This is a genomic window from Cupriavidus sp. CP313 (assembly GCF_054072015.1).
On record NZ_JBSVZB010000031.1, the window covers coordinates 1 to 95,265 of the forward strand.

The 95,265-nt window shown below is 61.9% G+C and carries 72 protein-coding genes; 59 read left to right on the forward strand and 13 right to left on the reverse strand.

The features are described 5' to 3' along the window. Nucleotides 1-67 precede the first annotated feature (67 nt). From ACW4E8_RS31615 to ACW4E8_RS31645, 7 genes are all read left to right on the forward strand, one after another. Nucleotides 68-697, forward strand: coding sequence for a TetR/AcrR family transcriptional regulator (locus ACW4E8_RS31615; protein ID WP_456808110.1), 630 nt, complete (start codon nucleotides 68-70; stop codon nucleotides 695-697). Between the two features lie 529 nt (nucleotides 698-1,226). Next, the gene (gene flhB / locus ACW4E8_RS31620) at nucleotides 1,227-2,369 is read left to right on the forward strand and encodes a flagellar biosynthesis protein FlhB (RefSeq protein ID WP_456808111.1); all 1,143 of its coding nucleotides are present in this window, start codon (nucleotides 1,227-1,229) and stop codon (nucleotides 2,367-2,369) included. Beyond that, nucleotides 2,366-4,447, forward strand: coding sequence for a flagellar biosynthesis protein FlhA (gene flhA, locus ACW4E8_RS31625; RefSeq protein WP_456808112.1), 2,082 nt, complete (start codon nucleotides 2,366-2,368; stop codon nucleotides 4,445-4,447). The genes flhB and flhA overlap by 4 nt, the downstream gene beginning before the upstream one ends. A 10-nt stretch (nucleotides 4,448-4,457) precedes the next feature. After that, complete coding sequence (flhF, locus tag ACW4E8_RS31630; protein ID WP_456808113.1) at nucleotides 4,458-6,788, forward strand: flagellar biosynthesis protein FlhF; 2,331 nt, start codon at nucleotides 4,458-4,460, stop codon at nucleotides 6,786-6,788. A gap of 11 nt (nucleotides 6,789-6,799) precedes the next feature. Next, on the forward strand, nucleotides 6,800-7,594 hold the full coding sequence (locus ACW4E8_RS31635) for a MinD/ParA family ATP-binding protein (RefSeq protein ID WP_456808177.1): 795 nt from the start codon (nucleotides 6,800-6,802) through the stop codon (nucleotides 7,592-7,594). Nucleotides 7,595-7,691: 97 nt separating this feature from the next. After that, nucleotides 7,692-8,408 carry an RNA polymerase sigma factor FliA gene (locus ACW4E8_RS31640; protein ID WP_316155173.1) on the forward strand — a complete coding sequence of 239 codons (717 nt, stop codon included), beginning with the start codon at nucleotides 7,692-7,694 and terminating at the stop codon, nucleotides 8,406-8,408. A 38-nt stretch (nucleotides 8,409-8,446) separates the two neighbouring features. Further along, nucleotides 8,447-8,845 (forward strand): flagellar protein FlhE, encoded by a 399-nt coding sequence (locus ACW4E8_RS31645; RefSeq protein WP_456808114.1) that lies wholly within the window; start codon nucleotides 8,447-8,449, stop codon nucleotides 8,843-8,845. Nucleotides 8,846-8,913: 68 nt separating this feature from the next. On the opposite strand, the gene ACW4E8_RS31650 is transcribed toward ACW4E8_RS31645, so the two are convergent. From ACW4E8_RS31650 to flgA, 3 genes are all read right to left on the reverse strand, one after another. After that, complete coding sequence (locus ACW4E8_RS31650) at nucleotides 8,914-9,375, reverse strand: flagellar protein FlgN (protein ID WP_456808115.1); 462 nt, start codon at nucleotides 9,373-9,375, stop codon at nucleotides 8,914-8,916. A gap of 5 nt (nucleotides 9,376-9,380) precedes the next feature. After that, nucleotides 9,381-9,689 (reverse strand): flagellar biosynthesis anti-sigma factor FlgM, encoded by a 309-nt coding sequence (flgM, locus tag ACW4E8_RS31655; RefSeq protein ID WP_456808116.1) that lies wholly within the window; start codon nucleotides 9,687-9,689, stop codon nucleotides 9,381-9,383. Nucleotides 9,690-9,850: 161 nt separating this feature from the next. After that, nucleotides 9,851-10,654, reverse strand: a complete 804-nt coding sequence (flgA, locus tag ACW4E8_RS31660) for a flagellar basal body P-ring formation chaperone FlgA (RefSeq protein ID WP_456808117.1) — start codon at nucleotides 10,652-10,654, stop codon at nucleotides 9,851-9,853. Nucleotides 10,655-10,899: 245 nt separating this feature from the next. On the opposite strand from flgA, the gene flgB reads away from it, so the two are divergent. The 11 genes from flgB to flgL all read left to right on the forward strand — a co-directional run bounded on the left by flgB (nucleotide 10,900) and on the right by flgL (nucleotide 21,693). Next, nucleotides 10,900-11,307, forward strand: coding sequence for a flagellar basal body rod protein FlgB (gene flgB / locus ACW4E8_RS31665; protein ID WP_316155169.1), 408 nt, complete (start codon nucleotides 10,900-10,902; stop codon nucleotides 11,305-11,307). Between the two features lie 11 nt (nucleotides 11,308-11,318). Further along, nucleotides 11,319-11,726: a flagellar basal body rod protein FlgC gene (gene flgC, locus ACW4E8_RS31670; protein WP_010812667.1), complete on the forward strand. Its 408-nt coding sequence runs from the start codon at nucleotides 11,319-11,321 to the stop codon at nucleotides 11,724-11,726. Nucleotides 11,727-11,781: 55 nt separating this feature from the next. Further along, nucleotides 11,782-12,453 carry a flagellar hook assembly protein FlgD gene (gene flgD, locus ACW4E8_RS31675; protein WP_456808118.1) on the forward strand — a complete coding sequence of 224 codons (672 nt, stop codon included), beginning with the start codon at nucleotides 11,782-11,784 and terminating at the stop codon, nucleotides 12,451-12,453. A gap of 68 nt (nucleotides 12,454-12,521) precedes the next feature. Further along, nucleotides 12,522-13,766: a flagellar hook protein FlgE gene (flgE, locus tag ACW4E8_RS31680; protein WP_456808119.1), complete on the forward strand. Its 1,245-nt coding sequence runs from the start codon at nucleotides 12,522-12,524 to the stop codon at nucleotides 13,764-13,766. Between the two features lie 26 nt (nucleotides 13,767-13,792). Beyond that, nucleotides 13,793-14,536, forward strand: a complete 744-nt coding sequence (locus ACW4E8_RS31685; RefSeq protein ID WP_456808120.1) for a flagellar basal body rod protein FlgF — start codon at nucleotides 13,793-13,795, stop codon at nucleotides 14,534-14,536. Nucleotides 14,537-14,590: 54 nt separating this feature from the next. Continuing rightward, a complete protein-coding gene (gene flgG, locus ACW4E8_RS31690) occupies nucleotides 14,591-15,376 on the forward strand; it encodes a flagellar basal-body rod protein FlgG (RefSeq protein ID WP_010812663.1) in 786 nt (261 codons plus the stop codon). A gap of 11 nt (nucleotides 15,377-15,387) precedes the next feature. Then, nucleotides 15,388-16,086 (forward strand): flagellar basal body L-ring protein FlgH, encoded by a 699-nt coding sequence (flgH, locus tag ACW4E8_RS31695; RefSeq protein WP_456808121.1) that lies wholly within the window; start codon nucleotides 15,388-15,390, stop codon nucleotides 16,084-16,086. Further along, complete coding sequence (locus ACW4E8_RS31700; RefSeq protein WP_456808122.1) at nucleotides 16,070-17,239, forward strand: flagellar basal body P-ring protein FlgI; 1,170 nt, start codon at nucleotides 16,070-16,072, stop codon at nucleotides 17,237-17,239. The genes flgH and ACW4E8_RS31700 overlap by 17 nt, the downstream gene beginning before the upstream one ends. Before the next feature lie 2 nt (nucleotides 17,240-17,241). After that, the gene (flgJ, locus tag ACW4E8_RS31705) at nucleotides 17,242-18,285 is read left to right on the forward strand and encodes a flagellar assembly peptidoglycan hydrolase FlgJ (RefSeq protein WP_456808123.1); all 1,044 of its coding nucleotides are present in this window, start codon (nucleotides 17,242-17,244) and stop codon (nucleotides 18,283-18,285) included. Nucleotides 18,286-18,497: 212 nt separating this feature from the next. Continuing rightward, nucleotides 18,498-20,417, forward strand: coding sequence for a flagellar hook-associated protein FlgK (flgK, locus tag ACW4E8_RS31710; RefSeq protein ID WP_456808124.1), 1,920 nt, complete (start codon nucleotides 18,498-18,500; stop codon nucleotides 20,415-20,417). 46 nt (nucleotides 20,418-20,463) lie between these two features. Beyond that, nucleotides 20,464-21,693, forward strand: coding sequence for a flagellar hook-associated protein FlgL (flgL, locus tag ACW4E8_RS31715; protein ID WP_456808125.1), 1,230 nt, complete (start codon nucleotides 20,464-20,466; stop codon nucleotides 21,691-21,693). 689 nt (nucleotides 21,694-22,382) lie between these two features. Here the strand turns inward: flgL and ACW4E8_RS31720 are convergent. Genes ACW4E8_RS31720 through ACW4E8_RS31740 form a run of 5 tightly spaced genes read right to left on the reverse strand, consistent with a single transcriptional unit; the run spans nucleotide 22,383 to nucleotide 30,786 of the window. Continuing rightward, complete coding sequence (locus ACW4E8_RS31720; protein ID WP_456808126.1) at nucleotides 22,383-26,144, reverse strand: SNF2-related protein; 3,762 nt, start codon at nucleotides 26,142-26,144, stop codon at nucleotides 22,383-22,385. Nucleotides 26,145-26,153: 9 nt separating this feature from the next. Beyond that, nucleotides 26,154-27,758, reverse strand: coding sequence for an EH signature domain-containing protein (locus ACW4E8_RS31725; protein WP_456808127.1), 1,605 nt, complete (start codon nucleotides 27,756-27,758; stop codon nucleotides 26,154-26,156). A gap of 59 nt (nucleotides 27,759-27,817) precedes the next feature. Continuing rightward, nucleotides 27,818-28,528 carry an OmpA/MotB family protein gene (locus ACW4E8_RS31730; RefSeq protein ID WP_456808128.1) on the reverse strand — a complete coding sequence of 237 codons (711 nt, stop codon included), beginning with the start codon at nucleotides 28,526-28,528 and terminating at the stop codon, nucleotides 27,818-27,820. A gap of 3 nt (nucleotides 28,529-28,531) precedes the next feature. Continuing rightward, on the reverse strand, nucleotides 28,532-30,592 hold the full coding sequence (zorA, locus tag ACW4E8_RS31735; RefSeq protein WP_456808129.1) for an anti-phage ZorAB system protein ZorA: 2,061 nt from the start codon (nucleotides 30,590-30,592) through the stop codon (nucleotides 28,532-28,534). Next, entirely contained in the window at nucleotides 30,589-30,786 is a 198-nt protein-coding gene (locus ACW4E8_RS31740) for a hypothetical protein (RefSeq protein WP_456808130.1), read from the reverse strand. The genes zorA and ACW4E8_RS31740 overlap by 4 nt, the downstream gene beginning before the upstream one ends. Nucleotides 30,787-31,174: 388 nt before the next feature. Here ACW4E8_RS31740 and ACW4E8_RS31745 point away from each other — a divergent pair, with 388 nt between their 5' ends. Next, nucleotides 31,175-31,780 (forward strand): GIY-YIG nuclease family protein, encoded by a 606-nt coding sequence (locus ACW4E8_RS31745; protein WP_456808131.1) that lies wholly within the window; start codon nucleotides 31,175-31,177, stop codon nucleotides 31,778-31,780. A gap of 621 nt (nucleotides 31,781-32,401) precedes the next feature. Here the strand turns inward: ACW4E8_RS31745 and ACW4E8_RS31750 are convergent. After that, nucleotides 32,402-32,641 carry a helix-turn-helix domain-containing protein gene (locus tag ACW4E8_RS31750; RefSeq protein ID WP_456808132.1) on the reverse strand — a complete coding sequence of 80 codons (240 nt, stop codon included), beginning with the start codon at nucleotides 32,639-32,641 and terminating at the stop codon, nucleotides 32,402-32,404. Between the two features lie 160 nt (nucleotides 32,642-32,801). On the opposite strand from ACW4E8_RS31750, the gene ACW4E8_RS31755 reads away from it, so the two are divergent. From ACW4E8_RS31755 to ACW4E8_RS31765, 3 genes are all read left to right on the forward strand, one after another. Continuing rightward, nucleotides 32,802-33,332 carry an HAD domain-containing protein gene (locus tag ACW4E8_RS31755; RefSeq protein WP_456808133.1) on the forward strand — a complete coding sequence of 177 codons (531 nt, stop codon included), beginning with the start codon at nucleotides 32,802-32,804 and terminating at the stop codon, nucleotides 33,330-33,332. Between the two features lie 5 nt (nucleotides 33,333-33,337). Continuing rightward, nucleotides 33,338-33,661: a hypothetical protein gene (locus ACW4E8_RS31760; RefSeq protein WP_456808134.1), complete on the forward strand. Its 324-nt coding sequence runs from the start codon at nucleotides 33,338-33,340 to the stop codon at nucleotides 33,659-33,661. Nucleotides 33,662-34,287: 626 nt separating this feature from the next. After that, nucleotides 34,288-35,016, forward strand: a complete 729-nt coding sequence (locus tag ACW4E8_RS31765; protein ID WP_456808135.1) for a hypothetical protein — start codon at nucleotides 34,288-34,290, stop codon at nucleotides 35,014-35,016. 650 nt (nucleotides 35,017-35,666) lie between these two features. Here ACW4E8_RS31765 and ACW4E8_RS31770 read toward each other — a convergent pair. From ACW4E8_RS31770 to ACW4E8_RS31780, 3 genes are all read right to left on the reverse strand, one after another. Beyond that, nucleotides 35,667-36,839, reverse strand: a complete 1,173-nt coding sequence (locus tag ACW4E8_RS31770) for an adenylate/guanylate cyclase domain-containing protein (RefSeq protein WP_456808136.1) — start codon at nucleotides 36,837-36,839, stop codon at nucleotides 35,667-35,669. Between the two features lie 26 nt (nucleotides 36,840-36,865). Continuing rightward, entirely contained in the window at nucleotides 36,866-38,458 is a 1,593-nt protein-coding gene (locus tag ACW4E8_RS31775; protein ID WP_456808137.1) for a hybrid sensor histidine kinase/response regulator, read from the reverse strand. Nucleotides 38,459-38,871: 413 nt separating this feature from the next. Then, nucleotides 38,872-40,311, reverse strand: coding sequence for a TetR/AcrR family transcriptional regulator (locus tag ACW4E8_RS31780; protein WP_456808138.1), 1,440 nt, complete (start codon nucleotides 40,309-40,311; stop codon nucleotides 38,872-38,874). A 600-nt stretch (nucleotides 40,312-40,911) separates the two neighbouring features. Here ACW4E8_RS31780 and ACW4E8_RS31785 point away from each other — a divergent pair. The 37 genes from ACW4E8_RS31785 to ACW4E8_RS31965 all read left to right on the forward strand — a co-directional run bounded on the left by ACW4E8_RS31785 (nucleotide 40,912) and on the right by ACW4E8_RS31965 (nucleotide 94,215). Then, complete coding sequence (locus tag ACW4E8_RS31785) at nucleotides 40,912-41,787, forward strand: phytanoyl-CoA dioxygenase family protein (protein ID WP_456808139.1); 876 nt, start codon at nucleotides 40,912-40,914, stop codon at nucleotides 41,785-41,787. 54 nt (nucleotides 41,788-41,841) lie between these two features. Beyond that, nucleotides 41,842-42,255: a RidA family protein gene (locus ACW4E8_RS31790; RefSeq protein ID WP_456808140.1), complete on the forward strand. Its 414-nt coding sequence runs from the start codon at nucleotides 41,842-41,844 to the stop codon at nucleotides 42,253-42,255. 212 nt (nucleotides 42,256-42,467) lie between these two features. Beyond that, a complete protein-coding gene (locus ACW4E8_RS31795; RefSeq protein ID WP_456808141.1) occupies nucleotides 42,468-42,743 on the forward strand; it encodes a hypothetical protein in 276 nt (91 codons plus the stop codon). 125 nt (nucleotides 42,744-42,868) lie between these two features. Then, nucleotides 42,869-44,233, forward strand: a complete 1,365-nt coding sequence (locus ACW4E8_RS31800) for a DUF1329 domain-containing protein (protein WP_456808142.1) — start codon at nucleotides 42,869-42,871, stop codon at nucleotides 44,231-44,233. A 73-nt stretch (nucleotides 44,234-44,306) separates the two neighbouring features. Next, on the forward strand, nucleotides 44,307-46,139 hold the full coding sequence (locus ACW4E8_RS31805; protein ID WP_456808143.1) for a DUF1302 domain-containing protein: 1,833 nt from the start codon (nucleotides 44,307-44,309) through the stop codon (nucleotides 46,137-46,139). A 63-nt stretch (nucleotides 46,140-46,202) separates the two neighbouring features. After that, nucleotides 46,203-48,563: an efflux RND transporter permease subunit gene (locus ACW4E8_RS31810; RefSeq protein WP_456808144.1), complete on the forward strand. Its 2,361-nt coding sequence runs from the start codon at nucleotides 46,203-46,205 to the stop codon at nucleotides 48,561-48,563. 31 nt (nucleotides 48,564-48,594) lie between these two features. After that, on the forward strand, nucleotides 48,595-49,566 hold the full coding sequence (locus ACW4E8_RS31815) for a WD40/YVTN/BNR-like repeat-containing protein (RefSeq protein ID WP_456808145.1): 972 nt from the start codon (nucleotides 48,595-48,597) through the stop codon (nucleotides 49,564-49,566). Nucleotides 49,567-49,780: 214 nt separating this feature from the next. Beyond that, nucleotides 49,781-50,911, forward strand: a complete 1,131-nt coding sequence (locus ACW4E8_RS31820; protein WP_456808146.1) for a saccharopine dehydrogenase family protein — start codon at nucleotides 49,781-49,783, stop codon at nucleotides 50,909-50,911. Between the two features lie 371 nt (nucleotides 50,912-51,282). Then, complete coding sequence (locus ACW4E8_RS31825; RefSeq protein ID WP_456808147.1) at nucleotides 51,283-52,836, forward strand: class I adenylate-forming enzyme family protein; 1,554 nt, start codon at nucleotides 51,283-51,285, stop codon at nucleotides 52,834-52,836. 14 nt (nucleotides 52,837-52,850) lie between these two features. After that, the gene (locus ACW4E8_RS31830) at nucleotides 52,851-54,092 is read left to right on the forward strand and encodes a thiolase family protein (RefSeq protein WP_456808148.1); all 1,242 of its coding nucleotides are present in this window, start codon (nucleotides 52,851-52,853) and stop codon (nucleotides 54,090-54,092) included. 11 nt (nucleotides 54,093-54,103) lie between these two features. Further along, nucleotides 54,104-55,603: an FAD-binding oxidoreductase gene (locus tag ACW4E8_RS31835; RefSeq protein ID WP_456808149.1), complete on the forward strand. Its 1,500-nt coding sequence runs from the start codon at nucleotides 54,104-54,106 to the stop codon at nucleotides 55,601-55,603. Nucleotides 55,604-56,463: 860 nt separating this feature from the next. Then, nucleotides 56,464-57,753 (forward strand): acyl-CoA dehydrogenase family protein, encoded by a 1,290-nt coding sequence (locus tag ACW4E8_RS31840; RefSeq protein WP_456808150.1) that lies wholly within the window; start codon nucleotides 56,464-56,466, stop codon nucleotides 57,751-57,753. Nucleotides 57,754-58,010: 257 nt separating this feature from the next. Continuing rightward, on the forward strand, nucleotides 58,011-59,495 hold the full coding sequence (locus tag ACW4E8_RS31845; RefSeq protein ID WP_456808151.1) for a flavin monoamine oxidase family protein: 1,485 nt from the start codon (nucleotides 58,011-58,013) through the stop codon (nucleotides 59,493-59,495). Between the two features lie 10 nt (nucleotides 59,496-59,505). Next, a complete protein-coding gene (locus ACW4E8_RS31850; RefSeq protein ID WP_456808152.1) occupies nucleotides 59,506-60,165 on the forward strand; it encodes a c-type cytochrome in 660 nt (219 codons plus the stop codon). Between the two features lie 40 nt (nucleotides 60,166-60,205). Further along, nucleotides 60,206-60,901 carry a hypothetical protein gene (locus ACW4E8_RS31855; RefSeq protein WP_456808153.1) on the forward strand — a complete coding sequence of 232 codons (696 nt, stop codon included), beginning with the start codon at nucleotides 60,206-60,208 and terminating at the stop codon, nucleotides 60,899-60,901. A gap of 51 nt (nucleotides 60,902-60,952) precedes the next feature. Continuing rightward, the gene (locus tag ACW4E8_RS31860) at nucleotides 60,953-61,249 is read left to right on the forward strand and encodes an EthD family reductase (protein ID WP_456808154.1); all 297 of its coding nucleotides are present in this window, start codon (nucleotides 60,953-60,955) and stop codon (nucleotides 61,247-61,249) included. A gap of 155 nt (nucleotides 61,250-61,404) precedes the next feature. Further along, nucleotides 61,405-62,346, forward strand: a complete 942-nt coding sequence (locus ACW4E8_RS31865) for an SDR family NAD(P)-dependent oxidoreductase (protein ID WP_456808155.1) — start codon at nucleotides 61,405-61,407, stop codon at nucleotides 62,344-62,346. Continuing rightward, entirely contained in the window at nucleotides 62,330-62,842 is a 513-nt protein-coding gene (locus tag ACW4E8_RS31870) for a MaoC family dehydratase (protein ID WP_456808156.1), read from the forward strand. Before ACW4E8_RS31865 ends, ACW4E8_RS31870 begins: the two co-directional genes overlap by 17 nt. Nucleotides 62,843-62,915: 73 nt before the next feature. After that, on the forward strand, nucleotides 62,916-64,739 hold the full coding sequence (locus ACW4E8_RS31875; RefSeq protein ID WP_456808157.1) for an acyl-CoA dehydrogenase: 1,824 nt from the start codon (nucleotides 62,916-62,918) through the stop codon (nucleotides 64,737-64,739). A 65-nt stretch (nucleotides 64,740-64,804) separates the two neighbouring features. Next, nucleotides 64,805-65,989, forward strand: a complete 1,185-nt coding sequence (locus ACW4E8_RS31880; RefSeq protein WP_456808158.1) for an acetyl-CoA C-acyltransferase — start codon at nucleotides 64,805-64,807, stop codon at nucleotides 65,987-65,989. A 33-nt stretch (nucleotides 65,990-66,022) separates the two neighbouring features. Then, nucleotides 66,023-66,499, forward strand: coding sequence for a hypothetical protein (locus tag ACW4E8_RS31885; protein WP_456808159.1), 477 nt, complete (start codon nucleotides 66,023-66,025; stop codon nucleotides 66,497-66,499). 685 nt (nucleotides 66,500-67,184) lie between these two features. Beyond that, the gene (locus ACW4E8_RS31890) at nucleotides 67,185-68,216 is read left to right on the forward strand and encodes a phosphotransferase (protein WP_456808160.1); all 1,032 of its coding nucleotides are present in this window, start codon (nucleotides 67,185-67,187) and stop codon (nucleotides 68,214-68,216) included. A gap of 43 nt (nucleotides 68,217-68,259) precedes the next feature. Further along, complete coding sequence (locus tag ACW4E8_RS31895) at nucleotides 68,260-69,024, forward strand: SDR family oxidoreductase (protein WP_456808161.1); 765 nt, start codon at nucleotides 68,260-68,262, stop codon at nucleotides 69,022-69,024. A 279-nt stretch (nucleotides 69,025-69,303) separates the two neighbouring features. After that, on the forward strand, nucleotides 69,304-70,446 hold the full coding sequence (locus tag ACW4E8_RS31900; RefSeq protein WP_456808162.1) for a Re/Si-specific NAD(P)(+) transhydrogenase subunit alpha: 1,143 nt from the start codon (nucleotides 69,304-69,306) through the stop codon (nucleotides 70,444-70,446). Nucleotides 70,447-70,457: 11 nt separating this feature from the next. After that, the gene (locus ACW4E8_RS31905; RefSeq protein ID WP_456808163.1) at nucleotides 70,458-70,781 is read left to right on the forward strand and encodes an NAD(P) transhydrogenase subunit alpha; all 324 of its coding nucleotides are present in this window, start codon (nucleotides 70,458-70,460) and stop codon (nucleotides 70,779-70,781) included. Continuing rightward, nucleotides 70,781-72,256 carry an NAD(P)(+) transhydrogenase (Re/Si-specific) subunit beta gene (locus ACW4E8_RS31910; protein ID WP_456808164.1) on the forward strand — a complete coding sequence of 492 codons (1,476 nt, stop codon included), beginning with the start codon at nucleotides 70,781-70,783 and terminating at the stop codon, nucleotides 72,254-72,256. The genes ACW4E8_RS31905 and ACW4E8_RS31910 overlap by 1 nt, the downstream gene beginning before the upstream one ends. A 306-nt stretch (nucleotides 72,257-72,562) precedes the next feature. Beyond that, nucleotides 72,563-74,032: a cytosine permease gene (locus ACW4E8_RS31915; RefSeq protein ID WP_456808165.1), complete on the forward strand. Its 1,470-nt coding sequence runs from the start codon at nucleotides 72,563-72,565 to the stop codon at nucleotides 74,030-74,032. A gap of 64 nt (nucleotides 74,033-74,096) precedes the next feature. Continuing rightward, nucleotides 74,097-74,990 (forward strand): NAD(P)-dependent oxidoreductase, encoded by an 894-nt coding sequence (locus ACW4E8_RS31920; protein ID WP_456808166.1) that lies wholly within the window; start codon nucleotides 74,097-74,099, stop codon nucleotides 74,988-74,990. A gap of 228 nt (nucleotides 74,991-75,218) precedes the next feature. Further along, complete coding sequence (locus ACW4E8_RS31925) at nucleotides 75,219-76,691, forward strand: M23 family metallopeptidase (protein WP_456808167.1); 1,473 nt, start codon at nucleotides 75,219-75,221, stop codon at nucleotides 76,689-76,691. A gap of 1,181 nt (nucleotides 76,692-77,872) precedes the next feature. Next, on the forward strand, nucleotides 77,873-78,526 hold the full coding sequence (locus ACW4E8_RS31930; RefSeq protein WP_456808168.1) for a TetR/AcrR family transcriptional regulator: 654 nt from the start codon (nucleotides 77,873-77,875) through the stop codon (nucleotides 78,524-78,526). Between the two features lie 255 nt (nucleotides 78,527-78,781). After that, nucleotides 78,782-80,731 carry a phage integrase family protein gene (locus ACW4E8_RS31935; RefSeq protein ID WP_456808169.1) on the forward strand — a complete coding sequence of 650 codons (1,950 nt, stop codon included), beginning with the start codon at nucleotides 78,782-78,784 and terminating at the stop codon, nucleotides 80,729-80,731. Nucleotides 80,732-81,636: 905 nt separating this feature from the next. Continuing rightward, nucleotides 81,637-82,836: a hypothetical protein gene (locus ACW4E8_RS31940; RefSeq protein ID WP_456808170.1), complete on the forward strand. Its 1,200-nt coding sequence runs from the start codon at nucleotides 81,637-81,639 to the stop codon at nucleotides 82,834-82,836. Between the two features lie 71 nt (nucleotides 82,837-82,907). Further along, on the forward strand, nucleotides 82,908-84,392 hold the full coding sequence (locus tag ACW4E8_RS31945) for a TnsD family Tn7-like transposition protein (RefSeq protein ID WP_456808171.1): 1,485 nt from the start codon (nucleotides 82,908-82,910) through the stop codon (nucleotides 84,390-84,392). After that, on the forward strand, nucleotides 84,389-85,942 hold the full coding sequence (locus ACW4E8_RS31950) for a hypothetical protein (protein WP_456808172.1): 1,554 nt from the start codon (nucleotides 84,389-84,391) through the stop codon (nucleotides 85,940-85,942). Before ACW4E8_RS31945 ends, ACW4E8_RS31950 begins: the two co-directional genes overlap by 4 nt. Continuing rightward, entirely contained in the window at nucleotides 85,929-86,750 is an 822-nt protein-coding gene (locus ACW4E8_RS31955; RefSeq protein ID WP_456808173.1) for a hypothetical protein, read from the forward strand. Before ACW4E8_RS31950 ends, ACW4E8_RS31955 begins: the two co-directional genes overlap by 14 nt. Further along, on the forward strand, nucleotides 86,737-89,112 hold the full coding sequence (locus ACW4E8_RS31960; RefSeq protein ID WP_456808174.1) for a hypothetical protein: 2,376 nt from the start codon (nucleotides 86,737-86,739) through the stop codon (nucleotides 89,110-89,112). Before ACW4E8_RS31955 ends, ACW4E8_RS31960 begins: the two co-directional genes overlap by 14 nt. A 654-nt stretch (nucleotides 89,113-89,766) precedes the next feature. Beyond that, a complete protein-coding gene (locus tag ACW4E8_RS31965; RefSeq protein WP_456808175.1) occupies nucleotides 89,767-94,215 on the forward strand; it encodes an H-NS family nucleoid-associated regulatory protein in 4,449 nt (1,482 codons plus the stop codon). A 454-nt stretch (nucleotides 94,216-94,669) separates the two neighbouring features. Here ACW4E8_RS31965 and ACW4E8_RS31970 read toward each other — a convergent pair. Continuing rightward, nucleotides 94,670-95,265 (reverse strand): IS5 family transposase (locus tag ACW4E8_RS31970; RefSeq protein WP_456808176.1); only part of this gene is annotated, 596 nt, incomplete at its 5' end.

Genomic DNA, 95,265 nt, shown 5'->3' on the forward strand with positions numbered 1-95,265 from the left:
TCGATCACCATTGTCATTTGGCGGAGCGGCTATAATTGCGCTAACAAACGGCCAGGAGCATTGAGCGATGGGTGTCTCAAAACAGAAGGCGGTGGAGAACCGTCGAGCGATCATCGATGCGTCGGAAAAGCTTTTCCGCGCACATGGGATCGATGGCGTGGGGCTGAGTGCGCTAATGAAAGCAGCAGGTTTCACCCAAGGTGGCTTCTATAACCACTTCGCATCGAAAGGGGCGCTGGCGGCCGCGGTGGTGGAAGCTGCGATGGACAAGGTCAATCGCGATCTGAAGGAAGCAATCGCGGCGCCGATCAAGTCGGGCGGCAACCGTCTGCGGCGACAGGTCGACTTTTATCTGTCCGGCACGCATTGCAGTGATATCGAGCACGGTTGCGCGATAGCGGGCCTGACGGCGGACGTCCGCCGTCTTGACCACAAAGCCCAGGAACACTTCGCAATCGGCCTGCGGACGATGTTCGACACCCTGACGGCGCTTATGGAGGACCAGGGCGCGAGCGGTGCAGATGGCACCACCTCGCGACAGGAGGCCATCGCTTTCTATTGTGAAATGGTCGGTGCGCTCATCCTGTCGCGGGCCGTTGCGAGCGCCGATCCCGCGTTCGGGCAAGAGATACTGGAAGCTAGCCGCGAGACGCTGCTCAGGGAATTCGCGCTAGATACAACTGAAGCGAAGCGGTGAGGCAGTCTAACCGGTAGGGCCGGCTGTTGCCGCCAAAGTATCTGTCCCCGCGCATCGCGCGAGTATCGATGCGGGTTGCCCCTTATCGAGTTTTGTCGCCGACGCCCGTCGGCTGGGTGACGCGGCGCGCGGCGCTTACGCAGCGACTGTCAGCCGCGGGGAGGTGTTACGTGTAACGTAACGTATTCCGCGACCGACCCCGGCCGGAAGTTGGACGAGCTGTCGAAACCATCGTGCCGCGCAACCTTCGCCAAGGCAGGTTCGCTGACGATGCCTGATGGGCAAGCACAGCGCTGGCCCGAGGGGTGCGTCCACGACGGGCGGTGGCTTGCTTCAAGGCATTCGCCGGTCGACGGCTTCTCCAGATTCCCCCCTAAAGTCTCCCAACCCCCCCGCCGTTAACCCCCAAGCACCACCCATTTCCCAAACAACACCCAATTCCCCCGCCTTTTCCCATGAATGGGAAGGCTGTCCCGCTTCGATAATCCCTGCTGACGAATAGCGGCTTGCCGCTTCGCACGGAGCATGGATGTCCGAAGAAAGCGACCTCGAGAAAACCGAACCCGCCTCACCCCGGCGCCTGGAAAAGGCGCGCGAGGAGGGGCAGGTGGTGCGTTCGCGCGAGCTGGCCACGTTCATCATGCTGATCGCCGGCGTGACCGGCCTGTGGACGCTGGGCGGCCATCTGGGCCGCAGCCTGAACCAGGTGATGCAGGGGGCGCTGCGCTTCGAGCCGGCAACGGCGTTCGATACCTCGCGCATGCTGTCGCGCTTCGCCATGATGGTGTGGGACAGCCTGCTGGCATTCCTGCCGCTGCTGTTCCTGTTCGGCGTTGCTGCGCTGGCGGCGCCGTTGCTGCTGGGGGGCTGGGTGTTCTCGGGCAAGTCCTTCGCGCCGCAGTTCTCGCGCCTGTCGCCGCTGGCGGGGCTGGGCCGGATGTTCTCCGCACATTCGCTGGTGGAGCTGCTCAAGGCCGTGGCCAAGTCGCTGCTGGTGGGCAGCGTGGGTGCCTGGGTGCTGTGGCGGCGCCTGCCCGAGGCCATCGCGCTGATGAATGCGCCAGTGCAGGAAGCGCTGCTGCACATGGTCGACCTGGTCATGTATTGCTGCCTGGTGGTGTCGCTGTCGCTGCTGGTGGTGGCGGCCATCGACGTGCCGTGGCAGTACTGGGAGTTCTTCAAGAAGCTGCGCATGACCAAGGAAGAGGTCAAGCAGGAATTCAAGGAAAGCGAGGGCGACCCGCATATCAAGGGCCGCATCCGCCAGCAGCAACGCGCCATGGCGCGCCGCCGCATGATGACCGAGGTGCCCAAGGCCGACGTGGTGGTGACCAACCCCACCCACTTTGCTGTGGCGCTGCGCTATGAGGAAGGGCGCATGGGCGCGCCGCGCGTGGTGGCCAAGGGCACCGGCGATATTGCCGCCCGCATCCGCGAGCTGGCCGCCGAGCACCGCGTGCCGCTGATGTCGGCCCCGCCGCTGGCGCGTGCGCTGCACCGCCACGTGGAGCTGGGCCAGGAAATCCCCGCCGGACTGTATACCGCCGTGGCCGAAGTGCTGGCCTGGGTCTATCAACTGAAGCACTGGCACTACTCGCAGGGCCCGCAGCCACAGGCGCCCGCGGACCTGCCGGTGCCCGATGAACTCGCCGTACCGGAAATGCGCGCATGAACGCTCTGAGCAACCTGTTCAACCTGCCCGGCCTGCGCGCCGCCGGCCAGCTCAAGGCCATGACCGGGCCGCTGCTGATCATCATGATCCTGGGGATGATGATCCTGCCGCTGCCGGCCTTCGTGCTGGACCTGCTGTTCACCTTCAATATCGCGCTGGCGATCATGGTGCTGCTGGTCAGCATGTACACGCAGAAGCCGCTGGACTTTGCCGCCTTTCCGGCGGTGCTGCTGTTTACCACGCTGCTGCGCCTGTCGCTGAACGTGGCGTCCACGCGCGTGGTGCTGCTCGAAGGCCATACCGGCCCGGACGCGGCCGGCAAGGTGGTGGAGGCCTTCGGCCACTTCCTGGTGGGCGGCAACTTCGCGGTCGGCATCGTGGTGTTTGCGATCCTGGTGGTGATCAACTTCATGGTGATCACCAAGGGTGCGGGACGTATCGCCGAAGTCGGCGCGCGCTTCATGCTGGATTCGATGCCCGGCAAGCAGATGTCGATCGATGCCGACCTGAACGCCGGCCTGATCGACGAAGCCGCTGCCAAGAAGCGCCGCGCCGAAGTGGCGCAGGAGTCCGATTTCTATGGCGCCATGGACGGCGCCAGCAAGTTCGTGCGTGGCGATGCCGTGGCGGGCCTGCTGATCATGTTCATCAACGTTGCCGCCGGCATGGTGGTGGGCATGGTGCAGCATGACCTGGACTTCGGCACTGCCGTGCACAACTACACGCTGCTGACCATCGGCGACGGCCTGGTGGCGCAGATCCCGGCGCTGGTGATCTCCACCGCTGCCGGTGTGATCGTCTCGCGCGTGTCAAACGAGCAGGACGTGGGCGAGCAGCTCACGGGCCAGCTCTTTGCCAACCCGCGCGTGCTGTACCTGACCGCGGGCATCATCGGCCTGATGGGCATCATCCCGGGCATGCCGCATTTTGCCTTCCTGCTGCTGGCGGGCGTGCTGGTGTGGATGGGCCGTTATATGTCGCGCCGCGCTGCCACGCAGGAGCAAGTCAAGCAGCGCGAGGAGCGTACCCCGGCGGTGGCGCAGGAATCCACTGAAGCCAGCTGGGACGACGTCACGCTGGTCGACCCGCTCGGCATGGAAGTGGGCTACCGCCTGATCACGCTGGTGGACCGCGCGCAGGACGGCGAGCTGCTGGGCCGCATCAAGAGCATCCGCAAGAAGGTGGCGCAGGAGATCGGTTTCCTGGTGCCGGTGGTGCATATCCGCGACAACCTGGAACTCAAGCCCAACGCCTACCGCATCACGCTCAAGGGCGTGGAGATCGGTCGCGGCGAAGCCATGCCGGGGCAGTGGATGGCGATCAACCCCGGCCAGGTCAGCGGCACGCTGCCGGGCGCGGCCACGCGCGATCCCGCCTTCGGCCTGCCGGCGGTGTGGATCGACGCGGGCATCAAGGAGCAGGCGCAGTCCTACGGCTATACCGTGGTCGATGCCAGCACGGTGGTGGCCACGCACCTGAACCACCTGATCCACATGCACGCCGCCGAGCTGCTGGGCCGCCAGGAAGTGCAGGCGCTGCTGGACCGCATCGCCAAGGACTCGCCCAAGCTGACCGAGGACCTGGTGCCGAAGGCCATTTCGCTGACCGCGCTGCAGAAGATCCTGCAGAACCTGCTGGACGAAGGCGTGCCCATCCGCGACATGCGCACCATCCTGGATGTGGTGGCCGAGCATGCGCCCAAGATCAGCGACCCGAACGAGCTGACCGCGATGGTGCGCGTGGCGCTGGGCCGCGCCATCACGCAGCAGCTGTTCCCGAACAACGCCGACCTGCAGGTGATCGGCCTGGATGCCGGCCTGGAGCGCGTGCTGTCGCAGGCGCTGACCAATGGCGGCGGGATCGAGCCGGGCCTGGCCGATGCGTTGCTGCAGCAGACCCAGGGCGCGGTCACGCGCCAGGAACAGATGGGCATGGACCCGGTGCTGCTGGTGCCGTCGCAGCTGCGCCCGCTGATGGCGCGCTTCCTGCGGCGCACCATGCCGCAGCTGAGGGTGCTGTCGCATGCCGAGGTGCCGGACAACCGCAATATCCGCATCACCGCCATGATCGGCGCGTGAGGAGTCAAAGATGAGCGTAGCCAAGTTTGTCGCGGCCAACGGCCGCGAAGCCATGCGCCAGGTGCGCGAAGCGATGGGCCCGGACGCCGTGGTGCTGTCCAACCGCACCGTCGAGGGCGGCGTGGAGATTGTCGCCATGCGCGATACGGATCTGGGCAGCGTGCAGGCCACGGCGCAGGTCTACGTGCCACCCGCGCCAGTGGTCGAGCCCGCCGCCATCGGCGACCTGCGCGGCGAGCTGCAATCAATGCGCGCGATGCTGGAGCGCCAGCTGGCCGGGATCAACCCTGTCCCTAGCGCGGTTGCAAGCGCGGCAGCGCACGGCGTGGCCGCCAGCGACCCGCTGCGCGAATCCCTGTTTGAATGGATGGTCGGCGCCGGCTTCTCCGGGCAACTGGCGCGCACGCTGCTGGCGCGGCTGCCACTGGGCTACGACCGCCCCGCGGCCATGGGCTGGATTCGCACCGAACTGGCCAGCAAGCTGCCGGTGCTGGGCGACGAGGACAGCCTGTTCGCGCAGGGCGGCGTGCTGGCGCTGGTGGGCCCCACCGGCGTAGGCAAGACCACCACCACGGCCAAGCTGGCGGCGCGCTTCGTGCTGCGCCACGGCGCCGACAAGCTGGCGCTGCTGACCACCGACAGCTTCCGTATCGGCGCGCATGAACAGCTGCGCATCTACGGCGACATCCTGGGCGTGCCGGTGCATGCGGTGAAGGACGCCGCCGACCTGCGCTTTGCGCTGGCGGCGATGAAGGACAAGCACCTGGTGATTATCGACACCGTCGGCATGAGCCAGCGCGACCGCAGCCTGTCGGAACAGATCGCCATGCTGGCCGGCGTGCCCGCGCCGGTGCAGCGCGTGCTGCTGCTCAACGGCGCCAGCCACGGCGATACCCTCAATGAAGTGGTGCACGCCTACCGCCATGACGCCGCGCCGGATGGCGGCGGCATCGACGGCTGCATCATCAGCAAGCTGGATGAAGCCACCCACCTGGGCTCGGTGCTGGATGTGGTGATCCGCCACCGCCTGCCGGTGTTCTACGCCTCCACCGGCCAGCGGGTGCCCGAGCACCTTGAGTTGGCCAACAGCACTGCGCTGGTGGAGCGCGCCTTCCTGACGCCGCGCCGCGGTTCGGTATTTGCCGATGCGGACGCCGTACGCAGGCGCAGCGCCGGCACCGATGACGAGGCGCCCGCGCGTGGCGGTGCCGACGAGGTGCTGCGCTCGCTGACCGACAGCGCCGACGCGCTGAGCCAGTGCGTGGCAGAACTCAATGGCGCGGGCCTGGGCCTCGACCTGGCCCGCTCGCTGTGGCAACAGCGCAGCGCCGGCGCCCCGGCCCTGCGCGCCATGTCGCAGCAGGTGCGCGAAGCGGCCTGCCGCGACGTGACCCGCCAGTGCGAGCAGTACGTGCTGGCCAGCGCCGCCACGCTGCAAGTGGCCGTGCCCGGCCGCCGCACGCCGCAGCCGATGCAGCACACGCTGTGGCTCGCCGACCGCGACGGCATGCCGCTGGCTGCCACCGTGACCCCGACCGGCCGGGCCGGCCAGCCACTGGGCGAAGCCGAGTCCGATGCCGCCAGCCTGCGCGCCGCCATGAGCGCCGCGCGCAAGGTGGTCAACCTGATTGATGCCGTGCCGTCCGCCGGCACGCTGGCACGCTGGCAGCAGGCCGGCGAGCGCTGGGTGGCCGGTGCGCGCAAGACCGCGCGCGTGGTCAGCGCCGGTGCCGCCTGGAAGCTCGATGCGCTGGCCGACACGCTGACCTTCCACGCCGTCGGCGAGGACACCTTGCGCGAGCGTGACGCCGTGCGCTGGCTGGCCAGCGCCGAAGTGCGCGTGCCGGACAGCCCGGTGCGCGGCAAGGGCACCCCCGAAGGCGGTATCGATGCCTGCCTGGTGGTGGCCCGCCTGGCCGACCGCGCCACCGGCGAGTTGCTCGATACCCGCTACCTGTTGTGCGATCCGGCGCTGGCGCAGGATGCCGCGCAGGTGGCGCGCTGGGCCTTGTGGACCGACGCAGCCGATGCGCGCCTGCGCACGCTGCGCCACGCTATCGACCACTTCGCGCAGGACGCAGAAGCCGGCCACGCTGCCGGCGCCGCGCTGGCCGCACTGCAGCTGGGCCTGTCGGTGCTGCGCCTGGAACACGCGCCGACCGCGGCCGCGCCCGCCTTCCTCGCGCGCCTGGCTGGCCGCACGCTGCGCCAGGGCGTGCCGGTGCCGGGCACGGTGCTCAATGAAGGCATGGGCCGCATGCTGGCATTGCTCGACGTGCTGGAAAACTATCCGGGCCGCGGCACCGCCGTGTCCGCTGAAGCGATGGAGGTCCTGCAGTGAGCGCCCTCGCCATGGACCAGGCCGAGAGCCTGCGCCGGATGCTGGCGCCGCGTACGACGCGCCGTATTGCCGTAGTCGCAAGCGAACGCGGTGCCGGCGCCACCACAGTGGCCCTGGGCTTGTCGCATGCGCTGGCCATGCAGGGAGAACGGGTGCTGCTGGTCGACGAAGACGCCGCCGCGGCGCGCGCCACGCGGTTGTCCGGCGCCAGGCCCGCCGGCACCCTGGCCGATGTCAATGCAGGCCGCCTGTCGCTGGAAGCTGCTGCAGGCACCGGTCCCGGTGGCGTGCTGTCGGTGCTGCCGGCTGGCCGGCATGTGCCGGGCAGCGCCTTGCCGGCTGCTGCCGCGAGCGGTTTTCGCAGCGTGCTGGTGGATGCCGGCGTCGATGCCGAAGGCGCGCTGTCGCCGCTCGCGGGCGGCGCGCACAACGTGCTGATCGTGATGCGGCCCGAGCTGGCGTCGATTACCGCCGCCTACGCCTGCATCAAGCGCCTGCACCACCTGTATGCGTGGCGCCAGTTCCACCTGATCGTCAACATGGCGGCGAGCGAGGCCACGGTGCAGGCGATCCTGCGCAACCTCGCGCGCACGGCCAGCCAGTACCTGGGCGTCGAGGCGTTGTGCGCGGGCTGGTTGCCGTCCGACCCGCTGGTGGCGCGCGGCGTGCAACTGGGGCGCTGCGTGGTCGAGGCGTTTCCGGCGGCGCCGGCCACCACCGCGCTGCGCCGTACCGCCGGCAGCATCGGCGCCTGGCCGCTGCGCGCGGACACGTCCGCTCCCGCGCCCGCAGCCGCAATGGCCTGAGCCTGCCAGCCATGCCATCCAACCGAACCAGACCCTGAGCCAGCCCCCGCCGCACGGTGTGGCGGTCCAGCAATCCAGCATTCACGAGAATTGCACCATGTACACGATCCAGGGAAAGCTCGAACAGGCCGATGTGGTCAAGGCGCACGCACAGCTGGTGCGCCGCATCGCCCTGCAACTGGCCGCCAGGCTGCCTGCCAGCGTGCAGATCGACGACCTGATCCAGGCCGGCATGATCGGCCTGCTGGATGCCGCCAAGCGTTATGAAGACACCCACGGCGCGCGCTTCGAGACCTATGCCAGCCAGCGCATCCGCGGCGCCATGCTTGACGAGGTGCGCGCCAACGACTGGCAGTCGCGCAGCCTGCGCCAGTTCACCCGGCGCATTGAACGCACGCAGCGCGGGCTGGAGCAGAAGCTCGGGCGCGCGCCGGTCGACTCCGAAGTGGCCGAGGCCATGGAGATGGCGCTGGACGAATACCAGTTGCTGCTCAATGAGGTCTATGGCTGCCAGCTGCTGCACTACGAGGATTTCGAGCGCTCCGGCGAAGAAGACTTCCTGGACCGGCACCTTGGCGGCAGCGATGACGGCAACCCGCTGGCCGTGCTGATGGAAAGCGGCATGCGCGAGGCGCTGATCCGCGCCATCGACCGGCTGCCGGAGCGCGAGAAGCTGGTGCTGTCGCTGTGCTATGACCAGGAGCTGAACCTGCGCGAGATTGGCGCGGTGCTCGATGTGACCGAGTCGCGCGTGTGCCAGATCCGCGGCCAGGCGATTACCCGGCTACGCAACCAGTTGCGCGGCTTGCTGTGATGCGGGCGGTGGGCCGCGCCGCGCGCGGCGCTTGCTGGATGCTGGCTGCCGTATCGGCCTGCGCCTGGGCCGCCATCGAGGGCGGCACCCGCCACGCCTGGACCGGATCGGTCAACGGGCCGGCACTCCACGGCCGCGGACAGCGCGCGGTGTCGCCGCCGATCCTGCCCACCGGCGTCTTGCCGCAGTCAGAAGGGGTCATCACCTCGGTGCGCTGGCGCTACAGCTTCGCCAAGACCCCACCCCTGGAACTGCAGGCCTACCTCTGCAATGCCCAGCGCTGCGTGCTGCTGCCGCAGGCGGAAGGCAAGACCGATGCGTTCTTCGGAGATGATGCCACCAAGGGCTTTGTATTCGCGTTCCGGGTGCCGGGGCAGGGGAGCCTGGTGCCGGTGCTGCAGGGGCGCAGCAATGAGGTGGTGGTGGGGTTTAGGTAGGAGTGAATGTTCCGTTCTTTCGTCACTTCTGAATAAGTGACGAAAGAACGGAACATCTGGCGATCGCCTCAACCCGCCGCCAGACTCACCCCACCAGCCCCGGCCGCCGCCTTCCCATCCTTCCCATACAACCCCGCATCCCCGCCACTATGCTGGCGCAGCGCCTGGATGGCTTCGCGGGTGAAATCGAGGTGGGCGTTGACGACAGCGCCGTTCAGGGCGTTGCCGTCGCGCGCGGTGCGGGCGGCGAAGATCAGCTGGCGCCAGGCGTCGGCCACGGCCGGGTCGACCTGGCGGCCGAGCAGCTGGCCCTCGGGGCCGGCGCGCAGGCCAAGCGCGCCCATCTGGGCTTCGCGGGCCTTGAGCTGGCGGGACAGGGCCTGGCCCAGTTCAACCTTGCGCGTCAGCAGTCCGCTCAGGGACTGGAAGTCGCCCCGCCTGAGGGCGTCGCGCTCTTCGGCGAGGAGTTGGCCGAAGGCCTGGATGCCTTCGGTTTCGCGCTGCAGGGACTGGATCAGGCTCTGGTTCATTTCGGCTATCGAGGTTCGGCCTGGCCAAGCTCGCGCAGGGTCGCGAGCAGGCCGTCGGCAATCTTGCCCGGGTCGATCCTGATCCGGCCCTCGGCGATGGCCTGGCGGATCTCTTCGACCTTGGCGGTGTCGATATCGTCGTCCGTGGGCTGCGTCAGGCGGGCGCTGATGTCGCGCACCTGGGCGGCCAGCGGGCTGACGCTCAGGCCGGCGGACGGCGCCGCGGCGCTGGCCGGCGCGGCCTGGGGCCGGGCGGCGGCATCGCCCGCGGGGGCGTCGGCGGGCCGGGACGAGGCGGTGTGGTTGATCTTCACGGGGCGTTCCTTGCTGGTTTCCTATGGCATTACGGTCGCGCCGGCGAATTCTTTAGGGCGCTCGCCCCGATTTCGCCGCGCGGCGGTTTCGGCGGCATTTTCGCATGCCGCTTGCCACGGGTTTCCAGTCTTTTGGCCACGATTAAGGCACTTTCGGCGGGCTACTGCAGCACCACGGTGTCGCCGCTGCGCACCAGCCCGTTGACCACCTGGCCGCTGCGCAGGCGCACCTGCACGGTGTTGCCGGTGGCTGCATCGGCCAGCACCTTGCCTTCGCTGGTGATCTGGAAGGCATCGCCTTCCACGGCCACGGTGACGGTCTGGCCCTGGCGCACGGCGATGGCCTTGCGCAGCAGGTCGGCGCGTATCGGCGAGCCGGCGGCAATACGGTTGGCGGTGACTGCGCCGGCAAGCTGCGCCGGGTCGGTGATCACCGCGCGCGGCAGCGTAGCCAGGTCGCCCTGGCGGACTTCGATATCGGCCTGGCTGACCGGCTCGCCCGGGCCCAGCGCGCGCGCGGCGACGTAGTAATCGGTCAGCACCGACACGCGCGCCTGCATGTAGCGCACCCACGGCCGCTCACCGCCGCAGCGCACGCCGACAGAGACGCGACCCCACGGCGACGTGCCGGCGGGCAGGAACGGGTCGGGCGCAAGGCAATCCGGCGCGCGGCCACCCGAAGGCGGTGCCACCTGCACGCTGACCTTGCCCGGCAGGCCGGCGGTCTGCTGCAGCAGGAAGCGTTCGACGGCAACGCGCGCGGGGTCTTCGGCAAAGGGGCTGGCAGCGGGGTTGGCAGCGGGGTTGCCTGCATAAGCAGCCTGCTGCTGGCCGTGCGCGGCCGGCGCCTGCATGGCGACGGGCATGACCTGCGCCGGCGCAGCACCGGCGGCGGCCGGGCCAAGCAGGCAGGCCGCCAGCAGGGCTTGCGCCAGGCTGCGTGCGTTGCGGCGATTCTGTTTCATCTGGACTTCCCGGCAAGGACGGCACGGCATGCATGGCATGCCTGGCGCACCGCCCCGTGACTGGCTGCGCGCCCCGTTTACATCTGTCATCGGGGTCCCATTGTAGGCAGGCCCTCGCGCGAGGGCGGGCCGAAATGCATGGATTTCCCGTCCTTATTCATCCGATTGGCGTGACAGGTCGCCGCCTAAGATGGCAACCCTGAAGAAGGTCGTTCGCTCCGTTCACGTGAGCAGGGAGATCCCAGATGATTGACAGACTCGACGCGGCACTACGTTTCCAGCAGGAAGCGCTGAGCCTGCGCAACCAGCGGCAGTCGGTGATTGCCTCCAACATCGCGCACGCGGACACGCCCGGCTACAAGGCGCGCGATTTTGATTTCTCCAGCACGCTGGCGCAGAGCGTCGAGCGCGGCCACCGCAATGAAGGCATGTCGCTGTCCACCACCTCGGTGCGCCATCTGCCCGCGCAGGCCCCGGGGCGCGAGGAATTCGACCTGGCCTACCGCATCCCGCTGCAGTCCAGCGTCGACGGCAACACCGTGGAAATGGATACCGAGCGCGTGGCCTTCGCCGACAACGCCGTGCACTTCGAGTCCGGCCTGACGGTGATGAATTCCAAGATCAAGACCATGCTGGCCGCGATCCAGCAGTAGGGAGAGAGCGCATGCCGGCAATGAACATCTTCGACGTCGCGGGCTCGGCCATGGCCGCGCAGTCGCAGCGCATGAACGTGACCGCTTCCAACCTGGCCAATGCCGACAGCGTGGTCAGCCCCGACGGCCAGGCCTATCGCGCCAAGCAGGTCGTGTTCGGCATGGCGCCCACGCCGGGGCAGACGGACATCGGCGGCGTGCAGGTGCGAGGCGTGTCGGAAGACCCGTCGCCGCCGCGCATGGTGCACAACCCCACGCACCCCATGGCCAATGCCCAGGGCTACGTGGTGATGCCCAACGTCAACCCGGTGGAAGAGATGGTCAACATGATCTCGGCCTCGCGCTCCTACCAGGCCAACGTGGAAGTGCTCAACACCGCCAAGAACATGATGCTCAAGACGCTGACGATCGGCCAGTGACAAGCCCCGGCCTGTATCGGCAACGCCTCCACCAGCACGCAGACAACGAACCGACATGACAACCACCTCCGCGGTAGGCAGCAACAGCAACACCCAGGGCATCAACGACGCCCTCAAGAGCGGCAGCGCCAGCGCGTCCGAGCTGCAGAACAACTTCCTGACCATGCTCGTCACGCAGATGAACAACCAGGACCCGCTCAACCCGATGGACAACGCGCAGCTGACCTCGCAGCTGGCGCAGATCAGCACGGTCAGCGGCATGCAGACCATGAACGCCACGCTGTCGCAGTTGCTGTCGCAGGTCAGCGCCAGCCGCGCCATGGACTCCGCGGCGCTGATCGGCCATACCGTGATGGTGCCGGGCAAGCAGGTGTCAGTGGAAGGCGGCGTGCCGGGCAAGTTTGGCCTGGACCTGCCGTCGACCGCGGATGCGGTCACCGTCGACGTGCTCGACAAGGACGGCAACGTGGTGCGCACCATCGACATGAAGGGGCAGACCGCGGGCGTGCACAACGTCGCATGGGACGGCAAGAACAACGCCGGCGCGGCCGTGGCCGACGGCGACTACACCTTCAAGGTGACCGCCACTGCCAACGGCACCTCGGTGCAGCCGGTGGCGCTGGTCTACGGCAAGGTCCAGAGCATCAGCGGCGACGCCAGCGGCGTGCTGGTGGACCTGGGCGACGGACAGACCGCGAACGTCGACGACGTGCGCCGCATTCTCTAAAACGCAGGTGCCGGCAGCGCACAGGCGCCGGCCGGCTTCAACGACAGGCTAGTCAAAAGGAAGCAATCATGGGTTTCGGTCAAGGGGTAAGCGGCCTGAACGCCGCCGCGTCCAATCTGGACGTGATTGGCAACAACATCGCCAACGCCAACACGGTTGGCTACAAGCAATCGGCAGCGCAGTTTGCCGATGTCTACGCCGGCACCAAGATCGGCCTGGGCGTGCGCGTGAACTCGGTGGTGCAGTCGTTCAACCAGGGCAATATCGAGGCCTCGGGCCGTTCGCTGGATGTGGCCATCACCAACGGCAACGGCTTCTTCCGCCTGACCAGCCCGGAAGGCGCGGTCTACTACTCGCGCAACGGCCAGTTCCAGCGCCAGGAAGACGGCCGCATCACCAATATGCAGGGTCTGCAGGTGACCGGCTATCCGGCGGGCGTGGCCGGCGGAGCCGGCGTGCAGCCGCAGCCGCTGGTGATCAGCAACGCGCAGATGGAGCCCCGCGCTACCAGCAACATCACCGCCAAGTTCCAGCTTGACTCGCGCGCCACCGTACCGGCGCAGGCCTTCGCCAGCGCGGCCGGCACGCCGCCGACCAGCAACATGTTCAACTACAGCACGGCGATCAACGTCTATGACTCGCTGGGCAACAAGCAGCAGCTGATGGCGTACTTTGCCAAGGTGGCGGATTCGGCCGTGGCGCCGGTCCATCCGGCCGTGGCCGGCGGCACCGACTGGCAGATGTACGTGACCGACATCAACGGCAACATGGTCGGCGGCGCGCCCACCACGCTGGCGTTCGACAACGCGGGCGCACTGCAGTCGCCCGCTGCCGGCGCCGTCACCCTGACCCAGCCCGCCGCCAACGGCGCGCAGGCCATGGCGATGAAGCTGGACCTGACCGGCACCACCCAGTTCGGCGCCGACAACGACGTCAAGCAGCTCAGCCAGAACGGCTACACCTCGGGCAGCCTGCTGGGCTTCTCGGTCAATGGCGACGGCACCATCACCGGCAACTATTCCAACGAGCAGACCAAGCCGCTCGGCCAGATCGTGATGGCTGCATTCGGCAACGTCGAAGGCCTGAAGCCGGAAGGCGACAACGTGTGGTCGGCCACCGGTGCCTCCGGCCAGGCGCTGGTCGGCGTGGCCGGCGGCAGCATGGGCACGCTGCGCTCCAATGCGGTGGAAGCTTCCAACGTGGACCTGTCCGGCCAGCTGGTCAACCTGATTGTGGCGCAGCGCAACTACCAGGCCAATGCGCAGACCATCAAGGCGCAGGACACGGTCATGCAGACCCTGGTCAACCTGTGACCGCCACGCTGAGCTGAGCCGCCGCCATGGACCGCATGATCTACACCGCCCTGTCGGGCGCCAAGCAGATACTCGACCAGCAAGCGGCGGTATCAAACAACCTGGCCAACGTCTCCACGCCGGCCTTCCGCGCGCAGGTCAACCTGTACCGCGCGGTGCCGGTGGTGGGGCCGGAGGCGGGCACGCGCGCCTTTACGCTGGCCTCGACCCCCGGCGCCGACATGCGCGCCGGCCCGCTGACCTACACCGGCCGCACGCTGGATGTGGCGCTGCAGGGCAATGGCTGGCTGGTGGTACAGGCACCGGACGGCTCTGAGGCCTACACCCGTGCCGGCGCGCTGCAGGTGGCGCAGGACGGCCAGGTGCAGACCATCTCCGGCCTGCCGGTGATGGGCGACGGCGGTCCGCTGGCGGTGCCGCCGGGCTCGCAGGTAACCATCGGCACCGACGGCACCATCACCGCGCGCGGCCCCGGCGAAGCCTCTGCCGGCCTGGCGCAGGTGGGCCGGCTGCGCGTGGTCAACCCGCCCAACGACGCCATCGCACGCGGCGATGACGGCCTGTTCCGCCTGCGCCCCGGCGCGCAGCCGCTGGAGGCCGATCCCACCGTGCGCGTGATCTCGGGCGCGCTGGAAGGCAGCAACGTCAACCCGACCGAAGCCATGGTCGAGATGATCGCCAATGCCCGCCGCTTCGAGATGCAGATGAAGATGATCCAGGGCGCCGACGGCAACGAGCAGCGCGCCAACCAGCTGCTCTCGACCAACTGACCTGAATGAATGACCGGCACGGCGCGCCGTGCCAGGACCAACGCAAGGACCACCATGATCCGCTCTCTCTGGATTGCCAAGACCGGCCTCGATGCGCAGCAGACGCAGATGGACGTGATCTCGAACAACCTGGCCAACGTGTCGACCAACGGCTTCAAGCGCGGCCGCGCGGTGTTCGAGGAACTGATGTACCAGACCATCCGCCAGCCCGGCGCGCTGTCATCGGACCAGACCACGCTGCCTTCCGGCATGCAGCTGGGCACCGGCGTGCGCCCCGTGGCCACCGAGCGCATCCACACCCAGGGCAACCCGCAGCAGACCGGCAATGCCAAGGACGTGGCCATCCTGGGCCAGGGCTTCTTCCAGGTGGCGCTGCCCGACGGCACCACCGCGTACACGCGCGACGGCTCGTTCCAGGTGGACCAGAACGGCCAGCTGGTGACCTCCAGCGGCTTCGTGATCCAGCCCGCCATCACCATTCCCGCCAACACGCTGTCGATGACCATTGCGCGCGACGGCACCGTGTCGGTGACGCAGCCGGGCTCCAGCGCCAACGTGCAGGTTGGGCAGCTGCAGCTGGCCACCTTCATGAACCCGGCCGGCCTGGAAAGCATGGGCGAGAACCTGTACGTGCAGACCGATGCTTCGGGCGCGCCCAACACCACCGTGCCGGGCCTGAACGGCGCTGGCGTGGTGCAGCAGAACTACGTGGAAGCGTCCAACGTGAACGTGGTGGAAGAGCTGGTCAGCATGATCCAGACGCAGCGCGCGTATGAGATCAACAGCAAGGCCGTGCAGGCATCCGACCAGATGCTGCAGCGCCTGTCGCAACTGGGTTGATTGGTGTGAACATGGCCACCTTGCTTTCCCGCCTGGGCGCGCATGCGCTGGTTTGCCTGGCCGGCGTGGCAATGCTGGCCAGCGGCGGCTGCGCGCTGATGCCGCGCGAGCCGCTGGTGCAACTGCCCACCACCGCGCGCGCAGAGCCGCGGCCGATGGGGCCGGCTTCCGGCTCGATCTACCAGTCGTCCTACGCCGGCAATCCGCTGTTCGAGGACCGGCGTCCGCGCAATGTGGGCGACATCCTGACGATCCTGATTACCGAGAACGTCAACGCCAGCAAGAACTCCGGCACCAACACCAGCCGCAGCGGCAACGCCGCGCTGGCATTCGATGCCGTGCCGCGCGCGCTGGGCGGCCTGTTCGGCACCAGCCAGAACGCCAACATCAACGGCGCCAATACGCTGAAGGCCAGCGGCGGCGCCAGCGCGGCCAATACCTTCAACGGCACCATCACCGTGACCGTGCTTGAGGTGCTGACCAACGGCAACCTGGTGGTCTCCGGCGAAAAGCAGATGGCCATCAACCAGGGTGCCGAGTTCATCCGCTTCTCCGGCGTGGTCAACCCGCGCACGATCACCGGCGACAACGCCGTGCCCTCAACCCAGGTGGCCGATGCGCGCATCGAATACACCGCCAAGGGCGTGATCGACGAAGCGCAGAACATGGGCTGGCTGCAGCGCTTCTTCCTCAATGTTTCTCCGTTCTGACCGCGCCATGTCTGCTCCGATGCTCGCCCGTTTCCTGTCCCGCCTGCTGCGCCTGAGCGTGATCAGCCTGGCGCTTGGCGTGGCCTTTGGCGCCTTTGCCAGCGTCGCCAAGGCCGAGCGCCTGAAGAACCTGGCCACGTTCCAGGGCGTGCGCGAGAACCCGCTGGTGGGCTACGGCCTGGTGGTCGGCCTGGACAACACCGGCGACCAGACCATGCAGACGCCGTTCACCACGCAGAGCCTGACCAACATGCTCTCGCAGCTGGGGATCACGCTGCCGGCCGGCAAGAACATGCAGCTCAAGAATGTGGCGGCGGTGATGGTGACCGCCTCGCTGCCCGCGTTCGCGCAGCCCGGCAGCCAGCTGGACATCGTGGTGTCGTCCATGGGCAATGCCAAGAGCCTGCGCGGCGGCACGCTGCTGATGACTCCGCTCAAGGGCGCCGACGGCCAGGTCTATGCCATCGCCCAGGGCAATATGCTGGTGGGCGGCGCGGGAGCGTCGGCCAACGGCAGCAAGGTGCAGATCAACCAGCTGGCGGTGGGGCGCATCGCCAACGGCGCGATCGTTGAGCGCGCGGTGGCGCCGTTCCAGCCGGATGGGGGCGTGCTCAACCTGGAACTGAAGGACACCGATTTCGGCACCGCCGAGCGCGTGGTGGAGGCCATCAACCGCTCCATGGGCGGCGGCGTTGCCGCGGCGCTGGATGGCCGCGTGGTGCAGGTGCGTGCGCCGGCCTCGGCGGCCGCGCGCGTGGGCTTCCTGGCCCGCATCGAGAATATCGACGTGACCCCGGCCAAGGCCGCGGCCAAGGTGATCCTGAACGCCCGCACCGGTTCCATCGTGATGAACCAGGCGGTGACGGTGGAGGACTGCGCGGTGGCGCACGGCAACCTGTCGGTGGTGATCAACACGCAACCGGTGATCAGCCAGCCCGCGCCGTTCAGCGGCGGGCAGACCGTGGTGGCGCCGGTGTCGCAGATCGACATGAGGCAGCAGGGCGGCTCGCTGCAGATCGTCAAGGCAGGCGCATCGCTGGCCGCAGTGGTCAAGGGGCTGAACGCGCTGGGTGCAACTCCCGCCGACCTGCAGACCATCCTGGAAGCCATGCGCGCGGCCGGGGCGCTGCGCGCCGAGCTGGAAGTGATCTGACCATGAGCACGGCACGACCCCCGCAGGCGGCGGAGCTGACTCAGCGCTTTGCGCTGGATACGCAGGGCTTCGAGGCGCTCAAGCACAGCGCGCGCGGCGGCGCCGACGCCAATACGCTGCAAGCCGTCGCGAAGCAGTTCGAGGCGGTGTTCACGCAGATGGTGCTCAAGAGCATGCGCGATGCCACCCCGCAGGACGGCCTCTTCGACAACGAGCAGAGCAAGCTCTATATGTCGATGATGGACCAGCAGCTTGCGCAGCAGATGTCATCGCGCGGGATCGGCCTGGCCGATGTGATGGTGCGCCAGCTGGCGCGCGCCACGGGCACGCCGATGCCGGCCGGCATGAGCGCCATGAGCCCGGCCGAGTCAGGCAAGGCGGCGGATGCCGAGATGGCAAGGCTGCTCGACAGCCGCGGCGCCGGGGCGATCCCGGCCGACGCCGACGAGCAGGCCGACCTGCCGGCGATCGGCACCATCGTGCCGGGGCAGAACTGGAATCCCACTGCCGGCCTGCGCCAGTACCAGCCGCAGTGGTACGCGGACCGTGGCCAGGGCGAGGACAGGCTGGGACGGCTGCCGGACGACGCGCCGGCCCACGTCAGCGCCTTTGTCGCCCGCATGGCCGGACCCGCGGAAGCCGCCGCGCGCGCCAGCGGCGTGCCGGCGCGGCTGATCGTAGGCCAGGCGGCGCTGGAATCCGGCTGGGGCCAGCGCGAGATCACGCACGCCGACGGCTCCACCACCTTCAACGTCTTCGGCATCAAGGCCGGCGCCAACTGGAAGGGGCGCGTGGCGGAGATCACCACCACGGAATATGTCGACGGGCAGCCGCAGAAGGTGCGGGCGAAGTTCCGTGCCTATGGCTCGTATGACGAGGCCTGTGCCGACTATGCCCGCCTGCTGACGAACAACCCGCGCTACGCGGGCGTGGTCAGCGCGGCGTCTGCTGAAGAGGCGGCGCATGGCCTGCAGCGCGCGGGCTATGCCACCGATCCGGCGTACGGGCACAAGCTGGTGAAGATCATGAAGAAGGTGGCGGCCTGAGGAGCAGGTGGTTCAAGCGTAGCTGCCACCGTATGTACAAGGCACCCCTCTCCCGCAAGCGGGAGAGGGGTGCAAACCGCCGCGCAGCGGGCGGCAGTGCGTTTGAATCCATTTCCCAGCCTAAAGTCCCGCCCCCAACCAGCCGATAACTTCCACATCCACCACCGCCGGCCCTCGCCGCGGCAGTCCCATCAATCCGGGGTCAGAGCACAATGTCTCTCTTCAGTATTGGTCTTTCCGGCCTGAACACCGCGCAGAACGCGCTGACGACGACCGGCCACAACTTTGCCAATTCGGCGACCGAAGGCTATTCGCGCCAGAACACCATCGTGGCCTCGGCCGGCGGCCAGTACACCAGCCAGGGTTTCTATGGCTTCGGCTCCAACACCACCACGGTGATCCGCGTCTATGACGAGTTCCTGACCGGCCAGCTGCGCGGCGCCACCTCGGCCAGCGCATCGCTGGCGGCGTACTCTGACCAGATCGCCCAGATCGACAACCTGCTCGCCGACCAGAAGGGCGGCCTGGCGCCGCTGATGCAGAAGTTCTTCGCGGCGGTGCAGGCCGTGGCCGACACCCCGGCCGATCCGGCAGCGCGCCAGGGCATGCTGTCAGCCGGACAGGCGCTGGTGGGGCAGGTGCGCTCGGCCAGCAACTACTTCAAGCAGCTGCAATCGGGCGTCAATGAGCAGGTCGGCACCGCCGTTTCGCAGGTCAATGCGTACACCAAGCAGATTGCCAACCTGAACCAGGAGATCACCCGCCTGAAGGCTGCCTCCGGCGGCCAGCCGCCCAACGACCTGCTGGACCAGCGCGACCAGGCCGTGGCGGAGCTGACCAAGCTGGTCGGCGCCAAGGTGGTGGTGCAGGACAGCGGCACCTACAACGTGTTCGTCGGCAACGGCCAGCCGCTGGTGATGGGCAATGACGCGTACGAGCTGAAGGCGGTTGCCTCGGCGGCCGATCCCAACCGCACCGTGGTGGCCTACACCCTGCCCAACGGCAACGTGTTCGAGAGCGAGCCGGGTGCGATCACCGGCGGTTCGCTGGGCGGCCTGCTGCAGTTCCGCACCGAGTCCCTGGACGCGGCGCAGAGCGCCATCGGCCGGCTGTCGCTGGCGATCGGCCAGAGCTTCAATGCACAGCACAAGCTGGGCATCGACCTGAACGGCGCGATTGGCACCGACATGTTTGCACTGGGTGGTGCCACCGCGATCCCCAACGCCAACAATACCGTGAAGACCACGGTGGCAACGGCCAGGATCGACAATGCCTCGGCCCTGACCACCAGCGACTACAAGCTGCAGTTCGACGGCACCAACTACACGCTGACGCGTCTCTCTGACAACCAGCAGGTGGTCACGCCGGTGCCCGCCGGCGGCGCCAGCTACCCGCTGCAGTTCAGCGCCGACGGTTTCACCGTCGAGATCAATGCGGCGATGGGCACCAACGATTCGTTCACGATCCAGCCCACGCGCAATGCCGCCACCGGCTTCGACATGGCGATCACCGACCCGGCCAGGATCGCCGCGGCATCGCCGGCTCGCGCCGACGCCGCGGCATCGAACAAAGGCAACGGCACGGTCAGCCTGGGCAATGTCGCGCCCGGCTATTCGCTGCTGTCCGGCACGATCACCGCCAAGTTCGACGGAACCCAGTATGTCTTCAGCGATGCCAACGGACCGCTCGCGTCCCAGCCGGCGCCCGTGCCCAACGGCAGCAATACCGACTACACCCTCAACGGCCTGACCTTCAGCTTCGGCGGCACGCCCAAGACGGGCGACAGCTTCACGCTGAGCAGCAACGCCGGCGCGGTCAAGGACAACGGCAACATGCTGGCGCTGGCCAAGCTGCAGAACGCCAAGACCATCGGCGGCGTGTCCAGCTTCAGCGAGGCCTATGCCCAGCTGGTCAACGACGTCGGCACACGCGCCAAGTCAGTCAAGATCGCCTCGGCTTCGCAGGACAGCATCACCACGCAGATCAAGACCGCGCAGCAATCGGTGTCCGGCGTCAACATGGACGAGGAGACCGTGTCGATGCTGCGTTTCCAGCAGCTGTACCAGGCCAACGCCCGGGTGATCCAGACGGCTGGAACGCTGTTCGACACCATCATCGGCATCGGCAGGTAAGCGCCGGCACCCACAAGCGTCAGCAGAGTCAGAAGAGGTAACCAATATGCGCGTTGCAAGCTCCACCCTGTACCAGCAAGGCCTGGCTTCGATGAACTACCAGCAGGGCTCGCTGCTGCATATCCAGCAGCAGCTCGGCACCGGCCGCAGCATCCTGACGCCGTCCGACGATCCCGTCGGCGCCACCCGCGCCCTGGGCGTAAGCCAGGCGCAGGCCGTCAACGGCCAGTACGCAACCTCGCGCAAGCAGGCCAATATCGCGCTGGCCGCGGAAGAGAACGCGCTGCAGTCGGTGACTACCGTTACGCAGAACATCCAGACGCTGCTGGTGCAGGCCGGCAACGGCACCATGAGCGATGCCGACCGCGGCTCGCTGGCCACGGCGCTGGAAGGCCTGTACAACCAGCTGGCGGGCCTGGCCAACTCCGACGACGGCAACGGCCAGTACCTGTTCGGCGGCACCCGCTCCGGCAGCGCGCCGTTCACGCAGAGCACGGGCCCCGGCACCTACATCGGCGACAACGGCCAGCAACTGCTGCAGGTCGATGTGGCGCGCCAGATGCCCGCCGGCAACACCGGGCGGGAAGTGTTCATGAGCGTGACCGGCGGCGCCGGCTATGTCGTCAAGGGCAATGCCAACAACACCGGCAGCGCCACGTTCGGCACGGTGTCAACCACGAACCCGAGCGATCCCAACTACGGGCTCTCGATGGAGGTCAAGTTTGCGACCAATGCCAGCGGCCAGATGGAATACACCATCACCGACCTGTCGGCAGGCACGACCCCCGCACCGGTCGTGAAGGGCCCCGTTGCCTACACGTCGCCAGCCCATATCGACGTCGGCGGCGTCAGCTTCAACGTGACCGGCGATCCCAAGGACGGCGACACCATGACCATGGATCCCGCCAGCAAGGCCGGCACCGACATGTTCGCCAACCTGCAGACGGTGATCGACACGCTGCGCCAGCCCACGCCAGACAGCAGCGATCGGGCCCATCTTGGCAACGTCATCTCCACTGCCACGCGCCAGTTCTCCAACTCGCTCGACAACGTGCTGACCGTGCGGGCATCGGTGGGCTCGCGCATGAATGAACTGGATGCGCTGGACGATGTGGGGTCCAATCGCGACCTGACCTATGCGCAGACGCTGTCGGGGCTGCAGGATCTGGATTACGCGAAGGCGATTACTGAGTACTACCAGCGGCAGACGGCGCTGCAGGGGGCGCAGCAGTCGTTTATGCAGATTCAGGGGATGAATTTGTTTAAGTATTTGTAAGGCGGGTGGGGCGCCCGCTATTGAGGAAGTGCCACTGCACAATAAACTGTGTCAAAACGGTCCATTATAGTTGGGCAGTTTGCGCAATGATGTGCCTGCAAAACCTTACCCGGTAAGGAATTGTCCAACTATGTTATGTTGGGCAATTTCTCTACAACTACTACCACGCAAATTTATTTGCTGAAGCAATTTTGTACCTTGCTGCGTTGTGATCGATGGGTGAATGTTGGCTCGTCTACAAGACCGATCCTGATTCCCGAACCTCGCAGAGGCTAGCGGCAACGTTCGCGATTTCTTCATAGACCGTGCGTTGGCTATCCGGGCCTGTACACGTAATCCACTTAGCGTCACGGGCACGCGACCCAAGAGGGTAGAACTCGAAGGCCATCCCCGGTTTCCATGCTGGATGATGTCTCAAAGCTTCGTTCAGTATCTTAAGATACTGAATCCTACTAAAAACTTGCCTAGACATGGCGTTCTCCGGCTACAGCGCATCGTCGACAGCCTAAGGATAGGCTGCCTTGGCGGTCCGCGAGCCGGCGACGATCCCGATCGACCACTGGGCGGCCATTCGAGTCTGCTTGGCCCGGCGCTAGGACGGCGCAATGCGGAGATATATTCCCATCCGCGTGATGTTGCCGTTTGCGGGTATCTGCTGGCTGACGCCCGCAAATCTGCCGATTTTCTGGTCAGGCCTCAATGCCCGCCTGTTGCCACTCGGCATACAGCATGCGCTCCACATCCAACATCGTCACCTCGTACTCGAGCAGCATTTTTGCAAGCTCGGGTTGTTCGAGTAATTCTACACCGTTTAGCGCGGCATTCTCATGGGCCTGTCGGTTGAAGTACTGGTTGGTCAAACACACCTTCTGGAAGGTCACACCCGGATGCCGCCGGCGGTAGAATGCTTCGCCCGTGACGACGTCCTTGACTGCGTCCCAACCCAGCGTCGTACCCTCATTCCGGCTAGTTTTGGCCTGGACCAGTTGCCCCTTTGCCCCGTTTAGCGCGACGACATCTACGCCATTGTCGCTCGCCCCTGGCGTACGGTAGCTGGCGTAGCCACGCTTGTTCCACAGGGAGCCGGCAAGGCATTCGAAATGCTGCCAGGTCATGCGCAGCGCCATGTCCAGCGTGACACGCGGATCGATGTCCTTTGCATGCGCCCCCGGGACGACTTCGGCAAGATCGAAGTTGCCCGGCATCAAGTCTCCTGCACCGTTCAACATATCGTCGGCCAATTCGCGCTTGTAGCTCAATAGCTGATCGAGCTTGACATCGAAGGTCACGAAGTCATCAGCGCGGACCACGGGATAGTAGACGTGTACGGGCTTCGTCTGCCCGATCCGATATGCGCGATCCGTCGCCTGATCTTCCTTTGCCGGATTCCAGGTTCTGGTGTAGTGCACGACGTGATTGGCCGCCTGGATATTGACGCCAAATCCCACGGCAACCGGGGAAAGCACAAGCACACCGAAACCCTCTGCTGCCTGGAACGCCTTGATGCGCTTCTGGCGGCTGGCGGCATGCGCAGGCGCAGTTGTCGTATCTCCGTTGATGATGTCCGGTCGGAACCCAAACTCAGACTCGATGTAGTGCTGCAGCAGGCGCTGGATCTCGCGAAATTCGCAGAAGACAATGACTTTTTCTCCGCGGGCCTTGATTTCCTTGAGCTGCCGCAGCAACCAGTCGAGCTTAGGCGCCTTCTCCCGATAATCCTGTAAGGCTTCGGACTTGAAAACGCTTAACCCGTGCCGACGTGGGTCGGTGCAAACCAGGCGCAGGTAGTGCAGCAGGCCGAGGTGATTCTTGAACGGCGATCCCGCGGCCGGATCCTCCCGTTTCTTGAAGCTCTCGATGGCCTGTGCATAGAGACTGCGCTGCATCGGCGATAACGGAAGGCTTCTGCATGCCTCGTCAATGATCTTGGGCGGCAGGTCCTTGGCGACGTCCGCTTTCAACCGACGCAATATCTGCGGCTCGATCTTGGCCCGCAACTCCTCGACGCGGGCCTTTTCTTCCTCCGTCTTGGCCTCGATCGGCTTGCGATAGCGTTGTCCGAAATCGTTGAGGGCGCCAAGCAGGCCAGGCTGCACGTAGTCGAAGAGACACCACATGTCCGCCAGCGTGTTTTCCACGGGCGTTCCAGTGCAGGCGATCCGGAAATCGGCATTCTGCTTCTTTGCCGCACGCGTCACCATGGCAGCCGGGTTCTTGATCCGCTGGGCCTCGTCGCAGACCATCAGCGACCACTTCTGGGCCGCAAAAGAAAACTCCAGATCCCTCAGCGTCTCATAGGTCGTCAGAACAACCTTCGCGTCGTCGACCCAGTCCGGCCGGAGAAATTTGACCAGGCCGTCCTCGGCAAGCAGTCGCTGCTCGATCTGTGCGCGAGGTACGCGCAGCGCTGCCAGGCTCTCGCCATAGGCAGTCAGGAGCCGCAGTGTGCCAGGCAGGAAAAACCGATCGGCTTCTTCGGCCCAGTTTTCGAGCAACGAGACAGGAGCAACCACCAGCATCGGTGGCAGGTCCGGCTCTCGCTCGAGCAACGATGCCATCAAGGCAAGCAGCTGGAACGTCTTGCCCAGCCCCATATCGTCAGCCAAGACCGCGCCGCGGACCTGGTACTCGGTCTGCAGGCTGTAGAGGTGCTGCATCCATGCCAGCCCAGCAAGTTGATGCGGCATGAGCGAGAAGCCGGGCCGAATGCTTGCCGGGATCCTGGGCTGCAGTGGAACGGCCTGCAGCGCTTCCCGTCGAAGTTCCTCGTACTCGAGCACCTGGATGTTGGCGCGCAACATCAACTGCTTCTTTGGCCCAAGGCCGTTGGTGGCTTTGTCTGAGGTTGTGCCGTCTCGAGTCTTTCCGATCGAATGATCCTCAAACGCCTGCTCCGAGGCCTGCACCAGCTTCTTGGCGTCGTCGACAGCAACGCGGTCCGGAAGAAGAGCGGAGACGATCTCCATGTTGCCCGCCAGCTCGGCAGCTGTGAGCTCTCGCTTCAACTGCTGGACTTGCTCGTGTGATAGCGAGACATCCATCGGCGTCCCGCCATCCGATCGGGGAATAGTCGAGGTCGCCCGGACATTCTCCGGGAACCAACTGCTTCCGTCGTTCTTTTTCTCAATGTAAGGGGAGTTATAAGGCTTCTCGACACCGATGCCTTCGATTCGTGCGGAATAGCCCGCGAGATCGTGAACTTGGTCATAGGACACCAGGGGCGGTCGCGTTTGCCTCCGAGCGAGCGCATCCCGAAGATCAGCCAGATGGCTGTCCGTGTTACCGTCGAGCACCAGATCAAAGCCATCCCACGCCAAAAGCTGGTAACCCATCGATCTAGCGCGTTCGAGCGCCTGGACGAACGATGACAGCCGTGCATCGTCCAGCCACTGCGTTTCCGAAGAGGCTGGCCCTGCGGCAACCGCGGTCTCGATCAGCAGACCTACTCGACGGGGATAGCCTGTACCATCACGCTCGAACACCGGTGTAAAGCGTTCGTAGGCAAGCCCGGCGTCTTCCCGCGCCTTTTCGAACTGCACCTCCTCGATGACGTCGTTGGCATCGGCGCCAAGCGTGGCATAAGGGTTGAGCAAGAATGCCTGCGCGCGCGTACCTGCAACCCGACGCCCGGGCAGGCGCTTGACTTGCTGCAGGACAGTGCGCACCTTGGGTGAGATCAGGACCTGGACGATGCCGTCCGGCGTGACAATGTCATATCGATCGCGAACGTCCCGGGCGCGGTCGAAGGAGGCGAGCCAATCGGTTGGCGCACCGTCGAATGTCGGCTCAATCTCGACCACACGGTCATCGGTCACCGCAGACGACTTCCGCAAGCCGATTTGCAGCTTTTCCGGGGTCAGCACGACCGACCGGAGCAAGAAGTCATCGAGCTGTGCGTCCGCCGCGAGCGCCAGTTTGCGGATTCGTCCCCACGCCTGACGATGAGAGAGATCGCTACGCTCACTCTCGGGCCTCCTGGCGAATGACACCACTTCCCTAAGTAGGTTCCATTGCCGTGGCTGCAGCAGCGATGGTTGACCATCGACGTCAAGCAACGGGCCTACCGGTCGGGTATTGATGCGACGCCCATCTTCCAATTGCCAACCCGCAATGGCAATCGAGAAGGTTTCGTCGGTCAACGAGTTGCTGCTGCGCAAGATAGCGCGCGCTGTCGTAAATGAAGGGAGTGCCAGGGCGTCGGGCAGTCCCGTGTAAGATGGACTAGCGAGTGCCGCATATAGCTCGTCCCAACCGATCAGGTACCCCTCCGACGTCTCGACAGCGAACCCTTCATCGGCCATCTGGGAGAGATATCCACCCAACATCGGATCGCCGACGTCGACACCTTTGGAGAGAGACAAACCCGGGGTGACATGGATGCCTGCCTCTGACCAATGTCGTTGCCAACCTTCGCCTTTTGGCGCCGGTGCCTTTTTGAACAATTTGAACACGCGGGTTTCCTATTTCCACCAGCCTTTGCCGGCCCGTCTCTTGAAGCCCCAAGCCGACAGCGTCTCGGTGATCAGGGATGCGCTGCTGCCTTGAACCGGTACTTCCGCAAGTACCCAAAGGTTGCCACCGACCGCGCTCTTGTCGTCGATCGTGAGGCGATGTTCTCGCGCGAAGCGACTCAGCGCCGCCCGACTGTATTGGACGGAGGAGGGCGGCGAAGACGGCACGTTCGGTGGAACTGCCGGGGCAGAACGCCGGGAACCGGGGGCCTTGGCTGCCGGTTCGATACCAAATTCCTGCTGGAGTGTAGCGGCGAACATGTCTTCCCACTTGTCCCAGTTATGGATTCCATCTTGATGGCTTAGCCACAGTATGGCGGCGCCCTTATCCTTCAAGGAATTTGGCGCGCCGATTGGGAGCCTAAGTAGATTTGTCGTATCGAAGGGCACCGATTTGCGCGCGTCATAGCCATAGAACGCGTTGCCAAGGCCGCTGAACTCGACGGCCACCAGCGATCCCATTCGCAGGATGAAGGCGTTGTTGGTGCCGGGTGCATCGAGGTTGCAGATTAGGCCGACCATCTTCTTCCGAAGCAGTGCGAGGTCTGCTGACTTGGCGCTTCGGGCAGCGGTACCCAAGGCAAACTCGATGTGATCGATGGCCTTGACGTACCGTTTCCAGAAATTCATCCGACGAGGATCGCCGAGGCCGTCCTCGGCCAGTTTGGTAAAGAACGTCTCGATGAACTCGGATTTGAGCCAGTCTGCGACCATGCTTCTCGCCGCATCCGTCACGCCGCCCCAACGCGTCTCATTGGAAGGGAGCCAAGGATTGCCCCACCAGTTGACCGCCTGCTCACGTAGGACTTGATTCAGCGGGGCACCCGCTATCTCCGCATATCGGTCCAACACGAGAATCATCCCGCGATCGCGCAGTACCTCATTGGCAGCGAGCACGGAAAGGAGGCGTGGTAACAGCTTTTGGAATGGCGTGTTTTCCAGCTTCGTCGCGCCCCTGACCTGCGCCAGCACCAGCTCCCGCAAGAACCAGGACGCCTTGTTGATGCCCATGTGTTCGCAGAGCTGATCGACCACGGTCGAATCCCCCCGCAGCAGCGCATCCACATAGTCATCGCACGGACGATCACTGAACAGCTGCCTGTTCCGAAACGCGGTATCCACCCACGCCGGGTTCAGACGGCTGTCCTTGATGAATTTCCGGCGATCACCGAGGTATGCACGCAGTGTTCGCCAGTTCGCCCGCGCTGAGGCTGGCGCATCTTTGGAGACTGGGTCGTAAGTGAAATAGCTCCTGACCAGACCTTGATAGCAGCGGCGAAATGCGGCGGCGCGCTCCTGCCAGGCGTCGACGCCGTCGAGAACACGCGCGAGGCGCGTGCCGTCCTCCAGAATGCAGGGTCCGCTGGAACGATGGGGAAGAGCCAGGCTCCAAGACAGCAGATATGCATCTCGGAACGACTTCACCTCTTGGCTGTCCCAGAACCGTCGTACTGCATCAAGCTGATGGTCCTCGGTTGGATCGGTACCTGCAGAATCCCCGAAGCGCGCCTTCATGTCCAGAATCACCCGATCGATGCCACCGTGTGGCACCATGGCTCTCGCTCCTTCCCGGATTGCGGGATCGAGCAACGCGGTTAGATGGTCTAGGGCATTCATCGCAGCGCACATTCTCCGAAATTGCCAGGTTGCGGCGCGGAAAGCGCCCGTTGCTCGTCGACGGCGAGAAACTCCATGCGCATCTCGACCCGCCGGCTTTCCTCATCGGTCTCCTTGGCGGCATTGAACGAGTAGCCGCCGACCAGAAAGAGGTTGCGAACGTTCTCCTTCTGCGTCTCTGACAACAGACTCGGACCCGTCGTGGCAAACATGGTGCAAAGAACCTTCTGGCTACGCTGCAGGCTCAGGTTCAAATTGCTCAGGTAGGTGCCGGTCTTGTCCGTGTAGCCCTCCACCACGATGCGTTTCAGCACTCGCTCGCCCAGTTCGTCATTAGCCAGGGACAGGATCTCCGGCACGAACTGGCGCAAGACCGCCTCCTGGTCCGCATTCAGATTGAACTTGCCAAGCGCGAAACGTGCGCGATCGCCGAAGTCGATGACACGGCGTCGCCGATCGACCTTGATGCCATCATGGCGCCTGGCGGCCTGCTCGAAGCGGTCAAGGATCAGCTCAATGTCACGGCGGTGTTGCTCTTCCTTTTTTTCCTTTTCCGTCACGTTCTTGGTGACCGCGAGGAGCGCCACACCCATGACGACGAGGAACAATACCATCAGGGCTGTCATCAGATCCGCGAACGAGATCCAGAACGGCTTTTCCGCCTCGTCACGTCCGGCGCGCTTGAGCACGATCTTTGCGCCAACCATCGCTTACCTCTTGACTGGTACGAGGTTCGACATCGAGGCCAGCGTCACCTCCAACTCACCGACGGCTGCGGATAGCATCCCGACCGCCTGCGTAAGCTTGGTATGGAATTCCGTATTCGCCTTGTCGAGCGTCCGTTTTACCTCGGTGGCGAACGACGTATGGGCTTCGCCAAGAACCTTGCTGACGCCGGCAAGATAATCGTCGGCCTGCATCTGTGCCTCGCCCAGTCGGCTGGTCGAGCTCTCGATGCGGGCAAGGACGTCGCCAGTCAGTGATGCCTCCCTGCGCGCGGCCTCGACAGTCGCACGCAGTTCGGTCACCATCTGGACGACGGCATCCCGCTGTGTTCGATAGTCTTTCATTACGTCCTGGAGTGCCGCACCGCCGCTGCTCAGCCCGCCACTGGTTTCCGACAGCTTGGTGGTCACGGTAGCCGCCTGGTCCATGACGCCGGCAACGCGCTCGCCCGCCGATGCGAAGCGGCGAGAGGCCGAACCCAGCAATTCCGCGCCGGCATGCATTCTGTCCACCGACGTCGACGTGGTCTGGGTCAGCGCCGCGACGCTCTGTGCCATCTGCGTCGACGCGGTTGTCATCTCCTGAATAACCGACTCTACGGACTCGGCCATCGAACTTACCGCACTGTTGGTGCGTGTAGCCATCGATGCTTCGCGTTCCCGATTGCTCTCAAAGACTTGCTTCTGCGATTCACCGAGATTCGTCAGCATCTCCGCCACGCTGCTGCCGATGGTCTCGAGGGTCGACCGGAGCTTCTGGTTGGTTTCGGACTGCGAGCTCGCCACAAGCTGACGGATCTGTTCGATGAATGTTTCTGATTGCGCGTTCATGGCGTCCTGGCGGGCTTCCATCTTTTCCACTGCACTGGCCATACGTTCCGCCATGGCGTCCACGGAGCGCTGGCTCGATGCCTCGATACTCGCGACCAGCGTCTGAAGGGTGCCGACCGCATCCTGGATACTCCGTGCGGTCTGCTGGTTCAATTCCGTGAGGCCGGATATCTGGCCGCCGAACAGGTCGTTCAGTCGCTGGCTGAAGCTGGTCATCACGTCGTTCAGCATCCCCACCGCGCTCGCACTCTGGTCGCCGCTGGCTGATTTGACCGTGCTGGCGATGTCCTCGAGCGGGCCCTTGAGGCTTTGCTGGATGCTGTCGGCGATAGTCTGGCCCAAGGCTTGATTGTCCTGGCGTGCGGCTTCCAGCTGTTCGCGGGATGCTTCGACAAGCCGCTCGACAACCAGGGACTGCTGTTCCTTGCTTGCCGCGATCTGCACACTCGTTAGTTCGCGAAGCAACTCGCCCATCTCCTTGACAAGCGCATCCTTGAGAATCTTCGATTGGCTTGCGGACTCCTCGGAGGCTTTCACCAGGCGGGACAAGTACTCCTCGCCAGCTCCTGCCTCGAAGCATGCGTCGATGGCGTGGGCGATCTCCTCGGTGTTCTTGTAAAGCGCTGCGAGGAGAAGCTTTTCCAGAAGGGTGACAACCATCGCCGCCCCGATGGCCACGCCGGAGACGAGAAACGCTTCGCCGACGAAGTGCATCAGCGATTCGAGGCTCGCCCGCACGGTGGCCGCGTTCTCGCTGACCTGGAAGGCCTGCAAGCCCTGGATCAGTCCAGAAAAGGTTCCAATAATCCCGATACCCGTGAACAGCCCTGGGAGATGCTTGAAGAATTCGGCGTGCAGCCTTCCGTCGACCACAAACTGACTGCTGAAATACATTTCGGCCGGCACCGTTGCACGGGCCGTGCCGAGCACCATCTGGCCGTCCTGTTCGATCCACTGCTTATGCAGCGAGTCGGAGTATTCCTTCCACAGGTGAGCGAGAGACTTGTCGGACGCGAATGCGTTGCGGAAATCATCTACCGCGACCCGGGTGGGATCGAAGCCCGTCACGCTCTTTCGGATGTTCCTCAGTCGCCACCAGTGGAGCAGCCCTGGGCCGAGGAAGACCGCCAAGAAGGCGATGACAAGCGTCGCCAGTATGCTGGCGATAAACAACAGAAATCCGGGTGTGCTTTGCAAGAGGGCGACGAGACTCACTTGGTTGCCCTCCCGCTTTCGACATCTATCGCAGCATCGGGCAGCCGGATACCCTCCTTCTCGCAATACCCAAACAGCAAGGTTTCAAGCATGTTGGTCTGCGACCGGTTCTGGCGCGATGCCGCCGCCTCCAGCAGGAGTTTGAAGCGTGGTGAGACACGGAAGCTGATGGCAACGGTTTTTTCTGGAGACATGGAATGCTTGTATAGCTATCTACAATACAAGTAACAAAATGTATCCGAAAGCGTAAGCGCGCGCGTTCCCTACCGGCGAGGGGTAGGCAAGCAGGGGGGGCGATCGCCAATCTCTGGCTTCAAATCTGGAAAGCTGCTGAAGCAGACGTTCTGCGCTAAAGCATGGCCGTGGATTGCCGATGTGCGGTGATCCGCCGTCAAGCGCTCATCAGCGCCTGGAACGGTGTCACATCAACCACTGAGCGACAACCGAGTGCTGACTCCCTCCAAATATTGGCGTATCCCATGTGCTCTCGACAGCGAAACGCCGCGGCCCCCTTCGGAGTTCGTCCTCCCGGATGCGTTGGCGAACCAGGCCACGCCACCAAGCCCCGGTCATGGGCTGGCCGTGGCCGCGTATGACCCTGCCCAGCAAATAGGCCTGTTCAGATGGGTCGGAATCATCGTCGGCGGTAGCAGTGCATTGCGCCAGGTCGATTGGAGGCCCTCGGAAGCGCAGATTTGGGTAGACACGCCTCCGGGCAGAGGCTTTTGGCGCGCCGGGGCATTCTGTTTCGCCGCCAAGAAAGTCCCCGACTACGGGCTTCACGAACTGTGGAGGGATCATTTCGACGGCATGGAACTCAGAAGCCGTACACCGAGAATCACCGTGCCTCTGGGCCCGAAGACGCCACGAGCGGGCAGAGTGGCATCAGAACGGCTCGATCCGATCGAGGTCGTTGGCGAGCCAACAGCGGGCAGCCGGACGGGTGTTGTCTACGTCCTGAAGTCCGCGTACGGATACAAGGTCGGAAGGACGACCAATGTACCGGCGCGCATGCGAGCGTTTGGTGTTCAATTGCCGTTTGCCTATACGATCCCGCTATGTGCCTGGTTCGATGACAACCACGTGGCGGAACGCCGCTACCATGACCTGTTCGCCCACAAGCGCATCAATGGCGAATGGTTTGACCTGGACGAAGCGGATATCGAACAGATTCGGCTGCGGCTCTAGCCGTGTTTCATGCTCCGCGCTGCCACACCTCTCGTGGGCCGTGACAGGGCGTCATGCCGGTGCGCCCCGGCGGCCGCAAGCCACGGGTCTCTTGATCGAAAGCTCTGATCAGCGGAGATGGCCGATATTTCTCCAGGTTCCAGTCGCCTTGCTTGCTGAGTCGCTGATCGGTAGGAGCGGCGGGGAGAAAAGGCGCAAGTAGTGTGCTCATTGAGAGGGCCAAGGGGCTTGCGATAAGCGCATGTGCCGTTCCTCAGCGTCCACAAACAGGCCGCGCTCCGCGGATCAGCCAGCAGGCCCGCTAGCTCGCTTCGTAATCTATAGTTCAGCTGTGGGTGAAATGTGTAATGCGGAGTGCAGAGCCGATCCCGGCTGTTGGTGGGCAGCGCCAATTAAGTTCTTGCAAGCTAATTAAGCTCTTACAAGCGAATTAAGTTCTTACTAAGAGGCGAAATCGGCGCTCGGAGCGCGAGCGCTCTAGCGGTCCAAAAAGGGCGCTGAAGGAACCCAAGACGGGATCGGCACTCGGGATCGCGGGCGCCCGAGAGAAGAGTTTGCGCTGCCCAGCTTCGCACGCGACGAGCCGTGGGCAAGGGGATGCGGGTCGAAGTCGGCGGGGAGCTACTGCTGACCAGGGTCGACGAACAATTCGTGAACATCGATACCCAGAAATTCTGCGAGCTTGCAGATGTTGTCAATGGTTGCATTGTTCACTGCGCGCTCGATCTGACTCACATAGGTCCTATGGAATCCTGCCTTAACGGCGAGATCTTCCTGGGATAGGCCGGCCGCCTCCCTCACCTTACGTAGGTTGGAAGCAACTCGAAGCCGCGCGTAGCTCTTTTCTGCACTCTTTGACATGGGGCGCAGAGTGCGCAAAGCACGACTAAAAATCTACACGCATACAGCTCTACTTGATATACATCTACTGGCTATAAATCTATAATGCCGTGTTTTGGGGGTGCCTCTTGCGGGAACCATTGGTCCGCGTCACTCCGTTCCAGAGAAAGTCACGGCGGCGATGATTGTGTTTTTGGACTTTGACGGTGTCTTGCATCCAGACGCTGCTTACTTGGTGAAAGGTCGTCCGGAGCTTCGCGCGGCAGGGACTCTGTTCATGTGGGCTCCGATCCTTGAGGAAGCGCTCGTGCCGTATCCGGACGCCCGAATTGTCCTTTCTACTTCGTGGGTTCGGGTCCTCAAGAGCTTCAGTCTCGTGCGTGCATTTCTGCCCGCCGCGCTGCAAGCACGGGTCATTGGCGCGACTTGGCATTCGGCAATGGCACGGCATTATGAAGGGAGCCATCGCATCGATGCCAGCTGGTTCTCTGAGCTCTCTCGGTATGCGCAAATCGCGCGGTACATTTCACGGGCAGGGCTGCGTGACGAACACTGGCTGGCGATCGATGACGACAGCGCGGGTTGGCCGAGCGAACTTCGCGATCATTTGATCGAGACGGACGGGGCATTGGGTCTCGCGTGCGCGATCGCACAGTCAGAGTTGGCGACGCGACTGCAACGCATGACCGCTAAAGCCCTGCTCGGGAGCTAATACCGATGCTACGCGTCACCGTGGAACTTATTCCAGACGGCCAGGAGGAATACTGCCGAACACTTGGGCGGATCGAGATCGACAATGTGTTGGGCGAATCCCTGACCACCGGCGCCTATCGCATCGTCATGGACGAATTCGATGCACGCTTCCCAGCGCAGCGCTCAACCTTCCGGACTATTGCGTCGCTGGACAATGTGGAGCGCGATCTCGTTCGCCCCATGCAATTGGTCGCCATGGCGCTCAGCGTCGTCGCCCCCGTCAAGCGCACCATGCATAGCTCGCAGAACGAACCGCAGGGCATCGTGCTGACGCGCGATGCCATTTAACGCGGCTCGAGCCCGCCGTGGGAGGGCCATGACCGAAAAGTTCGTGTTCCGAGAAACGGAGTTTCACGCGGGGGCGCACCTTCGATCTAGTCCAACGTCGAGCGCGTCAAGACCCCGAATCCTTCGACTATCGACGACGTCGCCCGGGCAGTCGCCACCCACTATGACGATCCGCCCGTGCCGGTCGAGCGCATCCCGACTGCCGAGCAGGCAGGGCGCGCCCTGGCGCATTGGCTGCCGGCTGGACTGCAAACCATTGTGCAAGACCAAGAACGGTATATCTATTTGACTGAGGTCCCGTTCGAGTTGGAAACGCTGATCAGGCGATGGCTGCGCTGGCAGCTCGATAGTGCGCCGGAGACTGATCCATGGCAGCGACGGGCTGGCGCTTTCGCATGACGGATGGTGTGCGTTCATGGGCTGGCTGACCGATGCCCTGCAGCGCAGACTGGATCAAATGGAAATCGGCTTGTAATTAGATCCGCATGCCTCGCACCACCACGCGCCCACGCAGCTGCCAAGCCAACAACTATCGCGTGGATTCACTTAACCCCATAGGACCGAGAAGGTCCTGCTTCGCGCCGACGTCACGGCCTCGGCGCATTCACCTCCAAGCCATTCGTTGCATGCAAAATCTCGCAGTTCTTATCCTTCCGGGTACCTGGTCATCGCTCGTCGAATTCAAGGCGGCCATTAAGAAGCAGGCGCCAAACTATCGCTTTGCCAATGGCGTGCTCGTGGATCAGCGAACCCGCCAGGGCGTCCACATCCACTTTCAAAAGGGGCACAACTCGAGCATTGTGGAGGACTTTCGATGTGGCGGTACCTATTGGTACGACTCCGATGACATGCGGGCCATCGCTCGGCATACCTCTCATGTCCTCCTTGCGGACGCCGGCGGAAGTCGGCAGCGCATGGCACATGTGATGGGCGCAGCGAGCGCCGTGGTCCGGGCCGGCGCACTAGGCGTGTATGTGGAGAACGCCGGCGTAGCCCATCCCTCACAGAACTGGCTGGCACTGGCCAATGACGGCATCGATGGCATTTTTCGAGCATTCGTCGCCACCGTAGATGCTGGAGGTAGTGGCGCTCACTGCAGTGGCATGCAAAATTTTGGACTGAAGGGCGTGAGTGTCCCGTCTAACGTCCCCGACTGCACAACCGTCGCCGGCGCTTTCGCTTGGCATTTGGTCGTGAAGGAGGTGAAGGTGAAAGTCGGTGAAACCATGATGGTCGGCACGAAATCTTACAGCTCTCGCGTCCGGATCGTTGAATCTACAGTAGCCCCAGAAGGCTCAATGCTTTACAACCGATTCGGCACCTTGCAACTCCTGCCCGCGACGTCTGTGCACTAACGCGACATATCAACAGATGTCGGCACCCTGGTGTAGAGTGACTCGCGCACGGCTGCGAGATGGCGCATCTGCACTCTCGCTAGCAAAAGCGCGTAGCGCGGGTCGCTGTAGACCATCGCTTTGGGGGATGGCCAGCCAGAATAGGAACGCAACGATCCGCATCGCTGCTGCAAATGGAACCGCAGCGCATTTTGGGACGGGAAAAACTAGAGCATAGCTTCCTCCGGTTGCTCTCGTCGCGGTCATACGGATAGGGCGATCGCTCGCGTCGCGCCGCGGACATGGGTTCCTGGCGTGCGCCCAGAATTGCGTCTCGCCGCCCAGGCGTTCAATGCTTAGGCCGGTTCGAGTTCGGCCATTAAGACTCGTCCGATGCGTCGTCGAGCACATTGATGCTCGATTTGAACGGCGCCTATTGACGCTGTGCCTGCCCAAGTTGGGCTCGCCGCCCACTACCATTACGAAGATCGAAGTTAAGTGAGCTGGGCAGAATTTCGGGGGCATGGGTACCCTGGCAATGGTTTGCTTCGCGTCGTCGGTTGGGGCGCACGCGCGGTCTCCACGCGTGTGGGAGATTTTCTGAATAGTGCCCTGGCTTGACTGAGCACGTCCAGACCGAGACTGTCTTACTGTCCCAGGGACGTCGCTGTCTAGTTTCTCCCAACCAGATGCCATGTATGCACGTCTCCGATGCCTCTTGCTGCAATCACCCCGTGGTCTTCGAGTAGGAAGGTTTTTCCAAGTTGCTGTCGAGTGTCGTCAGTTACTTGAATGCCGCCGACTATGCCCTGAGACTCCATCCGGCTCGCGATGTTCACGGTATCACCCCACAAGTCATAGATGAACTTTCGCCTCCCAATCACCCCGGCTACGACGGCCCCGCTATGGATGCCAATCCGCAACCGCAGGGCGTAGCCGCTTCGCTGATTGAATCGGCTCAGCGACTCCATCATGTCTAATGCCATATGGGCGGCCCGAACGGCATGATCCGCCACCGGTATCGGCAAACCGGCGGCCGCCATGTATGCGTCGCCGATTGTCTTGATCTTCTCGAGTCCCCGGCCGTCGGCGATTTCATCAAAGGCGGCAAATATCTCGTTTAGTACCTCCACTAGTAGTTCTGGGCTCATGCCGGGAGCGAAGCGGGTGAAATGCACAATATCTGCAAACAGTACTGACACCGACTCGAACCTGTCGGCGATGACGTCCGGAGGGCCGGCGGATAAAGGATGGGAACGCTGTTTCAGACGTTCGGCGATCGGAGCTGGCAACACGTTTAGCAGAAGACGCTCAGTGACCTGTTGCTCGCAAACAAGCTTTTCGTAAAGGCGCCTGAGCTCATCGCTCTGACGGACTATCGTCTCCCGGCTCGCTTCAAGTTCACGGACCTTGCGCTCGAGCTCTTTGCCGTACTGCAAGGACTCCCTGTGTAGCAGGCGCACTTCCAGCATGTTCCGCACGCGCATCAGCACCTCGCCAAGATCGAACGGCTTGCTGACGAAGTCTTTCGCCCCGGCCCGCAGTGCGCGCAGTTTGTGATCGGGCTGGGCGGTGATGACGATCACGGGAAGGTAACTGTCCGGCTGGACGACCTTGAGGTTCTCCATGACCTCGAACCCGTCCATGCCGGGCATCTGAAGATCCAGCACGATCAGGTCATAGGGGTTCCTGCTGTGAAGTTCGGAAACCATGCGCGGATCTGTGGTTGATTCGACGCTGGTATATCCGGCCGCGTTCAGCATCCTTTCGAGCAGCAGGACATTGGCCTCCAGATCGTCAACGACCAGGATTCTTGCAGCCAGGATGTCCGATGGGTGGATCATGGCGAGCCAGTTCGCGGGACTCGGTGCTAGCCCTGGGCAATGAATCCTCGCGGCTGTTCCAGTGCGGCGTTCAGTGCATCCATGAATTCATGGATCCTGATGGGCTTGGTCAGGTACCGGAAGAATCCTGCCTTCATGCCCCGCTCGATGTCGCGTGGCATGGCATTGGCACTGAGGGCGATGACCGGAATATGCATCGTCTTGGGGTCTTCGCGCAGGCGCCCCAGTGCTTCGATGCCATTGATGTCCGGCAGATGGATATCCATCACGATCACTTCGGGCAGGGAAGTGCGCGCGAGCTCGACTCCGAGAATCCCGGTGGCCGCGGACAACAAATGCACGTCTGCCCGGCGGGCGAGGAGTTGCTCCAGGAGCTTGAGGTTGGCGGGGTTGTCTTCCACATACAGCAGGGTGTGCATCGTGGATGAAGCTTCGATTGACGACCGGACAGGTGCGGCGGCCTCCGCGCTCTCGCCAGCCATCGCGGGAGGCGCGGCAGCAGGCAGTTCGACCCGGAACATGCTGCCCACGCCAGGCGTGCTTTCGACGTCGATGGTTCCACCCATCAACTCGGCCAGCCGCTTGGCCACCACGAGACCAATGCCGGTGCCTTCCACGGGGCCTGCCTCATGCCCCAACCGATTGAACGGTTGGAATAGCTGGGCCAGCCGTTCCGGTGTCAACCCTGCGCCGGTGTCGCGCACGCTGACGCATACGCGATGCTCCGTCGTCGTCACCTGCACATCGACAGAGCCCTGGTCCCGGTTGTACTTGATGGCATTGGAAAGCAGGTTGAGGAGAATCTGCTTCAGGCGGGTTCGGTCGGCACGGACGAAGCAGGGTAGTTCGCCTGCGGGAAACCGCATGCGGACCGTGCGTTTCAGTGCCTGCTGCTCAAGCATTGCGTGGCACTCGCGCAGGGTGTCGATGACCGATACCGGCTCGGGGGACAGCGACGCGTGACCGGCTTCTATCCTGGCCAGGTCAAGGACTTCGTTGATGAGCTCCAGCAAATGCCAGCCCGCTTTCAGGATCTGGTCGATGCTGGCCTGCTGCGACGCAGTCGGAGGCGGAGACTCGGAGGCCATCAGCTGCGCGAAGCCGAGGATGGCATTCAGCGGATTACGCAACTCGTGGCTCATGCTCGACAGGAATTCCGACTTTGCGTGGTTGGCGCTCTCGGCCGCCGCTTGCGCCTGCTTCTGCTCCTCAATGTCGGTGCAGGAGGCCAGCCACATTTTGGTATTTCCGTCGATGTCTTTAAGTGGTGCGCCGCGCTCAAGGTGCCATCGGTAGGCACCATCGGATGCCCTTCTAAGGCGGTATTCAATCTCGTACTCGTTCGCCTTTGCAACGGCGTCCAACCAGCGCTCGACAGCGCGTTCAAGATCTTCGGGATGTAGGGCCGATCGCCACGCGCCGGCCTGGGTCTGCTCGAGGGGCAGGCCGGTATAGGCCACCCATCTTTGGTTGCAGTAGTCGATCCGACCATCGCGATCGGCTGCCATCAGCATATGTGGGATGCCATCGGCGAACCATCTGAGAAGAGGCTCGCCTTCGGCAAACCGTGGGGCCAAAGGAGGATTCGTGGCCGATCTGCCTGAATGTGGCTTGTGCATGATTCTTCACCAGCAACTGTCGGCATCACTCAGCCGTAAGAGATGAAGACCGCTCGGGTGCGGCGGAAAGGGCATTACCCAGAATAGGCCCAAACAGCGGCGGCGCAAGGTGATGCGCGTGGAGAACACCGTCGATCGAACGGTGGGTCGACAGTACGCCACTTCCTGGTGTGGGCGTCCTGCCAGAACTCCTTCCTGCAGTCGACGACGGCAACTAAGAACTGGCAGTCTGCAGTCGGCCGCGCGGCGATCGGTTTGGGCGTGACCGTGCGCCGAAGTGGAAAACGCTAACGCGACCTGACCGGTCCGCTGATAGTCCGTCGCACAGCGTGCTTCGACCGTCCACTGGCAAGTAGCAATTAAGGGAGCTTTCGTAGAGCCTCGATGCGTCGGCGATGAAAGCTCGTTCAGCCTTACGCTGCCTCTTTCGTGGCAATGTTCCCGTGCGCGATGCGAATCGTGATGGCTCTCATCAGATCGAAGACGCGATCTAAGTCCAGATCTTGCTTTCGGGAATCGAACATCAAAATCATCGAGCCGTCCATTTGTGCAGCAATTAGTCGCGCACGTGTATGGCATTCCCGTGCGGTTGCCGATGAGTCTATCTCTCGCACCAGATCAACAAATATTGCCCGATAGACTGAGTACGGTTTTCTCAGAAAGTTAAGCGTGAGGTCAGAGTGCTGGGCCAACGCAAACAATTCGAATGTGAATTGACATATCCTTGGGTCGCGAGCTTCTTCAAAGGCATCATCAACGATTTCACGAAGCCGCTCCATCGCTGGTTTGCCGCTGGGCCTCCCCATTTCTGCATAGCGCTCTAGATAGGCGTTCATGAGCGCGCTAACTGTCGAGCGAACCAGATCGTCGTGTGTCGGGAAATAATTCTTTAGCGCAGATGGCGGGGTATCGAGTTCCCTGGCCACCCGCGCTAGCGTAAAGCTCGCATACCCCTCGACTGCCAAAAGATTAGCAGCAGTGGTGACGATCTCGTTGATCTTGACTTCGCGACGTTTCCCTTGGACGGTGGGTCGATAGTAAGGGGCATCTTGTCCCGGTTGTCGCAAGCTCAATTCGAATAATCCTTGCTTGGCATGCTCTGCGGATCCAAAGAAGCGGATGTGCACACTACCCTTGCCGTCTGCTCGATAGCCGAGTGCATCGTGAGTAGAGGTGCTGCCTTCCAGGTCCTGCGGCGGCAAACCAATAATCATTTTCACGGCTCGTCTTGCTAAGCGAACGAACTCTGAAAAGTCCCTGTCGGAGTCTTTTCCGAAATGATTGGCTATTACCAATCCAGCCATCTGCACGATAAGAATGGATGCGCGAACCAGACACTGTTCATTGGTTAGAGTCGGATGAATTTCAGATAGCAGTTTCGCCAAGGCATTCCGATATTCGGAATGCATATCTTCAACGAGTTCCGCAGCATAGGACTCATGCTGAGAGAAAGCCCAAAGTTCAAGCAGGAACCTTGGCATGTCGGTTTCATTAATGTCGTGAAAAACGCGATCTACTAACTCTGAGCAACGCCGTGTCGGACTAGTCCCAGGCTGGCTCGCGATGGCCGTGTGGCCTCTTATTATTTGACGCACTTTCGTTTCAAGCGCCGCGCGAAGCAGTTCCTCTCTCGTTCGAAAGTAGTACTGAAGGTTTCCCAAAGTGATGCCTACGCGCCCGGCCACCCGGCGTGTCCCAAATCCTGCATAGCCATCTTCCTGAAAGGTTTGCAGAGCGGCAAGGATGATCTGCGCAAGACGTAGTTCCCGGTTGCCTCGCGCAACCGGTTCCATATCGGACTGTGGTCCCTCAGATTCGTGAAGCGTCTCTTGTTCTAGCGCCTTTCCGTGCACGTCGATTCTCCCTAAGCTGACAGTAGCTTGTGAGGATTATAGGTCGTGTCGGCGGTAGGAGGAAACAGCATCAAGAACTGACGCGTTCGACATGCCACTGCACTGCGGTCGAAAGTGACGCCAACAACAGTTGCCGACAACTCCCGGCGGACGGTTGAGTACCCACTGTAGGCCCGGCGCGGGTGAGTCTCCAGCCAGAAAGGAAGTTCCGCAAGTTGGTGTTTTCCCGGTCTCCTTGTTCCTTGATTGTAGGTCGCAGCGTCGCTATGATTAGGTCAGCAAGACGTATTACATAGGTCCTCTGGTCGTTATGTTGAGCGGTGTGAAATGCCGGCTTCGGGTGGAAAGAGAAGGGCGAGCGATGAGGGGTGGTGCAAGGTTGCCTCTAGGCGCAGCCGGCATTGAGCGGCTCGACGTTTGAACTCAACGGCAAGATCGTCGATCCCGCTCGAACTGCTGACTTTGGAGGGTCTCAGGAAGTCGGGCTGATTCCGTAAGCCGTCATCCGCAAGCGTGCCGGCCGACACCGGCTTGTCCTGAAGCTAATCCTGGCCTTCCCGCCTGTCGGGCTGGCCATAAATTCACCTGTTGGAGAATCACATGATGAATAGCATGGCGAAAAAGTCTCTTCGCTCGCTGCCGAGTACGGCACCCGTGGATGAAATCCGCATGATTTTTGACGAAGACGGCGGCGTCATTCTCAAGAATTTCATTACCGCGGAGCAAGTGCGAGCTTTCAATGCCGATATTCAACCGGCAATGGACGAGCTCCGCCCGGGCTGTAAGCAGGAGCTGCAGGAACTCATGGGCGAATTCCATGGCGTCAACACAAAGCGCCTTACAGGCGTGGCCAAACTGAGCAAGACGTTCCGCGAGGAGATCCTGGATGTCGATGCACTCCACGCACTGGCCGATGCAACTTTCCTGAAAGAGTCCGGCACCTATTGGCTGAGCACGGCCCAAGTGATCGAGATTGGTCCTGACAGCAGAGTCCAACCGCTGCACCGCGATCTCGAAGGGTGGAGCGTTTTCCTCAAAATGGGCGCATCTGCCCCCGAGATCCTTGTCAACTTCCTGGTTGCGCTGACCGACTTCACTGAGGAAAACGGAGCAACGCGAATCATTCCGGGCAGCCACAAGTGGGCGGACTTCGATGATCGCGGGACGCAGGAAATGACGATCCCGGTGGAGATGAAGGCTGGTGATGCGGTTTTCTACACCGGTAAGTTGGTGCATGGCGGTGGAGCGAACCGCACAAAGGACTTTTACCGTCGCACCGTGGCGCTTGCACTGGTCCCGGGTTACCTGACTCCGGAGGAAGCTGTTCCACTTCTGCTTGATATCGATGCGGTGCGCACGCTGCCAAAACGCGTGCAGCGACTTCTTGGCTTCCGCTCCCAGTACCCCGTCAATGCATTCGAAGTCGGTCTGTGGCAAGCAAATGTCGGCGACGTTGGGGCGTATCTCGGGCTCTGACAGGCCTTGACTCTGTTTCTGTCAGGTTCTTAAAGAAGGGGCAATTTACCAACTATGGAAACGACTCCAAAACGCCAGGCGATCGTACCGCCGCCATACCAGGTGTGGTACGACAACTTTCATTTTTGCCCGGCAACCCGCGTCGGAAACACAATCTGGGTTTCCGGCCAGGTCGGCATGACTACCGAGATGAAGATTGGCGAGAACATGCAGGCACAGGCCCGGATCGCCTTCGAGTCCTTGAAAACCATTCTCGAAGCTTCTGGGGCAAGCCTGGCCGACGTTGTCGAACTGATGACCTTCCATACGGACCTGCGGGGCGAAATGGAGGCGTTCTCGGCAATCAAGGACGAATACTTCCCTGCGCGTTACCCGTCGTGGAGCGCGGTTGGAGTGACGCAATTGGCCTTGCCTGAGCTACGCGTCGAGATTCGCGTGGTAGCGGTGGTCGGATCTGGCGAGCGCTAAGCGGGGCGCGGTGTATGGCCAATAGTGGCCGGAATAGTAGTTGCAATTCGACGGAGTGCTTATGGAGAGAAACGGCTTTGTGAACCAGTCATAACCAGCACTATTGATAAGCAAACACTGCAGTCTCGAATGTTCGATGCATGAAGTCGGGAGATATCGGAGTCCGACTTCACGCCCACACAGGACATTGATCAGACTCGAAGGAGACAACCATGAGGAAGATCGCCGCAGCCCTGCTCGCCGCCTCGGCGTTCGCGGGCGCCTTTGCACCCAGCGTCACATCGGCAGCGTCGGACCGCTGCCTCAGAAGCAATGGCCACGACTGTGACTCGCACAGCGTGAAGTTCAACTCATTTGCCGGCACTGCCAAGGCGGGCAACTACGACCCGTACGTCGATGGCAGGAAGGTGCGCGTGTTCGACCCATATGCAGACGGCTCACGTCAGGCCGGAATGCCCGCAACCTCGGCAAGCCTGTTTCGATACTGACTGCCGGAATATCTGCGCCGTCGGTATCTGGTGTCCGGAAGCCGATGATGGAATCGAAGGGAATGTGTTGCGCCTGCACGTGATACGACCGTGCTCTGAAGGCGGAATCTGAAGGGGAATTCATCATGAAGAAGTACAGAATGGTAGCGGCGTCTGCTGCGGCAGTTGCCGCATCGCTTGCGATTGGGGCAGCCGTCGCCGCAGAAGGTCTCACGCCGGAGGGCGCAGAACGCGCGGCCGGCAAGGACGGAAGCCTGCCGGCCTACACGGGGAGGCAGTCGCCCGAGCCGGGTTGGACATATGGAAAGTATCGCGGCGATTTCTGGAAGCACAAGAACGAGAAGCCGCTGTACTCGATCGACGCGTCAAACATCGATAAGTACGCAGACAAGCTGACGCCGGGTCAGATCGCACTGGTCAAGCAGAAGAAGGGCTATCGGATGGATGTCTACCCGTCCCATCGCGAGTGCCAGTTGCCAGACGCCATTGCACAGAACTCGACGGCGAATCTGACGGCGGCAAAGCTCGATTCGACCGGCGAGCAGTTGCAGACCGCGCACCTTCCGGGGGTCGCGTTTCCGCAGCCGAAAAGCGGCGCCGAAGCGATGCTGAACTACCTTATGCGGTACCGGGGCGAAGGCCTTGAATGGCCGTCCGTGGTGACGACTGTTTCCCCCCGTCCGGGTAGCAGCGAATGGATCGATGCAATCAGCACAGCAAGTCAGTATTTTCCGTCGGGCAAGTTGGGCAAGCAAACGCCTCAGGACGTCGACCAGCTTAGCAGTGGCAGCTTCTTCAAGATGGAATCGCCGCCGGCACTCGCGGGACAGGCTTTTGTTCAGCGTCAATTCTTCAACAAGGATCCGGAAACTTTCTACTACTTCCCGGGGCAGAGGCGCGTGCGACGCATGCCGGCCTACACGCACGATGCGCCGGCGATCGGCTTCGAGAATCAGTACCTGATCGATGAAGCCAACATGTTCTTCGGCTCCATCGACCGATTCAACTGGAAGCTCGTCGGCAAACAGGAAATGATCGTGCCGTACAACGCCTTCGGCATGTACAAGTTCAACGAAAAATTGCGCGACGTGATAACGCCTGATGGCATTGCCGCCGCTAACCGGCGCTACGAGACGCACCGCGTGTGGGTAGTCGAGGGCACGCTCAAGCCCACTGCGCGTCACGCTGATTCGAAGAAGGTCTTCTACCTGGATGAAGACAGCTGGCTGGCGCTCGTCGCCAATGACTACGACGCCCAGGGCAAGCTGTGGAGGGTGCGCGAGAGTTATCCAATTCCGGTGTGGGAACTGGGCGGCGCCTGCGACAACGTGCCGTTTGCGCAGTATGACCTGATCAATGGACGCTATGTAACCGATCAATCGACGATCGGGCAGGGCAAAGACATTCGCTGGTATGAGAAGACCAACGATCCGCGATTCAAGGCGGACTTCTTCACCTCCGAAACGCTGAGGTCGGTGAGCGAGCGCTGAAGCTAGCCGCATAGGCGGGCCGACGCGTGTTCGAGGAGGCACGCGTCGGTATCAAACGGGATGGAGGAAGACGATGAAAACAAATAAGGTGCTCCGGCGGACCACGATTTCGCTCGCCGTACTGGGGGCGACAGCATCAAGCGCGTACGCATTCGACTTTACCGCGGGCGCGGATGATGCCATCAAAGGCTCGCTGGTGACCAACATTACTGCCGCCGCGGGGATTCGGGTCAAGAACCCGAGTTGTTCCCTCACGGGCGATCCGAACGCGAACGGCTGCGGCGCGTCAGCCAACGTCGATCAGTGGGGGTTCGGCGACAACGGCAACCTGAACTACCGCAAGGGGCAGGCATTCAGCACTTACCTCAGTGCGACCAGTGAATTGCTGCTGACGATGCCGGGCCAGGGGCTCAAGTTCATGGCCCGCGGCACGGGGATGTATGACTTCATGGCGAGGGACACGGCCAGGACGCCGTTGTCCAGTGACGCGGCGGCGCAGGTTGTCTACGATGCGCAGTTGCTCGATCTCTGGGGCCAGAAGGATTTCACCATTGGCGATCGGAAAGCGCATGTGCGGCTGGGCAACCAGGTGATCAACTGGGGAGAGAGCATTTTTGCGCAGAGCGGCATCAATGCGACCAACTCGCTCGATATCCAGAAGCTGTTGATTCCTGGCGCACAACTGAAGCAGGCCCTGCGCCCGGCGCCGATGCTGAGCTTCGCCACCGGCCTTCCCGGGGGCTTCAGCACCGAGGCTTACTACCAGTTCCAGTGGAACGGCAACCGCTACCCGCCGGTTGGGTCCTACTGGTCGGCCACGAACAACTTCGGCCGCGGCGCGGAGCCAATGACAATCAGCACAAGAAATTTCAACGTGGGAGGCCCCAGCGCCGGCACGATTGCGGGGCCAGACAGCCACAACTCGAGCACGATCAGTGCCATCAACAATGGCCTTGTCAATGGCGACTTTGCCGGTGACCCATTTTTTGATATCGGTGTCCCCGTCTCGTCGGAATTGCCCGCGAAGTACAGACCTCAATTCGGTCTGAAACTCAACTACTCGCCGGTATCCTTGCCTGCGAACTTTGCGCTCTATTACGTCAACTATATCGACAAGTCGCCGGTGTTGGCGTCATTGCCTAACGGGACAGCACAATTTTCGTATCGTGGAAATCGCCAGCTCTTCGGCGCCAGCGCAAATTTCCCCGTTGGCAATTGGGCGATCGGTACCGAACTGTCGTATCGGCCTCATGACGCCGTGGCGCTAACAGGATGCTACGGCGCCGGCGGTCCGCTCGACATGAACACGAACGGTGTGCCCGGCATTAACTGCCAGCAGTGGGCCGACAGGAAGAAGCTTCAGTTCGACATCAATGGCATTCTGGCCCTGACTCGCAGTGAGTATCCGTTCCTCAAGCTGATTGGCGCGGACCAGGCGAATCTGACCTGGGAGGCCACGTGGATCTACTACCCGGGCCTTAGCTCGCATGGCGTTACGCGCACGATCGATGGACAAACCGTGACACAGGGGACCGCCGCCGGCTATCTGCCCTGGTTGAACCGGAATTCGGGTCTGGGCTATCCGATTGCGATGTCACAGGGCACGTCCAGTTCGGTGGGCGCAACCATTGATTTCAACTGGACGTATGACGGATCGCTGATTCCCGGCTGGCAGGTGACCCCCGGCGTGACGTTCATGACATCGCTCTACGGCTATACGCCGACCGTGTCGGCGAATTACCTCCAGGGCGCGAAGGCACTGAACTTGTATGTCCTGTTCAATCAGAACCCGACCAAGTGGCAGGCGGGCGTGAACTTCACGGCGTTCTTCGGCGGGCACCAGTCGGTGGGACAGCCATACGCGGACCGCAACTTCATCGGTGCGTTCGTCACGCGGAACTTCTGACGGGATAACCCGTGAGGGGCGGCACACGCGGTGCGCCGCTGGAATACTAAAAGGGGTGATGTTGTGCTCAATCGTCTTGTCAGCGGTCTGGAAAGCGTCTTCTTTGGCCACCGCATGATCGTGCTTGCCGTGATCGCGCTGTTTACGGCCGTGATGGCGGTATTCGCCGTGCAACTTCGCATGGACGCTGGCTTCGAGAAGCAGATGCCGATCGGCCATGAATATATCGAGACGTTCCAGAAGTACCGGTCCAATTTGCTCGGCGCGAACCGGATCACGGTGGTGGTGCGTGCCAGGAAGGGCACCATCTGGACCCCGGAGGGGCTGACGCGCCTGTACAAGGTCACGCAGGCCGTCACGTATCTGCCGAACGTGGACCGCGGCGGCGTGCGCTCGCTCTGGACGCCGAATGCTTTCGTCAACGAGATCACCGAAGACGGGTTTCGCGCCGAGCCGATCATCTCGGGCAACATCACGCCCGATCAACTGACACCCGAGGCTGTTGCGGACATCCGTCGCGCAACCACGCTGGGCGGTTATGTCGGCACGCTGGTCTCGCACAACGAAGACAGCGCCATGATCACGGCCGAGCTGAACGAACGGGACAGCACGGGCAAGGTACTCGATTACGTGGCGTTCAACCATACGCTCGAAGACAAGATCCGCAAGCCGTTCGAGGACGCCGGCTACGAAGTGCAGATCATCGGTTTCGCCAAGCAGATCGGCGACATTGCCGATGGCGCCACGGCAGTGCTGGGCTTTTGCGCGATCGCACTGCTGCTGACCGCACTCGCGGTCTACTGGTACTGCCATTCGGTGCGCTTCACCGTGCTGCTGATCGTGTGCTCGCTGTCATCGCTGGTCTGGCAGTTCGGCACCTTGAGGCTGCTGGGCTTTGGTCTGGACCCGCTGGCCGTGCTGGTGCCCTTCCTGGTGTTTGCCATTGGCGTGTCGCACGGCGTGCAGCAAGTCAACTTCATCGTGCGTGAAATCGCACGCGGCAATAGCTCGTACGACGCCGCACGCCACAGCTTCAGCGGCCTGCTGATCCCGGGCGTTCTGGCACTCGTCACCGCGTTCGTATCGTTCATCACGCTGCTGCTGATCCCGATTCCGATGGTGCGCGAGTTGGCGATCACGGCATCACTGGGCGTGGCCTACAAGATCGTCACGAACCTCATCCTGCTGCCGGTGGCCGCATCGTGCTTCAACTTCACTCAGGCCTACGCGGAAAGCGCGCTCACGCGCGGTGCCTGGCGCTCGGCGTTCCTGCGTCCGCTGTCGCGGGTGGCGCAGCCAAAGTACGCAGGCGTCACACTTTTGATCACGTTGATGGTGTTTGCTGTCTCCGTTTGGCAGAGCCGCGACCGTGTGATCGGCACACTGCAGCCTGGCGCGCCGGAGTTGCGTGAGGAAGCCCGTTTCAACCGGGATGCGACGTCTATCGCGGGCAACTACGACATGGGTCTCGACTGGCTCTCGGTGGCGATCGAATCGAGCGGCAAGGCGTGCGACAACCCTGCGGTTGGGCTGTATGAGAACGAGTTCACGGCCGCCATGCGCACCGAGCCTGGCGTGGTGTCCGCACAGTCGTATTCGGCGATGCTGCGCACCTACAACGCGGGTTACAACGAAGACTATCCCAGGATGAACGTCATACCGATCGACCCCGACAACTACGGCGCGGTGTCGGTCGACGTGGCCCGCCTGAAGGGCTTCATGACGGCCGATTGCAGCATGACGGCTGTCCACCTGTACCTGACCGATCACAAGGCGACGACGATCAATCGGATCCTCGACGACATCAAACAGTACCGCGCGACGCATCCGTTCCCGGGTATCAACATCCGCCTTGCGGCGGGCAATGCCGGCGTGCTGGCTGCCACCAATGACGAGGTGGAAAAGAGCGAACTGCCGATGATGTTGTACGTGTACGCGGCCATCGTGATTCTGGTGTTCCTGGCCTACCGCGACTGGCGCTCGATGCTGGCGTGCTGTGTGCCGCTGTCGGTGGCGACGTTCATCGGCTACTGGTTCATGAAGGAACTCAAGATCGGCCTGACGGTGGCGACCTTGCCGGTCATGGTGCTGGCGGTCGGTATCGGCGTGGACTATGCGCTGTACATCTACAACCGCCTGCAGCGGCACCTGGCCGAAGGCGATCCGATCGAGAGGGCCATGGAGCGTGCGCTGGAGTTCGAGTGCGTCGCCACGATCTTCACGGCCATCACGCTGGCAATCGGCGTGGCGACGTGGAGCTTCTCGGCGCTCAAGTTCCAGGCCGACATGGGCAAGCTGCTCGCGTTCATGTTCCTCGTGAACCTGGTGATGGCCATGACGGCACTGCCCGCACTGGCTTCGGTGCTGGAGCGCTGGTTTCCGCGTAGCAAACCGGCGCGCGCACCGGGCCTGCTCAGCCACTGATGCGCGAGAGCATCAATACAGAGACTCAGCCATGATCAAGACTCTTGTTACCTGCATCGCGCTGTCTACGGCTACTGCGACCTTTGCACAAACACCAGGCAAAGGGACGGTCACCACCTGGGCTGCGAAGCCCGCGCACACGTGGGCTGCTGCCACCCACATGATGCTGCTGGATGCCACGCGCGCCGGAAAGCGCATCGTCGCCGTGGGCGAGCACGGCATCATTCTGCTCTCCGATGACCAAGGCAAGACCTATCGGCAAGTCCGCAGCGTACCGGTCTCCGCCACGCTGTCCGCCGTCACCTTTGCCGATGACAAGCACGGCTGGGTGGTGGGGCAGTGGGGCGTGATTCTCGCCACCCGCGATGGCGGCGAAACCTGGGAAAAGCAGCGGATGGACACGGGGGTCGATCAGCCGCTGTTCTCAGTGCTCTTCATCAACGACCGCGATGGCATTGCCGTCGGCCTGTGGTCATTGATGGTCCAGACCCATGACGGCGGCAAGACGTGGACCAAGAAGACGCTGCCGAAACCCCCGGACGGCGGCAAGGCCGACCGCAACCTGTACCACGTGTTCGCGGATCAGAAGGGCGCGCTCTACATCTCTGCGGAGCAGGGGATCGTGCTCAAGTCGACCGACGGCGGTGAAAACTGGAGCTATCTGGCAACAGGCGGAAGAGGCTCGCTATGGTCGGGCGTGGCAATTCCAGATGGCCGGATTGTTGTGGGCGGTCTGCTCGGTAGCCTGTTCCAGAGCAACGATGGCGGTGCGACCTGGCAACCGCTGAAGGCGCAGACGAAGAGCTCGATCACCAATCTCGTGGCAAGCGGCAAAGGCTTCGTTGGCGTTGGACTGGACGGGCTCGTCATGAGGCAGCGTGAAGACGGTGCGCCGCCGCAGGTTGGGCAGCGTCCCGATCGGGCAGCCCTGACTGCGGTCGTGATGGATGCCGCCGGGAAGCCAATTCTGTTCGCGCGCGAAGGCGTGCTGGCTGGGCCTTGAGCGGGTTCAGGACGCAGAACGCGAACGATTTCTTTTGACATTAGTTTGGCTTATCGACCTACGTTTGATTGCATGTCCTATTTAAGGCTGAGCATCAACGCACCCGAAACACGTCGGCCCGGCTTTAACCGCGGGCGGCGTGCGAAGTGGCTCTGATACCAAATCAGGATTGACTGATTCAACTTTCAACAACCGCACTATCAGGAGACAAATCATGGCAAAGCACCCCGTCGTCATCTACGGCGCAAGCGGTTACACCGGCATGCTGATCATGGACTGGCTGATCGATCAGAACGTTCCGTTCACAGCCGTGGCACGTAATGCTGCCCGAACGAAGGAAATGATGGCGCAGCGCGTCGTGCGCCTCGAGTCAGCCAATTACGAGATCATTGAAGCGGAGCACAACGTTGATTCGCTCGTGAATGCGTTCCGCGGCGCCAAGGTGGTGTGCAACACCGTCGGACCGTTCTTCAATTTCGGGCTGACTGCCGTTGAAGCGGCACTTAAGGCCGGATGTCATTACATCGACACCGCTGGCGAGCAGCACTTCATCCGCCAGGTGCGCGACCAGTTCGGTGAACTGTATCGGCAGGCTGGATTGCTGGTGTCTCCGTCGAATGCGTACATGTACTCGTTTGCCGAAATCGCCGCTGAATTGGCGCTCGAAACGCCTGGTGTGGATGTGCTCGAAACAGCGACGCTGACTCGCGGTCCCCGTGGTGCTGCCGGGGTGACCGTCGGCTCGACAGCGACGATCTTCGAGGGCTGTCGCCAGGAAGCCTGTTACCTGTGGGATAAGAAGCTCCAGCTTCACGCCGCAGATGCGTCTTTCACCGTCACCGCCCCTGAATTCTTGCAACCTGTGTTTTGCCTGCCCTGGGGCGGTACGTCGCTGCCGGTGTACTTCGAGCAAGATCCGCGCGTGCGCAGCTGCGAGTCCTTCGTGGGCTTCTACGATAACAATGCGATGCGAATGGTGCATGCATTTGGGCAGAAGTGGGAGGCCGAGTACAAGGATCTGCCGCGCGAGCAACAGGACGCCGTTCTCAAACAGCTCGTCGAATCGACGACGCCCTCGATGCCGGCGCGGGAGCGCACGACATTGCAGCGCACGGTGGATGTTGCAGTCGGGCGCGGCCAGCTCGCAGCGGTGCGGTCCACCGTGTACGGGATTACGCCGTACATCTCGACCGGGGCTGTGCAGACCGCTTGCGCACTCAAGCTGATTGACGGGGAGACAGCAAAGGTTGGTTTTGCATCGGGCTCGAAGGCGTTCGGACACCGCTACCTGCTCGGCTTTCTGGAGCAGCGCGGGCTGGCGCGCGCCACGATCTCGCAGCTGTAACCATGCTCGGTACGGCCTTGACCGAGTGGTCAAGGCCGCAGCAGAACACACCTAAAGCATGCCCAGACCTCCAGTCTTGCGGTGGTGTTGAAACTCAGTTGAAGAAGGAGTCTGCTATGCGACTCAAGCACATCGGTATCGCCGCGGCAATCGTGGCGGGCGGGCTGGTAGCGGCCCTGCCGTGGGCGCAACCCGACCGCATTGGCGTGTTCGAAGCGGTTACGCGGCATACGCGTACGGATACCGGCGCGGGTGGCGCTGGCGACTCTGGCCCATACAGGCAGGGCCGACCGGCGGGCGGGTTCGACCTTCATCCAGAAGGCACGGGCGGCCCTGTTACCAACCTGCTATGGATTCAAAGGAATACGTAAATGGCAATCATTGATTTTTTTGACCGTGGATGGCGTATCAACCCTCACGGTATCGCCTATATCCAGGATGAACGGAGCTTTTCGTTCCAGGAGATCGGCGAGCTGTCCTGCCGCATTGCCAGTGGTCTGCTGGCTGCCGGGTTCGAGAAGGAAGCGAAGGCGGCGGTGTGGGCAGACAACGATGTGATCGGTTGGGGTTGCACGCTTGGGATGTGGCGCGCCGGCATGGTTTACATCCCGGTCAACGGGCGTAACGCACCGGCGGAAAACCAGTACGTTCTCGACGCCTTCGACTGCGAGGCACTGTTCTTCACCCATGCCTTCGCATCGATCATCGAAGAACTGCGCCCAAGCCTGCCGAAGGTCAAGCTGTGGGTGTGTATTGATGCCGACCTCCCGTGGGCGCCGTCGCTTGCGACATGGAGTGCAGGCCAGCCGTCGACCATGCCGCGCGTCGATTACGACATGGACGACATCGTCACGCTGTCGGCCACGGGTGGCACGACGGGCGCTCCAAAGGGCGTCATGAACACGCACCGGGTGTTTCAGACCTATTTCGCGCAATTCATGATGGCGTTTCACTATGGTGCTGAACGCCCGGTGAATCTTGCCGCAGCGCCCATGACCCATACCGCAGGCATGTTGTCGCTGCCCTGTACCGCTCGCGGCGGCACAGTGGTCGTGCTGACGAAGCCCGACCCCGTCCTGCTGCTGGCCGCCATTGCCAAGCATCGGGTGACTGAGTTCTTCCTGCCACCGACGGTCATCTATCGTCTGCTCGATATTCCAGGCATTGACCAGCAGGATTTCTCGTCGATCAAGTACTTCCTCTACGGTGCTGCGCCAATGTCGGTGGAGAAGCTCAAGCGCGCGATCGAGGTGTTTGGCCCCGTCATGGCCGGTGGTTACGGGCAGACCGAAGCCGCAGCGTCGATTTCCTACCTGACGCCGGCCGAGCATTTCGTCAACGGGAAGATCGCGTCCGATGAGCGGCTGTCGTCGGTGGGCCGTCCGAGCGCGCTCATCCGCGTCGAGATCCTGAACGATCAGGGCGACGTGCTGCCGCAAGGCGAGACTGGCGAGATCTGCGTGCGCGGCGATCTGGTGATGAAGGGCTACTACAAGGCGCCCGACAAGACCGCCGAGACCATCGTCGATGGCTGGTTGCACACCGGCGACATTGGCCATCTCGATGCCGAGGGCTACCTGCACATCACCGACCGCAAGAAGGACATGATCATCAGCGGCGGCTTCAACGTATACCCGAGTGAAGTCGAGCAGGTCATCTGGGCCCACCCGGCGGTGCAGGACTGCGCGGTGATCGGCGTGCCCGACGACAAGTGGGGCGAAGCCGTCAAGGCGGTGGTGGAACTCAACGTCGGCCAGAGCGTGAGTGCGGAAGAACTCGTCGCGCTGTGCAAGGACAAGCTCGGGTCGGTCAAGGCGCCGAAGAGCGTGGACTTCGTCGCCGCACTGCCGCGCAGCACGGTCGGCAAGGTGTTGAAGAAGGATTTGCGCGAGCAGTACTGGCAAGGCCAGCAACGCAGGATCTGAGGCGAACGACAACCATGAGCCACATCTACATTGCCGGTATCGCCATGACGGTATTTGGCCGGCACTTCGAGCGCAGCATCGATGACCTGGCAGGCGAGGCGCTGCGTGGCGCGTTGCAGGACGCCGGTTGCACCGCCGATGCGATTGGCACGGCCTACTACGCCGGTATCACCAACGGGCAACTGCAGGGGCAACTGTCGATCCCGGGTCAGGTGGTGTTCAGCAAGATCGGGCTCGAAGGCATTCCGGTATTCAACGTCGAGAACGCCTGCGCCTCGGGTAGCACCGCTGTGCATTTGGCGGTGCAAAGCCTGAAGGCCGGCGCTTGTGACGTGGCGCTCGCCATCGGCGTGGAGAAGATGAACGTACCGGACAAGGCGAAGTCGTTCGCGCTGTTCGAGGGGGGATGGGATGTGTCGCGCGTTGAAGAGAACTTCGCCAGCCTGATGAATCTGGGCGAGGGCATCAAGCCGCCGCCCGGCTCGGAGTCCGACCGGCCCTACAGCCGCTTCATGTCGGTCTATGCCGCGCTGTGCCGGTATCACATGAAGACCTACGGCACGACGCAGCGCCAGATTGCGGCCGTCTCTGCGAAGAACCACGGGCATTCGGTACACAACCCGCTTTCGCAGTTCCGCAAGCCGTTCACCATCGACGAGGTACTCGCGGCGCCGCCCATCACCTATCCGATCACGCTGCCGATGTGTGCGCCGGTCACGGACGGTGCGGCTGCGGCGATTCTCTGTACCGAGGAAGGACTGCAGCGCATTGGTGCCGATCGCACCCGTTGCATCAAGGTCGCCGCAAGCGTGATCCGCAGCTTCACGCACCGGCGTATCGACGAGCCGCAAAAGAACATCGGCCGCCTGGCCGCGCTGCAGGCTTACGAGCAGGCTGGCTTGAGCCCGGAAGACATGGATGTGGCTGAGGTGCACGACGCATCGGCCATGGGGGAAATCATCCAGGCGGAGAACCTCGGTCTGGTGCCGCTCGGCCAGGGTGGCCTTGCCGCCGAGCGAGGGGACTTCACGATCGGCGGCCGCATCCCCATCAATACATCCGGCGGCCTGGAATCGAAAGGACACCCTTTGGGCGCGACCGGCATCGGTCAGCTCTACGAACTGGTCACGCAGTTGCGTGGTGAGGCGGGTGCGCGTCAGGTGCAGGGCGCGCGTCACGCGATTCAGGAAAACGGCGGGGGCTTCCAAGGCGTCGAAGAGGCCGCGCTGGCTGTGCACATCTTGAGCAAGGATTGAGGGAGTCTGAGATGACCAAAGGGCTTGATACCAAGCAGGGCGGGCAGACCGGCCAATCCGGGATGACCCGGCGCAATTTCGTGAAGGGTGCGGCAGCCGCAGCCGTCGTCGTGCCAGCCATGGCAGCGATGCAAAGCGCGCGCACGGAACCGATGGAGGATGGCAAAGAGATGGCAGACCTGGAGAAGTATCGTGCGCTTGGCGGATGGGTCCAAAAGCCTGAGGATATGCAGCCCGCCCTGGAGGGCAATGTCAGCGCGGATGTGGTGATTGTCGGCGCCGGTTTCGCGGGCCTTTCCGCTGCACTGGAGTTGGCCAAGCAGGGCGCGAAAGTCATCGTCCTTGAGCGTGAGTTTGCCGGCTTTGGTGCGAGCGGGCGCAACGCTGGTTATCTGGGGGGCGGCGTCGCACTCGAGTACGACCTGTTTCTCAAAGACGTCGGCAAAGAGCGCGCGAAGGAGATCGTCCGCTACTACGAAGAGGCTGTCCCCTTCGTGGAAGGCAAGCTCAAGGAACACGGGATTGATTGCGACTACAACCAGTCCGGGTTGATCCGCGCGGGCATTCATCCGTCGCAGGAAGAGAAAGTGCGCGAGGGCGTACGGGCCAGCGCGGAGTTTGGGGTCCAGTCGGAGTTTCTGGACCAGGCCCAGATGCGTGCGCGGGGCATTCCGCCGGCATTTCTGTTTGGCGAATACACGCCGCGTGGCGGCACGCTCCACCCCGGCAAGTACGTGATGGGCTTGCGGCGCGCAGCGCTGCGCGCGGGGGTGAAGCTCTACGAGAACACGCCGCTGCTGTCTTACACCGAAGGTCCTGTGATCCGGGTGAAGACGCCGCGTGGCAGCGCGAGTGCACCGGTGTTGATGCTGGCCACGAACGCCTATACTCCGCAGCTTGGTCTGCTTGCGGACAAGGTGGTCCCCTTGCGGGTGTCGGCCATCGAGACCGAGCCGCTTTCCCCCGCGCAACTGCAATCGTTGGGCTGGGCACGACGCGAAGGTATCGTGACTGCACATTGGGTCATGGAAAGCCACCGCGTGACGGCGCAAAACACGCTGCTGGTGACCACCAAGCGACTCCACTATCCGTACGGATCGAAGACGCCGAATGTGCCCGACTACGACCAGTACCGCGAGCTGCGGATCGCCATACGCGACCGCTTCCCGACCTTGAAAGACATCGCTGTGCGGGCGTGTTGGAGCGGCTATATCAGTTTCGCCAACGATGCGCTCCCGGTGGTCGGCACAACCGGGGCAAACCAGAACATCTACTACTCCGCCGGATGTTCCGGGCACGGCGTGGCCTCCCAGTCCATGGTCGGCCACATGATCGCCCAGCGGATTCGCGGTACCGAGCCGCCGCTGCTCGCAGCAGTGCGCCACGAAACACCGTCGACGTTGCCTGAGCCGTTTCGGTGGTGCGTCCTGAAAAGCGCGCTGGGTGGGGCGGCCGCGATGGACGATTGGGTGAATCGCAAAGCGCGAGATACCGCGTCCAAACTTGCATAAGTGCGCCGACGCAGACGGGCAGTTCCATCTTGCTTTCACGCTTACCAGGTGGATTGATCTTCTAGTCACTATTCCGGTGGTGAAGAGATACGGGTCCACCGGGATTTGAGAGATTGGGGCGATCATGGTCGGGCCGCTGTGTGGTTTGCGATTGCTTGTCGCATTCGCAAACCACCTGAATCCAACATGATTTTTCTCTTAAGAGACTTGCCGGTTATTTGGCGACACTGACCCGGTATTCAGCAAAACGTTCGTGCGATTTTTGAAAGCCTTCTTGTGCCTTCCGGCTCGAATCGTTTCTTCCTCGGCGCTCATGGATGGTATGTGGGCCATCAGACACTTACGAAGACACTACAACATCCGGTTTTCTGCTAGGCGCAGACCTTAGGGGCTTCACGTCAGCTCATCGTCTACTTCCGATGAGCAGGCGAGACGAGATGAGTTGGCTGTACTCCGCTCCATTTCGCCAGACGCGCAGCCTCGAGAATCGGTGTTTTCCCTGCCTTTCAATTTCTTGATTCTAGGTCTTAGCGTCGCTATGATTAGGTCACAACGGCGTAACGAATGGGTCATGAAGGCGTGACTATGTTTGTGACATCGCGGTCGCTTAGACGCGGAACGAGAGGGGGAGGCGGTCATGTCCGTTCTCTTGCACTAGGGCGACCGCGTAGTGAAAAGGATCGCTGACTTTCCGGAAGCTGAAATGGAGCCAATCCGAGCGCCGAGAAATAGGCAATGAATAAGCGGGCAGAGTGTGAGTGGTTTGATAAAAATCATTCATCTCTCTGTTAAGAAAATCAACTGAAAAAACTGGACCCTCATAAATCCAGTTGACGTGTACCCGAGATAGGAGCATCGAAATGATTCGTCTGCACAAGTCTGTTGCGTTGCCTTTGGCCGGAATGAGTGGTTTCGAGACGCCGCTGAGCGAAGAAGAAGCTGCGATTCAGAACACTGTTCATCGCTTCGCGCGCGACGTGCTGCGCCCTATCGGCCGGGAACTCGACCGCATGACACCTGAGCAGGTCATTGCTGCCGGCTCGCCATACTGGACTGCCATTTCCGAGAGCGCCAAGCTGGGTCTCGACCCTCAACTGATCGACCAGTTTCCGCCGGAAGTTGCCGTCCGAATCGAGTCGATCATCGGCGAGGAGTTTGGCTGGGGCGATGCCGGTTTCTCCATCGGCATTGGCGCGTCGACCATGCCTATGATGGTGGCGCAATCGGTCGGCAATCAGGAGCTGATCGACATGTGCGAGGGCAAGCTCGGGTGCTGGATGAACACGCAGCCGGATCGTGGCTCGGATGGTGCGATCCTGAACCGCGAAGAGCTCAGCGCGGCAGGAAAGCAACCCACTGGAAACATCACTGCGAAGGTCGGCTCGGACGAAATTGTCATCAATGGACAGTATTCGTCGTGGGTTTCGAACGGGCCCGTGGCGCAGGTCGGGCTTGCTTACATGGCAGCGGACTACGGCGACGGATTCTACGGAGTCGGAGAACGAGGTGTGTTCACCAACGGTATCGCCATGATCCTACCGCTGGATCTGCCGGGGATCTCTCGGGGTAAACCGCTCGACAAGATCGGTCAGCGCTCGATGCCGCAGGGCGAGATCTATTTCGACAACGTCAAGGTACCGAAGCGTTTTGCGGTCGCGCTGAAGGATGAGTACCTCGGCAATCTCACATCGGCATGGTCGTACGCAGGTACGCACATGGCGCAGACTTTCGTGGGGGCAGCCCGTTCCGCGTTCGAACTCGCGCTCGCCTATTGTCACGAGCGCAAGCAGGGCGGCGCACTGCTGATCGACCACCAGATGACGCATCTGCGGCTGGGCGAAATGCTGCGCCGCCTGGAAATGGCACGAGCGATTGCTCGCCGCACGCTGGCGTACTCGCGCATGTCGCCGCAGGGCCACCCGTATGTGACTGCAATGGGCAAGGTGAGCGTGACGGAAGAGGCGATGAAGGTCACGCACGAGGCATTTCAGCTCTTCGGCGCGAACGGCACCACCCGCGAATTCCCGATCGAGAAGATTTTCCGAGACGTGCGCTCCGCGTTGATCGAAGACGGCGAGAACTATGTGCTCACGTCGCGCCTTGGTGTGCTGGCTGGGAAGCTCTATCAGAACGGTTGGACACGGGACTGAGTGCCACACACGAACCCGCGCGGCGGGACCCAGAGCTGGCGGTCTATGGATGCGCCTCTGTGGTTTCGCCGGGTGTCGGTGAGCTGTAGTGGTTCGAGAAATCCGGCAAGACGAAGGGATTGAGTGGGCAACATCGAGGGCTTCCTGCGCTCGAGGCATGCCCGAACGGCCGTGGACTCAGCCCGGAAAAGAACCCATCGCTAGCCGTCTCGCCCAACAGACAGCCAACTACCACCTTGATAGCAGTGACAAACACCATGGCAGAGAAATCTTCTTCTGGCGCTTTAGCCAACATGCAGCGGAGACAGCTGCTCAAGTATGCAGGCGCCTCCGTTGCAGCTGGCGGCCTTGCTTTGAGTGCCGGGCAGGCGAATGCTGGCGGGGCCAAAGCCGAGGGCAACTCGGACGGCGTCCTCGACGTAGTGATCGTCGGTGCGGGGCTTGCCGGTCTGACTGCCGCACGAGATCTGCATCGGGCCGGATGCCAATCCTTCTTGGTCTTAGAAGCGAGAGACCGAGTCGGCGGGCGGACGCTCAACTACAACATCGAGGGCGGCTACATTTCTGAAGTCGGTGGCCAGTGGATCGGGCCCGGCCAGACCGCCGTGGCGGATCTCGCGCGCGAGCTGCAGGTCGGTACGTTCCCGAGCTATTACGACGGTAAGACCGTCTTGCTGGCCGGCGATGGCCGGGTGGAAATCGATCTGAAAGGGACGTTCGGCACGGACGATGCGGTCAGCGGAAAGCTCAGCCAGCTGTCGCGCGATGTGCCGTCAGGCGCCCCTTGGAAATCTGCGAAGGTTGGTGAGCTGGACAAGCTCTCGGTGGGGGATTGGCTGGCCAAACAGAACATCAAGCCCGAAGACCAGGTCGGTTGGAATGCGAGCATTACGCTTTCCGGTGGCGCAGCGCCGGCCAAGATGGGGCTCTTGCACTTCCTCTCGATGATCAATTCGGCGGACTGCGACTACACGCAACTCGACAGCATCAAGCACAGCGCGCAGGAAACCCGCTTCGTCGGCGGTTCGCAAATCCTGAGCATCAAGATGGCGAAGCAACTAGGCGACAAGGTGCGCCTGTCGACGCCGGTGCGCCAGATTACCGGTTGGGATCGTGACGTCGTCACGCTACATACTGACCACGGCGAGGTGCGTGCCCGCAAAGTCATCATGTCCATTCATCCGGCCCTGTGTAACCAGGTGCAGTTCAACCCGCCGCTGCCGGAAAAGCGCGCCACGTTGCAGCGTGCATGGCCTGCGCATTCGCCCGCACGCAAGACCGCTATGGTCTACCCCCGGCCGTTCTGGCGTGACAAGGGTCTGAATGGACACATCATCCAAGCCAATGGGCCCGTGATCTGGGCCTTCGACAACTCGCCTCCGGGCGGAGGAATCGGGGTTATCAACGCCTTCGTTGTGAATGCACAGCTTCCGTCGGATCCTGAGGCAGCCAAGGCCATACAGGCCGAACTCTACGCCCGGGCATGGGGCCGCAAAGCCCTGTCGCCCGTGGCCTATCACGATCAGGACTGGGGCCAGGCAGACCCCTGGGCCATTACATGCGTCTCTGCCATCCCTCCCGGCTTTTGGAGTGCGCATGGTGAGGCACTACGACCGCCCTGCGGGAACCTGATCTGGTCGGGCACCGAGACCGCAGAGATCTGGGCCGGCTACATGGATGGCGCCGTGCGCTCGGGCCATCAGGCCTCTCTTCAGGTGCTCAATGCACTGCGTCGAGCATAAGGGGACGGACATGAAGAAAGTCATTGTGATTAGCGTTGCCGCCATCGCCGCTGCCATAGCGCTGGTCGCTTTTGCTCCGGATGTGCTCGATCTCTATCGATTGGATCGCTCTATCGACGCGTCGGCCAAGGCTTACGAGGCTGACGGCGGCCCGTGGCCGCACGCGAACGACACCTGTTTCATGTGCCACGGCGTCAAAGGCAACTCGATCCACCAAGGCTATCCAAGCCTGGCGGGGCAGCCAGCCGCCTATCTGGAGGCGCAGCTCCACAACTTTGCGAGCGGCGCACGACGCAATCCGAACATGGGGCCGTTGTCGATGACGTTGGATAACGCCCAGATCAAGGACCTGGCGAATTACTTTTCCAAGGTGACTCCCGTCGCAAACCATTACTTCAAGCCGGATGCGCGACTGCGTGCGAAGGGGGAGCAATTGGTGGCGGTTGGGAATTGTGCGGCGTGCCACGGGCAGCAACTGATGGGGCATGACCAGTTTCCGCGCCTGGCGGGCCAAGGCTACGACTACATTCTGGCGCAGTTCGACGCGTTTGCCTCAGGCACCCGTAGCGAACCGACCGGCATGATGAAGCGCCTTGCTGAAGGCACCTCAGCAGAAGACCGCAAGGCGATTGCCAGCTACCTCGCGAGTCTTGAACCGAAACGACCTTGACGCATCACGCGCAATCGATCATTGGGATTGGAGCTACATCATGGATATCAGATCTCTCATTCTTGTACTTTCCTGCGCCGTGCTGGCACTAAGTGCGTTTGTCTACGGCTGGAAGTTCGTCAAGAAGCACAACTACCTTCTCGGGGTCGAGATGTGGGTTGTTGGAATCTCTTCGACGAACGCCGCCTTCTTCGTCGCGACCGGTTCGCAAGTCTCAGGGGAGATCGCTCACTTCCTCGACGCGTTTTCCCGCGGGTTCGGTTTTCCGATCATCGCGGTGGCCGGCATGTTGGTCGTCACACACGGCTATCGGCCGTCGATTCGTTTTGATGTGATGGCGTTTGTGGCGTCGTTTGCGGCCACATTCGTTTTGCTTGGCGTGCATGTCTTCGAGGCGGTCCTGCCTTACTACTTCCTGGTGATGTGGACGCTGCTGTCGATCTATCTCGCCTATGTCGCCAAGAGGTTGCTGAGCGTTGGGGCGGTGCCCCAGGCGCTGGCCTTGCTGGTGGCGTTGGTGACGTCCCAAATCATCGCCAGCATCTACGATTTCTATAAGATCCCCGGCGAAGAAACGAACGTCGTGTTCAATTTCTTCGTGCTGGCACTCAACACGTGGGCTTACTTCATGCCTGCAAGCTATTACGCCTATTGCGCTCTGGAGCGCGCGCAGAAGGATGAGCTGAAGTTTGATCCGAACCACGCGCTTCGCGGCCTGGAGCAGACGTCACAGTGATTGCGTCGCTATCGCCGAAATACCTCTAGAACCTCATACAGAAGAGTAGATATGGCTACTTTAATCGTGAGCTATCCCGCAGTAGATGGCGTGGAATTTGATCGTGAGTATTATCTTTCGACCCATGCCCCTCTTGTCCGCGCCGCATGGGCTGAATTTGGTCTGCAATCGGCAGAGATTCTGTTTCCGGCACCAGGGCCGCAGCCCTTTGCATGTGTAGCGATACTGAGGTTCAGTGAACAAGCTGGGATCAATGCCGCCCTCTCTTCTGCCAGAACAGCTGAGGTGATCGGCGATGTGCCGAATTTCACCAAGATCGAACCGACGATTTTCCGTGCAGAAGACTGACGGAACATGAGGCGGGCCAATGATCGCGGGTGCCAAGCGAGCGCTCCTGCGAGCGCGGGGCCTCCCGGTGACCTTGCACGGTTCGCGTGCGGCTCCCGCAGGGTGAGCCGGGGCGGTAGATCGTCATTACTAGATTCATATCAAGGAAGCAAGCCATGGCGGTAAATCTGACCAATCGAGTCGCAATTGTGACCGGCGCCGGCGCCGGCCTCGGACGGGAACATGCGCTACTGCTCGCGCGGCTGGGCGCGAAAGTTGTCGTCAACGATCTCGGCAGCGATGTGAATGGTCGAGGCGGGTCGGCTACCGCGTCGCAGAAGGTCGTGGACGAGATCGTGGCTGCGGGTGGCAAAGCAATCGCGAACGGCGCTTCTGTCACGGATGTTGAGCAGGTGCAAGGCATGGTCAGCGACACACTTGCGCGTTGGGGGCGTGTCGACATTCTCGTCAACAACGCCGGCATCCTACGCGACAAGAGTTTTAGCAAGATGGCGCTCGAGGATTTCCGCGCGGTGATCGAAGTGCATCTGATGGGAGCGGTCAACTGCACCAAGGCTGTGTGGGATGTCATGTGTGAGCAGCAATACGGTCGCATCGTGATGACAACATCGTCCTCGGGCCTGTATGGCAATTTCGGGCAGTCCAACTACGGTGCAGCAAAGATGGCACTGGTTGGCCTGATGCAGACTCTGGCGCTCGAGGGCGCGCGAAACAACATCCGCGTCAATTGCCTGGCCCCCACTGCGGGCACGCGCATGCTAGAGGGCCTGATGCCGGAGGACGTTCTCAATGCCCTTTCGCCCAGTGCCGTGAGCCCCGCCGTTGCTGCGCTTGTCGGCGAAGAGGCGCCGAGCCGGATGGTGCTATGTGCGGGCGCGGGAAGCTTCGAAGCCGCGCACATCACGCTGACGCCCGGGATCTACCTTGGGAATGGCGATGATGTGTCGCACCTCCTCGCGCAGCAACTCAGCGACGTAGCCAACCGAAACGGCGAATCCGTTCCCGCATCGGGCGCAGCGCAAGGTGAGCTCGAACTGCGCAAGGCTGGCTTTACCGAAAAGCAGGCATCGGAGCAGTCACATGCACGACACGTCTAGTGTGACGGACGGCGACGTACCAGCCGTCCAGCATCCCGGATGTGCGCCGCTTTCGCGACAGCAGTTGGTGGCACTCATCGGCAATGAGATGGGTGTGTCCGAATGGATCTCTATCAATCAGGCATCGATCGACGCTTTTGCTGATGTCACTCGCGACTGGCAACCCATCCATGTCGATGTAGAAGCCGCACGCGCAGGCCCGTTCGGCGGCACGATCGCGCATGGATTTCTAACCCTGTCGTTGCTCTCGGCCATGGGCTACGACGCTATTCCAACGCTCGAGGGCCAAAGGGCGGCTGTCAACTACGGCATCAACAGCCTGCGTTTCGTGACACCCGTGCGAAGTGGTGAACGGGTGCGCGGCCACTTCGTGCTGAAGCAGATCGCAGAGCGTAGCCCTGGAGATTACCAGTTGACGATTGGCGTCACCGTTGAGATTGAGCATCAGTCGAAACCTGCGCTGGTGGCCGAATGGCTGACGATCATCAACACCTGACGCTCATCGAGCGGTTCCGAATCTGGTGGCGGCTTCAAGAAGTCCAGAATTATTTTTTAACGACTGAGATGTCATGACAAGCGAACTCATTCTGTCCCGTCGCGACCTGGACTTCCTTCTGTTTGATTGGCTCCAAGTCGAATCGCTCGCACAGCGACCGCGCTTTGCCGGTCAGGATCGGTTCGACTACACGTCCGTGCTCGACGTCTATGAAGACCTGGCGACAGACCTCTTCGCGCCCCACAACAAGAAGAACGATAGTCAGGAACCCACGTTTGACGGAGAGCGCGTGACCGTCAATCCGGAGGTCGGTGTCGCATTGCGTGCGTTCGCCAATGCCGGACTTATCAGCGCCGCCTTTCCAGCCGATTGGAATGGCATGAGCCTGCCGGGCACCGTGGAAAGGGCCGGCATGGCATACCTGCTCGCAGCGAACGCCGGCACGGCGGGATACGCATTTCTCACGATCGCCAACGCGAACCTGCTGATTGCACACGGCGAGCGCGAACGCGTGTCGCACTACATCGAGGCCATGTCGGCCGGCCGTTGCTTCGGAACGATGTGCCTATCGGAGCCGCAAGCCGGCTCCAGCCTCGCGGATATTCGCACGCGAGCGGTGCCGACCAGTGACGGCCGCTACCGCCTATTCGGCAACAAGATGTGGATCTCTGGTGGCGATCACGAGATTTCCGAGAACATCGTGCACTTGGTGCTCGCCAAGATTCCGGACGAGAATGGCCAATTGCCTGCCGGCGTGCAAGGCATCTCGCTGTTTACGGTGCCACGCAAGTTGGTCGGCGCAGACGGGCAACCCCGCGAGCGGAATGACGTCGTGCTCGCCGGCATCAATCACAAGATGGGCTATCGCGGCACGGTGAATTGTGTCTTGAACTTTGGAGAAGGGCGGTTCCGACCGGAGGGTGAGGCTGGCGCGCTCGGCGAAATTGTCGGCGAGCCTGGCAAGGGGCTCGCCTATATGTTCCACATGATGAATGAGGCGCGTATCTCGGTCGGTCTCTGTGCAGCCGCGCTTGGTTATACGGGGTATCTGCACGCACTCGACTATGCAAAGACACGCCTGCAGGGAAGGACGCGCAGCGAGCGAGCGCTGACCGCACCGCAAGTTCCCATCATTCGCCACGCTGACGTACGGCGCATGCTGCTTGCGCAGAAGGCATACGCGTCCGGTGCGCTGGCGTTGTGTTTGTACGCGGCCCGTCTTAACGATGATATCCACTCGTTTGAGGGCGCAGACGCACGCGAGGAAGCGCAATGCCTACTGGACCTGCTGACCCCGGTGGTGAAGAGCTGGTCTTCCCAATGGGGTCTCGTAGCCAACGATCTCGCGATCCAGGTGCACGGTGGCTATGGCTATACGCGGGAATACAACGTCGAACAGTTCTATCGCGATAACCGGCTCAACCCGATCCACGAAGGCACGTTCGGTGTCCAGGCGCTGGACCTGCTTGGACGGAAGACGCGCGTGAATAGCGGCGCAGCCATGACCTTGCTCGGAAACAAGATCGCCGACACCATCACGCGCGCGCAACCGATCGCATCTTTGCAACGTCATGGCAGCACGCTTGAAAGTGCGTGGGTACGCATCCGCGCAGTAACGGAGCAACTGCATGCGCTTGAAGACGCCGAACTTCAGATCGCGAATGCGGCGGCGTATCTAGAGGCATTTGGCCACGTCGTGGTTGGCTGGTTGTGGCTCGATCAGGCCATTACGGCTTACGCCCTGGCAAGCGGTAAGAGCGCCAACGACTTCCACCGTGGCAAGCTTGCCGCCTGCGATTACTTCTTCGGGTGGGAGATGCCAAAGGTAGCCGCGTGGCTTGCCGTGCTCGACCCTGTTGAAACAACCCCGCTGGACATTTCCGAGCAGTGGTTCTGAGCGGCGCCATTGCACATCGCCGGGCGCGCCTTTCCTCGTCCCTTTCCATTTGAGAAGAACGCATCATGATTGACGCAGTCATCGTTTCCACAGCCCGCACGCCGATTGGTAAAGCGTATCGCGGCGCATTCAATGCCACGCATTCGCCCACGTTGCTGGGGCATGCGATCCGGCACGCAGTGCAGCGTGCGGGAATCGAGCCCGATCGCATCGAGGACGCCGTGATCGGCTCGGTGCTCAACGCGGGCACCGCCGGCAACAATATCGCCCGACATGGCGTACTGGCTGCCGGTCTGCCCGCGACGGTAGGCGCACAGACACTTGACCGTCAATGCGCGTCGGGCCTGATGGCCATTGCCACAGCCGCCAAACAGGTCATGTGCGATGGCATGCAAGTGGTCGTCGCGGGCGGTCAGGAAAACATCTCGGCTATCCAGATGCCCTACATGGAGTGGGTGTACGCCGAGCGCGATCCGAACGTGCTGGCCGAACAGCCCGCAGCGTATATGCCAATGCTCGAAACCGCCGAATTTGTTTCACGCAGATACGGCATCTCGCGAGAGTCTCAGGATCTGTACTCGCTTGAGTCGCAGCGACGCACCGCCAAGGCCCAGGAAGAGGGCCGCTTCTCGGACGAGATCGTGCCGATCACCACGCAGATGCTGGTCACCGACAAGGCGACCGGACAAACGTCGCGCAAGGAAGTCACGCTCGCGAAGGACGAAGGCAATCGTCCCAGCACGACAATTGAATCGCTCAGCGCGCTGGCACCGGTTGTCGAAGGTGGCGTCATCACCGCCGGCAATGCGAGCCAGTTGTCGGACGGCGCGAGCGCATGTGTGGTGATGAACGGCAAACTGGCGCAGCAGCTCGGCCTCACCCCCCTCGGTATTTACCGAGGCATGACTGTGGTCGGCAATGCGCCTGAAGAGATGGGCCTCGGTCCCATCTATGCGATTCCCAAGCTGCTGAAGTTGCACGGGCTCACGGTGCAGGACATCGGCCTGTGGGAACTCAACGAGGCGTTCGCATGCCAGGTTTTGTACTGCCGCGACAAGCTCGGCATCGATCCGGCCCGATACAACGTCAACGGCGGCAGCATTTCTATCGGTCACCCGTACGGCATGACCGGCGCACGCCTGGTTGGCCACGCATTGATCGAAGGTAAGCGGCGCGGCGCACGCTACGTGGTGGTGTCCATGTGCGTCGGCGGCGGAATGGGTGCGGCTGGGCTCTTTGAAGTGGCCTGATTCATCGCTCTGACGTGGGTGCGACACGCACGCTTGGCGGAGTTCCTGAGCGATGCCGGGCCGATGTTGTGCAATGAGCGCGTTGTCGTTGTCGAGGATGTATCAAACGCTGTATTGCGAGAAGTAGCGATGACTTCATGTTCCTCCGCCGCCGACGTTTCGTGGGGGCGACAGCCTACCGCAAAAGAGATGCTCCATTTCATCAGGGCATCAGTGGCAAGCATTCGGAAAGATGCCGCCGAAGATTTGCTGTCGGACGGTGCCGCTATCGAGCGACGTTTGTCCAGTCTTTTGCGGCATGCCCTCGCGACGCGTTCGGCGTTCCATATTGCGCTCGTTCTGGGAAGTGCTGCGGAACTCATGCTGTTTCCGGAGCAGGAGGTCTTGGAGCAATGTACCGCTGCCGTGCAGGAGGCCGATCAGCAGGCGCTGCGCGGGCTTGTCTGGGCCGTTAGGCACAGAAGCATCAGAGGTGGAAGACACGTCCGCAGGTTCTCGATCGACACGTAGTCAGACAGCAAGGTTTGGGCGTGCCAGGTCCGGAAAATTGGCTAGCGGTGCCGTGGGGCCCGGCCGGGCTGCAGCGCCGCTACAGGCCAAAACGCAACGCTAAATGAATTAATCGACGTCATTTCTCCTAGATCCCGGTTTGTGGTCTCCTCTGGGGTCTTTCTATCCCGTGTTCGCACGGCATTTTTTTCTGGCTTCTGCCGGAATCGGACTGCTACGTACTTAACCACGCTGCGCCGCCGGCCAGCTGTGTGCTCAATGTCTCGGCTGCAGCCCAGGCGCCGCCAAGGCTCCGTGACATTTCCATGGATCGATTCCCTGCTCAAATCAGCGGCCCAGCGGAGATGTGGCGGGTTGTTTTTTTTACCGGCCAACCCTCGACTCCCTGACAGCATAGGGGTCGGTGAGTTGGCTGCACAACGAGACTCTATGCCGAAAGCAATCTTTGGCGCTGAATTGGTGTTTTCCCTGCCTTCCAGTTCCTTGATATTAGGTCATTGCGACGTTATGATTAGGTATGCAAGGCGTAAAAAATAGGTCGAAAAGGCGCCGTGATTCCCTCTTGCGTTTGCTTCGAGGCATCTCCATTGGAATGGTTTCGAGACTGTGCCACGGCTGGTCGCAGCGATCTGATCCGGCTAACTCGGTACGCGCATTCAAGGCTGACTCGCGAACAATCGGAACAATGACGAACACACTACTGCAACTCGATGTCGCTAAGTTGGCGCGCTATCTGGAAGACCGTGTGCCTGGCTTCGAGGGGCTTGCCACAGCGGAGAAATTCGCCGGAGGCCAATCGAATCCGACCTTCCTGCTGCACGCGCGTAGCGGCCGCTATGTGCTGAGGCGTCAGCCCCCGGGCGAGTTGCTGAAGTCCGCGCATGCGGTCGATCGGGAGTTTCGCGTGCTGGCCGCACTGTCAGGAACGGCGGTACCGGTCGCGCGCCCGTATCACCTGTGCGAGGACCGCGATGTGATCGGCAGTCTGTTCTACGTGATGAGCTTCGAGGACGGTCGAACCTTCTGGGATCCTGCATTGCCCGAGTTGCCGCTGCCGGATCGGGCAGTTTGCTACGACGCGGTGCTGCAGACGATGGCTTCGCTGCACGATATCGATGTCGAAAAGGCGGGGCTCACGGGCTTCGGCCGGCCCGGCAACTACTTCGAGCGGCAGATCGGTGTGTGGGCACAGCAGTACCGTGCAGCACAGACCGAGCAACTCGAGGCGATGGAGACACTGATCGACTGGCTGCCGAAGGCATGTCCGGCAGATGAAGGGCGACCGACGTTGGTACACGGAGACTTCCGCCTCGACAACTTGATGTTCGAGCGGGAGGGCTATCGCGTAAAGGCGGTGCTCGACTGGGAATTGTCGACGCTTGGCAATCCGTTCGCCGATCTCGCGTATTTCTGCATGTGCCTGCGGCTGCCGTCGGATGGGCACATCCCGGGGCTCGCCGGCCAGGATCGCGCCGCACTTGGGGTGCCTGAAGAAGCGGAGATCGTCGCGCGCTATTGCGACCTGCGCGGGATCGAGCCGATTCGCGACTGGCACTTCTATCTGGCTTTCAGCTTCTTCCGGTTGGCCGCGATCGCGCAGGGCGTGAAGTCCCGCGCGCGTCAAGGAAACGCCTCAAGCGCGGCGGCGGCTCGTGTGGGCGAAATGGCAGCATCGCTGGCCGACGCGGGCTTGCGCGTGATCGACGCGCATCGATGAGATGCTGGCATGGGATGCGATGAGAAGATAATGGGAGTAAGGAATGGCAACGAATCTGTTTGACTTGTCGGGAAAGATTGCGCTGGTAACCGGCGCGAGTCGTGGGATCGGCGAGGAAATCGCGAAGCTGCTCGCCGAGCAGGGCGCGCATGTCATTGTGTCGAGTCGCAAGCGGGACGACTGCCAGGCGGTCGCCGATGCGATTGTCGAAGCGGGTGGCCGGGCCGAAGCGCTGGCTTGCCATGTGGGCCGGGTTGAGGACATCGCAGGTGCGTTCGACCAAATTCGCGGCAAACATGGGCGTCTAGACATTCTTGTCAATAACGCAGCAGCGAATCCGTACTTCGGCCACATCCTTGACACTGACATTGCGGCTTACGAGAAGACCGTTGAAGTGAATGTCCGCGGCTATTTTTTCATGTCGGTCGAAGCCGGAAAGTTGATGAAGACTCAAGGCAGCGGGGTGATCGTCAATACCGCATCGGTTCACGCGCTGCAGCCAGGCGACAAACAGGGCATCTACTCGATTACGAAGGCTGCGGTTGTCAACATGACGAAGGCATTCGCAAAAGAATGCGGACCGCTTGGGATCCGTGTGAACGCGCTGCTGCCGGGCCTCACAAAGACGAAGTTCGCCGGTGCCTTGTTCAAGGACAACGAAACTTACGAACGCTGGATGACCGAGATTCCGTTGCGCCGTCATGCGGAGCCATTCGAGATGGCCGGCACGGTGCTCTACCTGGTTTCGAACGCGTCAAGCTATACGAATGGCGAATGCATCGTCGTAGACGGAGGCATGACGATCTAAGACGGCGCAGGGAATGCAGCGAGCAACTGCGCATTGCAGAGAACTTTTTCTCATTTGAGTGATGGTGTTATTTGCGCGCCGAAATCGGCGCTCGCTGCGGTCAGCTGCCGTTCTAGGCAGATGGCTGCGCGAATCCGCGCGCTATCGCCGGTTTGCCTGGTATGGCACCACGCTAGGCCGAATCAGCCGAACGGCGCATGGAGCCCCGCCACCGTGACGTGCAATGTTGAGTCGATAACCGGCACTCCGCGCCGGACATGAGCGAAGGAGCAGACAAAAGTGCAAATTGGAGTTCCAGCCGAAACAGCAATTGGCGAGACCAGAGTCGCGGTGACGCCAGAGACGGCGAGAAAGCTGACGGCTCAAGGACACACTGTGTGCGTGCAGTCGGGCGCCGGACGGGCCGCCTCCGTGACGGACGAAGAGTACCGGGCCGCTGGGGCTGAGGTGGTTGATGGTGCCGTGGCCTTGCGCTGTGATGTCGTTCTCAAGGTGCTCGCACCGTCCTCTGAAGAACTGGCTCAGATGAAGCGAGGCGCGGTGATGGTTGGCATGCTCAATCCATTTGACGCGGATAACAAGGCTCGTATGGCTATGGCAGGCATTGTCGGTTTCGCGCTGGAAGCCGCACCGCGCACGACACGCGCACAGAGCATGGACGTGCTGTCGTCGCAGGCGAACATTGCTGGCTACAAAGCCGTGCTCGTGGCCGCGCACCACTACCCACGCTTCATGCCGATGCTAATGACGGCCGCGGGCACAGTGAAGGCCGCGCGCGTGCTGGTTATTGGAGCCGGCGTTGCCGGACTGCAGGCGATTGCCACTGCCAAGCGGCTGGGCGCCGTGATTGAAGCCTCGGATGTGCGCCCTGCCGTGAAGGAGCAGGTCGAATCGCTCGGCGCAAAGTTCCTCGAGGTGCCGTTCCTGACCGACGAGGAGCGGGAGATCGCGCAGGGTGTCGGCGGCTACGCGCGCCCGATGCCCGCCGACTGGATGAAGCGCCAGGCCGAACTGGTGCACCAGCGCGCCGTTCAGGCGGATATCGTCATCACGACCGCACTGATCCCGGGGCGAAAGGCACCGACGTTGCTGCATGAGACCACGGTGCAGCAGATGAAGCCGGGCTCGGTGGTGGTGGACCTGGCCGCCGCCCAAGGTGGCAACTGTCCGCTGACGGTGCCGGACCAGGTAGTCGAGCGCCACGGCGTGGTCCTGGTGGGACAAATCAATCTGGCCGGCATGGTCGCGGCCGACGCGTCGGCGCTGTATGCGCGTAACGTGCTCGATTTTCTAAAGCTGATTTTCGACAAGGACGGCAGGCTCGTGATCAATCGGGAGGACGACATTGTCGCGGCATGCCTGATGACGGGGGGCGAAGCGATGAAGCAGACTGCACCACCGGTCACGGCATTGGCCAGCTAAGGAGACCGACTATGGAAATAGTGAACCACACGGTGATCAACCTGATCATCTTCGTGCTGGCGATCTACGTGGGCTACCACGTGGTGTGGACGGTAACGCCCGCGCTGCACACCCCGCTGATGGCCGTGACCAATGCAATCTCGGCCATTATCATCGTCGGCGCCATGCTGGCGGCCGGCCTCACCGAGGGCGCGACGGGCCGCATCATGGGCACGCTGGCAGTGGCCCTCGCTGCCGTCAACGTGTTCGGCGGCTTCCTAGTGACCCAGCGCATGCTGGAGATGTTCAAGAAGAAAGAGCCCAAGGCCAAGGCCGTTGCCAAGGAGGGTGCGTGATGACCGAACTCGTCAGCATGAACCTTGTCACCCTGCTCTACCTGATCGCCTCGGTCTGCTTCATCCAGGCGCTCAAGGGCCTGTCGCACCCGGCTTCGGCCCGCAAAGGCAATGCCTTCGGCATGATCGGCATGGCCATTGCCGTGGTCACCACGCTGGTGCTGATCATCAAGCTCAAGAACGAGTTCCTGGCGGCCGGTGCGGCGCAGTCCTCGGTCGGTTCGGGCCTGGCGCTGATCTTCGGCGCGCTGGTGGTGGGCGGCGGCGTCGGCGCCTACGTGGCCAAGAAGGTCGAGATGACCAAGATGCCCGAGCTGGTCGCGGCGATGCACTCGCTGATTGGTCTCGCGGCGGTGTTCATTGCGGTGGCCGCCGTGGCGGAACCTTCTGCCTTCGGCATCGCGCCGGCGGGCTCGCATGAGATCCCGACGGGCAACCGCATCGAACTGTTCATCGGCTGCTTCGTCGGCGCCATCACCTTCTCGGGTTCGGTGATCGCTTTCGGCAAGCTGGCCGGGCGCTACAAGTTCCGCCTGTTCCAGGGCGCGCCGGTAGTGTTCTCGGGCCAGCACATGCTGAACCTGGCGCTGGCCGTCGCCATGGTCGGCTTCGGTATTGCGTTCTTCATGACGCAGGAGTGGCTGCCATTCCTGGTGATGCTCGCCATTGCCTTCGTGCTGGGCGTGCTGATCATCATCCCGATCGGCGGCGCCGACATGCCGGTGGTGGTGTCGATGCTGAACTCGTACTCGGGCTGGGCGGCCGCTGGTATTGGCTTCTCGCTGAACAACCCGATGCTGATCATCGCCGGCTCGCTGGTGGGTTCGTCCGGTGCGATCCTCTCGTACATCATGTGCAAGGCGATGAACCGCTCGTTCTTCAACGTGATCTTGGGCGGCTTCGGCGGCGAGGCGGCTGCGGCCGGCGCGGCCGGTGCGCAGGCACAGCGCAACGTGAAGTCGGGCTCCGCCGACGACGCGGCCTTCCTGATGGGCAATGCCGAGACCGTGATCATCGTGCCGGGCTACGGCCTGGCGGTGGCCCGTGCCCAGCATGCCCTGAAGGAACTGACCGAGAAGCTAGCCGAAAAGGGCGTGACCGTGAAGTATGCGATCCACCCGGTGGCCGGCCGCATGCCGGGCCACATGAACGTGCTGCTGGCCGAAGCCGAAGTCCCGTACGACATGGTCTTCGAGATGGAAGACATCAACAGCGAGTTCGGCCAGGCCGACGTGGTGCTGGTGCTGGGCGCCAACGACGTGGTCAACCCGGCGGCCAAGACCGACCCCCAGTCGCCGATTGCCGGCATGCCGATCCTGGAGGCCTACAAGGCCAAGACCATCATCGTCAACAAGCGCTCCATGGCCGCCGGCTACGCCGGCCTGGACAACGAACTGTTCTACATGGACAAGACCATGATGGTGTTCGGTGACGCCAAGAAGGTGGTCGAGGACATGTTCAAGGCGGTGGAATAGGGGGTCACAAGGCGGCTCCCTTCGCCAACACAATGATTTGGCATAAGGAGTTCGAGAATGGCGTGTTGCGATAGATGGGGTGACGGAGCATACATCATGAACAGCAGGAGGCGCTGTGAGCCGCGCGCAGATGGCGGGGGGCTGGATCAGGAGTTGGCTGCGCGCCTTAACGAACTGATCAGTGAGAGCGACACGGAATCGATGCAGTCGCTTTGGCCTGCGTTCCGCAGGATCGCAGGCTGGTTTGTGGGCGCTGCAGTCCTTGCGGCAGTTTTTCTGATCTGGTTTTGTAGAAATTAGGCCAGCATGATCTCCACTTCAGCCAAGGAGCACACCGCCCCGGTAAGGGGCCGGCTTCCGTCTCTTGAGAGTGAAAGGAGTTTCACTACTTACGGCGGCCTGACCTTTACGCAGGTTTCACTGGCCGCTGCGATCTGGACTGTTCTGTTTGGCGGCATGGTTCCGAATGCCGGCAATACGCTCATCGCCATCGGTGGCTATACGTGCGGGGCATTGCTCGGCATGGCGCCGGTTATGCTTGGGTCGGCATTGCCATCATTCCGTTACGGTGTCGATGTTATTGAAATCAGCAAAGCGGTTCTTGGGGTGCGTGGGTCGGCGCTGGCATTGATCGGATTCCTTGTGATGTCTCTGGGGTGGTCCGCAGTGGCATTGGCGATGATATGTCGGGGAGTCGGTCTGATGCCGGTTTACGCGGGATACTTCGCTGTCTTTATGAGTGAGCCAAGCATCGTCTTGACTGGTTGCGCCATCCTGCTGCTGATGTTTGTCCTGCTCCGTCGAGGATTGGAGTCGGTTCAGCGAGTCAATTCCATTGCGGGACCGATTCTCATGCTGTTCATGGCAGTCAGCCTGTCATTGTTGCTGTGGAAGTTTGGTCTGCGGCGCCTATTGCTGACGAACGTCCCGGCCGAGCAGGCTTTGACAAGCGATCCACGTCAATCTTTCATCTACGCACTCGAGTTTGGCGCCACGTTCTCACTGTCCTGGTATCCCTATATGGGAGGCATTTATCGTCTGATCAAGTATCAGCGACATACGGTGGGGCCGGCGATGATCGGTGGGGTGTTGGTAGGGGGTGGCCTTACCGTCGTCGTAGCGGCTTTGGCTGCGGTGCAGTTCGGCTCCGCCGATCCCGCGATCTGGTTCACCCAGTTGGCGGGCCCGGTCACCGGAAGCATCGTTGTATGCATTATCTTGCTGCTGAGTATTACGGCCATTAGCATGGCGATCTACCTTGCGGCCATTGCGGTTCAACAGATTGCGATGCTGGCTCGTATGCCATGGACCTGGCTGCTGTTGCTGGTTCTCTTGCCGTTGTCCCTCGCTGTCATGAACACTGCATGGGTCCTGGCTCATGTGATGACCATTGCAACATTTGGGGGCCTGATATTCGTCGGCTTGAGCGGTGTAACTGTGGTCGACTTCTGGGTGCTACGCCGTCAGTCCATTGCACTTGATCACCTCTTCGTGGCGGACAGGTCTGGCCACTACTGGTTTTGGGGAGGAGTCAACTGGGTGGCACTGACAGTCATCGCCGTCAGTGCTGCAGGTTATCTCTATCTATACGATCCCATCACGCTGCAGACCAGCGGAACGTTCCGCTACTTCGGAGCCGTGCTTCCCGTCGTGGCAGCAAGTGGCGCCCTCTACTACGTGTTAGCGAAGCTCATCGTGGTCCCCTCAGGGCGGGGCGGCTATCGCGTATGTCAGCACGGTACCGACGCTGCCGAGGTCGTACAGGTGGGTCTCTAGTCAGTGAATTAACCACAAGAGAGCAGGAGCACAGGCGGATATGGATCGAAACGGAGGAACACAAATGACCGATGCCGAGACGCAGACCGACGTTACCATTTTGGGGCTTGGTGTGATGGGGAGCGCGTATGCCCGCGAATTCCTCAAGGCAGGAAAGCGGGTAACCGTTTGGAATCGTACGTCAGGCAAGGCGGAAAACCTCGTGCACGAAGGTGCGAGTTTGGCACCGGATGTGAAGACGGCATTGCTTGCTAGCCCGATAACAATTCTTGCGGTCGTCGATCATGATTCGATTCGCGAAATGCTGGCCGATGGGATCCTGGCAGCGTCCGCCAATCGTACGCTCATTGACCTGACGACGGGTACGGAAGCCGAGTTCGAGGAGCTTGCGGCCCGCGCTCGGAATGCTGGAATGCCGTATCTTGCCGGAAGTGTTTTGGCCTACCCTCGATCGGTCGGTAGTCCCGATACAGCGGTCTTCTATTCCGGCGATGCCATGGTGTTCGAAGAGCAAAAACATCTCTTGCGACATATCGGCGGTGCTCAGCATTACGTCGGCGCGGACCTGGCATCGGGTGTCAAGGTGGCGTTGGCGCTCGCACTCATGAGCTTTGCTGCAGTCGGTGGATTCTTCGAGGCAGTCGCCTGGGCAGAAACTTCCGGCGTATCCGTGGCGACAATGTCCGAATATGTTCGTACGTCAGCACTGCCATTTATGAATGAAAGCATTGCTTACTTGGGGGAGCGCATTTCGTCCGGCTCCGACGATGGTGACCAGGCGACGGTTGACGTGTATGTCGACGGCTTTGCGGCGGCGCTGTCGGGTCTTCAAGGCGCTGGTGTCGGTTCACGAGCCGTTGGAGCCATATCTGACTACGTGAAAATCGCTCAAGAGATGGGCCTTGGCGCAAAGGGCCTCTCCGCGGTGTATGGGGTGGTGCGAGATAACAGGTCATAGGGCCGTTCACCGCGCGCGTCCAGCCCGGCCGCCGCCCGCAACCGGTGTTCGCGGGGTGATAGCGAGGGATGGCGGGGATCTGTGAATATCTGAAGCTTAAGATAGCGAATCCCAGCCGTCCCCCAAGGTGGGCTTTTTTTGCTGGAGAAGGTGCCTTCCGGTGCTAGCCCCTGTGACAGCAGGCATCTGAATCTGGAGAGTAGGACTCCGGGCAGAGGGGAGGGCACAATGAGGAAGATCGAGGAAGGCGGCGGGAATTGGCAAAATGTCCAACCCGAGGCGCAAGCGGCAAATGAGGGAAGGCGTCCGCGCTGCGAGCGCGACGTGACCCGACTTCGTGAACGATTTTCGCGAAGGCCGGTGGCATCGGACGATCCGGGTCATTCGCGACGTTGGGAGTGTCACACGCGGTTGATGGCGAGCGTGGCGGCTATCCTCATGCTTTGCATGGCGGCCGCCATGGCCATGACTCCGCACAGCGCTTACGATGATCCCGAGGCGCCTCGCCTGCAGGCGAGCCTGCGTCAGCCCGAACTGCGCGATCAGCTCGAAAGACTGACGGACGCCCATGCCACCTTTATCCGGGAGGAGTCCGTGCAGCGCGGCGACACCATCGTATCGCTGCTCAAGCGGCTCGGCGTAGATGATCCCGACGCGCAGGAGTTCATCTGCGGCAACGCTGCCGCGCGCAACCTCTTCGAACTCGCGCCGGGCCGAATCGTCCGGGCTGAGGCTGATGAAGACAACCTATTGGTCTCGCTTCGTGCCATGCTTGGCGGCGGCGTGTCCGTCTCCCGCGAACTGGTGATCGAGAGGGGAGGCGGCATTGACCAGCCGGTATTCAAGGCGCAGGTGCACACGGTCAGCAATGAGCGGCTCTATGAGATGCGTTCCGGCACCATCGCAGCGCACGGTTTCTTCAAGACCATGGATGCTTCGAATACGCCAGACGAAATCGTCCAGCAGATGGTCTCCATCTTCTCGGGCGTGCTCGATTTCCACCACGATATCGTCACCGGCGATCACTTTCGAGTTGTCTACGAGGCCGGGTTCCGCGACGGCGCCTTGGTGCACAACGGTCGCGTGGTCGCGGTCGAACTCGTCAACAGAAGCCAGCTCTATCAGGCTTTGTGGTATGCCGCTGACGGCAGCAAGGCCGGGAACTATTACACCTTTGACGGCCGCAGCCTAAAGCGTCCGTTCCTGCGCTCCCCCGTGGAGTTCTCACGCATATCGTCGGGCTTCGGATGGCGCAATCATCCCCTGCACCATCAGTGGATCCAGCACAAGGGGGTCGACTTTGCCGCTCCAACGGGAACCCGGGTCTTTGCCACCGGAGACGGAATAGTCGAGTTCTTTGGCCGGGAGGCAGGCTACGGTAACGTCGTTATCCTCAAGCACGAGGGCGGCTTCTCGACCTATTACGCGCACTTGTCGGGATACGCTGACATCCAATCCGGCCAGGGCGTCACGCAAGGACAATTGATCGGATACGTCGGGCAAACCGGCACGGCAACCGGGCCGCATCTGCATTACGAGTTTCGCTTCAATGATGTGCCGCAGAACCCCTTGAGCGCCATGCTGATGGAAACGGCTACCCTGTCCGGTCCGGCACACCAGCGGTTCCTGACTTATACGAGCGACCTGTTGGGCCGTGTCAACGTGCTGCGCAGCTATAGCGTGGCATCTAACGGCAGCTGAAGTCGCCTGCGCCGCCAAGGTGTCGACGGGCGCTGCGTTGATGGACTGGTGGAGTTTGCAGACTTCGTATGCGTTGGTTTTCGTAGGGCAGTTCAGGAGTGAGCGCTGCCGCAGTTGCCTTGGGGGCGGGCGAGATTAAGGATTGTTTCGCAGGACTACGGGGAGCCATATCGCGCGTGTCTGCCTGGATGGGAGCGAGGTAGCCTACCCCGCCGAGCGTCGGATGCAAGACACCGGACCACGGCCGTGCGGCACGAGCGTGCTTTCGGGGCAGGGCGGTGCGGAGCCGGGGCTGAACCCAGATGCCGAAATCGCTGTGGCTTGGTCGGCGACTGAAGCTGTTCGATCAGTGCCCAAAGTTCGTCGTCGATAATCGGCTTGCGCATCCGGCAACGCAGTTCGTTGTGTGCTCACGCACTTCACAAATCATTCCTCGGTGAGAGGATTGCACGGTGAACCACGATCAGTCTGGATTCGACCCCGTGTTCCCAGTAACTGTGAGATAGATGTTCCATTTACCCACTTACTCTGAGAATTTAGTCCAATTATTTTGGAACAGTGGTGCGTAACCCATTGATTCGTATGAAGCCGATCGACCAATAATCTTGGGACGGGACAGATGCAGTTGACGACCCGTAGCGGTTGCGTGTATCGGGTTGCTCAGGGAGGAAGTGTTTCGCGCGAGGCGTGGTACGCCTGGGAAGCGTGGGCTAGCTTCAACGCAGTGCGATAGTGGCGTGAAGTGACCGACAGATATGTGTCTGCGATGCGGGCGCATCTTGCCGGCCCTTCAACTGTTCATTAATCGCAATTTCGAAGGGAGATGACATTGCTGCGCGTCACGGTCGAACGTTTTCCTGGCGGGCGCAAATCCGGCCGCCGCACGCTGGCGACTGCGATATCGCACGCCTACGCTCGGGGTCGCTGGCCGACTATGGAAGCCGCGGACCTCTGGCGCCATGCGCCCCGACGGGCGTCAACTATAACGACGCCCGCCCAGTGACCCGCCGGCGCGATCCTTTCCCAGTGCGGAAAGGCTCTGATTCAAGGCAGAAGAGATGACAGTGCCTACGGAACAGCGCACCCCCAAGAAGCGGCGCACATCGACCGCAGCGTCCACTGGAGCAGACCCCGAAGGGCTGCGGGCCCAAGGCTTGCGCACGCGCAATGCCATCATCCGCATGGCCAAGAAGCTGCTGCTCGAAGGCGGCAGCCTGGAATTCTCGCTGCGCGCTGTGGCCCTTGGCGCGGGTATAAGCATCAGCAATCTCCAATACTACTTTCCGACCAGACAGGCCGTGCTGCGCGCCATCATGGCGCCGATCATCGACGCCTACCTCGAAGACCTGAAGCGAGCGCTGGACAGCCGCCTAGCGCCGCGCGAGGCGCTCGACGCTCTGATGGAGAAGGCGCTCGCCGACGCGAGGAATGCCAAGGATGCGGCATTGTGGTGGCACTTCGTTGCGCTCGCCTCCACCGATCCCGAGTGTGCTCGCATGTTCGACGAGTGGTACGACACGATCACGCGCGGCATCGCGGAACTGGCGCGCGCCGTGAATCCGGAACTGTACGAGAGAAAGCCTGCATGTCGCCTCGCTGCTGATTGCCATGGCCGATGGGCTCGCATTGCAGCTCGGTGCGGGGCGGCGCAAGCGCGCCTATCCCGGCGGCCTCGACGCGGCATTCCGTGCCGCCGTCAATCATCCCGTATTGGGGGAGCAGTCGACCGAAGAGGCCAACTAGCCATCACACCGTCGTTGCACGGACGCGGAATGACAGGGAACACCCTGTCTTTTTTAGGCAGTATGTTTGTGGCGGGCGTCCGTGGAAATTGAAAGTGCAATAGCAAAATAACCCGGCTTATGTTGCGCGACAAAAGTGCCGACGCATCCGAATTGGTGTCGGGCCGTGAGGCCTTTACCTGACGCAGCAGCGGCGCCCAGCGCCTCCCGCGCCGCCCAGCGACGGTCGGATGCCGTGCCCCACGCCGCTGCAGGCTGCCGTCCGGCGATTGCCGGCGCAGCCGACGAGCACGGGGACTACAGTGAGAAAAGCGCTTCGTCCGGCCACTGCCCGGCCAAGCCTTCGCGATGCCGTCTGCCGATGCCCCGCTGCCCCGCATTACGCGTCCCCGCCTGCACCGGGGCCATTTCGCCTTCCTGCGCGGGGTGATTCAGGGCTTGTCGCCCCGCGTGCTATGGGCACGCTACCTGAGCGACCAGGGCGAGTTCGACGGCCCGGTCGTGCATCGGATGACCGGCTGGATCCGCGGCGAGCTGGTCGCCACCGCCGCGCGTGGCGGCAACTTTGGGCGGGCGCACCTGCTGCGCCTGGACCTGTCGCCACGCGCGTCGCCGGAATTGCCCGCGCTAGACACCTTTGTGGCTGCCGCGGGGCTTGATGGCTTTAGCGAGGCGGAGCAGCAGGCGGCCTACGCGGCGCGCTATGGCACGGCACGCGCCCAAGACCAGCGGCGGGTGCAGTTGTTGCGCCGCCAGTTGTTTGCCATCCATTCCCTCGAGGCGCAGGCGGCGCTGCCGGTTGGCTTGCAGGATGGCTGCGAGGCGTGGTTTGTCGATTCCCTGGCGAGGCGCTTGGCCAGCCACGGGGTAGCGACGCTGGCGGACCTGCATGCCCGCATGGGTGCCAGTCCGGTTTGGTGGCACAACTTGCCGGGGATCGGCGCGGGCAAGGCGCGGGCGCTGCGGCGCTTTGTCGAGGCGCACGCACAGACCCTCGGGCCGCTGCCGGCGCCCGAAGCAGCGCATCGCGACGGCAACCCTGCGCCCGAAACGTTCCCGGCGGTCGTGACGGTGTCGCCGCTGATGCCGCTGGAGCGCCTGGTGCTGCCGCACACACTCAGCGGCCGAGACGGCCGCTTCCGCGCCGACCGCGCGCGGTGCCACCTGGCGGCTGACGATGATCGCGCGGCGATCCTGGCCTGGCTCGCCGCCAAGGGGCCGGCGTTGGGCGCCCAGGCACGTCTGACGCACACCCAACTGGCCTATCGCAAGGAGGCGGAGCGGTTTCTGTTGTGGATCGCGCTGGAGCGCCGCTGTGCCTTATCTTCGGCGACGGTGGAAGACTGCTTGGCGTACCGGGATTTCCTACTCGACCCGCCTGCCGCCTGGTGCGGGCCGCGCGCCGTCCCGCGCTGGCAGGCGGGATGGCGTCCGCTTGAGGGTCCGCTGTCGCCGCGCTCCTGCAGCTACGCGTTGTCCGTGCTGGGCAACCTATTCAGCTTTCTGGTGCACCAGGGGTACCTGGTCGGCAACCCGTGGCGCGCGGTCACGCCGCCTATGCGGCGCTCGAACGGCCCCGATATCGGCCGCGGGCTAACCGCGGCGCAGTGGGCGCATGTCCGGAAGACGCTCGCCTGCTTGCCGGCGGGCTTGGCGGCGCAGCGCCTGCAACTGGCGCTGCCGCTGCTACACGCGACCGGCCTGAGGTTGGCCGAAATGCTGGCGGCCACCACCGACGACCTGCGTTGGGAGGATTGGGCCGAGGACGCCTTCTCACGGCGCGGTGGGTGGTGGCTAACGGTGCAGGGCAAGGGCGCCAAGCTGCGCGAGGTGCCAGTGCCGCCGGCCTGGGTCGAGCAGCTGGCGGCATATCTGGCGGCCCGCGGTTACGCCGGCAACGTAGCGCAACAGCCTGGGATCCCGCTGTTCGGTCCGGCGCGCCGCGGCCCGCCTCCAGTCGTCAGTCGGGTTGGTTCAGACCGATCAAGCAGGCCAAACAGCCCGGGTCAATCTAGAGACGGCGTATCGGCCAGTGCCTTTCACCGCCAGCTCAAGCGCTTCCTGGCCACCTGTGCTGACAGCCTGGGGCAGAGCGAGCCCGCCGCGGCGGCGCGCTTGCGGCGGGCCAGTGCCCATTGGATGCGCCATACCCATATCTCTCACGCCTTGGCTGCAGGGGTCCCTGTGGAAGTGGTGCAACAGAATGTCGGGCACGCCTCGCTCGACACGACCACCTGCTATGTGCGCACCGAGCACGCGCGCCGGCAAAGCCTGATGGAAAGGCTCTGGGCGGAATAAAAAATATTAATTTTATTGCCGCTGCTGCGGGTTTTTCGTAAATTTCCGGTATTTAAAACTGAAGGGAATCGAGCGCCAACGGAAGCGGAAAGAAGATTAATGTTTATTTTATATCCCTTTGAAAAATAACGAAATTTTCCGATATCAAGGGTTGACTATTTGATTTGTGAAGAGGTCGCCATAATGCAAAAGCCGCCTAGAAAGGCGGCTTTTTGTGCCATATAGTCGAAGAGCCCTCTTCTCAGGGCATCAACATATTCGGCAATTTTCGGATGCGTTTGGAGGGCGCATCCCCTGAAAGCTTCCACATGTATTCACATGCCGACGCATTTCCAGGCCATTGCTGACTGCTAGGTGACACTGACAGTATCGGCGGCGACGTGGGAATCGTCAAGGCAGGGAAGCAATTGCGCCTCTGTATTTTCCGAAACCCTTGATGATTGACCTACCACCATGACGAATACCTCACGACTGAGCGTCTGGCGCGTCGTCGCGCTCACAAAATGCGCCGGCGTCACGCCCGCGCGCCGCCTTCTCCGTCTCACGGCGTGGTTGACCGATGCCTTGCCTTGCGCCCAGCGTATGCGCGTCCCGGGTACCGCAAAGATCGCATCTGGATGTCGCCGCCCAAACTCGCGCTCCCCCCGACTGCCTGCCTCGTAGCGACCTGGCCGTGTCCATCCTGCGGCCCGTGCTCCTCGCGAGACGACGGGACTGCTTTTCCGGTTGAGACAAGACACCCTCGCATGCGTAGTCATGCGAGATGCTGCCCGCGAAAACGGAGGTATGCAATGTCGATGCGAACTGCGGTCGTCCCAGACGCACCGCCAAGAAACGTCAAGCCTGCCAGTGTCCAATCCTTTCTACTGGATGACTTGCCGGCGCTCCCGGAGACGGCTCTGGCCATGGCAGAGCAACTCTATACGCACAGTTCCCACAACACGTCGCAACGCCAGCGTTTGCGTCCATGGGAGGCGATGGAATCCAGGCTGCGGTCGATGTGCTTATGCACGGAAGCCGAAGCCCTGATTGCGTTGCACGTGCTATCTGACATCCGGCAGCGCGCGGCCGAGCGTGGGGCATCGGGAGCCGCTTGGGGCGCGGCCTATGCCCGTTCCATGCATTTTCTCCGGGGAGCGCGCCCCCGCATGCCGCAGCTTCCGGCGCCCGAGCCAACCGAGTACGCGCCGACCGTTCAGCAATCCGGAGGTGGCGTCGTGCGTACGCACCTCGTTTGCGCGCCCGCCCCCATGGCGGTGGAACGGACGTTCTACGCTTTGCGCGATCTGATCGGCGTGAGGCCGCCGCACACGCAACTGCAAATATTCGACGAGACAGGGCGGCTGGTCGGTAGTGATGGTTGCCGTATCGATCATGTGCCGCTGTTGATCGCACCGATGACTGACGGCGATTGGGCGATGCGAATACTGGTAACTCTGTTGCAGGCGCTAGGTAGCCAAGACGTAGGAGGCGAGCTGGGACGCGCGCGAGTCATGAAGGTCGAAACGTACCTGCTAGGCAGGATGCATGCCGCCAACGTCGGCGCGCTGGTCATTACCGGCTTCAATTCTGAGCATCTGCTACCCGCACTACCGGCTTTTTGGCGGTTGCTGGGTCGGATCGCGAAGCAGGGATTCATTGTGGTCCTATGCGCGACCGCTGCCGTACGCGAGGCCTTGTTGCATCCAACCTTTCGGGCGTTGTTCCCACCGGCTCAAGAGATTCTGGCGTACGACCCCCGTAACTACACGGGTGTTACGCAGGCCATGTGGGAACTTTTCGCACGGCGAGGGCCCATGCCTGCGGCCCTGTCGCAGATCCTGCCGGAAACCCATGGATTGCGAGACCTAGTGGTCAGCTCCTGGGTGTTATACAACCGCCTCGTGAATCAACACGGTATGGACCCGTCGGCCGCCGCGGAGGGCTTGGTCGATAAGGCTTGCGTCGGGCCACTCGCCATTGCGCGGGACCTGTATGGGCGAGTGTTGGGCGCCGAGCCTATCTCCAAAAGCGAGTATGCCCGGTACCAGGACTATTTGCCTTGGGAGACGGATGTCGACGATGACGCCTCATCGTCCGCGCAAGCAGGGGGGAAATCGCGATGATGCCGCGTGTACCGGTTCTGTTGCCCCGACCGCAGAGGGAAGCCGCGAGCAGCATCGCGAGAGGGCTTTTCATGGATTGCGACACCATCCTTGCGGCCAAAGATCGCTTTGTCCCGGGGCGGGCATTTGGCACCGTGCCCCGGATGCCCCTGTCCGAGTTAGCTACCCTCACTGGCGGGCTGTATGGCGATGCGGGGCAATTGTTGATGGAGCATTCCGCGTTTCCGCTGCTGGCCCTCGGGTTGTTGCCGGAGATGGCGGACGCGCTGGGACCGCGACTGATGCACGGCGGCGGCCGCTCGATGCAACCCACCCTGCGGGTGTGGGCTGGCATGCGTGTCGGTGGCATCCGCGTCTGCCCCGAATGCGAAGCCGCCTCGTGGGAGCGCTTCGGTGTCAGTGCGTTCTTTTGGCCACACCTCGTCCCGTTCGTACAAGCATGCCCCTGGCATGGCTGTACGTTACTCGAGCGTTGTCCTCATCCTATCCCGATCCTCAAGCGTTCCCCCGCGCCTCCCGCTACGGCCGACCTCATCGCCTACAGTCAGGCGATCTTGGCGATCGTCGGTCTGGGCGACCGGCATTTGGCGGTCAGCCATATTGCGGAACGATTAATTGCGGCGGGCTTCCTTTCCGAGACCGGCCGTGCGCGGACGCGCGCGTTCTCGGAGGCGTTCTGCACCTATTGTGGCGACTTGAACGTCGCACCATCATTGCGCAAGCTCGCAGCGTTGCCAGGGCGCGGCGCGAAGCTGCTGGCTTGGGTCGCGGGCAGCGCGACGCTGCATCCGATCTATCTCGCGTTGCTGTGGATGTTTCTGCAAGATGCGGGAATTGGGGATGCACGAGCGGCCAAGCCTGACGCGGCGCCCCAACCGTCCCGGAAACGGAAGCCGGCACCACAGCGGGCGTGGCGTGCCGGCCGGTTACGTCCGCTACCTGTCGACGGGCGCCATCGCTACACGCGAGAGGACCTGCCCGACCTGATTGCTCGACAGTGCACGCCGAATGAAATCGCCCGCCTGTGCCGCTTGTCGCTGGATACCGTCTACCGCGTGATCCGGCAACTGGGTCTGCGTCCAGCGCTCACCACGGCGCAGCTTGAGCGGATCCGTTTGGAAGCTCGCCAACTATGGCTAGCGCGAATGCGGGCCGCACCGCAGTGCTCCGCCAACCGGATCGCCCGCCTAGAGCCGCGGCTGTTTCATTGGCTGAGCCGCCAAGATGCAGCGTGGCTGCATGACCATTGGCCACAGGCGGTGGGCCCGACATCGCTTGCGCGACGCGACGCCCATGGCGTCAGTGGCCAAGATGCCTCGCTTGCGGCAAAGATCCGGCGGGCGGCGGCCTGGCTCGCGCAGGAGTATCCCAATCGACGACCATCGCTTGCCGCGCTGCGGCGGCAGCTTGGCATGTCCGAATATGCATTGCGCAAAGCATCCAACGCCGCGCGCGTGCAGCGTGCGATTGATCACTACCTGGACATGGGGCCGGTCAAGGACGCCATGCCGACGCAGACGTGCAGGAACGCCACCGCCAGGAGGACCCGGGCATGAAAATAAATTCTATGATTGGCGCACCGATCGTGATTGGCAATGCGATCGCATTGCAGCCCAACGAACTGATCTCTGCCTTTGTCGAGCGAATCTATCGCGGTGCCACCGTCACTTCGATCAAAGCAATCACCGAGGTACGTAATGCGGTCGTGCATTCTTCTGTTGGAATGGTCGCGGGCTTAGGTCGAATCTTGCCAGCGTTTGGCGAGTTGTGCCCCGATCCCGTCTCGGTAAGTTTAGGGCATACCCATCTGCGACTACTTACGCCATTCCTTGGCATTGGGGAGGCGAAGTTACTCACCGAAAATGCCGTCAGTGGACTGATTTCGACGATAGGTGAGCCCCGGAAATTCCAAAGCTATCGGGCGAGCCGTTACGCTGCACTTGGTGCTTGTCCGGAGTGCATCCGCGAACAAGAGGCGACGCGAGGCTTTGCCACCTGGGATACAGCGCCGAGCGTTAGAGGCTACTGCTGGTGTGCTCGACATGCAGCAGTAATCGTCCACCGATGCGGGGCGTGTGGTTTAGCCTACAACTATCTGGACTTCGGCTGGGCGCCGGTTCTGCGCTGCAAATGCGGAAAGTTCATGGATCGGCCGTCGCCATCGCGGCCCGGTGACTTTGCTCAGGGTATCGCATACGACATTGAGCAAGTGCTGGCTGGGAAACTGGACGGTATCTACGGGGAGGAGGTTCGTGCTGTCATGCGAGAAGGCGGTGAGCGGCTCCGCGTGTTTTCCGGCAGTCCCCTTGAGCGAACTGTCGCATTGTTGGAGGAAAGCGGCGCGCGGGAGTTTTTCGAACAAAATTATGGTGCTGCGCACCGGTATGAGAGGCTCAAGCTTGTCATGCTGGGGAGCCGGTTTAGCGGGCTTCCTGTTGTCAATCTTATTGCCTGCCGTCTGGTGTATGGATCCATTGACACGTTGCTTTCCACAATCCTGGTCAAGCGCGCCATCGCCAATGTGACCAAGAGCCCGATGCCGGGATTTGCCACCGAATTTTCCGAAGGACAACGTGCCGCTGCGAGACTGTTGATTGCCGAAACGTTGCTCGCGCATCCGGACTTGCCGCGCCGATTCCTGTATGAGAATGCCGTCGCCCCGATCACGGGAATCATCTCCATGGACGCTGAATGGGTCAACGCGCTGGCGATGCAGCACCACGCCAGTAGAATGGAGCTTCGTCGACGACGCACTGATGCCGATTTCGCCGGACGCATCGAGGCGCGTGCGATTGCTTATCAGCAAGATGTCCGTGCACCTCGCATCACGACGAGGTCGCTGACACAAGGCATCTTTGATGAACTTTCCATCAGCAACTACCCTGCGTGTCGGGCAGTCGTCGATCGTTATCGGGAGAAGGCTGGTGAATGCAACCGTCGTCGTTGGCGTTTGTTGGCCAGGGAGTTTCCGCAATGTGTGGACCCCAAAATGGCATCGGCACTCGCGCGCGCGCAGGACTTTTCTACAACGACGATACGCAAACACTACAGACGCCTAGTGCAACGCGTGGAGCGACTTATCGGAGAAAGGCATGATTTCGTATGACGCCATCATGCTCTCCACCTTCGACCGTCATTGTGTGGCGGACTCTCGAATAATTTTGCCTGAGCGGGATCGTTTGCACGTGTTAACGGGATGGGGGCACGACAACCAACTCTTCGCCAAACGCAAGCCCTACTCAATGTCCTCCGTCACCGCAAACGTGCGAGGCGGACAGCCTCTCTTGGAGCAGTCGCAGCGTGAGCGTATCGCCGATGCTTTGCTCTGTGCGTCGCCTTACGTGATCGACATTCGCTGTCACTATCCCGTTTGTGCTGCCACGAAAAGTGCACCGCAGATCATTGATCGCATGGTGGTCGTAGAGCTTCTACAGCGGCGTGGCGTGCCGCATTTGCACGCACTGTTCATGGATGCCGACCGCCATCGAGCCGCCGGTCCCCTGCTTGCGGCCCTTGACGTGACCTCCGAGCTGTTCGACAGGTTCGCGTTCACCGCCGTGCAGATTCAAAACGCCTATTTCTGCAATGGCCTAATACAACGCCACGACATCCGCACCCTGCGAACCGATGCGTTGCAGTTTGCAGGGATGCTACTGGAAAGTGAACGTCGGCATCGACTACGCGCAAGCGCGCGTTCCGCTCGGCGTTATGCCCCATGCGATATGGATGGCTTGATGTTGCGACTTGGGCGACGATTGCAGCTCGGCAAGACAGACCGGGAGACGCGCGACGCTGCCTACACGAGATTCGGCGTCGCGCTGGCATTGGGATATCTGGAGCTGGAACACGGCTATGCACTGCAGGTGAATCAACAGCTGCGTGTGAGGTTAAGGGGGCGCCATGAGGATCGCTGAACTGTCGCTATTCCAATGCGTCGAGGTGCGGCGAGCCGGCTGTGTCACCACGTATCGCGTCGTGGCTTACGACGAGCGAACCGACCGCTACGCCCTGTACGATATGAGCCAAAAGCCTCGCGCGCGACGTCAGAAGCTACTTGCCGTGGCGGCCTCCAGTCTGATATCGAGTGACACCGTTAAGTATTTCGAGCGCGACCCAGTGCGGGCAAAAATTCCATCGGAAACTTCTCTCCCGGCAAAATACGCATCACTGCGCGACAAGAATTGGGCGCTTGTTCAACGCCTATTTGGTTCGATTGGTGAAAGAGATTCAGAGGGGGATCCGCCTGATGGTCACGCTCACCAGGATATTTTCTTTGACCGAGCCTGGTTCCAACACCGGGTTCGAGAGGAAGCGAGACGCCTAGATTTGGAGACGGGGCAGTTGTATCGTTTGTTCTGGCGGTGCGTTCGCCACGGTGGCGATCGCCGCGCCATGACGCCCTCCTACCATGAGTGTGGCGCGAAGGGGAAGCCGAAGTCCTTGCTCGAACAGGCGGAAAAACCGGGAAGGAAGGCGGCCGGATACTTTCTTGATCCCGGACACTATCGCCCCGAGAATCGGATGACCGCGTTCTGGCGAGGGCGAATCGTCGCCCTGATCATCTCGATCGCCGCCCGCTCGCCTGAGGCTGCGAGGCGCCAATTCGCGATCTTGCGAGAGCTGGTACGTGAATTTTCCGCCGACTATTGCGCGGTGCCTGGTAGCATGTGTGAAGCGACCCGGACTCAAATCAGCGCGCGGCGCATTCCGGAGCGGCATACGATAGCCCGCCATATGCGGGCCATCCTTGCTGAGCTGGGGCCAGAGCTCGGCGGCTTGCTGCCGGAGTGGCGCCCTCCGGCGAAAGGACGGGCGACCGATATCGGGCATCCGCTCGAAGCCATTGCGGACCTCGACGGCACGGTATTTCCGTACGTCGAGTTCGTGGTGCCGAACTCGACGCGGACCGCATTCTTTTCCATCGGGTCCCCTCGGCTCATTCTCGGCATTGTCAGAGGCAGTGACTATCCACTGGGGTGGTACGTGACGATCGGCCCTGAGAATCGGAAAGCCTATACCTATTGTCTGGTTTCAATGTTCTGTGACAAGTCACGGCGATTCGCCGAGCTTGGATTCACCGCCGCTCCGCAATGGCTAAGGAGCGGCAACGTTGACCGCGTGGTGGTGGACTGGGGACCGGGGGCGGCGAAAGAACAGCAAGTCTGGACACTCGAGTCCTTGCATGTGAACTTGACCAAGACGCCGGCGTACTTCGCGCCAGGCAAGGGCGGAGTCGAGGGGGCGAATGCACGGGTGAAGGACGGCCTTCTCGGCAAGCTGGCACTGACCAAAGAGCTGGAAAAGTGTGTAAAGCAGATAATAGAACAGCGTGCGGCGGCAGGTCCGAAGTACTCCAACGTGAAGCGGCGAGGAAAGGGCCGGCCAGCCAAGGCGGTCGTCTATATGGAGTCGCGAGATTTCGAGCGGCTGTTGGTCGAAGTGCTGAACGACTTAGCCGGTGCCAAAAGAACGGATCCGCGGGCCGAGACGATCGATGGATTTGTGGCAGGATCGTTGCCGACTCGCTATGAGGCATTCTGCTTTCAACAGGAGCGTCGTCGCGGCGATCAAAGCTACGCGCACACCGAAGATGAGCTTCGCAGTGCAATCTTCGCTCGACGCATACAGCGCAAGCGATTGCGCGCCGGCCGCTTCTGCCTCGCCCGCGAAATGGAGTACGGAATCGACCCTCATGATCCGGTGCTAACGCCGCCCCTGCGAGCGCTGCACGAGTACGAGTGCAGGATGGGAGGTATGGGTCAACCAGTTTACGTTGATGTCTGTGCCGACTGTTGGGGCAACGCAGCGTTGTGGCGCCATCCTGACGATGGTCATTGGCTGAGAATTCCGCCGACTACAGAGTCGCTTCAGCGGTGTGGCAAGGACGCGGACCTTGTCGAGATCGAACAGCAGCGTTACGAGTGGCTGGATCGCAAACATCGGGGGGCGCTCGAAGATGTAAAGCGCAAGCGGAAAACCAAAGGCGCTGGAGGGCAGGCGGCCGCTGAGGAAATTGCCAAAATTCAGAAGAGCGCAGGACAGACTGCGAGTCGCTCGAGTCCCGATGCCGGCGCCCGGCGCCGGGCCATCGCTGCGCAGAAGTCGCGTGAAGCGATTGTGGACGCAAAGGCGGCCGGTGTCGCGCCGCAAGCAGCGTCTACCAAGCCGTTGTTGCCGGCAGGTTTTCGACCTCAATATGGTCTGTTCGGGGGTGTCGGTACAGTGGTGGATCTGGAAGTGTTGCGGGCAGCAAAGCGTCAGGCATCGAACAAATAGCCCTTGTCCACCCGGATACGGGTCCGAAGGCCAGGGTGCGCAGCCATGTACGGCCAGCCCGGCTCTGAGCGAACGGCGGACAGCCACGATAACTCAGAAGTCAAATCGATGCGAACGTTTCAGCGGGCGCTCGCACCCCGGCAAGTAACCCGGAAGCATACGTGCGCCGGATAGCATGCACCGGTTTATCATGAGGGCCTAAGGGAACGCTCTCTGGCGGAGTTCCTCTACGCTTGCGAGGGGCTTGTCGGGACCGTCACGAGATCCCAGAATAGGTTTATAGGCAGCCCAGAAAAGATTCACTATGTACTTGTCATCTAGGCAAGCTGCTCTCTACTCAGCGCGGTAGTGCCCATTCGCGGAGAAAAGATCGGCGCTACGTTAAGCTCATTTGCGGACAGCACGATGCTGCGCGACGCGTTCCTCCGCGACCTGCGACGAGGGATCGAAGACTTCGTCGCTTCGCTTGTGCGTCAAGAGCGAGGTCTCGTTGCCGTTAGCGCGCTAGAGGGCGCGCGCCACCTATTTTCACGAAGGCCCCCATCGCGAAGCAGCGCCGGGCGCTCAAAGCAAAACATTCGGTGAGCAGGCCGTGCTCCTAGAACTCGGCCTGGCCGACGATAATGAAGAAGAATCCCACTGAGCTTCCCCACGATGACTGGCTACCTCGACCTAGAACGACGTTTTGGACTCTTGACCAAGTACTCGGTCAACGAACTTCTGTCCTTGGAAACCAGGAACCGCAAGGGCCTAGACTGGAAGCAGCTTCTCGCCGGACGCTTCTCGCTCATCACCGCTCGTGCGAATTTCGGCAAAACAATGGAACTGCGAGCCTGCGCTCAGCGCCTCCGTGACGAAGGGGGGCATGCTGTGTTCGTTGCCCTTCACCGGCTTCTCGAAGAGCCCGATTTTCACATCACTCTTGAAGCGACCGAGGCCAACGCGTTCGGAGCATGGGAGGCCGCGCCCACCAAGCGATTGCACCTATTCGTTGACTCGCTGGACGAGACGGTGCTGGGTCGGGAATCGGGGCTTCAGTCTGCACTTCGTAGGGTGTCCAAGGCAGTTGGGCGTCCGGGCGCAGACGTCAGTTGGATTCTCTCGTCGCGCCCCGCCACGCTCACGCCGTCTGTCCTTGATATTGTTCAAGCAGAGCTTGGTGCAACGCTCTATGTGGGCGACGCGAAGGAAGCGTCGCCCGACGACACATCGGAAGAAGTGGAACCCACTGATGCTCCGAGTGCGGGACTCTCCGCGTTTGATGCTGGCAGCACGGTCAAGGCGAAGTCCGTTCCGAAAGAGCACCTGAAGGTCTTCGGGTTGCTTCCTCTGTCAGGGAGAGCGGCTAGGCTGTACCTCGAGAATCGGCATGGTGTCGCTGATGGCAAGGTGTTGCTGGACGCTGCGCGGCGTTTCGGCTTAAATGACCTTGCGGATGGCCCGGGAAGTCTCGACGTACTAGCTTACGTCGACCCGGTGAACAATCCGCCTAGCGACCTAACCTCTGTCTTTGAGCGAATGGTGACAGGCGTCCAGGCGCAGCAGCGCTTGGACCACCGCGAATCGCTGGTAGGGCGCCCCTCCCCGGAGAGCTTGGATGAGGCCGTGGCAAAGCTCGCAGCAGCTTCGGCGGTTTGTCAGTTGCCAAACATGGAGCTGGCCGCGGATGCTCTCAAGGCTCGGGATGGGGTGCTGTCGTGCCGGCCACTTGTGGGTTCCTTGCTCTCTGAAAGTTCATTGACGTATCTGCTTGGCTCGAGACTTTTCATCGATTCGGGGCAGCATCAGGTCAAGCTTTATCCCGAGCAATTGCTCCCCTATCTCGCAGCAAAGCGCCTCTCGTCCCTAGTTCAGTCTCCCGAAGACGCGCGCAGGCTTATTGCCGCGCTGTCATGGCGGGCGGCGACGGGTGAGTGTGGAGTAAATCGGGCTTATCTAACTGTCGCCGGCTGGCTGGCGACGTTCAACGTTCACTGCAGGTTGGAGTTGCTGGAGGTTGAGCCGCAGGCCGTTGCATTCTTCGGTGACCTGCGGAGTGCACAGGTTCGGTTGGCCGACGCGAGCGTAGCGCTGAAGCGTAGCTTGGAGAGGCTCGAAACTTGCGGCGACACGCTCGGACGAAACCAGTTCATTCTGACGGCAGAGAACTACTGGCAAGCCGCGAAGCCTGGAATTGAACCGACGCTTCTAGAGGCCTACGACAGTCTTGGCCCTAATTGGCACGCACGCCTCGCGCTTCTTGATATCGCTACCTACGCTCGTCTCGACGTCTTCCGCGACAAGGTTCTGGCCGAGCATGGCAATGATTACACGAAGCTGCTAGGAAATTCAGCTGAGCTCCTGTACCTGATGTCTCTCGAGCGAGATGACGATGCTCAAGCACTCGCCGATGCAGCGAAGGCGAGCCCGCGCCTTGAAGAACGGACACTTCGGCTTCTTCTTGGCCAACTCGCGTGGAAGACATTTGATGCCGCGACGATTGCCGAACTGGCAAGCAAGCAGTACATGCGCAAGGGTGGTGGCTTCAACCTCAACTGGACTCTGACGCGCGACGTGGCGGACTTAGCAAGCCCTGAGCAACTCTTGGCGCTGACTGAGGGGTTGTTGGCCCACATGGTGAAGCACTATGAGGCGAAGCGCGACGAGAAAAACGAGCGGTACGACAATTTCGCGGAGGTTGTTGAAGAGTTGATTGCGGTCGTTGTTCGAGCCGAGAGCGTCCCTGTTGAACGCGCCACCCAACTTTGCCTGACGTACTATAAGGCGTACGGCAAGTTTCATTTTGGAAGCGCCAACCAGGCTGAACTCCGCACAGCGCTGAAGCGGTCCGGCGCCGTTCGGCAGAGCCTACTTCGAGCCGTCATCGCTCAAAGTGATCGAACCCCTGACGGGATCTGGAAGACATTTGTTTCGTACGGGATGTACTGGCCCTGGCAAGATGGCGATGATGAGGCGCTTGCCGAGCCTGGATTTACCGAACTGGTGACCACGCACAGGAACAACGCTGCTGCGCTGCAGCTGGCTGCTCACCCCCCACAAGCGAAGCGAGACAGGCTGGAATTGGACGAGGCTTCCAAGGACAGGCTGTTGACTGAAGTTGATAGTGTGCAAGATGGCTCGAACACGAACGCGCTTGCCTGGATTGCTAGTTGGCTGAGCCGAACAACTCACAACTCACGCTACAGCGAGTGCGACTTCTCGGCGTTCGAGAAGGCGGCGGGCCCTGCGCTTGCGAGCGCTGCCCGCGCCGGGCTTAGCGCTATCTGGCGCAAGCGCGCCCCCGAATTTGTTGAGGCCGAGCGCAACACCACGTACTACGGGACAGTCGCAGGCCTCCAGGGGCTTCATCTTGATCTTGGGGACGGAGCCAAGCTCCCGGCGCTGTCCGACGCCGAGGTTAAGCAAGCTCTCTCCTACGGTCGATTTGAAATCAACGGCTACCCGAAGTGGTTCTGGTCGGTGGTGCACGCGCATGAGGAGGTAGCCCTCGAGGAATTCCGCAATGTCCTGGCTGCAGCAGGCGCTGGCGCGGTGTCGGCCGACAAGGCCGACACACTCATTCGCCATCTTCCTGACTCGCCTCCATCCGTTCAGCGCGGCCTGGGCGGCGCGGCATGGGCGTTCGCGACAGGCTCGGCTAGCGTTGACTCCTATGCCCTTGAAGCTGCTCTCACCTGCGCAATGGGCGACGGGGGAAGAGTCGACCAAGGCGCTTTCGAAGACGAGGCTTGGTCGCGCATGTCCGGAGCTTTCCGGGACCCCTTGTCTACCATGGATGCCGTCGCCTCGCCGGAGCCTGCCGAGGAGCAGAAGACGCGTAGTGAGCTTGAGGCCCGCATTCAGGAGATGAAGCGCCTAAGGTCAAACGCAGTCGTATGGGGCCTGTTCTGGCTGTTGTATTACCCGTCCACCTTCGGCGCGCGGTGGGAACGCTGGCGTACATCCGAACAGCGCGCTGCAGAGGAGTTCATGTTCGACCTAGCCGCGTACATCGGCAAGGACCGCCAGAACCGTTTGAGAGCGGCAGCGGAGCGAGGCATGGACGGCCTGAAAGCACTCTCAGCCCTCTATGAATGGGTAGTGACCGTCGTCCGTGAATCCGAAGACACCGTTCACGAAGATGGGCAGGCATATGACGTTGGTGCTCGCGACAACGCTCAGCGTCTCCGCGATTCGCTGCTACCAGCGATTTCGAGTGCCAAGTCTCAAGCAGCCTACGAGGTGCTGGATGCGCTTCGACGGAAATTTACGGGCGCGCCTGCGAAGTACATCCGCCACTTGCAATTTCAGATGCGCGAGGAGGAAGCATATGTCGCTCCGGTAACACAGCAGAACTACCCCAAGTTCGAGCGTGACTTCGCGCCGCCGGTGACAGGTTTCACGCAGTTCGCTCAAGCCGTGCACAATGACTTGCTTGCGGTAAAACGCGACATCGAGTATGGCGAGTTCAGCCTTCGGCGATTCTTCAGCCGGGTGGTCATGGAGCACATCAAGACCGAGACCGAAGGCTTGGCTCTCGAGGAAGACTTCCAGGCGCTACTCGGGAGCGAGCTGAACCATGCCAGTGGCGGCCGTTATGGAGTGACGCTTGAGCCAATCCTTCCGGAGGCAACCCGGCGCGATGTACTGTGTCAGGTCGATCAGATGCGAGCCACAGTTGAACTCAAGATGTCCGAGCGTTGGACGGTGGCCGACTACCTCGTGTCCTTAGCAGCGCAGCTGAAGGGACAGTACATGCAAGCCTCGGACTCGAAGATTGGCTTCTTCGTCGTTGTGCTTCAGCGTCGTCGGAAGTGGGACAACCCTGCGGGAGGGGAAGTCGACTTTGCCGGCCTGATTAGCCTACTCGAAGCGGAGGCGTTGAAGCTGCAAGCCGCAGACCCAGCGCTATACTTGCGTGTCGTAGGTATCGACGCCGCGCCTCAGGCCGATTTCCGAGAGTCGATGGCAGCAACGAAAGCCGCCATCAATGGGCCAGCCAAATATGCAAACGAACGTGGCGACACCTGGTCTGGAAAAGGTCGTCGACCGAAGTGGCTGACGGATGCCCTCGCTATGGGGAAGACACTCACCGACTTTGAGACTGGCCTGCCCACAGCTTGAATCGATTCGGCAATCTGCGCGCGGTAGTCTTGTTCCGCGTGCGTGAGGATTCAGAAGGCGAACGCACTTGGGCCGACCCGGCGCTAGCCCGCCGGAAAGGAGCCGGGCTCGGCTGACCGCGCTCGCCGATCTCTGCCCTTCCTGGCCAGCCTTTCTGGTGTCAAAGGCGAGTGCCGCCCGGCAAGCGCCAGTTTGCCAACGTCAGCTCATCGCGAGCCAACGCTGACGGCGCTTTCGTCCCAGAGCGCTTAACAGATTTGAGCCACCGATTGCTCTTGCCCACACAGACCATAACGACGGACGTTTGACACACTTCAATGTCGACGATGAGAAAAGGCCGTAATGAGCCATCTAGGCGGGCCATCGTATGCCCATGGAGGAATAATTACAGCATTGGAACGGCCTTGTTGCATAAATCAGGTTTGAAGACAAAGGTCCCGCTGTGAGCTCGAAATCATGCGATGCGGACGGAATGAGGGCGGGCGAGCGCCGTCATGCGGTTGAGCACGCTCACGCGGATCGCCACCTCGGTCGCCTGGGAGCCGACCTTGCGCGCCCACAGGCAATTGCCCGTGAGTGCTTTGAGGCGGTACATCAAGGTCTCGACGAGCGAGCGCCGGTGGTAGCCGCTGGACTTCTTCCATTCGCGCCGGCTACTTCGTGCAATAGCGTCAATGGCCTCGTTGCGCCAAGCTGCGCCGGACGTGCTCTCCGGCCAGGGCATCGCCCCCTCACGCGGTGGAATCGACGGTTGCGCATCTCGCGCCTCAATCACCGCGTGACATTGCTTCGTGTCGTACGCGCCGTCGCCGCCGATGGTGTCGATCGGCGTGTCGGTGGCGATCTGGTCGAGCAGTTCGGGCAACACGTCGGCATCGCCAACGTCCTGATGCGTCATCAGAGCCGCGCATATCTGGCCGGTCTTCGCGTCCATCGCCAAATGCACCTTGCGCCAGGTGCGCCGCTTCGAATAGCCGTGCTTGCGTACCTTCCACTCGCCCTCACCGATACGCGCAAGAGAGAAAAAATGGACATCAGCCAGAGCCCTGC

What these genes read in the sequence shown, in the direction of transcription:
- ACW4E8_RS31835 (WP_456808149.1), top strand. Translation starts at nt 54,104, where the DNA reads ATGACCAAAGGGCTTGATACCAAGCAGGGCGGGCAGACCGGCCAATCC.
- ACW4E8_RS31730 (WP_456808128.1), bottom strand. Translation starts at nt 28,528, where the DNA reads ATGGTTGGCGCAAAGATCGTGCTCAAGCGCGCCGGACGTGACGAGGCG.
- ACW4E8_RS31940 (WP_456808170.1), top strand. Translation starts at nt 81,637, where the DNA reads ATGGCAGAGCAACTCTATACGCACAGTTCCCACAACACGTCGCAACGC.
- ACW4E8_RS31645 (WP_456808114.1), top strand. Translation starts at nt 8,447, where the DNA reads ATGCTGGCTGCCGTATCGGCCTGCGCCTGGGCCGCCATCGAGGGCGGC.
- ACW4E8_RS31805 (WP_456808143.1), top strand. Translation starts at nt 44,307, where the DNA reads ATGAAAACAAATAAGGTGCTCCGGCGGACCACGATTTCGCTCGCCGTA.
- flgE (WP_456808119.1), top strand. Translation starts at nt 12,522, where the DNA reads ATGGGTTTCGGTCAAGGGGTAAGCGGCCTGAACGCCGCCGCGTCCAAT.
- ACW4E8_RS31930 (WP_456808168.1), top strand. Translation starts at nt 77,873, where the DNA reads ATGGCCAAGAAGCTGCTGCTCGAAGGCGGCAGCCTGGAATTCTCGCTG.
- ACW4E8_RS31635 (WP_456808177.1), top strand. Translation starts at nt 6,800, where the DNA reads ATGGACCAGGCCGAGAGCCTGCGCCGGATGCTGGCGCCGCGTACGACG.
- ACW4E8_RS31935 (WP_456808169.1), top strand. Translation starts at nt 78,782, where the DNA reads ATGCCGTCTGCCGATGCCCCGCTGCCCCGCATTACGCGTCCCCGCCTG.
- ACW4E8_RS31950 (WP_456808172.1), top strand. Translation starts at nt 84,389, where the DNA reads ATGAAAATAAATTCTATGATTGGCGCACCGATCGTGATTGGCAATGCG.
- ACW4E8_RS31870 (WP_456808156.1), top strand. Translation starts at nt 62,330, where the DNA reads ATGCACGACACGTCTAGTGTGACGGACGGCGACGTACCAGCCGTCCAG.
- ACW4E8_RS31890 (WP_456808160.1), top strand. Translation starts at nt 67,185, where the DNA reads ATGACGAACACACTACTGCAACTCGATGTCGCTAAGTTGGCGCGCTAT.
- flgA (WP_456808117.1), bottom strand. Translation starts at nt 10,654, where the DNA reads ATGAAACAGAATCGCCGCAACGCACGCAGCCTGGCGCAAGCCCTGCTG.
- ACW4E8_RS31960 (WP_456808174.1), top strand. Translation starts at nt 86,737, where the DNA reads ATGAGGATCGCTGAACTGTCGCTATTCCAATGCGTCGAGGTGCGGCGA.
- ACW4E8_RS31825 (WP_456808147.1), top strand. Translation starts at nt 51,283, where the DNA reads ATGGCAATCATTGATTTTTTTGACCGTGGATGGCGTATCAACCCTCAC.
- ACW4E8_RS31785 (WP_456808139.1), top strand. Translation starts at nt 40,912, where the DNA reads ATGATGAATAGCATGGCGAAAAAGTCTCTTCGCTCGCTGCCGAGTACG.
- flgD (WP_456808118.1), top strand. Translation starts at nt 11,782, where the DNA reads ATGACAACCACCTCCGCGGTAGGCAGCAACAGCAACACCCAGGGCATC.
- ACW4E8_RS31650 (WP_456808115.1), bottom strand. Translation starts at nt 9,375, where the DNA reads ATGAACCAGAGCCTGATCCAGTCCCTGCAGCGCGAAACCGAAGGCATC.
- ACW4E8_RS31845 (WP_456808151.1), top strand. Translation starts at nt 58,011, where the DNA reads ATGGCAGAGAAATCTTCTTCTGGCGCTTTAGCCAACATGCAGCGGAGA.
- ACW4E8_RS31765 (WP_456808135.1), top strand. Translation starts at nt 34,288, where the DNA reads ATGCAAAATCTCGCAGTTCTTATCCTTCCGGGTACCTGGTCATCGCTC.
- flhB (WP_456808111.1), top strand. Translation starts at nt 1,227, where the DNA reads ATGTCCGAAGAAAGCGACCTCGAGAAAACCGAACCCGCCTCACCCCGG.
- ACW4E8_RS31760 (WP_456808134.1), top strand. Translation starts at nt 33,338, where the DNA reads ATGCTACGCGTCACCGTGGAACTTATTCCAGACGGCCAGGAGGAATAC.
- ACW4E8_RS31855 (WP_456808153.1), top strand. Translation starts at nt 60,206, where the DNA reads ATGGATATCAGATCTCTCATTCTTGTACTTTCCTGCGCCGTGCTGGCA.
- flgB (WP_316155169.1), top strand. Translation starts at nt 10,900, where the DNA reads ATGATTGACAGACTCGACGCGGCACTACGTTTCCAGCAGGAAGCGCTG.
- flgH (WP_456808121.1), top strand. Translation starts at nt 15,388, where the DNA reads ATGGCCACCTTGCTTTCCCGCCTGGGCGCGCATGCGCTGGTTTGCCTG.
- ACW4E8_RS31925 (WP_456808167.1), top strand. Translation starts at nt 75,219, where the DNA reads ATGAGGAAGATCGAGGAAGGCGGCGGGAATTGGCAAAATGTCCAACCC.
- flgC (WP_010812667.1), top strand. Translation starts at nt 11,319, where the DNA reads ATGCCGGCAATGAACATCTTCGACGTCGCGGGCTCGGCCATGGCCGCG.
- ACW4E8_RS31850 (WP_456808152.1), top strand. Translation starts at nt 59,506, where the DNA reads ATGAAGAAAGTCATTGTGATTAGCGTTGCCGCCATCGCCGCTGCCATA.
- ACW4E8_RS31820 (WP_456808146.1), top strand. Translation starts at nt 49,781, where the DNA reads ATGGCAAAGCACCCCGTCGTCATCTACGGCGCAAGCGGTTACACCGGC.
- ACW4E8_RS31640 (WP_316155173.1), top strand. Translation starts at nt 7,692, where the DNA reads ATGTACACGATCCAGGGAAAGCTCGAACAGGCCGATGTGGTCAAGGCG.
- ACW4E8_RS31895 (WP_456808161.1), top strand. Translation starts at nt 68,260, where the DNA reads ATGGCAACGAATCTGTTTGACTTGTCGGGAAAGATTGCGCTGGTAACC.
- ACW4E8_RS31755 (WP_456808133.1), top strand. Translation starts at nt 32,802, where the DNA reads ATGATTGTGTTTTTGGACTTTGACGGTGTCTTGCATCCAGACGCTGCT.
- ACW4E8_RS31875 (WP_456808157.1), top strand. Translation starts at nt 62,916, where the DNA reads ATGACAAGCGAACTCATTCTGTCCCGTCGCGACCTGGACTTCCTTCTG.
- ACW4E8_RS31905 (WP_456808163.1), top strand. Translation starts at nt 70,458, where the DNA reads ATGGAAATAGTGAACCACACGGTGATCAACCTGATCATCTTCGTGCTG.
- ACW4E8_RS31955 (WP_456808173.1), top strand. Translation starts at nt 85,929, where the DNA reads ATGATTTCGTATGACGCCATCATGCTCTCCACCTTCGACCGTCATTGT.
- ACW4E8_RS31795 (WP_456808141.1), top strand. Translation starts at nt 42,468, where the DNA reads ATGAGGAAGATCGCCGCAGCCCTGCTCGCCGCCTCGGCGTTCGCGGGC.
- flhF (WP_456808113.1), top strand. Translation starts at nt 4,458, where the DNA reads ATGAGCGTAGCCAAGTTTGTCGCGGCCAACGGCCGCGAAGCCATGCGC.
- ACW4E8_RS31910 (WP_456808164.1), top strand. Translation starts at nt 70,781, where the DNA reads ATGACCGAACTCGTCAGCATGAACCTTGTCACCCTGCTCTACCTGATC.
- ACW4E8_RS31860 (WP_456808154.1), top strand. Translation starts at nt 60,953, where the DNA reads ATGGCTACTTTAATCGTGAGCTATCCCGCAGTAGATGGCGTGGAATTT.
- ACW4E8_RS31740 (WP_456808130.1), bottom strand. Translation starts at nt 30,786, where the DNA reads ATGTCTCCAGAAAAAACCGTTGCCATCAGCTTCCGTGTCTCACCACGC.
- ACW4E8_RS31775 (WP_456808137.1), bottom strand. Translation starts at nt 38,458, where the DNA reads ATGCACAAGCCACATTCAGGCAGATCGGCCACGAATCCTCCTTTGGCC.
- ACW4E8_RS31685 (WP_456808120.1), top strand. Translation starts at nt 13,793, where the DNA reads ATGGACCGCATGATCTACACCGCCCTGTCGGGCGCCAAGCAGATACTC.
- ACW4E8_RS31945 (WP_456808171.1), top strand. Translation starts at nt 82,908, where the DNA reads ATGGATTGCGACACCATCCTTGCGGCCAAAGATCGCTTTGTCCCGGGG.
- ACW4E8_RS31830 (WP_456808148.1), top strand. Translation starts at nt 52,851, where the DNA reads ATGAGCCACATCTACATTGCCGGTATCGCCATGACGGTATTTGGCCGG.
- ACW4E8_RS31770 (WP_456808136.1), bottom strand. Translation starts at nt 36,839, where the DNA reads ATGATCCACCCATCGGACATCCTGGCTGCAAGAATCCTGGTCGTTGAC.
- ACW4E8_RS31815 (WP_456808145.1), top strand. Translation starts at nt 48,595, where the DNA reads ATGATCAAGACTCTTGTTACCTGCATCGCGCTGTCTACGGCTACTGCG.
- ACW4E8_RS31750 (WP_456808132.1), bottom strand. Translation starts at nt 32,641, where the DNA reads ATGTCAAAGAGTGCAGAAAAGAGCTACGCGCGGCTTCGAGTTGCTTCC.
- ACW4E8_RS31615 (WP_456808110.1), top strand. Translation starts at nt 68, where the DNA reads ATGGGTGTCTCAAAACAGAAGGCGGTGGAGAACCGTCGAGCGATCATC.
- ACW4E8_RS31800 (WP_456808142.1), top strand. Translation starts at nt 42,869, where the DNA reads ATGAAGAAGTACAGAATGGTAGCGGCGTCTGCTGCGGCAGTTGCCGCA.
- ACW4E8_RS31865 (WP_456808155.1), top strand. Translation starts at nt 61,405, where the DNA reads ATGGCGGTAAATCTGACCAATCGAGTCGCAATTGTGACCGGCGCCGGC.
- flgK (WP_456808124.1), top strand. Translation starts at nt 18,498, where the DNA reads ATGTCTCTCTTCAGTATTGGTCTTTCCGGCCTGAACACCGCGCAGAAC.
- ACW4E8_RS31725 (WP_456808127.1), bottom strand. Translation starts at nt 27,758, where the DNA reads ATGGTGCCACACGGTGGCATCGATCGGGTGATTCTGGACATGAAGGCG.
- ACW4E8_RS31920 (WP_456808166.1), top strand. Translation starts at nt 74,097, where the DNA reads ATGACCGATGCCGAGACGCAGACCGACGTTACCATTTTGGGGCTTGGT.
- ACW4E8_RS31700 (WP_456808122.1), top strand. Translation starts at nt 16,070, where the DNA reads ATGTTTCTCCGTTCTGACCGCGCCATGTCTGCTCCGATGCTCGCCCGT.
- flhA (WP_456808112.1), top strand. Translation starts at nt 2,366, where the DNA reads ATGAACGCTCTGAGCAACCTGTTCAACCTGCCCGGCCTGCGCGCCGCC.
- ACW4E8_RS31790 (WP_456808140.1), top strand. Translation starts at nt 41,842, where the DNA reads ATGGAAACGACTCCAAAACGCCAGGCGATCGTACCGCCGCCATACCAG.
- ACW4E8_RS31915 (WP_456808165.1), top strand. Translation starts at nt 72,563, where the DNA reads ATGATCTCCACTTCAGCCAAGGAGCACACCGCCCCGGTAAGGGGCCGG.
- flgJ (WP_456808123.1), top strand. Translation starts at nt 17,242, where the DNA reads ATGAGCACGGCACGACCCCCGCAGGCGGCGGAGCTGACTCAGCGCTTT.
- ACW4E8_RS31880 (WP_456808158.1), top strand. Translation starts at nt 64,805, where the DNA reads ATGATTGACGCAGTCATCGTTTCCACAGCCCGCACGCCGATTGGTAAA.
- ACW4E8_RS31840 (WP_456808150.1), top strand. Translation starts at nt 56,464, where the DNA reads ATGATTCGTCTGCACAAGTCTGTTGCGTTGCCTTTGGCCGGAATGAGT.
- ACW4E8_RS31965 (WP_456808175.1), top strand. Translation starts at nt 89,767, where the DNA reads ATGACTGGCTACCTCGACCTAGAACGACGTTTTGGACTCTTGACCAAG.
- flgG (WP_010812663.1), top strand. Translation starts at nt 14,591, where the DNA reads ATGATCCGCTCTCTCTGGATTGCCAAGACCGGCCTCGATGCGCAGCAG.
- flgL (WP_456808125.1), top strand. Translation starts at nt 20,464, where the DNA reads ATGCGCGTTGCAAGCTCCACCCTGTACCAGCAAGGCCTGGCTTCGATG.